Annotated in this window: 91 protein-coding genes and 1 riboswitch (1 of these 92 running past the window's edge); of the genes, 42 read left to right on the top strand and 49 right to left on the bottom strand. The window is 44.4% G+C overall.

Translation table 11 applies throughout. From position 1 onward, the window contains the following. The 5 genes from FN831_RS03270 to FN831_RS03250 form a co-directional block, all read right to left on the bottom strand. Window positions 1-176, bottom strand: partial view of a SusC/RagA family TonB-linked outer membrane protein gene (locus FN831_RS03270; protein ID WP_246101322.1) — the 5' portion only. Its footprint begins 3,049 nt before the window's first position; the window shows 176 of its 3,225 coding nt (coding positions 1-176); the start codon lies at window positions 174-176; its stop codon lies off the left edge, out of view. 348 nt (window positions 177-524) lie between these two features. After that, window positions 525-1,655: a FecR family protein gene (locus tag FN831_RS03265; protein ID WP_142526790.1), complete on the bottom strand. Its 1,131-nt coding sequence runs from the start codon at window positions 1,653-1,655 to the stop codon at window positions 525-527. Window positions 1,656-1,820: 165 nt separating this feature from the next. Beyond that, entirely contained in the window at window positions 1,821-2,390 is a 570-nt protein-coding gene (locus tag FN831_RS03260) for an RNA polymerase sigma factor (RefSeq protein WP_142526789.1), read from the bottom strand. A gap of 254 nt (window positions 2,391-2,644) precedes the next feature. After that, window positions 2,645-3,310, bottom strand: a complete 666-nt coding sequence (locus tag FN831_RS03255) for a DUF6266 family protein (RefSeq protein ID WP_142526788.1) — start codon at window positions 3,308-3,310, stop codon at window positions 2,645-2,647. Between the two features lie 27 nt (window positions 3,311-3,337). Next, window positions 3,338-3,970 carry a DUF6266 family protein gene (locus FN831_RS03250; RefSeq protein ID WP_142526787.1) on the bottom strand — a complete coding sequence of 211 codons (633 nt, stop codon included), beginning with the start codon at window positions 3,968-3,970 and terminating at the stop codon, window positions 3,338-3,340. Window positions 3,971-4,554: 584 nt separating this feature from the next. Here FN831_RS03250 and FN831_RS03245 point away from each other — a divergent pair. The 3 genes from FN831_RS03245 (at window position 4,555) to FN831_RS03235 (ending at window position 11,055) form a co-directional block, all read left to right on the top strand. Further along, window positions 4,555-6,162, top strand: coding sequence for a DUF6377 domain-containing protein (locus FN831_RS03245; RefSeq protein WP_142526786.1), 1,608 nt, complete (start codon window positions 4,555-4,557; stop codon window positions 6,160-6,162). A 146-nt stretch (window positions 6,163-6,308) separates the two neighbouring features. Continuing rightward, on the top strand, window positions 6,309-9,314 hold the full coding sequence (locus FN831_RS03240; RefSeq protein ID WP_142526785.1) for a SusC/RagA family TonB-linked outer membrane protein: 3,006 nt from the start codon (window positions 6,309-6,311) through the stop codon (window positions 9,312-9,314). A gap of 10 nt (window positions 9,315-9,324) precedes the next feature. Further along, a complete protein-coding gene (locus FN831_RS03235) occupies window positions 9,325-11,055 on the top strand; it encodes a RagB/SusD family nutrient uptake outer membrane protein (protein ID WP_142526784.1) in 1,731 nt (576 codons plus the stop codon). Between the two features lie 53 nt (window positions 11,056-11,108). On the opposite strand, the gene FN831_RS03230 is transcribed toward FN831_RS03235, so the two are convergent. The 3 genes from FN831_RS03230 to FN831_RS03220 form a co-directional block, all read right to left on the bottom strand. Continuing rightward, window positions 11,109-14,000, bottom strand: coding sequence for an AsmA-like C-terminal region-containing protein (locus tag FN831_RS03230; protein WP_142526783.1), 2,892 nt, complete (start codon window positions 13,998-14,000; stop codon window positions 11,109-11,111). 116 nt (window positions 14,001-14,116) lie between these two features. After that, complete coding sequence (locus FN831_RS03225; RefSeq protein ID WP_142526782.1) at window positions 14,117-16,969, bottom strand: glycosyl hydrolase; 2,853 nt, start codon at window positions 16,967-16,969, stop codon at window positions 14,117-14,119. Between the two features lie 155 nt (window positions 16,970-17,124). Further along, on the bottom strand, window positions 17,125-17,943 hold the full coding sequence (locus FN831_RS03220; protein ID WP_142526781.1) for a hypothetical protein: 819 nt from the start codon (window positions 17,941-17,943) through the stop codon (window positions 17,125-17,127). 466 nt (window positions 17,944-18,409) lie between these two features. Here FN831_RS03220 and FN831_RS03215 point away from each other — a divergent pair, with 466 nt between their 5' ends. Then, entirely contained in the window at window positions 18,410-18,859 is a 450-nt protein-coding gene (locus tag FN831_RS03215; protein ID WP_142526780.1) for a protein-disulfide reductase DsbD N-terminal domain-containing protein, read from the top strand. A 261-nt stretch (window positions 18,860-19,120) separates the two neighbouring features. Beyond that, window positions 19,121-20,296: a metallophosphoesterase gene (locus tag FN831_RS03210; protein WP_142526779.1), complete on the top strand. Its 1,176-nt coding sequence runs from the start codon at window positions 19,121-19,123 to the stop codon at window positions 20,294-20,296. A gap of 38 nt (window positions 20,297-20,334) precedes the next feature. Here the strand turns inward: FN831_RS03210 and FN831_RS03205 are convergent, their stop codons facing one another. The 3 genes from FN831_RS03205 to FN831_RS03195 all read right to left on the bottom strand — a co-directional run bounded on the left by FN831_RS03205 (window position 20,335) and on the right by FN831_RS03195 (window position 26,787). Continuing rightward, window positions 20,335-23,853 (bottom strand): glycosyl hydrolase, encoded by a 3,519-nt coding sequence (locus FN831_RS03205; RefSeq protein ID WP_185960370.1) that lies wholly within the window; start codon window positions 23,851-23,853, stop codon window positions 20,335-20,337. 64 nt (window positions 23,854-23,917) lie between these two features. After that, entirely contained in the window at window positions 23,918-24,937 is a 1,020-nt protein-coding gene (locus tag FN831_RS03200; protein ID WP_142526778.1) for a PDDEXK nuclease domain-containing protein, read from the bottom strand. 86 nt (window positions 24,938-25,023) lie between these two features. Beyond that, entirely contained in the window at window positions 25,024-26,787 is a 1,764-nt protein-coding gene (locus tag FN831_RS03195) for an alpha-L-rhamnosidase-related protein (protein ID WP_142526777.1), read from the bottom strand. A gap of 241 nt (window positions 26,788-27,028) precedes the next feature. On the opposite strand from FN831_RS03195, the gene FN831_RS03190 reads away from it, so the two are divergent. Continuing rightward, a complete protein-coding gene (locus FN831_RS03190) occupies window positions 27,029-27,643 on the top strand; it encodes a DUF4142 domain-containing protein (RefSeq protein ID WP_142526776.1) in 615 nt (204 codons plus the stop codon). Between the two features lie 73 nt (window positions 27,644-27,716). Here FN831_RS03190 and FN831_RS27585 read toward each other — a convergent pair whose 3' ends face one another. After that, a complete protein-coding gene (locus FN831_RS27585; RefSeq protein ID WP_221931255.1) occupies window positions 27,717-28,157 on the bottom strand; it encodes a hypothetical protein in 441 nt (146 codons plus the stop codon). Window positions 28,158-28,460: 303 nt separating this feature from the next. On the opposite strand from FN831_RS27585, the gene FN831_RS03180 reads away from it, so the two are divergent. Together FN831_RS03180 and FN831_RS03175 are read left to right on the top strand one after the other, a co-directional pair. Continuing rightward, window positions 28,461-28,775: a hypothetical protein gene (locus FN831_RS03180; protein WP_142526775.1), complete on the top strand. Its 315-nt coding sequence runs from the start codon at window positions 28,461-28,463 to the stop codon at window positions 28,773-28,775. A gap of 110 nt (window positions 28,776-28,885) precedes the next feature. Next, a complete protein-coding gene (locus tag FN831_RS03175) occupies window positions 28,886-30,115 on the top strand; it encodes a hypothetical protein (protein ID WP_142526774.1) in 1,230 nt (409 codons plus the stop codon). Between the two features lie 11 nt (window positions 30,116-30,126). On the opposite strand, the gene FN831_RS03170 is transcribed toward FN831_RS03175, so the two are convergent. From FN831_RS03170 to glgX, 5 genes are all read right to left on the bottom strand, one after another. After that, on the bottom strand, window positions 30,127-30,378 hold the full coding sequence (locus FN831_RS03170; protein WP_142526773.1) for a hypothetical protein: 252 nt from the start codon (window positions 30,376-30,378) through the stop codon (window positions 30,127-30,129). A 94-nt stretch (window positions 30,379-30,472) separates the two neighbouring features. Next, window positions 30,473-32,440, bottom strand: coding sequence for a 1,4-alpha-glucan branching protein GlgB (gene glgB / locus FN831_RS03165; protein ID WP_142526772.1), 1,968 nt, complete (start codon window positions 32,438-32,440; stop codon window positions 30,473-30,475). Between the two features lie 4 nt (window positions 32,441-32,444). Next, window positions 32,445-35,780: a maltose alpha-D-glucosyltransferase gene (treS, locus tag FN831_RS03160; protein WP_142526771.1), complete on the bottom strand. Its 3,336-nt coding sequence runs from the start codon at window positions 35,778-35,780 to the stop codon at window positions 32,445-32,447. A 19-nt stretch (window positions 35,781-35,799) separates the two neighbouring features. Further along, window positions 35,800-37,746, bottom strand: coding sequence for an alpha-1,4-glucan--maltose-1-phosphate maltosyltransferase (locus FN831_RS03155; protein WP_142526770.1), 1,947 nt, complete (start codon window positions 37,744-37,746; stop codon window positions 35,800-35,802). Window positions 37,747-37,757: 11 nt separating this feature from the next. Beyond that, window positions 37,758-39,884, bottom strand: coding sequence for a glycogen debranching protein GlgX (glgX, locus tag FN831_RS03150; RefSeq protein ID WP_142526769.1), 2,127 nt, complete (start codon window positions 39,882-39,884; stop codon window positions 37,758-37,760). Between the two features lie 296 nt (window positions 39,885-40,180). Here glgX and FN831_RS03145 point away from each other — a divergent pair, with 296 nt between their 5' ends. Beyond that, the gene (locus tag FN831_RS03145; protein ID WP_185960369.1) at window positions 40,181-41,044 is read left to right on the top strand and encodes an OmpA/MotB family protein; all 864 of its coding nucleotides are present in this window, start codon (window positions 40,181-40,183) and stop codon (window positions 41,042-41,044) included. A gap of 94 nt (window positions 41,045-41,138) precedes the next feature. After that, window positions 41,139-41,477, top strand: coding sequence for a hypothetical protein (locus FN831_RS03140; protein WP_142526768.1), 339 nt, complete (start codon window positions 41,139-41,141; stop codon window positions 41,475-41,477). A gap of 68 nt (window positions 41,478-41,545) precedes the next feature. On the opposite strand, the gene trxA is transcribed toward FN831_RS03140, so the two are convergent. Continuing rightward, on the bottom strand, window positions 41,546-41,869 hold the full coding sequence (gene trxA / locus FN831_RS03135) for a thioredoxin (RefSeq protein WP_142526767.1): 324 nt from the start codon (window positions 41,867-41,869) through the stop codon (window positions 41,546-41,548). A 119-nt stretch (window positions 41,870-41,988) separates the two neighbouring features. After that, a complete protein-coding gene (locus tag FN831_RS03130; protein ID WP_142526766.1) occupies window positions 41,989-42,420 on the bottom strand; it encodes a winged helix-turn-helix transcriptional regulator in 432 nt (143 codons plus the stop codon). A gap of 81 nt (window positions 42,421-42,501) precedes the next feature. Here FN831_RS03130 and FN831_RS03125 point away from each other — a divergent pair, with 81 nt between their 5' ends. The 5 genes from FN831_RS03125 to FN831_RS03105 all read left to right on the top strand — a co-directional run bounded on the left by FN831_RS03125 (window position 42,502) and on the right by FN831_RS03105 (window position 50,996). Continuing rightward, on the top strand, window positions 42,502-43,800 hold the full coding sequence (locus tag FN831_RS03125; RefSeq protein ID WP_246101320.1) for an MFS transporter: 1,299 nt from the start codon (window positions 42,502-42,504) through the stop codon (window positions 43,798-43,800). A 113-nt stretch (window positions 43,801-43,913) separates the two neighbouring features. Next, complete coding sequence (locus tag FN831_RS03120) at window positions 43,914-44,486, top strand: RNA polymerase sigma factor (protein WP_142526764.1); 573 nt, start codon at window positions 43,914-43,916, stop codon at window positions 44,484-44,486. Between the two features lie 161 nt (window positions 44,487-44,647). After that, the gene (locus FN831_RS03115) at window positions 44,648-45,844 is read left to right on the top strand and encodes a FecR family protein (protein ID WP_185960368.1); all 1,197 of its coding nucleotides are present in this window, start codon (window positions 44,648-44,650) and stop codon (window positions 45,842-45,844) included. 294 nt (window positions 45,845-46,138) lie between these two features. Further along, window positions 46,139-49,585 (top strand): SusC/RagA family TonB-linked outer membrane protein, encoded by a 3,447-nt coding sequence (locus tag FN831_RS03110; RefSeq protein ID WP_185960367.1) that lies wholly within the window; start codon window positions 46,139-46,141, stop codon window positions 49,583-49,585. Between the two features lie 7 nt (window positions 49,586-49,592). Continuing rightward, on the top strand, window positions 49,593-50,996 hold the full coding sequence (locus FN831_RS03105) for a RagB/SusD family nutrient uptake outer membrane protein (RefSeq protein ID WP_185960366.1): 1,404 nt from the start codon (window positions 49,593-49,595) through the stop codon (window positions 50,994-50,996). Window positions 50,997-51,093: 97 nt separating this feature from the next. Here the strand turns inward: FN831_RS03105 and FN831_RS03100 are convergent, their stop codons facing one another. From FN831_RS03100 to FN831_RS03090, 3 genes are all read right to left on the bottom strand, one after another. Further along, a complete protein-coding gene (locus tag FN831_RS03100; RefSeq protein ID WP_142526760.1) occupies window positions 51,094-51,402 on the bottom strand; it encodes a hypothetical protein in 309 nt (102 codons plus the stop codon). Window positions 51,403-51,466: 64 nt separating this feature from the next. Further along, window positions 51,467-51,925 carry a MauE/DoxX family redox-associated membrane protein gene (locus FN831_RS03095; RefSeq protein WP_142526759.1) on the bottom strand — a complete coding sequence of 153 codons (459 nt, stop codon included), beginning with the start codon at window positions 51,923-51,925 and terminating at the stop codon, window positions 51,467-51,469. 186 nt (window positions 51,926-52,111) lie between these two features. Beyond that, entirely contained in the window at window positions 52,112-52,708 is a 597-nt protein-coding gene (locus FN831_RS03090) for a Crp/Fnr family transcriptional regulator (protein ID WP_142526758.1), read from the bottom strand. Window positions 52,709-53,380: 672 nt separating this feature from the next. Here FN831_RS03090 and FN831_RS03085 point away from each other — a divergent pair. Further along, window positions 53,381-53,800 (top strand): hypothetical protein, encoded by a 420-nt coding sequence (locus FN831_RS03085; RefSeq protein ID WP_142526757.1) that lies wholly within the window; start codon window positions 53,381-53,383, stop codon window positions 53,798-53,800. Between the two features lie 9 nt (window positions 53,801-53,809). Here the strand turns inward: FN831_RS03085 and FN831_RS03080 are convergent, their stop codons facing one another. Further along, window positions 53,810-56,200 carry an ABC transporter permease gene (locus FN831_RS03080; protein ID WP_142526756.1) on the bottom strand — a complete coding sequence of 797 codons (2,391 nt, stop codon included), beginning with the start codon at window positions 56,198-56,200 and terminating at the stop codon, window positions 53,810-53,812. A gap of 277 nt (window positions 56,201-56,477) precedes the next feature. On the opposite strand from FN831_RS03080, the gene FN831_RS03075 reads away from it, so the two are divergent. Then, the gene (locus FN831_RS03075) at window positions 56,478-56,921 is read left to right on the top strand and encodes a hypothetical protein (RefSeq protein WP_142526755.1); all 444 of its coding nucleotides are present in this window, start codon (window positions 56,478-56,480) and stop codon (window positions 56,919-56,921) included. Here FN831_RS03075 and FN831_RS03070 read toward each other — a convergent pair. Further along, complete coding sequence (locus FN831_RS03070; protein ID WP_246101318.1) at window positions 56,918-57,991, bottom strand: isoaspartyl peptidase/L-asparaginase family protein; 1,074 nt, start codon at window positions 57,989-57,991, stop codon at window positions 56,918-56,920. The genes FN831_RS03075 and FN831_RS03070 overlap by 4 nt on opposite strands. Window positions 57,992-58,287: 296 nt before the next feature. Between FN831_RS03070 and FN831_RS03065 the strand changes: the two genes are divergently transcribed. Beyond that, complete coding sequence (locus tag FN831_RS03065) at window positions 58,288-62,550, top strand: hybrid sensor histidine kinase/response regulator (RefSeq protein ID WP_185960365.1); 4,263 nt, start codon at window positions 58,288-58,290, stop codon at window positions 62,548-62,550. A gap of 74 nt (window positions 62,551-62,624) precedes the next feature. On the opposite strand, the gene FN831_RS03060 is transcribed toward FN831_RS03065, so the two are convergent. Further along, window positions 62,625-63,149 carry a DUF2911 domain-containing protein gene (locus FN831_RS03060; protein ID WP_142526753.1) on the bottom strand — a complete coding sequence of 175 codons (525 nt, stop codon included), beginning with the start codon at window positions 63,147-63,149 and terminating at the stop codon, window positions 62,625-62,627. 292 nt (window positions 63,150-63,441) lie between these two features. On the opposite strand from FN831_RS03060, the gene FN831_RS03055 reads away from it, so the two are divergent. The 7 genes from FN831_RS03055 (at window position 63,442) to FN831_RS03025 (ending at window position 73,487) form a co-directional block, all read left to right on the top strand. After that, complete coding sequence (locus FN831_RS03055) at window positions 63,442-63,705, top strand: helix-turn-helix domain-containing protein (protein ID WP_142526752.1); 264 nt, start codon at window positions 63,442-63,444, stop codon at window positions 63,703-63,705. Window positions 63,706-63,792: 87 nt separating this feature from the next. After that, complete coding sequence (locus FN831_RS03050; RefSeq protein WP_142526751.1) at window positions 63,793-64,356, top strand: RNA polymerase sigma factor; 564 nt, start codon at window positions 63,793-63,795, stop codon at window positions 64,354-64,356. Window positions 64,357-64,439: 83 nt separating this feature from the next. Further along, window positions 64,440-65,456 carry a FecR family protein gene (locus tag FN831_RS03045; RefSeq protein ID WP_142526750.1) on the top strand — a complete coding sequence of 339 codons (1,017 nt, stop codon included), beginning with the start codon at window positions 64,440-64,442 and terminating at the stop codon, window positions 65,454-65,456. A 109-nt stretch (window positions 65,457-65,565) separates the two neighbouring features. After that, the gene (locus FN831_RS03040; RefSeq protein ID WP_142526749.1) at window positions 65,566-69,018 is read left to right on the top strand and encodes a SusC/RagA family TonB-linked outer membrane protein; all 3,453 of its coding nucleotides are present in this window, start codon (window positions 65,566-65,568) and stop codon (window positions 69,016-69,018) included. 11 nt (window positions 69,019-69,029) lie between these two features. Next, window positions 69,030-70,520 carry a SusD/RagB family nutrient-binding outer membrane lipoprotein gene (locus FN831_RS03035; protein ID WP_142526748.1) on the top strand — a complete coding sequence of 497 codons (1,491 nt, stop codon included), beginning with the start codon at window positions 69,030-69,032 and terminating at the stop codon, window positions 70,518-70,520. 55 nt (window positions 70,521-70,575) lie between these two features. Then, window positions 70,576-72,075, top strand: coding sequence for a DUF5689 domain-containing protein (locus FN831_RS03030; RefSeq protein WP_142526747.1), 1,500 nt, complete (start codon window positions 70,576-70,578; stop codon window positions 72,073-72,075). Next, window positions 72,075-73,487 (top strand): calcineurin-like phosphoesterase C-terminal domain-containing protein, encoded by a 1,413-nt coding sequence (locus FN831_RS03025; protein ID WP_142526746.1) that lies wholly within the window; start codon window positions 72,075-72,077, stop codon window positions 73,485-73,487. The genes FN831_RS03030 and FN831_RS03025 overlap by 1 nt, the downstream gene beginning before the upstream one ends. Window positions 73,488-74,039: 552 nt before the next feature. On the opposite strand, the gene FN831_RS03020 is transcribed toward FN831_RS03025, so the two are convergent. Genes FN831_RS03020 through FN831_RS03010 form a run of 3 tightly spaced genes read right to left on the bottom strand, consistent with a single transcriptional unit; the run spans window position 74,040 to window position 75,342 of the window. Next, a complete protein-coding gene (locus FN831_RS03020) occupies window positions 74,040-74,234 on the bottom strand; it encodes a hypothetical protein (protein WP_142526745.1) in 195 nt (64 codons plus the stop codon). Between the two features lie 30 nt (window positions 74,235-74,264). Next, window positions 74,265-74,879, bottom strand: a complete 615-nt coding sequence (locus FN831_RS03015; protein WP_142526744.1) for a hypothetical protein — start codon at window positions 74,877-74,879, stop codon at window positions 74,265-74,267. After that, on the bottom strand, window positions 74,863-75,342 hold the full coding sequence (locus FN831_RS03010; RefSeq protein ID WP_142526743.1) for an RNA polymerase sigma factor: 480 nt from the start codon (window positions 75,340-75,342) through the stop codon (window positions 74,863-74,865). Before FN831_RS03010 ends, FN831_RS03015 begins: the two co-directional genes overlap by 17 nt. Before the next feature lie 108 nt (window positions 75,343-75,450). Between FN831_RS03010 and FN831_RS03005 the strand changes: the two genes are divergently transcribed. Then, entirely contained in the window at window positions 75,451-76,515 is a 1,065-nt protein-coding gene (locus FN831_RS03005) for a cytochrome-c peroxidase (protein WP_142526742.1), read from the top strand. 108 nt (window positions 76,516-76,623) lie between these two features. Here FN831_RS03005 and FN831_RS03000 read toward each other — a convergent pair whose 3' ends face one another. Both FN831_RS03000 and FN831_RS02995 read right to left on the bottom strand, forming a co-directional pair. Continuing rightward, complete coding sequence (locus tag FN831_RS03000; protein ID WP_142526741.1) at window positions 76,624-77,124, bottom strand: molybdopterin-dependent oxidoreductase; 501 nt, start codon at window positions 77,122-77,124, stop codon at window positions 76,624-76,626. Window positions 77,125-77,179: 55 nt separating this feature from the next. Continuing rightward, entirely contained in the window at window positions 77,180-80,872 is a 3,693-nt protein-coding gene (locus FN831_RS02995) for an ATP-binding protein (protein ID WP_142526740.1), read from the bottom strand. Window positions 80,873-81,088: 216 nt separating this feature from the next. Between FN831_RS02995 and FN831_RS02990 the strand changes: the two genes are divergently transcribed. Further along, window positions 81,089-81,853, top strand: coding sequence for an SDR family NAD(P)-dependent oxidoreductase (locus tag FN831_RS02990; protein WP_142526739.1), 765 nt, complete (start codon window positions 81,089-81,091; stop codon window positions 81,851-81,853). Between the two features lie 38 nt (window positions 81,854-81,891). Continuing rightward, complete coding sequence (locus FN831_RS02985; protein ID WP_142526738.1) at window positions 81,892-82,806, top strand: helix-turn-helix domain-containing protein; 915 nt, start codon at window positions 81,892-81,894, stop codon at window positions 82,804-82,806. 11 nt (window positions 82,807-82,817) lie between these two features. Here the strand turns inward: FN831_RS02985 and FN831_RS02980 are convergent, their stop codons facing one another. The 9 genes from FN831_RS02980 to FN831_RS02940 form a co-directional block, all read right to left on the bottom strand. After that, window positions 82,818-84,557: a carboxypeptidase-like regulatory domain-containing protein gene (locus tag FN831_RS02980; protein WP_142526737.1), complete on the bottom strand. Its 1,740-nt coding sequence runs from the start codon at window positions 84,555-84,557 to the stop codon at window positions 82,818-82,820. Between the two features lie 9 nt (window positions 84,558-84,566). Then, window positions 84,567-85,520, bottom strand: coding sequence for a FecR family protein (locus tag FN831_RS02975; protein WP_142526736.1), 954 nt, complete (start codon window positions 85,518-85,520; stop codon window positions 84,567-84,569). Window positions 85,521-85,528: 8 nt separating this feature from the next. Further along, window positions 85,529-86,113, bottom strand: a complete 585-nt coding sequence (locus FN831_RS02970; protein WP_246101314.1) for an RNA polymerase sigma-70 factor — start codon at window positions 86,111-86,113, stop codon at window positions 85,529-85,531. A gap of 363 nt (window positions 86,114-86,476) precedes the next feature. Further along, complete coding sequence (locus FN831_RS02965; protein ID WP_142526735.1) at window positions 86,477-87,229, bottom strand: DUF3800 domain-containing protein; 753 nt, start codon at window positions 87,227-87,229, stop codon at window positions 86,477-86,479. A gap of 85 nt (window positions 87,230-87,314) precedes the next feature. After that, window positions 87,315-88,046, bottom strand: coding sequence for a hypothetical protein (locus tag FN831_RS02960; protein ID WP_142526734.1), 732 nt, complete (start codon window positions 88,044-88,046; stop codon window positions 87,315-87,317). Window positions 88,047-88,198: 152 nt separating this feature from the next. Next, window positions 88,199-88,330: riboswitch (cobalamin riboswitch) on the bottom strand. 119 nt (window positions 88,331-88,449) lie between these two features. Next, window positions 88,450-88,851 (bottom strand): VOC family protein, encoded by a 402-nt coding sequence (locus FN831_RS02955; protein ID WP_142526733.1) that lies wholly within the window; start codon window positions 88,849-88,851, stop codon window positions 88,450-88,452. Between the two features lie 33 nt (window positions 88,852-88,884). After that, window positions 88,885-89,634: a helix-turn-helix domain-containing protein gene (locus FN831_RS02950; RefSeq protein WP_142526732.1), complete on the bottom strand. Its 750-nt coding sequence runs from the start codon at window positions 89,632-89,634 to the stop codon at window positions 88,885-88,887. A gap of 41 nt (window positions 89,635-89,675) precedes the next feature. After that, window positions 89,676-90,539 (bottom strand): DUF808 domain-containing protein, encoded by an 864-nt coding sequence (locus tag FN831_RS02945; RefSeq protein ID WP_142526731.1) that lies wholly within the window; start codon window positions 90,537-90,539, stop codon window positions 89,676-89,678. 78 nt (window positions 90,540-90,617) lie between these two features. Continuing rightward, window positions 90,618-90,869: a hypothetical protein gene (locus FN831_RS02940; protein ID WP_142526730.1), complete on the bottom strand. Its 252-nt coding sequence runs from the start codon at window positions 90,867-90,869 to the stop codon at window positions 90,618-90,620. Between the two features lie 237 nt (window positions 90,870-91,106). Between FN831_RS02940 and FN831_RS27580 the strand changes: the two genes are divergently transcribed. Further along, window positions 91,107-91,283 carry a hypothetical protein gene (locus tag FN831_RS27580; RefSeq protein WP_185960364.1) on the top strand — a complete coding sequence of 59 codons (177 nt, stop codon included), beginning with the start codon at window positions 91,107-91,109 and terminating at the stop codon, window positions 91,281-91,283. Window positions 91,284-91,334: 51 nt separating this feature from the next. On the opposite strand, the gene FN831_RS02935 is transcribed toward FN831_RS27580, so the two are convergent. Both FN831_RS02935 and FN831_RS02930 read right to left on the bottom strand, forming a co-directional pair. Next, a complete protein-coding gene (locus tag FN831_RS02935) occupies window positions 91,335-91,598 on the bottom strand; it encodes a DUF3072 domain-containing protein (protein ID WP_142526729.1) in 264 nt (87 codons plus the stop codon). 81 nt (window positions 91,599-91,679) lie between these two features. After that, window positions 91,680-92,267 (bottom strand): Crp/Fnr family transcriptional regulator, encoded by a 588-nt coding sequence (locus FN831_RS02930; protein WP_142526728.1) that lies wholly within the window; start codon window positions 92,265-92,267, stop codon window positions 91,680-91,682. Window positions 92,268-92,548: 281 nt separating this feature from the next. On the opposite strand from FN831_RS02930, the gene FN831_RS02925 reads away from it, so the two are divergent. The 7 genes from FN831_RS02925 (at window position 92,549) to FN831_RS02895 (ending at window position 99,267) form a co-directional block, all read left to right on the top strand. Next, window positions 92,549-93,397: an alpha/beta fold hydrolase gene (locus FN831_RS02925; protein ID WP_142526727.1), complete on the top strand. Its 849-nt coding sequence runs from the start codon at window positions 92,549-92,551 to the stop codon at window positions 93,395-93,397. 51 nt (window positions 93,398-93,448) lie between these two features. Then, complete coding sequence (locus tag FN831_RS02920) at window positions 93,449-94,024, top strand: redoxin domain-containing protein (RefSeq protein ID WP_142526726.1); 576 nt, start codon at window positions 93,449-93,451, stop codon at window positions 94,022-94,024. A 341-nt stretch (window positions 94,025-94,365) separates the two neighbouring features. Beyond that, window positions 94,366-95,220 (top strand): AraC family transcriptional regulator, encoded by an 855-nt coding sequence (locus FN831_RS02915; protein WP_142526725.1) that lies wholly within the window; start codon window positions 94,366-94,368, stop codon window positions 95,218-95,220. A gap of 64 nt (window positions 95,221-95,284) precedes the next feature. Beyond that, window positions 95,285-96,049: an SDR family NAD(P)-dependent oxidoreductase gene (locus FN831_RS02910; protein ID WP_142526724.1), complete on the top strand. Its 765-nt coding sequence runs from the start codon at window positions 95,285-95,287 to the stop codon at window positions 96,047-96,049. A gap of 90 nt (window positions 96,050-96,139) precedes the next feature. After that, window positions 96,140-96,565, top strand: coding sequence for an OsmC family peroxiredoxin (locus FN831_RS02905; RefSeq protein ID WP_142526723.1), 426 nt, complete (start codon window positions 96,140-96,142; stop codon window positions 96,563-96,565). Window positions 96,566-96,618: 53 nt separating this feature from the next. Further along, window positions 96,619-97,572, top strand: a complete 954-nt coding sequence (trxB, locus tag FN831_RS02900) for a thioredoxin-disulfide reductase (protein WP_142526722.1) — start codon at window positions 96,619-96,621, stop codon at window positions 97,570-97,572. Between the two features lie 108 nt (window positions 97,573-97,680). Further along, a complete protein-coding gene (locus FN831_RS02895) occupies window positions 97,681-99,267 on the top strand; it encodes a DHA2 family efflux MFS transporter permease subunit (RefSeq protein ID WP_142526721.1) in 1,587 nt (528 codons plus the stop codon). Window positions 99,268-99,507: 240 nt separating this feature from the next. On the opposite strand, the gene FN831_RS02890 is transcribed toward FN831_RS02895, so the two are convergent. From FN831_RS02890 to FN831_RS02880, 3 genes are all read right to left on the bottom strand, one after another. Then, the gene (locus FN831_RS02890) at window positions 99,508-99,978 is read right to left on the bottom strand and encodes a thioredoxin family protein (protein WP_142526720.1); all 471 of its coding nucleotides are present in this window, start codon (window positions 99,976-99,978) and stop codon (window positions 99,508-99,510) included. Window positions 99,979-99,995: 17 nt separating this feature from the next. Further along, window positions 99,996-101,975, bottom strand: a complete 1,980-nt coding sequence (locus FN831_RS02885) for a protein-disulfide reductase DsbD family protein (protein WP_142526719.1) — start codon at window positions 101,973-101,975, stop codon at window positions 99,996-99,998. Between the two features lie 214 nt (window positions 101,976-102,189). Then, window positions 102,190-102,741, bottom strand: a complete 552-nt coding sequence (locus tag FN831_RS02880) for a peroxiredoxin (RefSeq protein ID WP_142526718.1) — start codon at window positions 102,739-102,741, stop codon at window positions 102,190-102,192. A gap of 173 nt (window positions 102,742-102,914) precedes the next feature. Here FN831_RS02880 and FN831_RS02875 point away from each other — a divergent pair, with 173 nt between their 5' ends. Further along, a complete protein-coding gene (locus tag FN831_RS02875) occupies window positions 102,915-103,826 on the top strand; it encodes a type II CAAX endopeptidase family protein (protein ID WP_142526717.1) in 912 nt (303 codons plus the stop codon). On the opposite strand, the gene FN831_RS02870 is transcribed toward FN831_RS02875, so the two are convergent. Next, complete coding sequence (locus FN831_RS02870) at window positions 103,792-104,526, bottom strand: AAA family ATPase (protein WP_142526716.1); 735 nt, start codon at window positions 104,524-104,526, stop codon at window positions 103,792-103,794. The two genes, FN831_RS02875 and FN831_RS02870, sit on opposite strands and share 35 nt — an antisense overlap. Window positions 104,527-104,658: 132 nt before the next feature. Further along, entirely contained in the window at window positions 104,659-105,750 is a 1,092-nt protein-coding gene (locus FN831_RS02865) for an acyltransferase family protein (RefSeq protein WP_142526715.1), read from the bottom strand. Between the two features lie 230 nt (window positions 105,751-105,980). Between FN831_RS02865 and FN831_RS02860 the strand changes: the two genes are divergently transcribed. Beyond that, on the top strand, window positions 105,981-106,757 hold the full coding sequence (locus FN831_RS02860) for an NUDIX hydrolase (protein WP_142526714.1): 777 nt from the start codon (window positions 105,981-105,983) through the stop codon (window positions 106,755-106,757). Window positions 106,758-106,820: 63 nt separating this feature from the next. On the opposite strand, the gene FN831_RS02855 is transcribed toward FN831_RS02860, so the two are convergent. Both FN831_RS02855 and FN831_RS02850 read right to left on the bottom strand, forming a co-directional pair. Then, a complete protein-coding gene (locus FN831_RS02855; protein WP_142526713.1) occupies window positions 106,821-107,411 on the bottom strand; it encodes a DUF308 domain-containing protein in 591 nt (196 codons plus the stop codon). Window positions 107,412-107,614: 203 nt separating this feature from the next. Further along, window positions 107,615-108,214, bottom strand: coding sequence for a Crp/Fnr family transcriptional regulator (locus FN831_RS02850; RefSeq protein WP_142526712.1), 600 nt, complete (start codon window positions 108,212-108,214; stop codon window positions 107,615-107,617). Window positions 108,215-108,572: 358 nt separating this feature from the next. On the opposite strand from FN831_RS02850, the gene FN831_RS02845 reads away from it, so the two are divergent. Beyond that, window positions 108,573-110,960 (top strand): outer membrane beta-barrel family protein, encoded by a 2,388-nt coding sequence (locus tag FN831_RS02845; protein ID WP_142526711.1) that lies wholly within the window; start codon window positions 108,573-108,575, stop codon window positions 110,958-110,960. A 45-nt stretch (window positions 110,961-111,005) separates the two neighbouring features. Here FN831_RS02845 and FN831_RS02840 read toward each other — a convergent pair whose 3' ends face one another. Then, the gene (locus tag FN831_RS02840; RefSeq protein ID WP_185960363.1) at window positions 111,006-112,739 is read right to left on the bottom strand and encodes an ATP-binding protein; all 1,734 of its coding nucleotides are present in this window, start codon (window positions 112,737-112,739) and stop codon (window positions 111,006-111,008) included. Window positions 112,740-112,897: 158 nt separating this feature from the next. Between FN831_RS02840 and FN831_RS02835 the strand changes: the two genes are divergently transcribed. From FN831_RS02835 to FN831_RS02825, 3 genes are all read left to right on the top strand, one after another. Then, on the top strand, window positions 112,898-113,482 hold the full coding sequence (locus FN831_RS02835; protein ID WP_142526709.1) for a Crp/Fnr family transcriptional regulator: 585 nt from the start codon (window positions 112,898-112,900) through the stop codon (window positions 113,480-113,482). A gap of 68 nt (window positions 113,483-113,550) precedes the next feature. Continuing rightward, entirely contained in the window at window positions 113,551-114,522 is a 972-nt protein-coding gene (locus FN831_RS02830) for a quinone oxidoreductase family protein (protein WP_142526708.1), read from the top strand. A 246-nt stretch (window positions 114,523-114,768) separates the two neighbouring features. Beyond that, window positions 114,769-115,343, top strand: a 575-nt coding sequence (locus FN831_RS02825; RefSeq protein ID WP_221931254.1) for a transposase, incomplete at its 3' end; no start/stop codon positions are given.

Here is a 115,343-nt window from a genome sequence, read left to right as displayed (position 1 = left end):
CCCGCCTGCTGAATAAGGGTGTTGTTGAAGAATAAAGCATAACCACTCTGTTTTTTAATACTTTGGAGTGCCTGTTTGACTGATATTTCGTTGCCTTTCAAAGATATTTTCTGAGCAAATGTTCCTGCCGAAACCTGGAGAAAAGCGATGGTGGTTATCAAAATTGTGAATTTCATCGCTAAAATGAATTGAGCTGCGGGGTGCCTCCTTTTTACATAAGTTTCCCTGCAAAAGTTTAAATGCATACTTTTGTGATGTTTGGGTGAGTGAATAGATTCTGTCGCGGAATTTTAAGGTGACCCGAATATTGACCGGGAGTGTTAGAGCACTTCCGGTTATTTTTTGGTCCCTGTTTTTAAGTAATTTTCAGTATTACATAGGCACTGATTTAAGGGTGAACACTATCATTTTATCAGGATTAATTGTGAATTTATTAAGGATTGATGATCAGTTTTTATAGGGTTTGATGATGATTTATTCAGATTTGAGGATGAGTTTCATTCAGGTTTGATGATCAGTTTTATTCAGGGAATAACGATCAGTTTTCTTCCTTCCATCTTCAGATGAATACCGCCCTGTTCCAGGATTTGCAATACATTGGCAAGCGCCATATTTCGCCGCAGTTCTCCTGCAAACTTATACTTGCTGGGTTTCCCTTCATAGACCACTTCGATATCATACCATCTGGCCAGCTGACGCATGAGCGTCTTTACATCTGTATTATCAAAATAGAATAATCCTTTTTTCCACGCAGTCACTTCTTCAGGATCGGCCATTTTAACCTTTTTCAAAACATCTTCAGTATTCATCACCTGCTCGCCCGGTTCAATAACTAACTGTAGCCGACTGGAACTGACCTCGACAGATCCCTCCAGCAGGGTGGTTTTAACACTGGGCTCATCGTCATAACTGTTGATATTAAAATGCGTTCCCAGGACTTTTACTTCCTGTTGTTTCGACTTAACTACAAAGGGATGGGATTTATCTTTAGCCACTTCAAAGTAAGCTTCACCTTTAAGTGTGACCACCCGCTCAGCGCCCTGGAAAGCCTGCGGAAAACTAAGCTCTGAGGTTGCGTTTAACCATACATGGGTGCCATCTGCAAGAAGTACGTTCCACTGTCCGCCTTTTGGAGTACTGATCGTGTTGTAGGCCAGTTCTGTATGTGCAGGATTTGTATCGGCCGGACGGGTATGATTTACCTGATAAGTGACCTGTCCGGAACCGTTTTTTGATATGGTTATATTTCCGGTATTAAGAATGTTGCCACTACCTCCGGAGCTTAAGTTGATTTTCCTTCCGTTTGCGAGTGTCAGTACTGCGTTGTTGCCACCCGGGATGATATCTTTCTGAACAACCAGCAATTGCTGATCATTGTCCTTGTTGATATAAAATAATCCATTGGCAATCAGAACCAGCACAGCTGCAGCAGCGGCAAAGCGTTGCCAGATCGGCATACTGGGTACAGCCCGCTGTTCCTTCCTAAGTGCCATCAATATCTTCTGCTCTATTTTGGGATAATCGGGCATCTCAGGCAAATCCTTCAAATTCAGCGCAGTCTGATCATACCAGTTTTCCAGCAAAGCTTCTTCATCAGAACTGGCAGTTCCGTGGATATATTTCTTTATTAAATCTTCTGCCTTATCCGTTTTCATTAGTATATATTTTTGATCGGTGATGAAGCCACAATTAAATTACCATTTTCAAACAGTAAATTATGAAAACCTCATTGCCTGTTATAATATCATATATTAACAAGTCGGCTAACCCGGCCGGTACTACCAGATGAAACTAAAAAAAATATTACTTTGTCCGGTAAATTAGAAGAAAAGCGTAAAAATGACTGTTCCGAGTTTGGATCTGAGGATTTTTAGAGCATTATTAATCTGATTTTTCACAGTATTCTCTGATATTCCAAGCTCATCAGCAATTTCACGATAGGAAAGATGCGACCTACGGCTCAATTCAAAAACTTCGCGCATCTTTGATGGCAAAGCAGCGATTTCTTTTGCAATAATTGCCTCCATCTGCTTTTCTCGCACTCTGTAGTCAGCGCTATACTCATTTTTTTCAATAAAATCAGCCAGAGATAAGATATATTCACTCTTGATCTTTTGATGTGAAATATAATCAAAGATCTTGTACCTCATCATTGAGTACAAATATGCGGGCAGTGAATGGGTAATATTTACCTGTGCTCCCTTTGTCCAAAAAATAGAAAAAACATCCTGCACCAGATCCTGTGCATCCTCATCGTCATTCAGCATCTTACGCGCATGCCCAAACAGAACTGCCCAGTACCGAAAATAAATTTCCTCGTAGGCCTTTCGATCTCCATTTTTAAAAAGTAAGATCAACTCTGAATCAGAAAGCGATTTGGGTGCGTGCATCCTGTTATTTTAGCACACGAATGTAAGTAAATTAGTATTAATTTAACATTGAGCACAAACTCTCGTTGTGAAATCTGGTGGCCTGAAGAAATCATCAGCTAAGTAAAGTAATGGCACAGCGTTGCAGCCCTGATTTTGAATAGGTTTGTCTGCCATAGCAATTCGCTGCCTTTCATCCGGATGACTTCATGTGATCCGGCTGGACAATGAAAATGTGCCTGGCTACAAAAATAATAGCCAGACACATTGAGGTGTTATTCGTTTGTTGTTAATAAGCCCAGATATTCGCTTTTGGATGCGCGCTTACCATCCTGAGAAACAAAAAACATATAAACGTGTACAGCATGTCCCTTCATCTGCTCCGCTATCTTAATCTTTCCTTTTAGGTCACTTCGCTCTGCCACATCATCTACCACATAACGCCCAAAATGACCAGGCCTGATATTCTCGTCGAAGCACACAATCGTCAGCCGATCTGTTGGCTGCGTGATATCAGATGTAGAATTGCTGGTCACCCAGGAGATGTCTACCGACCATTCTGCAGCTGGCTGAGCCACCGGGCGAAAACCTCCATCGATGATTCCCCTTCCTCTGCTGATCAGCAGTTTTGTACAATCAAACCGATAATCTGGATATTCGCCAGTGATTGCGTGATTGAAGTGATACTGGACAGCTTCGTTCATGGCTGTTTTTTTGGGATTACGCGAAGCCCAGCCGATAGCGATCTGTTCTGAAAGGTATTTCAGCAATTTAGCGACTGTTCCAAACTTTTTCCGATGATCCTGCTGATCGTCTGATGCCGGCTTGTCAGATTTTCTGGGCCGGCTTCTTCCGGTTAAAATACCCCTCCAGCTGACCACGACTAACGCTCCTATCTTTCCTTTGAATTGGCCTACCTGGCCTGACTTAATTGTTGACATAAGGTTTTAAATTAAATGAATAATGATTTAAAATTGTACCTGACCGAGGTAAACACTGTTTGAAATACTTTTGCGGTCGGCCGCCTCAAAAGCAATGTAAACTTCAAGGGTTACAGGCTGATGATAGGCCGTAATTTCCAGAAAATCCCTGCCCGTTTTTCTGTTTGCCCCAGACAGCTCAAAAAATGCACTTTCTTTCTCCGGACAGTAGGCCAAAAGCATGGCATGATCATTTCTCTTCATTCCCTTAGCCATCAGGCCGGCATCCCAGCGAAATTCCAATCCCCCTTCCACTACCTTGACTGTAGCTTCTGGATTTACCGTCATGGCTCCCTGACTGAAAAGTGCTTTTTCATAAACAAATCTCACAGAATTAGGAGATGTAATCTCAATTGCATTCATCCTGTTATACCCTACGGCCATATTGTAACCGATGGTAAATTTTTTCTTGCCCTGCAGCTCAAAACCATTCTTTATAAATTGCTTTACCGGACGCATAAAAACACTGGTCTTGCCGAACCCGGACTGGTTGCCAAGCTCATGATCTTTATAGGGCTTTTCCCTTTTACCAATGGTCCGTTGTATGACCTGACCGTTTACTTCGTAGGTAACAGTGTTACCCTTTTTTCCTTTAAAAATTCCACCTTTTCTGATAGACATAATCATAATTTTAAGTGTTAATACTAAACTATTCCCTCTGTTAAACAGCAGGTTATGCAAAGATAAACATGGAAGTTGTAAAAATAAAACCTGACAGGCCAAATGACGTCAATTGACGTTAAATGACGTTAAAACTGCTATTTTTCGGTCATAATGAGTATCTTTGTCTCAACCCGGGTACTGATTTATACCATCTGCGGTATCGGTAGGTAACCAACATATCCCTCGTCTATTTTCTTTATATTTTTAGTAAGGTAACTGCCAGCGAATGGCAAGCTTTTGAAGCGGTATTAACAGGCTGAATCATATGTTTTGAGCGCGTCAACAGCCTGTCAATAGCGTATGAACAGCGTGTGAATACTAAACGGGAATATTACCAGAATTAAGGAAAGACTTGCTTTGTACACAATCTGTTATGGTGCAATCACGAACAGGGCTAGAAGGAGGATGGTTTGGGTAAACCCGGAATCTTGAGTACAAAGATCCTGATACTTTCTTAAAAATACCAATATCCAGTAATATTTCTTTTGCCTTAAGATCTTTGAAAATACTGATTAGATTTGGATTATTCTAACCAGATACTTATGTATAAAACTATACTTTATACCCTGATTGCCCTGACCTTCCCCCTCCCGGTATTTTCTCAAAATAAAGCCGACAGCCTCCTTACAGTACTTAGAGCAGAGATCGCCGGAAAAAACAGGTACGATACAGGGATGGACAAACAGATCTCGCTGCTTAGGAAAACATATCAAAAAGCTACAACCCGGGGGCTGAATGACCAGTACAGGTCCTCACTGGCACTGTTTGAAGCCTTCAAGGATTATCGCTTCGACTCCGCATATCATTATGTACGGGAGCTTATTGTGCTGAGCAAAAAACTGAAAGACAATAAAAAACTTGCTGAAAACCGCCTGAGGCTCGGCACCACGATGATCACGGCGGGCATGTTCAAAGAAACGTTTGATTGCCTTAGAGAAACAAACCCAGGCTTACTGGACAGTGGCGCAAAAAAATCTTACTACATCTTATATTCCTGGGCATATTCAGACCTCGCGAAATACAATGGTGATCAAATCAACGCCCCGGAAGATCTTCGGTGGAAATACCTTTACCTGGACTCTGCGATTGCGCTGTGTCAACCCGGAACATTCGAACGCCGTATCCTCGAGGCGCAGCGGAAACCAGGGACCGGCCCAAGTCCAGTTGTTTACTTCCGTGCCCTGATGGCCAGCAAACTATCTGTTCATGAAGAAGCGATGGTTGCAACAGGACTCAGCAACTATAGCCATGGCGATGAGAAAGTACGCCTGCTGGCCATCGCGGCAATAAACGATGTGCGCAGCTCTACATACCGGGCATTGGCGCTGCTGAACCTGGGCATAGCTTTACATGCGCAGGGAAAAATAACAGAAGCTTATTTTTTTCTTCAGCAGGCCCTGAGTCAGGCGAATAAATTTGGCAGTACCCTGCAGATATACAAGGTTACACATATGCTCAGCACAGTTGCAGCCGCAAGGGATCGTCTCGAAGATGAAGAACGACAGCGCTTTCTGATCGGCCTTGCATGCATGATAGCTTTTGCAGTAATTGCCAGTTTGATTGGCTTTATCGTTTTTGTTCAGCTAAGAAAAGTAAAAGCTGCTGAAAAAATAATCAGGGAAACCAACCGTAGACTGGAGGAAAAAAACAGGAAGCTATGGGAAGAAGGAAGGATTAAGGAAGAATATATTGGTTATTTTTTTAGTGAGCTCTCCCGTTATATCATCAAACTGGACAAGCTGAAAAGGAATGCGGAACGCAGGGCAAAGTCGGGGAACATGGATGAATTGGTCCGCGTATTGGAGCAGATAGATATAAGTTCTGAAAGAGCTGAATTCTTTGCAACTTTCGACAGGATTTTTCTAAAGTTATTTCCCGATTTTATTCATGTCTTCAACGCTATGTTCAGGGAAGAAGACCAGATTGAACCCAAGTCTGCCGGACTCTTGACCGCTCAGTTAAGGATATTTGCGCTGATGCGATTAGGGATTCATAAGAATGAAATGATTGGCGCAATTCTACAATACACCGTAAATACGGTTTACACCTACCGTTTCCGGGCAAAATCTAAGGCGCTTGTACCGGCAGGCGACTTTGAGCAACGCATTATGGGCATACAGGTGGCGGCTGATCAGGATCCAAACACTTAGATTTTCAGTCCTCTTCAAATTTATAACAAACTGTAATTCAAATTATTGAAATTATTTTTTCTTAGATTTTTTCTTGTACAGGATCAGGCATCTTGTAACTGAGGCATGAACCGCCTTACTTGCATCGTCAAACCAAATATTCCCTTATGTACAGAAAACTTTTACTTCATCTGGGCGCCATCGCGTTTTTTATGATACTCCCTTTTGCCGTGTTCAGCCAGAGCCGGACAATCACAGGGACAGTAACAGGATCTGCCGACCGGTCACCGATTGCCGGCGCGAGCATTACCATTAATGGCTCGCCGGGCGGTGTTGTAACTGATGCCGGCGGGCGGTACCGCATCACAGTTCCAGCAACTGCAAAGCAACTTACCTTTACTTTTTTAGGTTTTAGTCCCCGTACAATTGATCTCCCGGCAGGAAATGAACTGAATGTAACCCTGTCCCAGGCAGACAATGAGCTCAACGAAGTAGTTGTAGTCAGCGTTGGCTACGGATCGCTGGACAGGCGCGAGGTTTCCAGTGCGATCACGCATATTTCCGGAAAAGACCTGCTCCCTGTATCAGCAAACAATCCCCTGATGTCGCTTCAGGGTAAGGTAGCAGGCTTAAGTATCACCAATACAGCCAATGGCGACCCAAATTCCAGTCCAAGTTTGCAACTTCGGGGCGTTTCATCCCGCAATGCAGGTTTAGGGCCATTGTACGTGGTCAATGGCGTTCCCGGTGGTAATATCGACAACATCAATCAAAACGATATCGAAAGTATCGATGTCCTCAAAGGTGGTGCCGCATCGGCCATCTACGGTACCCGCGGCAGCAATGGTGTGATTATCATTACAACGAAAAAAGGCACTTCGCAATCGCGGATGTTCTACGACGGTTATGCGAGCTTTGATTATGTAACGAACCGCCTGGAGAACTTGTCTGCCCAGGATTTCTTAACAAACCGGGTGCAGAACAACAAAGGACAGGACTATGGGGCCAGGACGGACTGGATGGATGCTGTTACCAATTCACCGGCCTTCAGCCAGAAACATACCCTGCAGCTGTCCGGCGGATCTGCAAAAACCAACTACTTTGCTTCTGCCGACTATCGTAATGCCGAAGGTATTGACCTTCGTGCGCATAAAAAAGAGTATGGGGCCAGGATCAGCATCAACCATACTACGGATGACGGTATCTTCACCGGAACATTAACTGTAGCCCCGCGCTATATGAATACCAGTAATGCCGATCAGGGCAATTTCAATAATGCACTCACCTTAAACCCTACTTACCCTATTTACGACAATCAGGGCAAATACAATTATATCAACACAGGCTTTTTCTCCAACAATCCGGTAGAAAACGGCAAACTGATCAAATCTGGAGGGGATATTAAGGAAATGGACATTAATGCTTCGCTGAAAGCTAATATCCTGAAAAACCTGAGTTCCACCGTGACCATTTCAGAAATCAGCAGGTCGGCCCGGGGCATGGATTTCAGTCCCTCAACATTGTCTACCATCGTACATGCCAATAAAACTACGCAAACCAACTTTGCCAAACAGAATCAGGAAGAAAACGACCAGAAGAATATTGAGTGGACAGGCAATTACAGTCTGGATGTAAATAAGCACCATTTCAAACTACTCGGCGGCTATTCATTTTCTGCATACAATTACAAGCAGTTCAGCGCCCAGAATTATGATTTCCCCTTTGACACCTACCTCTGGAACAACCTGGGTTCGGGACTTTATAACGGCGGAGCTGCCGGTCAGGGACAATCTGCAGTGGGCTCTACTCAAAACAGTTCGAGGCTGATCGCATTTTTTGGCAGATTAAACTATGATTTCAATAATCGCTACATCGTTACAGCAAGCTTGCGGCACGAGGGCTCTTCCAAGTTTGGCATCAACGATAAATGGGGCGATTTCCCGGCAGTATCTGCTGCCTGGCGCATCTCTGAAGAAGCTTTTATGAAAGAAAACCTGCCATGGATCAGCGAGCTGAAGCTGAGGGCAGACTATGGGGTAACCGGTAATCAGGACTTCGACAATTACAGATCCTTACTGCTCTACGGTGGCGCCGGCTATTTTCCTTTTAACGGTGTACAGTACCAGGTGTACGGCCCTGCATCGAACATCAACCCGGACCTCAGCTGGGAAAAATCGGCAAACTTTAACGCCGGAGTTGATTTTGCGCTGTTTAACAACAGGCTGAATGGTTCCGTTGATTACTATATCCGTACCAACAAAGACCTGCTTGGCGATTACAACGTACCCCTGCCACCAAATCCGCAGTCGCAAACTTTCACCAATGTCGGTACCATGAGGAATTCTGGTGTTGAGCTAACCCTGAATGGTACAGTCATCAAAAATAAAGACTTCAGTTATAATGCAGCTGTTGCCTTTTCATTTAATGAGAACAAATTTATATCCTTCTCCAATTCCCTGTTTCAGGGCGCAATATTTCAGGATGTCGGATCACTGCCCGGCCCAGGTTCGCCCGGAACCATACAGCGTATACAGGAAGGGCATCGGATCGGTGAATTTTACACCCTCAGGTCTGCAGGTGTAGACGAAACCGGTGCACTGCTGGTATATCGCAAAGACGGGAGCGTTGTTCCTGCTAATCAGGCCTCCAATGACGACAAACAGTTTGTAGGTAATGGATTGCCCAGGGTAATTGCGTCCATGAACCATAGTTTTCAGTACAAACACTTCGACCTGAATATCTTTCTTCGCGGCGCTTTTGGTTTCAAAATCTTTAACACACCGGCATTTTATCTGGGCACACCATCGGTTCAAGCAGATGCTAACGTATTAAAATCAGCATTTGACAGTAAAAGCAAATATTCAAAGCTAACGAATAGTGCTACTACTTCTATTGCTTCCGATTATTTCCTGGAATCGGGCTCGTTTCTCAAAATAGACAATATATCGCTGGGCTATACGCAGGCATTAAAAACCAGGTATTTAAAGTCGGTAAGGATTTATACTGCAGGACGTAACCTGCATACTTTCACCAAGTATACGGGCGGGGATCCCGACCAGATACAGGTTAATGGTTTAAGGCCGGGCTTACGTACCAATAGAGACGGGAACGGAACGCTTGATTATTATCCTTCTACACTGCAATTGATTTTTGGTCTGCAGGCAACATTTTAACATTTGAATTATGAAACGTTTGAAACTATATACCAGTACTTTATTGCTGATCTCGCTGATACTCAACAGCTGCACAAAGCTTGACGAAAAAGTGTACGACAAGGTTGATGCATCAGGTTTTCTGACGAGGCGGGACGATGTAATCCGTGCTTTCCTCCGTCCTTTCGAACATGGCTACTGGAGTATTCAGGGCAACGATCTTTTCGCTGCTTCGGAAAACAGCACCGACGAATTAGGTACTTATAACCGTCAGGGCGATTGGCAGGATGGTGGTTATTATCAGCGCATGCACTATCATACCTGGACACCAACTGACGGCTTTACCAGTGGCGTATGGACCAATTTATATCAGGGTGTCGTCCTTTCCACCAACTCTCTGCAGGACCTGGAAAGCATAGCTGATCCTGCAAAGCTGGGTGTCACGACCGAAGAACTGACAGATTTTAAATCTGAGCTGCGCACGATGCGGGCCTGGTTTAACCTGAGGGCTTTCGACTTTTACCGTAATATCGAAATCATCACGGATGTGAAGAACTCAACACAGGGAAAGCCACAATCAACACCGCAGGAAACATTTGCATTTATTGAGAAAGAGCTGACGGAAGCTATACCGGGACTGCCCATAAGGGATAACCTGAGCAATCAGGGGATCGGGCGCTGGACCAAAGCAGGTGCCGCCTCTCTGCTGGCGAGGCTTTACCTGAATGCCAAAGTATATACCGGGACCGACAAATTTGCGGAATGCGAAGCGGTTTGCCGGGACATTATCAACGGCAAATATGGAAGCTATGCATTGGATACCCGTTGGGACGCTCCTTTTGATTACACCAATACCCTGGTTAATTCTGAGGTGATCTATGGATTTCCGGGAACGCTGGCGCGTACACACTGGCAGTATGACGGGGGGATGTACTTCAATGCGATGACCTATGACGCTGCGCCTTTATACTGTGGCTTTACCGATTTCGGACAGGCCAACCCGCGCCTAGCTTTGCAGCCAGGCCGCGATGTAGACAGTGCTGAATACACTTTTCAGCTGGGCAAGCCCTTTGTCAAGTTTCAGCGTTATCCTGACGATGTGCGACTCAAAAAATACAGGAATCTGGGCAACAGCACCAGGGAAGGTATGTTTTTATTTGGTTACCTGCCCTTTACACGAAGTGTGAACGGAGTAGCCCGACCTGATACAGTAAGGGGGAACAAAGGTCCATACGCCTTATTCATACGTGACCAGGTAGGGATGTTCCTGGGCGCAAAGCCGGGTACCAGAATATCAGATAAAGAATCGAACATGAATCATGCAGATCATAATTCAGGAGTGTTCTTTCTGAAATACCCGCTTTATCCCACGCCAGACCCTAACCGCATCACATCAGCCTATGCCGAAGTAAGGCTATCAGAGATTTACTATTCCCTGGCAGAATGTCTGTACCGGAAGGGAGACAAACCAGGCGCTGCAAACTTGCTTAACATGGTAAGGAAGCGTAATTTTCCCGCCGGATCGCCGAGCTTGTACAGCGCAGACGGGTCTCAGCTTACGGATCAGGAAATGCTCGATGAGTGGGGCAGGGAATTTCTTGGTGAGAACCGCCGCAGGACAGACCTGATCCGCTGGGGCGTATTTAATACTGGTACCTGGTGGGATAAAAAACCGGACGGCGATAAACATACAGAGATATTTCCTATCGGGAGGGATATTCTCAATGTGAATCCACAGCTAAAACAGAACCCGGGTTACTGATACAAAACAAACAACGCCTCTGGTATAGAGGCGTTGTTTGTTTTATAAAAATATTAACCTTTCTTCAGGTCTTTTTTTACCTGTTCCTCGGCTTGTTCCGCCTTTTTCTCCTGAGCTCTTTTTTCCTTGCGCTGTTCTCTGCCCGACTTGTCCTGATCACGTTTTTCCACACGGATCACATTGTTGGTTTTCCTATTATACAGCGCATTTACAATACCTTCTCCGGTCCTGCTGAAAACTTTAATCTGCGGTTTTTCCTGTGTTCCCGTAACTACTACCGGCACACCAATCCAGCCTGCAGGGGGAAGTCCAACCTTAACGAGTACATCGAGCAATCCGTTTAAGCTGACAGTTCCACTGATGGCAGGTCTTAACACAGATACCTTAAATTTAAACTCATCAATATGGATCAGGTTATTCTTAATTTGTGTTTTGATATTCACACCTTTCATATCAGGATTATTGAAGGCATCTGCGCCTACCTTATCACCGATTACAGAAAGCATTTTATAGTTTTTCACGGCTACATCCCGAAGGTTAACAACACCGCCACCTTCCAGAGAGGGATAGATCGGAGCCATATTTTCATCAAAATCACCTTTCAGCGTGTAATCCACGGACACAATGCCACTGATATCTTTAGCAGATGTTGCCAGTTTGCGCATCATATCAATTTCCTTATAGGCCCTTTGAACATTAAAGTCCTGAACCTTAAAACCAACATCAAAATTGGCGGTTACCGGAGATTCATCCTGATAACGCGCATCCAGGTTCATCCTGCTTCCCGCAATATCAAATGAAGTGTTTTTGAGAAAAATCTGACCAGCTTTAACAGATGCCATACCTTTCAGCTGGTCAATACCCAGTCCCTTAAATTCTACCTTTTTTGCATTTGCCTGCAGCGCAACATCCAGATTTTTTGGTACGATAACCACACCGCTGCTTTTTGGATTCTCGGCTTTCGCATATTCTACTTCAATCGATTTATCATCATTATCGCCACTCTTCAGCGCCATAAATTCATCTACAAGGATATAGTTGGAATTCAGCACGAAGTTTCCATGAAGCGTGCCTTTGCGTTCGATAAAGTAATTGATCGTATTGAGCAGATGTCCGTTTAGTGAAAAATCTGATTTTCCATAGGTTGCATAAAACTTTCTGAACCACATTTTTTCATTTTCAAACTCAAAGCTGCCTTCTTTCACATAAAAGGGCTTTGGAAGATAGGCGGTATTGGCTTTGATATTTTTAACAACCAGCGTACCCTTGTTATCCAGTTTGCTATACTGGCCGGTGGTAGCATAACTCTGACGGCCGTTCAGCGACAGGTCTGCAGTGATCAATCCACTTACATCTATGCCCTTCCGTGCAAAAACCTGGTAAATCCTTCCAATATTAAGGACTCCCTTTGCACGAACTTTATAAAGCAGGTCTTCAAAATTCTGTAAATCAGCATTGATAAATACCGGATTGCCTTCAAAATCGAATTTAAAAGGATCGAGTTTTACACCAAGGCTGCTAAAAGTCCCGTCGCTATTTTTAACCGACGCTATCGCGTTGATATTGGTGATCGGATTCGGATAATAGGAAGTTTTTAACCATCCATCCTTCAGATTGATATATCCGTCGGTTTTTGGAAAAAGCTTCTTTTCCATACTGAAAATGCCGTTTGCTTTTACATCGGCATTCATCAGACCTCTGATCTCAAGATCTTTCAGGCCCAGGGCCTCATCAAGTGTCTGCAGATTAACTGCGCCTTTCATATTGGCATTGACATTCATCTCGCTCAGGCCTTTGGTTTTTACCACAGCCCGGAAATTGTCCTTATCGCCCAGGTCGAAGCTTAATTTTTTCAGGTCTACGGTCAGCTGTTCCGGATCAAGTGAAGGCAGATCAATGTTCAGATCAACGTTGAGGTTTTTCATCGGTACCGGTGCTTTTGTGCTGGACACAAGACCATCATTCACAAACAGTCGTGCTGTGAATTTGGGTTTGACCTTTCTGGCTTCACTGAACTGCCCTTTCAGACTAAAATAAAGGTCACTGTTACCTTCAAGTTTGGTATCTTTTGCCCAGTCGAGATACTGCGGGGGCAGCACAGAAATCATATCACGAATGGTAGTTTTTTCTGAAGCAGCCTTGATATCAAGATTATATCCGTCTTTGAGGATACTTACAAAGCCGGTAAACTTTAAAGGAAGATCGTTAATCTTTAATTCGTTTTTTCTAAGTACAAATGTTAAGGCGTTGGTGTTGATTCTTGTGATCAGGTCGGCACGCACAGATTTTTGTCTGGCATAATAGATCCTGTCTAAACTAAAATCCAGCTGATCAATTGCAAGATCGGTCTTAAGGTCAAAAATATCCTCACTTAATCCGCCTTTACCTGTATAGTTCAAACCTTTCGCATCAACCAGGATCCTGGCCGGATGGTCATTGTATTTGATATGCCAGTTCCGGAATTTAATCAGGTCCAGTTGTATAGAGGTTCCCTTTTCAGTAGTGTCTTTTGGGCTTTTTGAAGGACTGGAGACATAAACATTATAATTGGCCTGGCCTTTACTATTGATATAAACATTGGCGAAAGCATCGGTCACATAGATTTCATCGATCTTAACTTTACCATCAAAAATCAGGTTTTTAAGATTGATTCCAACCGCTACTTCTTTTGCTGAAAGCAGGGTGTCCTGCTGAAAGGGTTTGGAACCTAACAGCAGCATTTCATCTACGGATACCGTAAGCGAGGGAAAGTGCCGGAAAAATGTAAGCCGGGTCTTTTTATAGTCGAGTTTACCGGCAAGCCGCTTATTGGCGAATATTTTTACCTGCTCTGAGATTGTTCCGGGGAACAGCAGAGGGATGATAAACATCAGGAACAGGATGGATGCCACTACGATTCCCAGCCATTTCAGGATTTTCAACGGTATTTTTTTAATCTTTTCCATAGGTGATAGATTAACTTTGATGGTACATTAAATGTTTCACCAAAATTGTTAAAACATCAACTATCTAAAATCAAGCCATTTCATTATAGTTTTTTAACATTGAGCAATCTTTTCTGTTAATTAACTCTGGTAACTTTCATGGGCCTCAGTGTAACTGTGCCTTTCATCCCTGAGGGTCTTGGCGCCCATTTGATTGCAGTAAATAATCCATCCTCGCCACGGTTTTCCTTATACCTTGCCGGCAAGTTCGTATTGTAAAAAATTTTATACGGAATGCCTTTATGCTCCATATCGATGATGCGGTTGGCCATCAGGTTGGCAATACGTATTTCAAGTTTGTTATTGATCTTCAGAAGAGCAGCCGGTATGTTTACCGAATAATCTGGCCCGAGCAAGGTGGCAAGTTTTTTTCCGTTTAAATAAACTTCGGCACTTTCATATACTTTAGCCAGGTCCAGCTTCCAAATTGCCGCATTGCCCGATGGCCTTGCAAATGACGTAGCATAGGAAGCCAGGCCGGAAAACACCCTTGCATCATCGCTACCCAGATCCGTCCAGAGACCCGGGCGGTCAGTAACAATTGGTTGTGGTAAAGTTGGCCCTCCTTCCAGGAAACGAATAGTCCAGTTGTTTCCAAGAGCTAGGGGAGCTCCAGAGGGTTCAAAATAAAAGGCCTGATGATCATTCCTGTTTTTTGATGAGCTCTGCAGGATGCAGCTTTCCCCAGGCTGCAACTGCAGATATACTTCAGTACCACCATCAGGAAGTTTCCGTGATGTCGCCAGTCCGGCCGTTTCCCGCATCGGATCAAACAAGGCTACCGATGCCGCATCAGCTGCTAATGTAATCCAGCCCCTGAATTCTTTTTTGGTGGGATTAACAATAAAATATGTGCTGCCGGCAGCGCCCTTGCGCCGTACAAATTGTAAGCCCTGATCGGTTAAAGATTCTCTTCTTACGTTTGCGGCTGCAAGCAAAGCTGATAATTCATCAGCCAGAATGATCTTTCCCTTGCCGGGATTAGCGACTTTCATACCGTCCAGGACTTTAAAATCCAATGATCCCAGCAGGGCAGCAAATTCCTGCTGCCTGCCGGCGAGGTCGCCAAATCCGGGCACATCAGCTGGCAAATCTTTATAGATGATGACCGTAGCACCTGACCTGGCCAGTTCAATGATTTTTCTGAGGGTCGGCAGAGACATCATTTTACAGTCAGGGATGAGCAGCGTTTGATAATCAATTCCCCCTGTCCGGAGTTGATGACCAGCGGATTGCAGGGCGGCAATCTGTTTATCTGATATATAGTCAAAACTGAAACCTTTGTCAAGCATCTCCCCTGAAACTTTCTCAAAACCTGGTTCGGCAAATTCTTTCATGGTATTATAATGTTTCAGCATTGCATTGCCCGGGGCTGAAAAGCTGTCGTGCAGGGGATAATACAGCAGTACATCGCTGCCTGGCCTGCCCTGCTGCAGAAAGGATTGACAACGCGCAATGTATCTGTTTAAGGCTGAAAAATGGTGCCATAATGGATTAGTGGGATTGAATTGAACGGACGCGTAGAACAACCATCCCGGCCAGGCCGCATCTTTTGGGGAGTATGTGGTGCCATGATAAAACACATGGTTAACACCGCCGATAAAGAAATTGTCTATTGCCGACTTTACATCCGCCAGCGAAGAGGAAAAATGCTCTCCAAGCCAGGTTGCAGATTCTGAAGAAGTAAGGGCTTTGCCACTTACATGGGCGGCAGAACTCGCAAACTTCAGCGTGAGCAAGTCCGTACCTTCTGTTTCGGGAATATCTACAGCGGCATACAGATCGAGTATATTGGCTGGCGAGCCATGGGATTGATTGCGTATCAGTGCATGTCTGGATTTCCCCCATTCGTGCCAGGGCTGCGTAAAATTATCCAGCAGCAGGTCTGCAATAGTTTCACGGTAGTCGAACACAACCCTGTTATGTACCTCACTGTTAGCATTATCCAAGAGTTCAGGCAGGTGATTACGCAGGTCATACCCTCTCCGCTGATTAAATTCTGCAAAAAATTCGGGTGTAAAATCAGCTTGTCCTTTGGCATCGTCCACTTCGTATGAGTCATTAAAAAACGCGCGGATGCCATCGCCTTTTCCGCCTGTGAACACCTCATCAAACTTGTTTAGATACTTCAACAAAACGGGTTTCGAAAAATGATCGATCACCATCCCCTCGCCTCCCGGCGCAGCGCGCTCCACCATTTTGCCCTGATCTCCCTGGAACAAGGCATAAAGCTGCCAGCCGGAACCTGCTGGGGCAACCCAGTTGAGCTGGCCGGTTGTGCTTAGTTTTTTAGTCAGGTCTATAGCTTCGTGTTTCTCATTATAGGCCATCAGTAATACCGGAGAGAGGTCTTTATCAAACCTGACCTGGTCAAGTGCCCATAGCTGAAGATTTTTATTTGCCTGAATAGGCTGCTTGATTTCGCCTGGCTTTGGCGCCTGGCCCTGTGCCCTGAACAGGGCTTTCTGTGTGTAGCGAACCGGCTCATTCAATTTTTCACCGCCCCTGATTTCATAGCTTTTCCAGAACAGCGATTTAGCCGCGTCTTCCTCCGGCACCCATGGTCCGCCAAAAGGCCATCCCGAAGCATTTGCCATATCTATGCCCAGATGCAATCTCTTTGCTTCAGCCAGTGTATACTGCAGCAGGGATATCCACTGAGGTGACAGAAAAGGAATAAACCGGCTTTCTGCTCCTTTTACACCATAAATAGGGGTAATTTCCATACCGCCCAATCCGGCATCCCGGTAAAGTTCCATGTTCCATTTGAGGTTCTCTTTATCTACAGCGCTCCCCTGCCACCACCAGCGCGTCCAGGGTTTGGCGGTGTTGGTAATTTCTGGCCAGATGAGCTGGGCAGATGAGTTTAAACTCCAGGAAGTTAAACCAGCAAGGATACAAAGTTTGATTTGGTTAGAATACAATCGCATAGCTAAAATTAGTATTTTAATTGTAATCAAAGCTATTCAATTCAGTTTGCAGGACAATGCCAACTCTGCTACCGTATGGATATCCACTATTGATCCGGAATGCCTGGGCGCAAAGCGAAGCTGATGTCCGTGTAGATGAATTGAATAAAACTGTATTAAGGCAAATGGTAATAATAAATTGCCGCAAATGACCCTTCGCTCGTGGTGTAATAACCTTCTGCATCCGGCGTGAAACCAATGGCTTCGCCCTGACGTTGTATATCGTAGGGCAATTCCTCAGGCTTCCGTTTCATGGTTTCCCATACAGGTTCTTTTTCTTTACGCAACCAGAAATATACCTTCCCATAGCTTTTCAACAATATTTTTGTGCCGTCTTTTGAAATATCGCCCGCTGTGATATATTTAAAGGGTTTATAGCCGGGAAAATGAATTTTGCTACGCAGCCTAAGCACGCGTTTTTCATTATTTCTGAAGCTCAGGGGTGTGGTATATACACGAATTGTATCTGTCCGTTTATTCACAATGTAGAGGAGATTTTGCTGAGGGTCGATCATCATCGTTTCTGCATCCTGCGGACTGTCGGGATATGACAAATGCAGCTGTGCCGGCACTACATGATTTATCTTACTGCTCATCCATGATGGCTGCTCTTCGAATCGATAGATGGTGATATAATTGCGAACGTAAAAATTATCGCCAATATCTCCCAGGTACACATAGCTTTTACCAGTTTTAGGCCCTTTGCCGACCGCTACATCTTCGCAGTCCAGCTGCCATGAGAGCAGGTCTTTATCCTTCTGAAAATAGAATGTAGAAACCAGGTTGCCTTTAGGCGTAATAGCGAAAAACCTGCTGGTATCACCACTGTCATTATGTATATAATAAATATCACTAAAAATCCCGGATGAAGCAATTCCCGAGGTTTCTTTTGTTTCGGGACTTTGCAGAAAACCCGAAATCTCTTTGCTCCTCATGTGAATTTTATACCAGGCGTACCCCCCAGAAAACACAACTAAAATAACCAGTATTAAAATGAGTATCCACTTTCTTTTAAGCATCGTTGTTCGTGACTTGAATGTATCGGAGCGAAGCGCAAAGATATGAATTTGTTATTGGGTTATTTGATCCCGCATATGACCGCATAAAAAATGATTTCGTAAAAAAATACATTAAAAGATCGTATTCATTATTATCACTGAAATAAAGCATATAATTAATGTGAAAAACAAGAATATTTATGGAATAATTCTGAACTATTGCCATAAAAACTTATAATATGCATTTTTACCCTAATAAAATATACCAAGTAGTTTAATAACTAAACCTTCAAACCATAGCTGAAGCGTTTGAAGATTAAATAAACATGCTATAAACCTGAAAAGCTTAGTTTAATCCTCAAAAGCTCCATCTGATAACTTAAATCAACCAATAAACACCAAGATGAAAAAACTTACTTTTTTAAGCTTTACGATCCTGCTATTCAGCATGACTGCTTTTAGTCAGATCCTGAAGCCTGTTACCTGGAGCTATGCTGCCAAGAGGACAAGCGCTACTACTGCAACCATATATTTAAAAGCTACGATAGATCAGGGCTGGCACCTGTACTCACAGTATGTTAAAGACGGCGGGCCTGTAAAAACGAGTTTTACATTTCCGGCATCAAAAGAATATTCGCTGATCGGAAAAACGATAGAACCCAAGCCCATCAGCAAGTTTGAACCTACCTTTAATATGAACGTAGGTTTTTATGAGAATTCTGTCATCTTCCAGCAAAAGATTAAACTCACTTCTAAAAGCACAGCTGTAAAGGGAACTGTTCAGTTTATGGTATGTGATGACAAACAATGCCTTCCACCGGAAAATATTGATTTTACCATCGCTGTGAAATAAAAAAATTGTCTGTAGTCCTTTTTGACGCTCTGCAAGACAAAAGAACTGCTGGCATTTAATCTGCCAGTTGGGTAAATAATAGTTAATAATTTAACGGGCAGTACCGGATGGTCTGCCCGTTAGTTTTTGGCATCAATTTGTCAGCTTTCGGCATCGTTTTTTCTTAGAATAAACATTGAAATGTAATTTCAAAAATTCTTTAAAATGTTTGGCTCCATCAGTCGTCTCCATACGTAGATACTTAAACATCTGTTTATATTAATGAAACGACTTCCTTTGATTATCCTGCTTTGGCTAGGAACTGATTTCTATTTTTACCAGGTTATACAAACCCTTGCAAGCTCCAGTCCGTTTTTATGGTTATACTGGCTGATTGATTTATTGTTAATTGGCGGCGTAGTCACTGCGTTTCTTTTACGCCGGGGTTCGGGACTTCAGCAAAAGCTGATCTCCTGGATGATGACGCTGATGCTGCTTTCATTTGTGCCGCGTTTATTCTCCCTGCCCATATTGGCTATAGAAGATGTTACGCGTTTATTCCGCGGCTTTCCGCCGAGAGCGCTATGGGTAAGCGAGTTCGCCTTAGGCACAGCCGCAGTGTTATTTCTGATCGTTATTTTTGGCATCACACGCGGACGGCATTTTTACCGGGTAAGGCGTGAGACTATTTATTTCCCTGACCTGCCCAAGGCCTTTGAAGGTTTCACCATTACACAGATCACAGACGTTCACTCAGGCAGTTTTAATGATGCCGCAGGGGTGCAAAAAGGGCTCGACCTGGTTAACGAACAGGACAGCGATGTCATTCTGTTTACCGGAGACCTGGTCAATAACCAGGCTTCTGAGATGGAAAGATGGATCCCTGCCTTTTCCGGCCTGAAAGCATCCATGGGTAAATTTTCTGTATTGGGCAACCATGATTATGGTGATTACATTCAGTGGGAGACACCGGAAGCGAAAGTTGCCAACCTGAACAGGTTGAAAGAAGTCCATGCTGAAGTAGGCTTTCGTTTACTGCTCGATGAAGCAGTTACATTGAAAAAGGATGGGCAGTCCATTACTTTGCTGGGCGTCGAGAACTGGGGCAAAGGGGGTTTCCATCAATATGGTGATCTTGACCGGGCCACCGCCGGAGTTCCTGATGATGCGTTCAAGGTGCTGATGTCACATGATCCATCCCATTGGGAAGGCGTTACGCTGGGGCATCAGCACCATATCCACCTCACCCTGTCGGGACATACCCATGGTATGCAGTTTGGCATTGAGCTGTTCGGATTTAAATGGAGCCCTATCAAATACGTATATAAGCAATGGGCAGGGCTCTACCGCCAGAAAGACCGTTTTCTGTATGTGAACAGGGGCTTTGGCTTCCTTGGCTTAAAGGGCCGCATTGGCATGTGGCCCGAAGTGGCTGTGCTTACCCTGAGGCATGGTTAATGGCAGGGCATCCGCAAACACCCAACCATTCCGGCAAACTAATATTTAATCATCAATAGCTTCACCGGCCCTAACAAACCTGAGGGTTCCAGTTTACTTTCAGGTTTGTAAGGGTTAACACTCAGCCAGGTTCCTCTTTGGTCTGCCGGCAAGCTGCTGTCGCCGATCAGACGGTTTACCCAGGTATTGATCACTTTGATTTCGACTTCGTTTTTGCCAGACTTCAGCAGCTTTGTAATATCAACGGTGTAAGGGGCGGTCCATACCCCACCGGCATCCAGGCCATTGACTTTAACTTTAGCCACTGCGCTTACTTTTCCAAGATCGAGCATTACCTTCATATCTTTAGCGGGCTGTACCAGATTGACAGTAGTACGGTAAAAGGCAGCGCCTGAATAGTACTTAATACTTCCGTCGTTGCTTTGTGTCCAGTCTGCCAGCGTTTTAAACACTACAGGTTTTGCCGGCCCTCGCATGTTCTGATCAAAAGTTACCGTCCATGCTGCAGTAATGGCCATGGTTTGTACCGGCTGTGGATAATTGATTTTATTTCCATTGCCGGCTTTGATGACATCCTTCCTGAAAATTACAAAAGCGCTTCCTGTAGCATCAAGTTCCAGGGGGACAGCAGTAGTATTTTCATTTTGAGTATAGGCAGGCAAGTTGCGGATACTACCCGAAACCGGGTCCCATAATTCCGGCACCTTCCCTCCCAGCCTGAAGCGTGCATCAATTTTAACAGGTGTATTCTTTTGGTTGGAGATGAAATAGATTTCGCCGTCTTTTACTGTTCTGTGGATAAATAATAAGGAATCAGCTGGCCTTGCTGCAAGATTTTTGGTTAACACATTTGCAGTTCGAAATGCAGTTGCAGTCCGATCTGAAGTTGCAGTCTGGACTGAAGTTGCAGCCGAAGTTGCAGTTGCAGTTCGATCTGAAGTCGCAGCCGAAGTCGCAGTCGCAGTTGCATCGGCATTCGGTGTAGTAGCGATCATATCTGGCTTTATCTTAATCAAATCCAGTACCTGCTGCAGGTCCATTCCATCGATCACCACACCTTTCCCGTAATGATTAATTTTAATTGTCTTACCGTTGACCTTGCCCCATAGTTCTGCGGCAGTAGCCTGTAACTGCTCATCGGCTTTGCCCAGGCTCTGCAGGCTTGGCGACCTCAAAGGTCGTGGTCCAAGCACCACTGCGCCCTGGTTGACCAGCTCTTTGATTTTTAGCAGTAATTCCGGACGCATGGTTTCCATTTTCGGAAGCACCAGGACTCCGTAACTTAGTCCGTCAGGCAGTGTAATCCTGCCATTTTTGACCGTCAGCCGGGTTTTGATAACTTCTGCATTGATATAATCAAAAGAATATCCTTTAGGCATTTCAGGGTCCTGCACACCTGTCATCTTGGGTGCATCTTCGCCAATAAAATACGCTACGTCTGCCACATACCGGCCCTGCTGCAGCATCATGTTGCAACGTTTCAGATATTTAAGGAAGATATCCATATCATAGAACCAGGTATTATGCCGGTTAAACTCATTGCCAAAAGGGGCATTTACACCGGGCAGTTTAACATCATCAGGCTGTTCTATAAATACATGCAGCAGTGAGTTATTGATTCCTTCTGTAAAAAATCTGTCTGCGCGCTGTTTCATTTGTGCAGGATATCTTGAAAATGCAGGGTCACCACTTGTAAAAGATTCGGCCGAAACTTTGGTTTTGCCATAGATATGCGCGCTGGATGAAGCTGCCCTGTTTTCGATATTACCAAGATTCCCAACACTCCAGAACTCGCCACCTATCTCATCGCTCTGACCGCCATACTGCAAAAACTCACCCGGAAATCCCCAGTGGCCGTAGTTTTCAAGCCAGGTGGTCAAACCGTTTTGATGACTGACATCACGCAAGCCGCCTACATATTCATAAGCTACCTTGTCGGCAATAAATCGCCTCAGGTCCCACAGAAAACGATCCGACAAATCTGCGCTGCCCACTACCCTACCCTGTAAAACAGGAAGATATGGTGTGGGGTCATACCCATAAGCAGTGCTGAACTTTTCTATCAGCCCGTCAGTCCAGTTTTGTCCCCCTGTTTCATAGCTGTCTTCTACAGTCACTTTCCATGTTTTACGGTCTTCGGCAGGGACACGCCTGAGAATCTCGCCGAGAAAGGCATCAAAATGCGCAGCAATATGCTCTTTGCTCATTTTATCAGCTTCCAGTCCGGTTCCTTCCGGCGACGCGGGGCTGTTGCGCACTAATGTGGGGGTCATTCCTGTCCTTTCAATCATCCAGCTGCCGGAGGGAACGTTCCAGCTTAAAGTACCGCCGGCATTCATATGTTTTGAAATGTCCAGCACTTTTGCAGGATCAATGACATATTTCTGATCGCCGGTCAGCGGCCGTGCAGGCCATTGATAAGCCGTCCAGTAAGGGAAGGGGGTCTGCCACATTTTGGCCAGCGTTTTTTCTATATAATCCTCTACAACTGGCGCAGATGAAATTTTTAGTCCGGCAATGCCGGCTCGTCCCGATACTTTGGTAAATATGATCCTGAAGTCCTTTGAAGTTGTTTCCGGGATTGAAATCGCTGCAGGGCCATAGGGTTTAAATCCTACGTTCAGCTGGTCATTACTGCGGTCTGCGATAAAGTGTTTAATAGTGATGTAGCTTCCGTTCTGCTTTACCTGGATATCGCCTTCAAGGGTCATGGCCGACTGCAGGGGGACAATGGTTACGCTCCTTGCGGTATAGGGAGCAGCAGCCGATATGTCTATCGTATAGGGCTGTCCGGGTTTTAAGCTGGTACCAGTCTCGTCATTGCCATCAGCAATTGCGGCGAGGTTATCCAGGACAGGCGAAGAGCTCAGAACTGGTTTGAACCTAAAAACATCTGTTCCGAAATCATCGGCTACGGGATAAGCAATTACCCTCACATCCTGAAAGTCTTTTTCCGGGCGTTTTAATTCCTGATTAAACTGCAAGGGGCCTTTCACTATTGTCTGCGAAGAAGTAAGGTAGCGCATGGCCTGCTCCGGCTTCACCCATGGGCCGCCCGACTGGCTCCAGCCGGGGCTGTTGAAAATACCGATTTCTATATTGAGCCGCGTTGCAGTCTTAAGGGCAGTATGCATGATTTCCCACCATTCTTCGGAGAAGATCTTCACCTTCCCGCGGGGTACCTCTTCGATGAAAACATTTCCGATGAAGGCACGGTTAATACCTACTTTCTTCATCGCCTCAAGATCTTTAACCACCCCTTCTTTTGAGATGTTGTCAGTCATCCAGTACCAGTAAACACTGGTTTGGATGTTATCCGGCACAGTAATGAAGCCTGTTTCTATTTCCGGCATTTGGGCTGCAACCTGCGTTTGTGACGCAGAACGGGACAAATTTTCAGCAATACGTTTTTGTCCGGCAATCTCTTTCCCGGATCCGGGAGCCATTTTTGCAATGCGATTTACAGCATTTTGTGCGTATAAACCACCGGTTACTGACAGGCAAACGATTGGGATAAATATGATCTGATGTACTTTTCTAAATCTTTTTAATAACATTGATATTTTGTTTATCTGGTACGGTTAGTACGCTGGTTTCCTAATGCAATTGATCCCGCATAATTTAGCCATTTTTTAAATCGGATCCGTCCTTCGTTTTAGCAATTTCTTTTTCCATCTCTGCGATCAGTTGCTGTTCTGTAGGGAGATATAATTTATATTCGCTCGCGAATATTGTTTTATTATCTTCGGGCAAGGAGATCTTTACCACAGCATTGTTTTTCTCAGCGCATAGCAAGATCCCAATGGTTGGTTTTTCAAAATCCTTTTTTTCATATCTGTCATAATAATTCACATACATCTGCAACTGACCAATATCCTGGTGCGTCAGCTTAGTTGTTTTGATCTCTATAATAACAAAGCATTGTAAAAGTCTGTTGTAGAAAACCAGATCAATAAAAAACTCATCTCCCTCAATGTGTAATCTCTTCTGCCGTGCAACAAATGCGAATCCGTTACCCATTTCCAATAAGAAATCATGTAAATGGGTTATAATTGCCTGCTCCATATTTCTTTCATAATATGAAGCTTCCCGATGCAGCCCAAGAAACTCAAGGTACATTGGGTCTTTTATGATCTCACTTGCATCCGATAACGGTTTTTCACTACGCGCGACCGATAATACGTTTTCTTTATTATTTTTTGATATTAGCCGCTCCCACAAATTACTATGAATCTGTCTCTCTAACTGTCGGACGGTATAATTATTTTTGATCGTTTCGGCAATGTAAAAGGATATTTTATCTGCTGAGCCCAACCTTATAAGCAACTTATATTGGCTCCAACTCAATTGCGAATACAGTGTATTCGCAATTGGGAACGTCCGGTAAAACTGCCGAAACAATTCCACCTGTCTTTTACTAAACCCGCTTCCATACTCAGGTTCCAGTTGTTCAGCGATAAATTTGGTTAAATAATTACCGTATTCCGCCCTCTCCTGTCCTTTTTGCTCTTCCTCAAAAATCCGGCGCCCGATTTGCCAATACATCAGGCTGCGTTCATAATCTACTGATCGTATGGCCTTCTCTCTGGATTTTACAATAATACTTTTAATGTCTGTTATTACAGCTTGATCTATATTCATGTTGCAGATTGATTTAAATCTGCAACTTATATCAAATCTGTATTAACCTGGTAATTATATTTTAAATTATTATTCATAAAGTATAACTAACGCAACACCTTCACACCTGGAGGTGCCTTAACTGTTGTTTCTACCTTACCGCTTTTCAACTTCACATGTTTTATTTTCACGATCCCGTAAGGCGTTGGGAAGGTACCTTCAGCAAAGGTAAGATCACCGAGATTGGGCCTTACGCGGATCACTTGGCATCCGGGCGCTATTACTGATACGCCCAGCACATGCTCAGTTAACCAGGGTGTAGGGCCGGATGCCCATCCGTGTGCCAAGCTATGTCTGAAACCTTTGTAACAGTAAGCTCCGTAATCACCGTGAATGTCTTTTTTACCCTCTGGCACCAGCTCATCAATGCGCGAGCTATTGGGCAGCCAGTCTACGTTAAAATCTTCCCAGAAGGTAGTTGCACCCAGCGCCAGCATGGGTCCCCAGTAATTGCGGATATCATCCATTCCTCCCTGATAATTACCTGCTTTGGCTTTTGCCTGCAGCATGTAATAGCCAAAAAACGTTGAATAATCATGAACACCATTTTGAGAGATCAGCTCGTCAGCTTTTTTAGCCGGCATCAGCCCGGAAAGACTGAGCATTGCAGCCGCCTGTTTGGAGTTGTTTGCATTGGGCACGTTTTTCCTTAGCCGCGCAACAGCTTCCCTGCACTGTTTTGCCGTAACGGGATCCTCTAGAATATCCAAAAGCTCGGCACCGGTACTTAGCGTCATTACCAGCATCGATTGTAGTCCTGCGTGGATAGCGGGGATATTTTCACTGGATGGCCAGTCAAGAAACCTAACCCCATCATTGAGCACCTCGCTGTTATCCCCATCTATCTTTTTCATATAGTGCTTTAACAACTGCTGCAAGTAGGATTTTTGCTGTTTCAGATAAGCCAGGTTACCATTGTGCATATACCAGTCGCGCTGGATCAACACCCACCACATGGAGTAAGACGCCATCCCATTCATATAGGAAGGCAGTGGCGTAATATCACGGGCAAAATCCATCGTTTTGGGTACTACATTATTATAACCGAACACCGCTGCGATGGTAGAGGTTTCAGGATGCATATCTCCTACCCATGCCAGCCTGTCGCGTTTTATACCATCCCAGAGATAATCCTGCATATTGAGGTGTACCGTATAGGCACCGGTCATCCATATTTTGTTAAGCAGCGTATCACTACATTTAAATGATCCGAGATACGGTATGTCCCTGAAGATCAAAATAGCATTCACTTCCTTGAGTTTGAGTTCAGCATTCTCATCCACCAGATCAATACGTACAAAGCGGAAACCTGTGTTGCCGATCTCGGTCTTGCCAAGCCAGGGGATTGAAATAACCAAATCGCGCATCGCGTGATCATTGGTCGCATTTTTAGCGGTATCAGTGACGTCAGACATGGCTTCGGAGACCGATTCGCCAAAACGGAGACGAACCCTGATCGGCTTTCCCCCTTTGGACTGGTCTGTAATTAACTGTAAGGCACCATGCAGTTCTTTACCAAAATCCAGCAGGATGCCGGGTTTACCTTTGCCCTTGCTGCTAAGTATGCACAGGTCTTTTCCGGTAAGGTCTGCCTGCCCGGTTCCCTTTTTTAAAAGGGCAGCCATATTTTTGATCTGCCCTGCGGCATGATCTGTTTGCCAAACGATCCGTACAGGTGGCAGAAACCGGCGTACCGTTTCTTCGCTTCTTGACTGTGCGGAGCGTTCAGCGCTGAAAACAGGTGGAAGCTGAGCTTTAAGACTGGTGGCTGACAGCAAAATGAGTAGAAAGAAAATACAATATCTGTTCATATTTCAGGTAAGGGTGATGAAGTTGGGTTTAGTTAAATCAAAATGAGTATGGCTGCAATCCGAAGCTGTTGTATAAGCCCTTGCATCCGGTTTAAAAATGCCAATTATTATGTATAAAAAGGCGATATACGTTACTATTTTTACAAATTCACCCTGTTGGCCATTAAAGAAGTTCCGGACTACAGGGTTATCAAACTTTAAGCCCTTGTAACTGTTAACATAAAAACCAATTCACCAGAATATGAAAATGCATTATTTCAAAATCCTGCCGGTCAGCCTGATTGCACTGGCAACAATTTGCCAGGCCTGTAATTCAGGAGGCACAAAAGACAGTGCCGATTCAACAACATCCAAACAAACCATGGTCCATGACTCTACTTCAGGAGATACTACAGATAACATGAAAAATGGGACCCCGGTGAACCGCTTCCTTGAAGAAGCTGCTATTGGCGGAATGGTGGAAGTGGAAATGGGTAAAATTGGCCAGCAAAAGGCCTCCATCAAAAGCATAAAAGAATTTGCGGCAATGATTGAAAAGGATCATACCCAGGCAAATTCGGAGCTTAGTGCAATGGCATCCCGTAAGGGTTTCAAACTGCCGGCAGAACTGCCTGCTGCCAAAATGGAGCATCTTAACGACTTAAACAAAGCTACCGGAAAAGATTTCGACAGCTATTATATCAATATGATGGTAGAAGACCATATTAGTGATATCTCCCTGTTTGAAGGGGCAACAAAAAGTCCAGACACTGCGGTGAGCGCTTTTGCGAGAAAGGTCCTGCCTGTTCTGCAAAAGCATTACAAGCAGGCGCGTGAGATCTCGATGCAATTTGACCAGAACAAAAACAAAAAATAGACGTAAATAGAAACAGCCGGTAGTTTAATTAAAAACCCCGGCTGTTCAATTTTACAGTTCTATTCTGACGACCCTATTTCAGGAAGTCATCATCGTCATCGTCCAGATCATCGTCATCCAGATCCAGATCGTCATCGTCTTCAAGGCCCAGGTCGTCATCATCCAGGTCCAGATCATCATCATCATCTTCTTCCCCGTTACCGGGATCAGTTGGCAGATCGTCAAACTCTTCCGTACCATCATCCTCAGGATCGTCGTCGTCGGGATCGTCGTCGTCAAGCTCATCATCTTCCGGGCCATCCTCTTCATCTTCCAGATCAGCCCTGTCATCAACCTCTTCCAGCAGGTCGTCAACATCGGTGGTTCCGATATCATCCGTATCTGAATTCAGGTCATCTTCAGTGAAAGTGTCCGGAGTGGTTGCAGGATGATCATGTGAAGGCTGAAATTGTTGTTTTGTTTCTTCTACGTCAATGCTTCCGATATTTCCGTAGTCTTGATTTTGATTTTCCATAATCGCTTTCTTTAAACAGATTTAAGATTTCTTTAGCAGGTATATTTCGAATAACACTATTTTTCACGGATGGTTCTCAGAAAAAAATGTTTTCCGGTTTTGGTGATACATGGCCTGATGATCACAGCAGATCTGAGGTGCCTGGCATTCACCTTTACCTTTACCTTTACCTTTACCTTTACCTAGAAACGCTTCTCTTTGGAGAACAATATACTCTATTAAATTAATGTCGTAACTTATTCATAATCAAAGTCATTGATTTAGAATAATCATTGCTTATATTGTTATTCTAAATCAGCGCTCATGCCAAAATATATAATTAGAGTAGAGATTAACAATTTTGATGATTACGAGATCCTGCACGATGAACTTTACAAAAATGGGATCTACAGGGTGATCCAGGCAAATGATGGCGTATATTATGATCTTCCTTCGGGAACATACCGGCTGCAGGGAAATATAGACATACAGGCTGCTTACCATCGCGCTGAGCTGGCAGTGCAAGCCATTGCCGGACAGTTTGTGCCGCCTAAAAAGTATGAGCTGATCGTATCACACTACAAATCTTCAAAGTCTGCGTTAAACGTGACTACAGATATCTTAAAACTTCCGCGGTAGCAGGCATAGCTTTGCGCAGTTAAGTTTAAATATAAATCTGTAATTGAAATGTTGAACAATTGAAATTTTCTTTGTAGCTTTTGACTCCTTTAGGACATACATCACAGGATTTGAAGAGTAAAAAGAAAAAGCCCGTTATCAAAGGTACTGATCCGAATCAGCAGCTGCGCAGCAGATTTTTTGAGCGGATAGAATATCTCTGCGATACTTTTGCCGGGCCTGGGTATTATAAAAAACTGCCGGCAATGATTGTGGAGCATATGTTTATGAACCGCTACCCTACGCTGAAGGCCAAAGCAGACCCCTCTTCAGGCATTGAAAAAAGCAGGGTGGTGCAGTTCAATAAACTGATGAATAAATTTATCAGCGACAGATATATTGTACTGGACAATGGCGGAAAGATTTACCTGAGCTGGTATTTGTCTGAGGGGCTGCTGCTGATCAATTATATTGCTGAGATGGCCGATGTTCAGTTTCCACATGCGGCACAGCTGGTAGAAGCTTTTAAACCTTATTTTCCCGGCTCTGAAGTCCACCAGATGATAGAGGAGATGCTGATCGAACTGGTACATGACACCACCGTTTTTCTAAGCGATTATAACAAAACGATCATGAACGCCGACATCTCCGCAACTGCTTTTTTTGACCGCGAGGCCATGTCGAACGATGTGATGATCCATGAACTGAGGCCCAACAGGTCGTCCGTTATCATTGATGGCGAACCCAGGACAATCACGAGTTTAAGCTGGCTGGACGAAGACATGAACTGGATGAGCACAAAGGTGAGACCTTCCCTGCTGGGTTTTAAAACTGGCTCGTTAGACATTCCGCTGGAAGTTTATATTCAAAAGCATGCCCTTGACAAAATGCAAAGCCGAATAAATATTACCCCGGGGATCATGCATTACATGACCTTTATCCTGATGAACCAGGAAGTGATCAGGCACCACAAAAATGACAACAACAGCCTTGTAGAATATTACCTGTCAGATCAGAAAGCAGGTTATCTGCTCGTTAGCCTGGTAGATGCCAAACTGATCATACGGACATTTCTTTTCCTCACGAACGACGGGACACCGGAAGGCAAAAAGCTGAACCAGCTATTATCGCTGGACAAGCAGGATAAAAAGTACCTGATGATTGACACACTGCCTGCATTCAGCTCTTATCACATCGACCAGAACGAACACCTGAGCAAAATATTCAGGGAGGCCGGTTGCGGCCCGCTGCTTAAGCTGGGCCATCTCAGGGAATACACCAGTATCGAAGTGAAGGATAAGGATCCGGAATCGATCATGAAATATCTGGGCGACTCAGACAGCTTCCAGGGACTGGGATAAATTGGAGCGGCTCAGGCACCCAGATCTTCGATCATCTGTCCGATAAACTCTACCAGCTCCATATTCATATTGCTGTCTGTATGCCATACATATCCGATATCTACATCCTCAATAGGATAAATAATCCCTAAAAGTTCCGGAATCACTATACCATGGATCTCATCATCATCGTTCATCGTGACCATAAAATGGTTGGGTTCATCTAATGGCGTAACGGTAACCGTTTTGTGTAGAAAGCGCACACTGAATTCCTGCATCATCATCTAATTTAAAGAAAAACATTCTAAAAAGGATTTCTGTTTGCAAAACCATTCAGCGCGGCTTAAAATAAATTCAACCAACAGCTTAGCCATCGCCCTATGTCATCCCTTCAAGCCATTCAAATGGATGCGAGTATTTGAGCACGATCATGCCAAGCGGGGGCAGTGTGAGTGACAGAGAATGCGTTCGCTGATGGTATGGAACAGGCGCTGTTTCCAGCAGGCCTTTGTTCAGCTGGTCGCTGCCACCATACTTCAGGTCATCAGTATTGAGTATCTCTGTGTAAAAGCCTGTTTGATCTGCACCCACACGATAGTTTAACCTTACTACAGGAGTAAAGTTGGCAATAAAAATCAACCTTTCCGTGGGATCCTGTCCTTTTCTTAGCCAGCTAATCACACTTCGTTCAGCATCATTTGCATCCAGCCATTCAAAGCCTTCAGAAGCGTAGTTGTTCTGATACCAGGCGGGATAAGCCGCGTATAAAGTATTGAGGTCGCGCACCAGCTTTTGTACCCCCTGATGATCCGGGTTATTGTTCTCATGCCAGTTTAAACTATAGTCGTGGGCCCATTCGGCATGCTGCGCAAATTCGGCGCCCATAAACATCATCTTTGCGCCCGGATGTCCAAACATATACCCGAACAGCAACCGTAAGCTGGCCAGCTGCTGCCAGTTATCGCCCGGCATTTTGTTAACCAGCGATCCTTTTCCATAAACCACTTCATCGTGCGATAGCGGCAGTACAAATTTTTCGGAGAAAGCGTAAATAAGGCTGAAAGTCAGCTGCCCTTGGTGATATTTGCGGTAAACAGGCTCCTGATGAAAATAAGATAAAGTATCGTGCATCCATCCCATCATCCATTTCATATCGAACCCAAGTCCCCCCTCCGCAACCGGATGTGTTACACCCGGCCAGGAAGTAGATTCTTCGGCAACGGTAAATACATCGGCAAAATGATCATGCACAGCCTGATTAAATTCCTGCAGGAAGCTTACGGCTTCCAGATTCTCGCGGCCACCATAAATATTTGGTACCCATTCCCCTTCGTTGCGTGAGTAATCCAAATATAGCATAGAAGCTACGGCATCCACCCTTAGTCCGTCGATATGGTATTTATCGAGCCAGAAAATTGCGTTTGAAATCAGGAAAGCTCTTACCTCATTTCTTGTTAAATCAAAAATATAGCTTTTCCAGTCGGGATGAAAACCTTTGCGCGGATCGTCATATTCATATAAATGCGTACCATCAAAGTATGCCGGCCCATGTTCATCTGTCGGAAAATGCGAAGGCACCCAATCCAGAATCACACCAATCCCCTCCTGGTGCAGCTGATCGATCAGGTACATAAAATCCTGCGGGGTGCCATAGCGGCTGCTTGGTGCATAGAACCCGGTGATCTGATAACCCCAGGACCCATAAAATGGATGCTCCATCACCGGCATAAATTCTACATGCGTATAATTCATATAGCGGCAATACTGCGGAAGTTCAGCCGCCAGTTCGCGATAAGAAAGAAAGCGTTCGCCTTCTTCCGTAATTTTCCTTCTCCAGGAACCCAGGTGCAGCTCGTACACCGATAGAGGTTGCTGCAAAATATCGCCGGCTTTTCTTTTTGAAAGCCATTGTTCGTCGCCCCAGGTATAATCAAGGTCCCAGGTGATGGTTGCCGTTTGCGGCGGATTTTCCCAGTGAAAGGCATAAGGATCACCCTTTTCTACCTGGAAGCCATTCGCTCCGGCGATAAAGTATTTGTAATATTCGGCCTTGCCCGTTCCCGGGACAAAACATTCCCAGATGCCGGAACTGTCCCACCTTACCTGCAGAGGGTTTGCAGACCTGTCCCAGGCGTTAAAATTACCGATCACACTTACTGCGGTAGCACTGGGGGCCCATACGGCAAAGTATGTCCCTGCCACACCCTCATGCTCAAGCTGATGGGCACCTAACTTATTATACAGCCGGTAGTGCTTCCCTGCTTTAAATAACTCAACATCAAACTCACTGATCAGGGAAAACCATGAACTGCCTGCTGCCGTATCCTTAATATTTACATCTGCCATAATATTATGCCTCAACTTTTCTGTTCTTGTTTACGATGGCTTTAATTCCGCGAAGCGGCACAATCACCCAATCCGGTCTGTTGTTTAACTCATAGTTCAGTTCGTATACTGCCTTTTGCAAAAGATAGGTTTGCAGAAGGATTTCCAGGTCGCCGCCATTATCAGGGATAAAGGCAGATCCGGCAACCGTTTTCAGGTAGGACTTCATAAAGAATCCGCTGATATAGTGGTACCATACCTCAACGTAGGGCACCAGTTTGCCGATATCCTCCGGCCTGATCTGATTATCCAGGAACAGGCTACCATAGGCTGCATAATGGAACGACCGAATCATGCCCGCTACATCGCGCAGAGCAGAATACTTTAACCTGCGTTCGCTGTAACTACGTGCGGGTTCCCCTTCAAAATCCAGCAGCAGGAAATCTTTGCCTGTAAATAAAACCTGCCCAAGGTGGTAATCACCATGGATCCTGATTTTGGTAACGTCGATTTTTTTACTGTAGATCTGTTTGAGTATGCCCAGGATCTCATCTTTCATTTTTAATACTTCCTCTGCCTCTTTACGCACTTCCGGACTTAAGCCTTTGCTATTTTTACTGAGGCTCTGGAAGGCCACCCTCACCAGCGAGGTGAGCGAGGAGAAGAGCGACCGCTGGTAATGCAGTGAGAAGTCCTCCGGTTTAAAGGCTGGCAGATCATCAGCTCCGGCCAGTGCAAGGTGCATTTCGCCGGTGCGGATCCCCAGCAGGCGTACCTGCTCTGCAAGCGTGCCTTCAAGCAGTTCTTTCATATCTTCGGGAATCTGCTCATAACTCAGCGGACTGGAGAGTGTACCCTCTACAGTTGCCGGCACAGGGATCATATCATGCTGCGACAGTAATTTCTCATTATAATCGTCCAGTCTGTCCAGCATATACGACCAGCCATCACTTGTACTCGTCACCATTTCCTGCATCATGCCCAGCACCATGGTCTGGTTGCCAAACTGCCATTCTATCGTTCCGATATAGCCCGGGGTATGTTTAAAATGTGCCACATTGCTCAGGTACTGGCTGATCTCTACATCCGGGTTAATCGCACGGTCTACTTTCCGGTAGATCTTCAGGTAGAAAAGATTGTCGTAAGTGATAGAGGTATTGCTTTGTTCTGCAGAGATCACCCTGGGTTTGGTCCGCGGATTCTCAAGCACATGTTTCTTCAGCCTTTTGTTGCCTGTAAAATGCAGTTCGGACCGGCTCTGCCCTATGGTATGGTGCTGCGCCATATGCGTAAGGATCAGCTGCTGCAGCTCAATACCATAAATTGCGTCATACAGCACCCCTTCTTCCCCGTTGATATTTACCAGTGCAATTACAGACTGCGGGCAGTTGTCCTGAATCTTATAGGAAAACTGGCCCTTTCCGAATGCCACCGGTAACTGGTAGAGATCGGGAAGCCCGTCGCGGTAGGAAACTTCCATCAGCAGGATATAGGCATTGCCGGGTTCCATGGGCAGCACCGCATGATCAATGATCTTCAGCGTTTCCATGCCCCTGCCTTTGCCACCAAACCAGCGCAGGTGCATCATATAGTTAGGAAGGATCACATTCTCCAGTTCCTCAATCACCTCCCTGCTCAGCAGGTCTTTCCAGTTTTTGAGTTCCAGCAAGGACAGACGGTCTTCGTTTTCCATCTCCGGATGTGCCTTTTCCAATACAAAGCTCTGACAGGCGTAAGCACCGAGGGTAAAAAAGTAAGGAACATCCTCTTTAATTGACGGGAAGCGGTTCCTGCTCAGTATCTCAACCGGCACCGAGCCTTTATAGGCAGAAAGGTCCAGCTCTGCCGCCTGTGCAAACCGCGAAAGGTTGGCTACCACCAGCATCGTCTGGTCTTCATAGGTCCTGGTGAACACCAGTACCTTGGCGTTTTCGCTCTGGATAAATTTCAGGTCTCCCCTGCTGAAAGCCAGGTACTTTTTGCGCGTGCTGATGATGCGTTTCATCCACCAGAGCAGGGACGAGGTATTTCTTGACTGCAAATCTACGTTGACAGATTCATAATGAAACTGCGGGTCGAGGATCAGCGGCAGGTACATCCGCTGTGGGTTGGCCTCAGAAAAACCGGCATTGCGGTCGGCGTGCCACTGCATGGGTGTACGCACACCATCGCGGTCTCCGAGGTAAAAATTATCCCCCATCCCGATTTCATCACCATAATAGATTACCGGAGTTCCCGGCAAGCTGAACAGCAGCGTATTCATCAGCTCAATCTTTTTCCGATTGTTTTCCAGCAGTGGCGCCAGTCTGTGCCTGATGCCGAGGTTGATCCTTGCTTTGGGGTCTTTTACATAAACCTTGTACATATAATCACGTTCCTCATCCGTCACCATTTCCAGGGTAAGCTCATCATGGTTCCTCAGGAATATTGCCCACTGGCAGGTATTAGGGATATCAGGGGTCTGATCATAGATATCAGTGATGGGATAGCGGTCTTCCATCTGCACCGCCATAAACATCCGCGGCATTAGCGGAAAATGATAATTCATCTGGCATTCATCGCCCTTGCCAAAATAGGCGGCAGAGTCTTCAGGCCACATATTGGCTTCTGCCAGCAACAGCGTTCCGGGATAACGGTCGTCAATATATTTCCTGAGTTTTTTGAGATACTCATGTGTCTCGGGCAGATTTTCACAATTGGTCCCCTCTCTCTCAAATAGATAAGGCACGGCATCCAGCCGGAAGCCATCTACACCCATTTTACACCAGTAATCCATGATCCTGAAAACTTCCTGCTGTACCAGCTCACTGTCGTAATTCAGATCCGGCTGATGATGAAAGAACCGGTGCCAGAAGTATTGTTTGGCTACGGGATCCCAGGTCCAGTTAGAAGTTTCATAGTCCTGAAAAATGATCCTGGCATCCTTGAATTTTGTAGGGTCGTCACTCCATACATAATAATCCCTGTAGGGAGAGCCGAGCGGTGATTTCCTTGCACGCTGAAACCAGGGATGCTGGTCTGAGGTATGGTTGATCACCAGTTCTGTGATCACTTTGAGCCCGCGTTTGTGTGCTTCCTTCAGGAATACCTTAAACTGTTTAATATCCCCGTAAGAAGGGTTGATATGGTAATAGTCAGATATATCATAGCCATCATCTTTTAATGGCGAGGGATAAAACGGCAGCAGCCATATGGCTGTAACCCCAAGGTCTTCGAGGTAAGGAAGTTTTTCCATCAAGCCTTTAAAATCTCCAATACCGTCGCAGTTCCCGTCGCGGAAGGCCTTAATATGGAGCTCGTAAATCACGGCATCTTTGTACCAGTGTAATTTACCGTCTATCTGATCTTTATTTTCGTTCATGATATTGTTTCGTATTTGGTTATTGATCCAGCCTGAAAATATGTGCAGGCATCAGGTGTGGGTTCAGTTCTACAAATTGATATTCCCCCCGCCAGTACCAGATATCTCCGTTCAGAAGATCATGCGCCCTGAATTCTTTTGAGGGATCCATGTTCAGTTCCTCAAAAGGGATCCTGATTGTGGCAGAATGGGTTTGTGTAGCATCAAGGTTGACTGCAATCAGCAGTTTGTTTCCTGATTTAGCATCGGTCTTGGTGTAAGCGATGATCTGGTCACTGCTGGTATCTGCAAACTCGATATTCCAGGTACTGTGCAGCGCTGTATTTTGCTTACGGATCTGGTTTACCCTGATCATCAGCTCGCGGATACGCGTATACTTTGTCCATTCCCAGTGTTTGATTTCATATTTTTCATTATCCACGTACTCTTCTTTTTGTCCGTGTGGGGTATTGATGCCGAAATCGTAAACAGGGCCATACAGACCGTAGTTGGAAGATAAAGTAGCCGCCAGGATGAGGCGCATAATGTGTGCGTTCTCTCCCCCGTTGATAAGTGCAGGAGGCAGGATGTCGGGTGTATTGGGCCAGAAGTTGGGCCTGAAATAATACCGCATCTCGGTTTTGGTAAGCTCCTTCATATATGTCTCGATCTCATACTTGGTATTGCGCCATGTAAAATAGGTGTACGACTGTGTAAAGCCGGTTTTAGCAAGCCGTTCCATCAGGCGCGGACGCGTAAAAGCCTCTGCCAGGAACAGCACATCAGGATCTTTCTTTCTCACCTCGGCAATCATCCATTCCCAGAAGGGAAAAGCCTTGGTATGCGGATTATCGATCCTGAAAATTCGGACACCGGCACTGATCCAGTAATCAATGATACTTTTTAATTCCAGCCACAGGTTCTGCCAATCGTCCGTTTCGAAGTCAAAAGGCAGGATATCCTCATATTTTTTTGGCGGGTTTTCGGCAAACTGTACCGTGCCGTCAGGGCGCCATTTAAACCATTGCGGATGTTCTTTCACATAAGGGTGGTCTGGCGCACATTGATAAGCAATGTCCATTGCCAACTCAATGCCGAGGTCGTTTGCTGCTTTATTCAGACGCTTAAAGTCTTTCATCGTTCCCAGCTGGGGATGAATGGCTTTATGCCCGCCCTTCCTGTTGCCGATTGCCCAGGGCGATCCGGGATCACCGGTTCCCGCATTTAACGTATTGTTTTTTCCTTTGCGGTTGATTTCTCCAATGGGATGTACAGGCGGAAAGTAGAGCACATCGAAGCCCAGTTTACTCACCATTGGAAGCAGTTGTTCCACATCTTTAAAAGTTCCGTGCCTGCCGGGTTCTGCCGAGGCTGACCGTGGAAACAGTTCGTACCAGGAACTGAAGGCGGCCTTTTTCCGTTCTACGCTGATTGTGAAGATTGTGGGATAAACGGTTACAGATTCCTCAGGACGATAGTTGAACATGATTGCGGCGAGTTCTTCATGCAGTGCAATAGCTACCCCCTGCTCCGGCGATACGCGGGATAGTTTTTCTGCCGCAGCTGTTAGTACAGGACCTTCTGCCTCTAGTACCACAGCAGCGGCATTCAGTAATTCTGCACCGATCAGGAGCTCCAGACTGATATCCTGCCCGGCATCATATTTTTTCCGGAGGCCTTTTTTCCAGGTTGTATAATGATCTTCCCAGCCTATGATCCTGAATTCATACTCGCCGGTGGCCTCAAATGTATATGCAGCTTCCCAGCGGTCATTGAGGCTCATGGCCATCGGGAGTTCCTGCTGCAGGCCCCCGGGCAGGTATGTTATGAGAACACTTGCTGCAACCTCATCATGCCCGTCACCAAATACATCCGCAGCGATCGTGATTTCTTCATTGACCACTGCCTTTGCAGGGTATTTTCCCCCTTCCACAGCCGGGGAAACCTGCGTGATAATTACTCTTTTTTTGCCATTCTCGAAACCCATTGCAAACCGTTTTATTGATTCTTAAAATTTTGAAGCAGCACCACTGTGCGCCCACCTACCGGAACCTGTGTTCCCGGTGCAAAAATCAGCGTGGCACTTACCGGGGCGGCACTGGCAGTATCAATGATAATGCGCCATTCTCCCCCGTATTCGTCGCCCGGCAACTGATATTGTATCTCCTCCTCATGCGCATTAAAAATCATATAGAAGCTGTCGTCAACCACCTTGTTGCCAGCATCATCAAGTGTATTCAAGCCTTTACCATTCAGAAAGGTAGCTACAGATTTTGCTGCGCCCTCGTTCCAGTGCTCGTCGTCCATCGGACTTCCGTCTGGCAGGAACCAGGCGATATCTTCTATTCCGTTGGCTTTTAAAGGTTGGCCCTTGAACCAGTTTTTTCTGGAGAAAACGGCATGTTCTCTTCTCAAGCGGATCAGGCTGCTGGTAAAGCCACGCAGATCCTGGTCGGCCGCCTCCCAGTCCAGCCATGAGATCTCATTATCCTGGCAATAAGAATTGTTGTTGCCCTGCTGCGTACGCCCCAGCTCGTCACCTGCCAGCAGCATCGGCACGCCCTGTGATAAGAATAAAGTGGTCAGGAAGTTCCTTTTCTGTTTCATGCGCAGGGCGATAATATCCTGATCGTCCGTCGGCCCTTCCGCCCCGCAGTTCCAGGAGCGGTTATTGCTTTCGCCGTCCTGATTGTCCTCACCGTTGGCATCATTATGTTTTTCATTGTAAGACACCAGGTCGTGCAGGGTAAATCCATCATGCGCAGTGATAAAGTTGATACTGGCAGTGGGTTTCCTGTAATCTTTATAGAGATCTGCACTTCCCGTAATCCGGTCGGCAAATTCCGGAAGCGTATTTTCGGAGCCGCTCCAGTAATCGCGGATACAGTCCCTGAACTTTCCGTTCCATTCTGCCCAGCCGATAGGGAATTTACCTACCTGGTAGCCACCTTCTCCAATATCCCATGGTTCGGCAATCAGTTTAACCTGTGAAATTGTAGGGTCCTGATGGATGATATCAAAAAATGCGCTTAGCCTGTTGACTTCATGGAGTTCCCGGGCAAGTGTAGCAGCCAGATCAAAGCGAAAACCATCCACGTGCATCTCTGTAATCCAGTACCGCAGGCTATCCATCAGTAAGCGCAGCACGTTTGGCAGGTAGGCATTGAGCGTATTGCCCGTACCGGTATAGTCCATATAGTAGCGCTTATCCTCGGTAAGCCGATAGTAAGATGAGTTATCGATACCCTTGAATGAAAGCGTAGGCCCCTTTTCGTTACCTTCGGCGGTGTGGTTGTACACTACATCCAGGATCACTTCTATACCGGCCTGATGCAGCGCTTTCACCATGCTTTTGAATTCAGTAACCTGCTGGCCCTGTTTACCGCCAGAGCAATAGCGCACATCAGGGGCAAAAAATCCAAGTGTATTGTATCCCCAGTAATTGGTGAGTGCTTTTTCCAGCAGGTGCCTGTCTGCCACAAAATGGTGTACCGGCATCAGTTCTATCGCAGTAATCCCAAGGCTTTTAAGATAATCAATAGTCACCTGATGACCGATCCCGGCATAGGTGCCCCGGATATCTTCGGGGATATCCGGATGGAGTTTGGTAAAGCCTTTCACGTGGGCTTCATAGATCACCGTGTTATAGTATGGCGTATTTGGCCGTTGGTCATCCCCCCAGTCAAAGCTGGGGTCGATCACAACCGATTTTGGTATGTAGGGCGCACTGTCCGTCTCGCTAAAACTGAGGTCCTCTTCCGGGTCGCCCACCTTATAGGAGAACAGCGAATCATTCCAGTCGATAATACCCGATATCGCCTTTGCATAAGGATCAAGCAATAATTTATTGGGATTAAAGCGGTGGCCGTTTTCCGGTTCAAAAGGACCATAGACCCTGAAGCCGTAAAGTTGTCCCGGGGCAAGGCCCTGTACATAGATATGCCAGGTAAGATCAGTTTGTTCAGTAATGCTGAACCTCATGGTTTCTTTTTCGTCGTTATCAGGATCAAAGAGGCAGAGTTCAACCGCAGTTGCATTTTCAGAATATAGCGTAAAGTTGACACCATTGCCGTCCCATGATGAGCCGAGAGGAAATGGTTTTCCGGGAAAGATGTTTAAATTCATTTTTATTTTTCGTTACAGGAAATGCAAACCATAAACATTAGGGTTTTAAACATTTTAACCTCCAACAAACTTAAATTTTGAAGGTTTCAAGTATTTGACCTGTAACGAAACAACACGTGTTCTACGCAGAAGAAACTGCCACTTATACTTTTTTTGATTGGTATTAACCGTACTAATACCTGGGCAGTATGATGAATAAAGGATGTTTGGAACCCATGGCCTTTCTCTGCAGCCGGATTGGCACGATCTGTGCAAGTATACTGCCTGAGTACAGATATCAAATAAAAATCAATATTATGAAATTATCAATATTACCGGTAGCCCTGTTATCGATTGCCTTTTTATCTCAAGGCTGTGTAAGTAATAAAAAGTTTACTGAATTACAATCCAACTATACAGATTTACAAACAAAAAACAGTGAACTCAGCAAAAAGTATGATGAAAGCCAGCAGGGACTTTCGGCCTCCAGTTCAAGGGTTAAAAGCCTTGAAGAACAGATTACTTCTGAGCGTTCCAATGTTGCGGCATTACAGGCTGCGCTCGACAAATGTTTAACCTCATCAGGCCAGGGAAATGTGAATATCTCCAAACTCGTAGATGAGATCAATTCATCCAACAAATACATCCAGCACCTGGTGAATACAAAAAACAAAAGTGACTCGCTCAACTTAGTGCTTACCAATAACCTGACCCGTTCACTTAGCCGTGAGGAAATGCAGGATGTGGATGTACAGGTACTGAAAGGTGTGGTTTATATTTCCCTGGCAGACAATATGCTATATAAATCAGGAAGTTACGATATCTCTGATAAAGCCGGACAAACCTTAAGCAAAATTGCCAAAATCATCAAGGACTACAATGATTACGATGTCCTGATTGAAGGTAATACAGATGCCGTACCGGTTAAAATGCCTAACATCCGCAACAACTGGGATTTAAGCGCCTTGCGTGCATCCTCTGTTGTACAGTCTTTACAAACCACTTTTGGAGTTGATCCCAAAAGGTTAACCGCTGGCGGAAGAGGAGAATACAATCCGGTAGCCGATAATACTACAGATGCCGGAAAAGCAAAAAACAGGCGCACGCAGATTATCATCACGCCTAAACTGGACCAGTTTATGGACCTGATTGGTAAAGCCCCTGAAGCTAAAAAACCTTAAAAGCTAAATTTTTAGCCGCATAAAGGCGGGCCTCCTGAATAACGAGGCCCGCTTTTTTATTGAAAAATTGTATTTTTAAGAATTATACACGCATATGGAAAGCAATATTGAGGCAAGAGCATATATCATAAATGAATGGGACTGGGATCAGGAAGAGCTGGATTTCATTAATAACCTGGATGATTTGCAGTGTAAACAACTCGTGTCCAATATTAAAAAAGCATCGCGCTACACCAGAATGTTTACGGTGGGCAAGTATCTGATCTTCGCGTTATTTATTGCGGTATATACACTGAGGTACTTTCAGCTTAACCCTTTAAGCCTGATCATTCAGATGATCATTATCCCTGTAGGGATCTTTGCCATATTCTCGTTTGTAATGCTCAAAAGAGTGGAGGCCAATACAGATTACCGGGCCCTTTTTCTGGCCTAGCGATAAATAAAAAAGGGCGTTATAATAAATTATAACACCCTTTCATTAAACAATCAATCCAAACGATCTTAGTTCAGCTGTTTGATCAGTTTTTCAGCAAGTATAGATTTAGGAACTGCACCTACCTGTTTATCCACAATTTCTCCGTCTTTGAAATATAACAATGCCGGGATGTTCCGGATGCCAAATCTTACGGATACCTCAGGATTATTATCCACATTTAGTTTTCCTACAACGGCTTTTCCTTCATATTCTTTAGCTATTTCTTCAACCACCGGGCCTACCATCCGACAGGGTCCGCACCATTCGGCCCAAAAGTCGATTAATACAGGTTTGTCTGATTTCAACACAAGTTCATCAAAGTTAGCGTCAGTGATTTCTATAGTATTCATAATTTCTATGTTTTAATTTTCTATATCAAAGATACAAAAATTACAAATACCAGTTGCATTTTGCAACAAGAATTTATACCACATGACCATGTTCTTACAATACGCTAACAAATGTGCGGCTACCCGCCCAGTACGGCATCCCTGTGCTGTTTCAGTTCCTGAGCGTATTCAGCAATTGCAGGGGAATTATTTGCTTTTAGTCTTTTATATACCGGATTGCAGGACGGCGAAGCAGGCCTGTACTTATCTCCCCAGGAGAACAGCTCTACAAAAACTGGCAGCAGGTCAATCGACTTATCCGTAAGTGAATACAGGTATTTGGCCTTATTGGCTGCAGAAGCCGTTTTGATCAGGAAACCTTCGGCATCCAGGGTTTTAAGCCGGTCGGTAAGGATATTGGTGGCAATTTTTTCTTCAGATGCCTTAAATTCGCTAAAGGACGACTTACCTTCAAATAGCATATCACGTAAAATGAGCAGTGTCCATTTATCACCGAATATATCCAATGCGTAACAAATGGAGCAATCAGACCGGAGATGATTAGCTTTCATAAAATTGATAATTTGATTAAAAACAGGTTTGGTTATTAAGGATTCAGATCAAATTTACAATTTTAATTTAGCATGCCTGCAATGTTAGATTTAAGTAAAGTCTTCCCTTTTATTCCCTTTAAAGAGCGCTCGCGTATAACTTTGCGTGCTTATTTAAGAGTTACCAGGGTTATGCAAGCAGAAACACATGCGGGCGCTTCCTTATCTAAGGTCCGTATAACAATTGCAGGGTTTGTCACATTTACATTTATCGGTTACTTTACCATAGGACTGGCCCTTGGCATATTGCCGGTGTTTATCCATCAGCGGTTGGGTTACAGTACGATGATCGCGGGGATCATCATCAGCATTCAGTATGTCACTACCTTTCTGCTGCGTGGATATGCAGGGAACATTGTTGATAAAAAAGGACCAAAACCCGCGGTATTGTTAAGCATGATAGGATTCTCGCTGAGTGGAATCCTGATGTTTGCTGCATATATGTTCAGGGATATCCCCGCACTGAGCCTGGGGACGCTCGTTCTAACCAGGCTGATGACAGGCTTTGCAGAAGGCCTCATTGGGGCAAGCCCCGTGAACTGGGCAATCTTTGCAGTGGGAGACAAATATACGGGCCGGGCAATGTCCTTTAACGGGATTGCCAGTTACGGTGCCCTTGCTGCAGGTGCTCCTTTAGGCCTCCTGCTGAACAATGCATTTGGGATGGGCAGTATAGGGATCGTGATCATTGCTGCAGGTATAATCGGTTTGATCTATGCAAAAAGTAAAAAAGCCATAAGGGGAGTAAATACCAGTGCCCCAAGGCTCCCATTTATTCAGGTGCTCAAAACGGTATCCCCTTTTGGGATCTGCCTGGCGCTTGGCGGACTGGGTTTTGGTACGATATCTACATTTATCACGCTGTATTACGCTTACCTGAACTGGACGGGCGCTGTCCTGGCCCTTTCTGTGTTCAGTATCTTATTTATCCTTGGGCGTATCATGTTTGCCCGTTCCATAGAAACCTCGGGAGGGATGAAAACAGCGATGTATTGCCTGGCACTGGAAACTGTAGGATTGCTGATCCTCTGGCTTGCCAATGCCCCGCATGTAGCGCTGATTGGTGCAGGCATTGCAGGACTTGGATTTTCGCTGGTTTTTCCCGCACTCGGCGTGGAAGCTGTTAAGCTTGTACCTTCCTCCAGCCAGGGCGCTGCGATTGGTGGCTATGGCTTATTTATCGATCTTTCCCTAGGCATCACCGGGCCATTAGTTGGAGGTGTAGCCAGTCATTTTGGGATGCTTTATATTTTTCCTTTTAGTATGGCGATGGTATTTGTTGGTTTTCTGGCTGCCCTGCTTATCTATCAAAGGCAAAGAAGAGAAGTAGAGTCGTTTTAGCACACACATCGTTCATTTTAACATAATAATTATGCTTTAGATCAAATCCACTCCTTCAAAGAATACGTATATGGATGTATTCTCTGTAGAATTAAAGTTTAGACATCTTTACAATGGCCAAATATACAAACCTGCCTGCCGAAGAACTTGTTTCATTAATCAAAAGCGATGATAAACAGGCCTTCGCAGAATTCTATGACCGGTACAAAGGCCCCTTGTATTTTCAGGCTTTTAGAATGCTCGGAGATGATGAGCAAGCTAAAGACGTCGTTCAGGAGATGTTTATCCGGCTCTGGGAAACACGCCATTCGATCAGTGTAAAAACTACAGTGGAGGCCTATGTTTTCAGGTCTATCCGCCACAAGGTCATTGACTTTATCAGGCATCAGAAAACGATCACCCGCTATCTGGATTCATTGGAGTGTTACCTGGAAAAGGGAACTGCGGCACTGGATGAAAGTTATATCGAAAAAGAAACACTGGCCTTGTTCCGTCTGGCACTTGCCAGCCTCCCTGCAAGAATGCGCGAAGTTTTTGACCTGAGCAGAAATCAGGGCCTGTCACACAAACAGATTGCCGAAGAACTCTGTATTTCTGAACACACTGTTAAAAAGCAGATCAACAAAGCCATCAAACACCTGCGGCTGAGAATAAACCTCAGCCTGCTCTCCCTCACTTTGCTGTAAAAAGCTTCGCTCCGCTCAGTTCTACCGGCTAAAAAATATTTATTAATTTTTTTCAGCCAGCACGTACTACCAACGCGCCTGCATTCCGTCATATGGTTAAACGGGGATTACAATCTCTGGAAAGATCCCGTTTAAAAAATCATCTACGTAATGCTTGTCATATGAATACTTCATCAAAAACCAATCTTTTCGAAAAATACGGAAACGGAACCATCACTGATCAGGAGTTGCTTCAGCTTCATCACTGGTACCTGGAACATGCCAAAGCTTCAAACGCGAAACTTGAACCAGAGATTTTTCAACAAAGGATGGCGGAAATGGACAATGCACTATTTGCATGCTTGAACAAAGCGGAAAGAAAATTTTATATCTCACTATATTCTAAGGTGGCTGCATTCTTAATCATAGCGATGAGTATCACCTTCTATTTCTGGAACAACTGGACAAATAACGAAAAGCCGGACACCGTATATGTAACTGATGTGGCCCCGGGCGGCAACCGGGCCAGGCTGATTCTGGCGAATGGCAGAAGTATCGATCTGACAACTGCGGATAATGGAGAACTGGCTAAACAAGCCGGGGTAAAGATCATGAAAACCAGTGACGGACAATTAACATATACACTGACCGGTCAACAATTTTTAGGCAGAGGAAAAGCAGCAGAAAAAGCTGAATACAATACAATAGAAATTCCAAAAGGTGGTCAATATGGTGTGTGTTTGCCTGATGGTACCAAGGTATGGCTAAACGCTGCCTCGACATTAAAATATCCTGCTACTTTTTCGTCGCTGTCAGAGCGCAGGGTGGTGTTGAGGGGCGAAGCCTACTTTGAAGTGGTGCACAATGCGAAACGGCCATTTATCGTGGAAACAGATGGCCAGGACGTAAAAGACATCGGAACAAAATTCAATATCAATTCTTACAGGGAAGAACCCGGTGTGAAAACAACAGTTCTTGAAGGTTCCGCAGCGGTAATGACCACTCCCCATTCTCCAAAGTACCTTCCAGGCAAAAAAACTGCAGTTGATAAAACTGTGCTGTTCAAAGTAGTTAAAGCTGGTCAGCAGTCAATACTAACAGATCGGGGAATCGCAGTGGCGGATATCAATGCTGATGAATCCATTTCATGGAAAAATGGCTTGTTCCAGTTTCAGAATGATGATATGCAAACTGTAATGCGCCAGATCGCACGCTGGTACAATGTGGAGGTCCAATATGAAGGAGCTGTACCTACAGAAAAGCTCGATGGCAAAGTTTACCGCAATATTAAACTGTCAAAGGTACTTGAAATACTGCTGAGCCCAGGTATCAGCTATAAGATAGAAAACAGAAAAGTAACTATCATGAGCAATAAGTAAGAGCAATTTAATCAACCAAATATACCAGATTTCGAACAAATAAACCCAAAACATGACCACAACTTCACATCAACGGCAGGTTCTCTGACGCAAATCCGGTTGGTTCAAAAACAAACGCAGAAGTGTTGCGAGCACTTCTGCGATATCGTTTGGATTAACCCTTCCCGATAAAATCGGGATAAATCTATTTGACCAAATTCATGTAACTAACCCAAACAGAACAAAAGTATGAAAATATATGCTTTTAAACCAGGCATGTCCGGCCTCCGGCTGCCTAAAAAATTGCTATTGAAAATGAAGTTAACCGCTGTGATATTTTTCATTGCCCTGTTACAAGTAAGCGCTAAGTCCTATAGTCAGCGAATCAATCTTGAAAAAACAAACATCAGTCTGGGTGCCGCGCTGCATGCCATCGAAAAACAGACTGAATTTGTCTTTGTGGCCAAAGATTTTGACCTTAATGTCCCAAAGATTAACATCTCTCTTAAAAATGCTACTATCGAAGAAGCCATTTCAAAATGTATTCGTTCTCTTCAGTTAACCTATAAAATCGTAGACAAGAATATAATCCTCAGCAGGCGCAGATCTTCCGGAATGGCAGGCAATGCCGGCAAGTCCAGGCGCCCATATAAAGAAATTGACGTTCATGGCCGCGTAGTGGACGAAAACGGTAAAGCGATGGAAGGAGCTGTAGCCAGGATCAAAGGCAGCGACAGAACGGAGGTGACGGATATTCTGGGCGACTTTACCCTCACAGCAGTGGATGAAAATGCCACACTTATCATCTCGCATCTGGGTTACAACAGCATCGAAGTGAGGGTGGGCCAGTACCTTGGAGACCTGCGGATGCGGCAGGCCGTGAACCAGCTGCAGGAAGTAGCGATCCTGTCGACAGGTTACCAGAAGGTATCCCGCGAAGGAAGTACCGGTTCATTTGTACTGATCGACAACAAGCTGGTTAACCGTTCCGTATCGCCGGATTTTATCAGCAGGATCAAAGGGGTCACAAATGGCCTGCTGGTTGATGGAGGGGTTGGAAACACTACCGGAATCAGCGTACGGGGAAGAAGCACGCTGTTCTCTGAAACCAAGCCGCTGATCGTGATTGACAACTTTCCTTTTGAGGGCGATCTGAATACGATCAATCCCAATGACATTGAGGATGTCACGATTTTAAAAGATGCAGCGGCAGCAGCAATCTGGGGCGTTAGGGCTGGCAATGGTGTGATCGTAATTACAACCAAAAAAGGAAAACTCAATCAGCAAACAAAGGTTGGTTTTAATACCAATGTGACAATAGGTGATAAACCTGATCTGTATTATCAACCGCAAATGACTTCTGCGGAATTCATCGATCTAGAAAAATTCCTGTATTCCAAAGGGAGTTACAATGCTACACTGCGAAACGATTATGATCTGATTTCGCCCGTTGTTGCGCTTCTCGCAAAAGAAACTCCCGCAAATACAGTCGCAACACAGGCAAGTATTGAGGCGCTGAAGCAAAACGATGTACGGCAGCAGCTGGATCAGTATTTTTATCGCAAGAGCTTGCAGCAGCAGTATTATCTGAGTTTAAACGGAGGCGGCGCCAGTAATACATATCATTTATCCGCAGGTTATGACAGATTCAGCCCGGTGAACGTTGGCGCATCCAGTTCGCGGTATACCCTGAAAGCGAATAATACGTATGATCTGGCGGATCATAAAGTACAGCTGACTACTGATATTACTTTTGTACGATCTCTTGCGAAGAATGATAATCTTGAAGGATATTTTCCTTTATATCCTTATGAACAAATTGCGGATCGCGATGATAAGCCGCTGGCGGTTCTACCCATATCTGGTCTGCGTGCTGCTTATACTGATACTGCCGGGAATGGTAATTTGCTCAACTGGAAATACCGGCCTTTGGATGAGCTGAGAAAAAAAGCAAATTCTTTTCATGGAGAATCTACTGATATTAGAGTGAATACCGGATTGAGATACCAGATTCTTAAACCCCTGGCATTTTCTGTTAATTATCAGTACTATCGTTCAACTGGTATGAATAAAACCTTACATAGCTTAGACTCCTATAATACCAGAAATGCCATCAACGAAGTTACGCAGATCAATAGAACCACAGGGATTGTGACAAATCCTTTGCCAATCGGAAGTTTGTACAACAGAACTAATAACCTACTCAATGCCGATTACGGGCGTGCCCAGCTGGATCTAAAAAAAACTATTTCCAGAAAACACAATATCAATGCAATTGCAGGTTATGAAATCCGGTCGGAGAACTTCTCTACGGACAGCCAGAACCAGTATGGATACGACCCCGATACCGAAACAAGTGTGCAAATAGATCCTATCACATTATTTCCGGCCTATTATGGTGTCAAAGCAATTCGCATTGGTAACAGCGCGACCACTCAAAGAGGCACTACAGATCACTATATTTCTTACTATACAAATGCAATATACACTTTCGATAGTCGCCTGATATTATCTGCGAGTTACCGTAGGGACGAATCCAATTTATTCGGAGTTTCGGCTCAGAAAAAGGGTGTACCGCTTTTCTCGACCGGCCTGGCATGGAGTTTAGACAAAGAGAAATTCTATCATTTCAGTTGGATGCCAAGGTTACAGATCCGGGCAACGTATGGATATAATGGAAATGTAAACAAGACAATCACTGCATTTACTACTGCAAGCCCCAATGCCTCCCAAAATTATCTGGGAACACCATTCACTACGATTACCAACCCACCAAATCCTTCCCTTCGCTGGGAACGTGTAAAGAATATTAATTTTGGAATTGACTTTGGTCTCAAACAAGAAATAATTTCCGGAAGTTTGGAATATTATATTAAAAATGGTGCAGATTTGATTGGCTCCAGCCCGATCTCACAACAAACTGGCCTAAGCATATTTACCGGTAATGTTGCAGACACGCACACAAGCGGAATTGATATTCAATTGAATTCCCGTAACCTCAATGGTTTAATCAGATGGACAACTACCGGGATCTTCAATATATCAAAAGACAGAGTTACCAACTATCAGGCGAATACGGGATCAAATTTAAGTATTCTCAATCCCCGCTCTATTACGCCCTTAGTGGGCTACCCTATTCAGTCGCTTTTTGGTTTTAAATCTGCAGGCCTGGATGCTGAAGGAGATCCACAGGGTTTTCTTGGAAGCCAGATCAGCAAGAATTACACTTCAATCAATAATTCAACAGATCGCAACAATTTGAAGTTCTCAGGCTCGGCAGTTCCAACAATCTTTGGATCATTTAGAAACACATTCAGTTTAAGCTCACTGGAACTATCAATTAATATCGGCTACAAATTCGGCTATCATTTTAGACGCTCCGCTTTGCAATACAATTTACTATATAGTGGCGATTATCATTCCAATGAATATGGTCAAAGATGGCAAAAACCGGGAGACGAATTCATCACAACGGTTCCATCACTTATTAATCCCGCAAGCGTGAGCCGGGATCAGTTCTATGCTTTATCGGAGTCAACAATAGAAAAGGGAGACCACATCAGGCTAAATGATGTTCAGCTAACTTATACACTTAACACAAGTGGTTTAAAGAAAATTGGCTTAGGTTCAGTGGGTTTCTATACGTATGCAAATAATTTAGGCATTATATGGCGGGCAAATAAACGGCACATTGATCCAGATGCAAGATCTGGCTATCCGATTGCAAAAAGTATTTCTTTTGGTATTAAAACTAATTTTTAACGAGGTCATGAAAACGATATATAACAATACAAGAATCTTCCTTTGGGCACTGCTGATTATAGTAGACTCTGGCTTACTGACAAGCTGCAAAAAAGATTTTTTAGATGCCAGGCCATCAACCAATATCATGCAGCCGGTTACTCTTGATGATTTTGAAAACCTGCTGGAAGGTGACAACTTCACTTATTCTACCTCTGCCTTGCCTGTCTTATCTGCTGATGAATATAACTATGTAGACTATCCGACCTGGCAGTCGGCAAGCAGTGCCACCGAAAGGAATGCTTACATCTGGAGTGCCGATTTATTTGGCGGCCAACCCAATATTCAGGACTGGGCCAGGCCCTATGTCGCAGTATTTTACGCTAATAAGGTACTAAGTGGATTAGAGAAAATTACGGTTAATGCAGACAATATAGCGAAATGGAATTGTATTAAAGGATGGGCATTATTCGAAAGAGCATATCATTTTTACGACCTTGCCAGAAATTTCTGTAAAGCTTATGATCGCAGAACTTCAGGCACAGACTTAGGCATCCCGCTCAAATTAAGACCGGAAATTGATGAGATTGTACAACGTTCAACACTTGAAGAAAGCTATCAGCAGATTCTGAAAGATTTAAATTCTGCAAGAGTTCTGTTAGGCACATCCATTCCTACTGCTCAAAAGAATAAACCGACAGCAGTATCGGCTTATGCTTTGCAGGCCCGGATTTTCCTTAGTATGGGTGACTATGAAAGAGCAGAACTGGCAGCAGATAGTTGTCTCGCTTTATATAGCAAGCTCATAGATTATCAAACCCTGAACGCTTCTGAGTTATATCCTTTTTCTAAAACAAATGATGAAACCTTATTTACCACCGCAGCGGTTCCATCTTATCCCACAAGTGCCGGTATAGCTAATAATTTCATTACTATCAACAAGGACCTGCTGCAATTATACAGTTCCAATGACCTGAGGCTTAGCCTTTACTTTAAGCCTTCTGCAAAAGGATATATCATGGGAGGCAATTATTTTGGACAGAACATTTTTCCCTATACTGGTTTGGCTACTGATGAAGTTTATCTGATCAAAGCAGAATGTGCCGCGAGGAATGGAAGGACTGCTGTCAGTCTATCGGTATTGAATGCATTGTTAATCAAAAGATTTCCTTCATCTTCGTTTACACCATTAACCGCTGCAACAGCGCAAGAGGCACTTGATCTTGCTTTGCTGGAACGCCGGAAAGAATTAGTATGGAGAGGATTAAGATGGGATGATATCAAAAGATTGAATAAAGAAGGAAACGGCATTGTGCTCACACGTATTTTAAACGGGACAACCACTACCCTCTTGCCAAATGATGTGAGGTATGTTTTCCCAATTCCAAGTGACGAAATTGCACTAAGTGGAATAAAGCAAAACCTCAGATAGTATCAGCGTCATTGAAAACCGTCATTAGAGGTAATAATAAAAGGGGCCTAAGCCCCTTTTATTATTACCTCTAATTTATTTAAAGTTTGTTTGTAACTTAAAGGCCAAGGTAAAAACCCGATCCTACACCTACCAGATATCCATCGTCTTCCCATTCCATCGCTTGTGCACTGGAGAAGGAATTCGGGATATGCCCATCTCCGGCAGGTGTTTCATAATACGCACATGGGTCAATTGAAAGCGGTAGGCAAAGCCCAAGAAGGTACGGACTGCTAAATCTCGTATACGCCCCCGACAAAGTATGTCCATACCAGTCGCCTGTAGAATACTTTTTCTCAGGATTAGTCAATACGCTGCCCCCTGCAGCAACTGTTGCGGCAAGTAAGCCAATAATAATTTTGTTCATGGTTTAAAATTTAAGGTTTGAATAATAGGTAATATTTTGTTTGTTCAGTTTTATTTATCAGGCATTACAGTTGTTCAGATTTGTAAAATTTCAACCCTGTAGCAGCGAGCACAATGAAAACAGCATTAAACCAAATGTGCTGTTGCCAGGTTAGGGAGCTAAGAACGCCTCCACAGGTACAGATCAACTGCGTTCCGGAATTCACCATATAAATCAGATACGCTGTAAAAACCAGCATAATTGCCAGAGAAGAAATCAACCCGTCTTTTCGGGTAAGCGGAAAAATAAGTAACAGGCTAATGATAATTTCTGCAGAAGGAACAGCCCAGGCAACCAAGGTACTGTACTGACCTATCAATACTGATTTGCTCAGCACTAATTTGAAAGATTCAAAAGACTGGATTTTGCTGGTTGCGGTGTAAATAAACAGGATAATGAAAGAATAAGCTGCAACGTCAGCAATAACCGCTTTGGTTTTACTTGAAATTTTAGAGGATGGCAGTTTATTTAATGTGGTTTCCATAGGTTAAAAATTATAGTACCAAGTTAAACACGATATTCCTTATAGTTGTGCCCGTTTGGAGCAAAGAGATTCTCATTTTATACAAAGTGATGTAAGTTTTTCACAAAACGCTGTAACAAATGTTACAAAATCCGAAATAAAGATAGTTATCCCTAAACCCGTTCAAAGATGCCCTCTAAGCCAGGGCTAAGCACGTTTTGAACGGGAAACTGTCTGACGGCTGGTGCCCAGATAAGAAGCGATTTCCTGCTGATGAAATTTTAGATCTACCCGCGGAATGGATTTAACCAGTTGAACATACCTGCCAACAGGGTTAAGCGAGATAAAATCCATTATTCTTTTACGGCATTGCTTAAAATCATTAAGCATGATGAGATCTATTACCATATTAAGACAAGGAAAGCTTTTCAAAATTTCATTCAGTTTCCTGCGCGAAAGCGATAAAAGAATGCTGTCCTGCATCACTTCAATATAAAGATCACTGGGCTGATCACTAAAAAAACTTAAGGAATCAATAACAAAGCTCTTTTCATCCCAGAAATATAAGGTATGCTCCTTTCCATCTTCATCATGAAAGTAACCCCGGGCAGCTCCGCGTTCAAGAAAATAAATTTGGTCTGCAATATGGCCCGGTGTGAGCAGCAACTGATTTTTTTTATGATTGCTGGTAGTAAGGTGTAAATCAATAAAACGCATCAGCTCTTCACGGGTGTTACCATCTTTAAGCTCATCCGGCAAGTTTTTGACATTAAAAAGAACGTCATATAATCCGTGGTTTACCATAAAAATTCTCTACAAATTCCTGAAAACTTTATATTAATTACTGGCGATAATATCTAATGGGCTGATCAACTTAACGACAAATTGTAAGCTATTAAACTCACAGCTAATATTGCATAATCCTACCCTGCGGTAAACATCCGCAAACAAGTCATACTGACACAAAAATTCTGTAATTTATTATCCCTATTAAACAAATCTAAAAATATTTATGAGATTTTCACACAAATAGATGTTATTAATAAGCGCTAAATCACCACTCTTTTTTAGCTCAAATACACCATCAGGTTAAAGTTACAACACTAAATCGGATTAGTTGTAATTTGTTTATAATCAGTTATATGAAAGAATTACATAGATTGTACATCACTGTAAAATTATATTTTGCAACATACATTTTTAAGCCGCCAAACAAAACAATTGCAACTCAAAAATCCAGGCTGCAGAAATTTTTCCTTATTGCTAAAAATTGGTTTAATTTCAATTATTAATCCCACATATTTGTGTCAGGATTTCTGGTGCGTACCATAAATACGCAGAATAAAATTCTGTATAATTCGTCGTTTTTTATGAGAGCCGGTTTACTCATCCGGCTCTCATTTTTTGTAGCGTTTTGCGCTCCGCCTGCGCTTTACAGGAAGAAGCCAATGCAGGCTTTCACATGCGCATCTTTTAATGAAAAAAATCTTAACGCTCTCAATCAGCATCTTACTGTTGCTGTCACTAAACAGCTGCAAAAAGAAAACCGAAGAATCAAGCCTGAACGGCAGCTGGGAACTTAAACGTATTGAAGGTATCCAAATTGCCGGTGCTGACCCAAACTTTGCATCCGGAACGGGCAATATCCTCACCTTCAGCGGCAGTAACTTTGAATGGTACGAGAATAATAAACTCAAAGCAAGCGGAACATTTACCGTGCAGCCAGACGTGATGGCCATCAATAACAGTACATCCAATTACAGCCTGTTGTTCAACAACAATAAGGATAAAGTATATATCAATCTTACGGGAAAGAAACTGATCGTTTTCCTGGGCGTTATCGCGGCCGATGGTACAGAATCACATTACGAAAAAGTAAAGTCGCTCCCGCAGTAGTACAAATAGCTACTCATATTTCAGGGCATCAACCGTATTCGCCACCGCAGCCTTATACGATTGTATGCTCACGGTAATCAGGGTGATCAGCATGGAAATTGCAAACGCCAGCATAAACGGCCATATACTGATATCTATCCGGTAAGCAAAGCCAGATAGCCATTTAGCTATAAAAATATAGCCCAGCGGCCAGGCAACCAGATTTGCAATCAGAACCATCAGTACAAATGAGTTGTTCAGCATCTTCACTAATTCCAGTGTTGATGCACCCAGCACTTTCCTGATGGCCACTTCCTTTGTCCGCTGGGAAGCAACAAATGATACCAGGCCAAACAGACCGGTGAAAGAGATGAAAATGATCACTCCCGCAAATACCCTGAACAAAACACCGGTTATCCGTTCGCTTTCATAATGCTTGTTCACCTCATCGCTCACAAACCGTGCGCTGTAAATGTAATTGGGAAAAGCATCATTCCACAAGGACTCCACCTTCTTCATTGCGGGCATAAGGAGCCTTGTGTCTATTTGAACAGCAGCTTTATAGTATTCGTTCTTCTTCGGAAAAATAAGCAATGCAGAAATACTTTCTTTCAAAGACTTATCATTAAAATCTTTGATCACGCCCCTGATTGGCAGCATATTACCGCCGGCTTCAATTGTTTTCCCAAGTACCTCCCGCGGATTTGAAATTCCCATCTTTCTGACAAAAGTCTCATTTACCACACAAGCCTTAACGGTGTCAGTTTTAAAGTCTGCTGTACCGGCAATCACTTTCAGGCCAAACAGCTTGTAATAATTGCCATCTGCGATAGACATTCGCAGTTCAAAGTCAGTATTCTTAACGCCATTATAACTAAAATCTGTCGCCCAGGTATCTTCAGATAATGGAGGGATCGTGCAATAACTCAACATTTTGACACCCGGTGTATGCAGTACTTTTTCTTTAAAAGTGTTAAATCTGATCCGGCTGAGGCTATCGCCCGGCATATTGACCATTGCAATGGAGGATGTTGTAAAGCCCAGTGGTTTTTGCTGTATATACCGCATCTGGCCAACGATGATCAGCGTACCAATGATCAAAACAATAGTTACTGCAAACTGCAGTACCACCAGGATTTTCCGTAAGCTTAAACCATTATTGTTGATCGTCACTTTGTTCTTTATGGCCAGTGCGGGACTAAAACCAGAGATCACCATTGCGGGATAAAAACCGGCAAGTACACTTACAAGGATCAGCAGGATAAACATAAAGATAAAAACGACCGGATCTGATGCCAGGCGCAAAGTCATCCTGTTGCCCAACAGATTTTCCATTGCAGGAATAGCAAGCTCGGCTAATATGCACGCTGCTAAAAGAGACAGCATCACCACAGAGCAGGTCTCGGTTAAAAACTGAATGACTAACTGACTGCGTTTACTGCCCATTACCTTACGAACGCCCACCTCTTTAGAGCGGTATACAGACTGGGCGGTGGACAGGTTGATGAAATTTATGCAGGCCGTCAGCATTAAAAACACGCCTATCGTGGCGAGGCCATAAATATGGCTCATCGTGATGGAGGTATCAGCGAAATTTCCGTATTGTTCGCTAAAATGTATAGCTCTCAAAGCCTGCAAAGCAACCTTCTGGTTGCCTGCAATCTTTGGGTCCTCAAAATACTTTTTGTTAAAATGTGCCAGAGGGCTTTGCAGGTCTTCTACCTTTAACCCTTTTTTTAAGAGCACGTAACATTCCGTTTGTGAAGCTACAGCATCCCAGTTCTTAGCATTTTTCTGGTCGAAAGTCTGGTAACTGACCACGATCTTCAAAGGCAAACTGCTGTTTTCAGGCATATCTTTAAATACACCTGTGACTTTCAGGTTCGTCTGATTACTTAACAGGATCGTTTGCCCGATGGCATTCCCTGTACTGCCAAAAAATTTCTTCGCCGTTGCTTCAGACAGGGCAACGGTATTTGGAGCCGCCAGTGCCTGTTCAGGATTTCCATGAAGCCAGCTGATGTTAAAAATATCAAAGAGACCGGGCCCGGTATAAAACACCCCATCTTCTGTTTTGAAGATGACCCTGCCAGTTTTATCCTTCACATGTATCATCCGCCATCTGCGTACCAAAGGAGAAACTTTCTCAAGGCCGGCAAGTTCATTTGCTGCAGCAGCGAACAGCGGAACAGGAACGCCCTGGGAATAATCGCTGTAACTATCATACTTCCAGCTGGTCACAAAACGGTAGATCCGGTTTTCATTGCTGTACCCATTGTCGAAATTCAGTTGGAAGCGTATAAACAGAAAGATCAGGATACAGCATGCCATTCCTACTGAAAGACCGAGTATATTAATGAGCGTATAACCTTTATATTTCCAAAGGTTCCTCCATGCGATTTTAAAGTTCAGTTTAAACATACGAAAGGTTGCATATTGATTCAATATCAGCGATCTGTATGCCAGTTTTTAAACAGTTGGTCTCTGTCCCTAAACAGGCTTTTTCAAAGAAACCTAACCGCCAGACTGTTCATTTCTGATCATTCATCTGCCCGATAACGTACAGTACTCGTTTCTGCCTGAAATAGTTCCTGTCTGCGCGGAGCCCGGTCTGGGGCCGCGCCATTATTTATATAAAAATATCACAAACATTCATCAAATCAACATGTTGTACCCACAACACTAACCCAGAAATAAAATGAGCAAAATAACAAACCTGATTGCAGGACTTGCCGGTGCAGCAGCACTGAATATCCTTCACGAGACATTAAAAAAACAGAGCAGCAATGTCCCAAGGGTTGATCTTTTGGGAGAAGATGCTATCCAGAGAACACTGCGTTATTTTGGGGGACATATAGACGATAAGGAAACGCTGTATAATGCAACACTGGCAGGCGATCTGGTAGGCAATACACTTTATTATAGCCTGATTGGTGCCGGCTCTGCAAAATATCTTTGGCCAAAAGCCATATTTGTAGGATTAAGCGCAGGTATCGGAGCCGTAAAATTACCCAAACCTATGGGCCTTGACGACACGCCTGTAACTAAAACCGACGAGGTAAAGATCCTGACTGTTGGATATTATTTATTCGGGGCACTCGTTACCGCAGCGGTTGTGAACCTCATCAATAAGAAGGCTTAGTCTTTTTTAAAGATCAGCACCTCGATTTTGCCATCTTCGGTAACAGTTCCTCTATACATCCCTTCGGTATTGAATGGCATCGCCATATGGCCTTTTGCATCAAGTGCGATCAAACCGCCGTCTCCGCCCATCTTGCCAACCTTTTCAATTGCTGCCCGGGCGGCATCTGCAACAGTCATATTCTTATATTCCATCATCGCAGATATATCGTATGCCACTACATTCCTGATATAAAACTCTCCCCAGCCGGTACATGAGACACCGGCTGTTGCATTATTGGCATAAGTTCCGGTGCCGATTATTGGCGAATCGCCGATACGGCCATACTTTTTATTGGTCATGCCTCCTGTAGAAGTTCCCGCAGCAAGGTTGCCCGCCTGATCCAGCGCCACCGCTCCTACTGTACCAAATTTATAATCAGGATTGATGGTACCAAGGCGCATGGATTTTTTACCTCCATGATCCACTTCTGTTTTCACAGAATCATCTTTTATTGCTTTCTGCAGGCCGTCCCAGCGTTCTTTCGTGAAAAAATATTTAGGGTCTACAATTTCAAGTCCCGCCTGTCTGGCAAAAGCTTCGGCACCAGGGCCCGCCATCATCACATGTTCCGACTTCTCCATCACTGCCCTTGCAGCAGAAATAGGATTTCTGATTACCGTAACTCCTGCCACGGCTCCTGCCATTTTTGTTTTTCCGTCCATGATCGCAGCATCCATTTCATTGCGCCCCTCATGCGTAAACACGGCTCCTTTACCGGCATTAAAAAGCGGGTTATCTTCCAGGGTATGTATCGTGGCCTCCACGGCGTCAAGACTGGATTTACCGGTTTTTATTGCATTGTAACCTGTTTGCAGTGCAAGTGTTAAACCCGCCCGGTAAGCCGCCTCTTTTTCTGCATTCATATTTTTTCTGCTCAGCGTTCCGGCACCGCCATGAATAACCATTACGTATTTTGGCTCTGTCATTTGTGCAAAAGAGGCTTGTGCAAAAGAGGCTTGTGCAAGCAAACACATCAATAAGACTACGCCCGCTTTTAGTTGCTTGAAGTTCTGAATAATACCAATCATATATTTCGGTTTCTAAGGCCATGAATATAATCAATCCAGCCTTTGGTTCCTAAGCAGAAAATGCGCTGATTATATCATATCATGCACTATACTTTTATAAAAAAGCTTTCGCATTGTATATACTCACCGCGAGTATTGTGCAAGCGAAAAATCGGCAGACAACAATTCTGCTTAAATTGATTAAAAGCAAAGATTATATCTTTTTTTTGTCAAAACTTACCATAATAATATATTATCTTGTATGTAATTAGCGATACCTTCAATCCAAAACACCCTAAACCATTTATAAACACAAATTGATTTCCAAAATTAAACCATTGCTGATTATTTTGCTTCAGGCAATCTCAATACTAGCATTCTCTCAAAGTCAACAGATACATTTCTCGCATATTGGTTACAGGAACGGCCTGTCAGAAAGGAATGTCAATTATATCTATCAGGGCAAAAGAGGTTTTATGTGGATTGGTACCCGGGACGGTCTCAACAGGTATGACGGGTATAAAATCAAAGTATTCCGCAACAACCCGGATGACCCCAACAGCATCAGCAACAACTATATCACCCATATTGCAGAGGATAAATATGGAAATATCTGGGTAGCAACGATGGGCGGCGGATTAAATAAATTCGACCGCAGGAGCAATAAGTTTTCGCATTATCAGCACCATCAGGGAGACGATCAGAGCATCGCCAGCAACTTTATCAACAGAATTGTATTTGATGACCAGGACAATATCTGGATTGCAACGCAGAATGATGGGTTGGACCTCTTCAATACAAAACTGAACAAAGCGGTCCATTACCGCAACCAAAAGCTTGACCCTAAAAGTATCAGCGGCAATAATATCATTACGGTATTTAAAGACAGCCGCAATCACATCTGGGCAGGGGACCAGCTAACCGGGCTCAATCGGTTTGACAGCAAGACCCGCAGCTTTACCAGATTTTCACACCAGGATCGTGTTCCGGGCAGTATTTCAAGTAACAGGATTACGTACCTGTTTGAAGACAGCAGCAGCCAGCTTTGGATAGGTACACAGGATCAGGGCCTAAACCTGTACGATTACGCCAGCAATAGTTTTAAACACTTTGTAACGGATAAGAAAAATAAGAATTCAGTTGCGGGCAACAGCATACAGAGCATCGCGGAAGATGATCAAAAAAATCTGTGGGTAGGAACTGAAAATGCCGGGCTGAGTATTTTTAACTATAAACAAAATACATTTGAAACCTATGTCCATGATGATGTTGATCAAAGCAGCCTGAACACCAATTCTGTGGATGCCATCTTTAAAGACCGTTTTGGAAATATGTGGGTGGGCACTTTTAGCGGCGCCCTGCACCTTTATAAAAAGTACAGTACCAACTTTACGCATTACAAGCACAGCAGGAGCCCAAACAGCTTATCAAACGATTTTGTACTGAGCATTTTTGAAGACTCCAACCACCATTTCTGGCTGGGAACAGATGGCGGCGGGCTCAATTCATTTAACAATCGTACAGACGATTTTACAGTATACAAGCATCAGGAAGGCAGGAACAGCATTTCTGGAAATTACGTTCTTGACATCAGGGAAGATCAGCATAAGCAGCTCTGGATAGCTACCTGGGGCGCCGGGATCAGTGTTCTGGACCTGCAAACAAAGCAGTTTCAAACCTACAGGCACAACACAAAGGATGATAACAGCATCAGTGCAGATAATATCTATACGATATGTCCTGATCCCGGAGGGAAAATATGGATAGGCACATTTGGCGGCGGACTGGACCTGTTTGATCCGGCAACCAATCAATTTACCCACTACAGGCATAATGCCGGTGATCCAAAAAGCCTCGCCAGCGATCGTATCAATTCATTATTAAAAGACAGTAAGGGCAACCTCTGGGTAGGCACTAATGATGCCGGACTGGATCTTTTTGAGCCTGGAACAGGGACATTCAGGCATTTTAAACATACTGCAACTAAAACCAGCATCAGTAACAATACCGTGGTTGATATTAAAGAGGACCATGCCGGTAACCTCTGGCTCTGCACTTTTGACGGCCTTAACCTGCTGGATCCCTCAAAAAAAGTTTTTACCCGTTTCTCTACGGAAGATGGCATGCAGAACAATTTTACCTATGCCATTCTCGAAGACAACCGGTATAACCTCTGGATCAGTACAAACAGTGGACTCTCCAGATATAACAGCAAGCTGGGCACTTTTACAAATTTTACTGATGAAGACGGGCTGCAGGAAGATGAATACAAACCCCATTCTGCACTCAAAAGCAGTACAGGAGAGTTGTTCTTTGGCGGCGTGAATGGTTTTAATAAATTCTATCCAGAACAGATCAGGGATGTAAAATCCAGCGCCCCGCTCCTGTTAACGGGTTTTCAGTTGTTTAATAAAGAAGTAGCTATAGCAAAAGACAGCTCCGACACTTCTGTTCTGAGAGAAGATATAACAGAAGCCAAATCCATCACCTTGCCTTATGATCAATCTACCATTTCTTTTGATTTTGCACTGCTCGACTTTCTCTCGCACGGAAAAAAGAACTATTCTTATTTCCTGAAGGGCTTTGATAAAAGCTGGAATAACGTAGGGCGCAAAAACTCTGCTGTATACACGAATTTGCCACATGGCGATTATACCTTTATGGTGAAATGCCGCAACAGTGATCAGAAAGGATCTGTCACATCGGTAATCAGGCTGCAACTGATTATCGTACCGCCATTCTGGTTAACCTGGTGGTTTAAGCTGATTTCAGCAGTAGTTTTACTGACGGCTGTTTATCTGGTATACCGCTCCAGGATCAACTCCATCATCAGGCAAAAAGCAACACTGGAGACACTGGTAAAGGAACGTACCTCAGAGGTTTCTATGCAGGCAAGGGAATTACAGTCCATCAATGAAGAACTGCAGGTACAGTCTGAAGAACTCCAGGCCCAGTCAGAAGAGCTTATGGTACAGTCAGAAGAACTCCATTACCAGCGGGAACAGGAACATCTTGCACGCACCGAAGCAGATAAAGCTAATCAGGCAAAAAGCATTTTCCTAGCCAGTATGAGCCATGAAATCATGACTCCAATGAATGGGGTGGTGGGCATGGCCTCTCTGCTCACAGAAACCAGCCTTACCGAAGAGCAGAAAGAATACACTGATGCCATCATCAAGAGCGGCGAAAATCTCTTAAGCGTAATCAATGACATCCTGGATTTTTCAAAGATCGAATCCGGCAAAATGGATATCGAGCAGGAAGATTTCAATCTGAGAAACTGCATAGAGGAAGTGATGGATATGTTCTCGCAGAAATCGGCCCGCCAAAAGATCGATCTCGTTTATGATATTGAACACCAGCTGCCCCTGCAGATCACCGGCGACAGCCTCAGGTTAAAACAGGTGCTGATCAACCTGGTCAACAACGCGATAAAATTCACTGAAAAAGGAGAAGTATTTTTAAAAGTAAGCCTCAGCCAGGTCCTCACTGAGGATAAATTACTGATTGAATTTAGTGTCAGAGACACCGGCATCGGCATTCCGGCAGATAAAATCAAAGATCTTTTCAAGCCCTTCTCGCAGGTAGACTCATCCACTACCCGCAAATATGGGGGCACCGGACTGGGGCTGGTCATCTGTGAACGAATTATTAAACTGATGGGCGGCGAGATCTGGGTAGAAAGCAAGATCAATGAAGGCTCTACTTTTCATTTTACTGCCCGGGTCATCAAAAGCGCAAAGCAACTCTTTAATGCCCCGCTGGAGACCGTACATCCTGAGATCAAAGGAAAGCACATCCTGGTAGTAGATGATAACTATACCAATCGTGTGATACTCAATACCCAGCTCGAACTATGGGGCTTTATCCCGGTTACGGTATCTTCAGGACAGGAAGCCCTGGAGGTGATGAAAGTAAATGACAACATTGAGCTGGTGATCACAGATATGGAGATGCCGGAGATGAACGGTGTTGCTTTTGCAAAGGAAGTCAAAGCCAGTAACAGCAAGTTACCGGTGATCATGCTCAGCTCCATTGGTGACGAAAGCATGAAAAGCTTTTCCAATCTCTTCTCCGCAATCCTTACCAAGCCCGTGAAGCAAAAACAATTGTGGAAAAGCATTGAAAGACAGTTTTCGATCTTCCACAGTTCGCCGGCAGAAGATAAGCCCACGCAGGTACTGAGCGACCGTTTCAGCGAATCATATCCCTTAAATATTCTCGTTGCCGAAGATAATCTGATCAACCAGAAACTGATTGAAAGGGTGCTTCACAAACTGGGCTACCAGATTGAAATGGTGGATAACGGGAAACAGGCCGTGGAGCAACTGCTGCTGCAGCAGTTTGATGTGGTGCTGATGGATATTCAGATGCCTGTGATGGATGGTATGGAAGCCACCAGGCTGATCCGCGAAACCCTGCCCTATCAACCTTATATCGTAGCCCTTACGGCAAATGCAATGCCCGAAGAAAGAGACATCTACCTGAAAGGTGGAATGGACGAGTATATCTCCAAACCCATGAGCCTTGAAAAATTGAAGGAAATTTTCATCATCGCCTATAAAAGTATGCTGAAATAAAAGTGCCCCTGGGATTTTTAATCCGGGGGCACTATATAAAAGATAAAGCGGAATTTAGAAATGAAAATTAACGCTTATTTGATCGGAACCAGTACTGATGAGTTTTCCCAGGCCAGTACGACGCCTTTTGGTGTAACCTCATATTTAAGGCGCTCTACAAGTGCAGGAGTTTTAACAGTTTTAACCACGATAGTAGTTACATCTTTTTCAGGAACGCGTGTAGAACCATTTTTTCCGGTGCCCCACTGTCCTGTCTGCGAGTTGAAAATCACCTTCCAGGATTTTTCGTTAGGAATGACATAGATGCTGTAAGATCCAGCTTCAAGAGGTGTTTTTCCTACCATTACCTTTTTGTCAGTTTTAAATACTGTAGCTTCATTTGCTCCGGCTCTCCATACTTCGTTGTACGGCAGCAGGCCACCAAAGATCTTGCGGCCTTTTACAGCAGGACTGCTGTAGCTGATCGAAATATTTGCACCATTAACGGTACCTGTTGCAGTTGCAGCCGGACTTGGCCTGCTTTCCTGTGCCCGCATTGTTGTAGCTGACAGCACTAAGGCAAGTGCCAATACTCCAGACTTGATTGTTTTGATCGTCATACTTTAGTTTTTTTGATTAATTGGCGTAAGTATAATTAATTATATCCTCAGAGAACGGTAAAGCATGCCGTGACGCTTATATATTACAAAAATACGACAGATACAGGCTAGGCTCTCATAACGATTTCTTTGCGTACTTCACACCCTGAGGTTGTATAAAAATAAGCGTCGCTACTAATTACGTGGTTTAACGCATATATTTCTGTTATATCACCCGCAAATAACACGTATATACACGCTCAACATTTATTACTCCTTCAGGATATATTTGTTATAACGTAAACCTACTAATATGCAGCAGCCTCTTCTTGATCCGATCGAACAATATACTATTGACGTAACGATTATGCTAAGAAGAAAACATAATCTTAAACAGAGTGATATTGGTAAGATTATCAATACAAAAACATCCTTCATTGGAAATGTTGAAAATTATAAAAATCCTGCCAAGTATAATTTAAAACATATCAATGCCCTGGCCAACTACTTTGATATTACACCAAGATATTTCCTGCCGGAAAAACCAATCACCAAACAGGATCTTATCACAAAATAAGGGCGGTATTCTTTACAGGCAACGATCCCGGGTATTTAATATTAAGTTAATATCACAACCCTAGATTTGTAAAAACAACCAACCGGCATGTACCTGCAACTTACAGATGAAGCTTTAACAGATCTTTTAAGGAAAAATGACCATTTAGCCCTTGAAACTCTTTTCAACCGTCATTACAAGCCTCTATGCCAGTTCTGCGCGGTTTACACCAGGGATTACGCGGCTGCAGAAGAAATTATAGCCAATCTTTTTATCAAGTTATGGGATGGCAGGCATGGCTCCCTGATCCTCAACATCAGGAGTTACCTGTTTGTATCAGCAAAAAACCTGGCACTCAATTACAATCAAAAAAAGAAAGAACCTGTAGATTCCATTGAAGATATCAATATCTGCGAATCTAAGTTTCAGGACCGGGATACCCCATTCAGGATCCTTTCCAGCCGCGAATCTTATGCAGGTATCCTAACAGTAATTGATACTCTTCCGCCCGGTCAGCGACAGATCCTCCTGATGAGCCATATCGACAGTCTCGACAACCGTCAAATATCCACGATCCTGGGGATCTCCGTGCGTACCGTAGATACCACCCTGTACAAATCCATCAAAAAACTGAGGTTGCTGTTAAAAGACTTCCGCCGGTCTGCTTCCTGAAATTAACGATTTGTTAATATAACCTTAACGCTTCCGGATACGTAGAACTGATTAAAATCCTGTCTTTCCTTTTAGAGACAGTAATGGAAGACAACAGCTACAAATTAATTATTGCATATTTTGAGAAGACCATCAGCGATGAGGGCCTCAACCAGCTACAGGAATGGATAGAAGCGAGCCCGGAGCACCTCTCTCAGTTCAGCGAAACCATCCAGATCCTTGAAGCATCAAAATCCTATTTTAAACAGCAGGTATATCCAGAAAAAGCCTGGTCAAAAATCCATGCCCATATCAGCAGGGAGGATCTCCCGCAATTGGCAAAGCGGCAGGGCCGCAAATGGATCAGCTATGCAGCAGCCTGCCTGATCTGCTGCATCCTGGGCACCGCGTTATACCAGTACCGCCCTGGCAGCAGCGAAATATACCAGACCGTAAGCAATCGCAACGGACAGCAGGCCAGGTTTACCCTTCCCGACAGTTCAGTGGTATATCTCGGCGGGGGAAGCACGTTAAAATATCCAAAAAACTTTAACGGAAAAATACGTAACGTAGATCTCGACGGAGAGGCTTTCTTCGATGTTGTTCATCAGTCTGCACATCCTTTTACGGTAAATACGGGCGACATTACTACGGTAGTCCTGGGCACCTCTTTTAATATCAAAGCATATGATACTGAGCATAAGGTAGCTGTTACCGTAAAAACTGGTAAAGTTGCCGTGATGGCAAAGCATAATGGACAGGACCAGGTGATCAAATATCTGCTGCCGGATGATCAGATCAGCATTAACACCCAAAACGGCCTGTATACATTCAGCGAAATCAGCGCAAACGATGTAGTTTCATGGATCAACCATGATTTTATCTTTTACAATACGTCCCTGGAGGATATCGCCACGGCGCTGGAGCATCATTATGGGATAGCTATAGAATTTACAGATCCCGACCTCAGTAAAGTGAGGCTTACTGCCAAGTTCAAAAACATTACACTTACTGAGGCGATGGAAAACATCAGCATCCTCTCGGGGCTCGCCTTTACACAAAACGGAAATCACCTGTACATCTCAAATAATAACCAAAAAGGAGGAAAGATTATGAAATAGTATCTACCAGGCCATTAAAGACCATGAAGCCCGGAATTGCTCTAACAATCCCAGGCCGGTTATTGAACATTTAAACTCACCGCTAAGCAAGAATAAATCAATTAAACATATGAAAAAATTGTGGTTATTCACCATACTTTTACTGCTATATATCCCTTTTGGCGTGTTTAGCGCAGGGGCACAGCCTGTAACAAATAAAAAAATCTCCTTCGGGGCAGAAGGAATTACCCTCAAAAATGCTTTCCAGCAGCTGGAAAAACTGGGCAATGTAAGCATCAGCTATAACAACAATACGCTGGACGAAAACAGGACGGTAAGAATTGCGAAAGGACAGCGCAGCATCGAAGAAACACTCAGTTTACTATTAAAGGGAACCGGATCTACCTACAGGCAAACAGGCGGCCAGAATATACTGATCATTCCGCAGGCACAGGGAAAAGGCCGCATTACCGGAAAAGTAATTTTTGCAACAGGCGAACCTATACCCGGGGCATCCATAAGGATCCGCTCGGCGGGGATTGCCGTCATGTCTGTCAACGACGGCAGCTATGTACTGAACGCAGATGCAGGAACTTATACTGTAGAGATCAGCTACCTCTCCGCACAAACAAAAACGGTAGACAACGTTACGGCAAAAGCCAATGGGACAACCGTCCTTAATATAACGCTCAATGAGGCAGACAACAGCCTTAACGAGGTGGTTGTAACCGCGCTCGGCATCAAACGCGAGCAAAAATCACTGGGATATTCGGTCACAGAAGTAAAGGGCGAGCAGCTCACCAGTGCCCTCTCGGGCAATTGGACGGATGCCCTTTCCGGCAAGGTAGCCGGGCTTAACCTGGTGCGTTCCAACAGTGGCCCCGCGGGTTCCAACAAGATCATCCTGCGCGGAGAGAACAACCTTACGGGGGATAACGAAGCCCTGATCGTGGTAGATGGGGTAGTGATCAACCAGGGCAGCGGCAGGCGGACGTCCAATGCAGGCGAAAACGTATACGGTACCAGCAGTGATAATTTGCCTGCGGATTACGGCAGCAATCTGAACGACCTGAACCCCGAGGATATCGAAAATGTAAGTGTGCTGAAAGGCCCGGGAGCTGCCGCATTATACGGACAGCGCGGGGCAAACGGCGCCATCATTATCACCACCAAATCCGGTGTTAAAAGAAGCGGACTGGGGATCACTTTCAATTCCAATACCTCGATGGAATCTGTAAACCGCTGGCCAGACCTGCAGTATGAATACGGACAGGGAATCGGTGGTTCCAGGTATTATTCATATGGTGCGGGGCCGGATGGTGCAAGTACCAGCGGTACCAGCTCGGCGTACGGGCCAAAATACGATGGACAGATGTTCTACCAGCTTGACCCTGTAACGCAAAAACAATCTACCGTAAGAACACCATGGGTACCTTATAAAAACCAGAGCCGTGAGTTTTTCGACGTAGGGCGCACCTATACCAACTCCATCAGCGTGGATGGCGGTACGGATAAAACATCGGCCCGTTTCTCGGCTACTAACGTAACCAACCATTGGATTACCCCCAACACAGGATATACCCGCAACAGCGTCGCCTTATCGGTAAATTCCAAGATCAATGATAAACTGACGATCAGCTCAAAGGTAAATTATAACAATAAAAGCAGTGCCAACCTGCCCGGCGCAGGATATGGTAACCAGTCGCTCATGTACTGGTATATCTTCTGGCAGCCCAGTGCAGACCTCAACTGGCTTAAGAATTACTGGGTAAACGGCCAGGAAGACAGAAAGATCTTCTACCCTTTCAGTACTTTCCCGGAGAACCCCTATGCCATCTCCGAAGAATTTATCAATAAATCCAGCCGTAATTCGGTAACGGGCAATGTACAGGCTGAGTACAAAATCACCAGCGCACTCAGTTTGCAGGTAAGAGCTACACTCGATATGGGCTATGAACAGCGTGCACAGGAACGTCCGTATGATGCCGGCACCAAATATCCGAAAGGATCTTACCGCACACAGAACATCTACTCACAGGAAGCGGGCGGGGATTTCCTGCTGCGTTATAACAAAAAAGTAAACAAAGATTTCAATGTTACTGCAACGGCCGGCGGCAGTATGCTGCGCAACAATTACAACAGGGATGAAGTACGTGCCGATTCACTGGTATACCCGGGAATCTACTCCATGGCCAACAATGCAGGGCCGCTGATCAGCGCGCCCTTTAAATCGAAATATGCACTGAACAGCTTCTATGGATTGTTGTCAACCAGCTTCAGGGACTATCTGTATATGGATATCACAGCCCGTAAAGACTGGGTGAGTACGCTGGCTACTGCCGACAGGACCGACCAGGTGGGCTTCTATTACCCTTCTGCCAGTCTCAGTTTTATCGCTTCTGAAGCATTCAAACTGCCTGAAGTTATCAACTACGCCAAACTGAGGGCATCACTTGCCGGTGTGGGCAGCGGAACAACAACACCTTACCAGACTACATTTAACTATATTACTGCCGGCAGCACCTATGCCGGCGGCTTGCAAAATCCGCGTACGCTCTCCAATGCCAACCTTCAGCCGCTGCGTACCACCACACTGGAGCTTGGGGCAGAGATGAAATTCTTTAAAAGCCGCCTCGGCTTTGATGTGGCCGTGTACAGCGGCAATACCAAAAACCAGATCCTCAACCGTACTGTAGATCAGTCTTCCGGTTTCAGTCAGGCGGTGATCAATGTGGGCAGGGTAAACAACAAAGGACTGGAGATTTCAGTAAACGGTATACCCGTCCAGACTCCGGGAGGTTTCAGCTGGACAGTCTTTGGCACCTTCAGTGCCAACAAAAACAAGATCCAGGAGCTGGCAGACAGCGCGGTAGTATTGCGTAACGGCCCTACCGGCGGTGCGCAGATCGTGGCACGGGTTGGCGGAAGCATGGGCGATCTGTTCGGCCGCGGGTACCTGCGTTCGCCCGACGGGCAAATCGTTTATGATGCGGCTACAGGATTCGCCAAACTATCCAACGACCTGGTTTACCTGGGCAACACTACCGCGAAATGGAAAACCAGTATGGGACACGATTTTAAGTATAAACAGTTTGGCCTCCACCTGTTATTTGATGCCCAGTTTGGTGCTGTAGCCTATTCCCTCAGCAATTACAAACTGGCAGAACAGGGCAAGACCACCAATACCCTGCCGGGAAGATACAACGGTATAATCGGTAATGGCGTAATCCTGAATGCGGACGGTACCTATCGCAAAAATGATGTGATCGCTACAGATGTCGATGGCTACTACCGCTCACATTACGGGATAGACAATGCCGAGGGCAATACCTTCTCTACCAACTTTGTAAAGTTCCGCGAGGCCAGGCTTGATTTTACGATTGGCAAAAACCTTACCCACCGCCTGGGGCTGCAGCGCGCAACTGTAGGTGTGTATGGCAGGGACCTGTACATCTGGTCCAAGTGGCCGATTTTCGATCCTGAGTTCGGAACCCTGTCCGGCAGTGATATTGTACAGGGCTTTGAAGTGGCGCAGTTCCCTTCTACACGCACCTTTGGTTTCAATCTGGTTATCGGTATTTAATATTTAAAGAAATGAAGACATATTTTAAAATCATTACTGTCCTGATGTTAGCCCTTGCCACACTATCATCATGTAAACACGGATTTGTGGAGCTCAATACAGATCCCAATGGCACCCCTAACGCATTGCCGCAGCAACTGCTGGCGCCGGCACTAGTAAATACCGTAAGCACCAATATGTTGCGCAACCGCAATTTTAACAATGAGCTGATGCAGGTAACGGTAGATCCCGGCGATGGCGAAGGCAAAGTTTTCAGGTATGATATCAAGCGTACCTGGGCAGATTATACCTGGAACAATTGGTACACACAGCTTACCAACTTTAAGGATATTTATAATGTAGCCAGTCAGCCCCTCACCTACAGCAAAACTTATATGGGCATATCGCTCATCTGCCAGTCCTGGGTATATGCGATGCTGACCGACACTTACGGCGATGTTCCCTATTCGCAATCCAACATGGGCAAAGAGGGCAACTTTACGCCCATCTTTGATCAGCAGAAAGATATCTATCTGGATATCTTTAAAAAACTGGAAACTGCCGATACGCTGCTGATTGGTGCCGGAAACGTTAGTGCTTCCAGTGATCCCGTTTACAATGGCAATGCTGCAAAATGGCGCCAGTTTGGAAACAGCCTGTACCTGCGCCTGCTGATGCGGCTTTCCGGCAAGGCCGAAATATCTGCAACCTGCATCGCGAAAATTAAGGAAATTGTAGATACCAACCCTGGAGCCTATCCCATCATGAACAGTAATGCCGATGCCGCAATATTACGCTGGACAGGCGTGGGCGCACTTACCTCGCCATTTATTGGCGGCGTGCGTGAACAGGACTTTCGCGCAGTAGGGATAACCGAGTTTTTCATCAATAACCTTAGTCGCTGGGCCGACCCAAGATTAACACCCGGCAACCGCTTTTCCATAGCCACTTACCAGGGAAGTTTTGTAGGTGTGCCAAGCGGTTATTCACCGGGACAGATCCTGGCGATCAAATCATACTTTCTGTCCACCACCTCTGCCACTACCCTGATGAACGAACCGCTGATGGGCAATATCATGAATTATTCCGAGCTGCAGTTTATCCTGGCAGAAGCGGCTGCAAAGGGATGGATCGCCGGTGATGCCAGAACGTATTATAACAATGGTACTTTATCAGGCATCACTTTATGGGTACCTGCATTTAATACGCCCATCGAAACTTATCTGGCCGCTGCGGATATTTCATGGAGCAATACCGCCACGCTTGACCAGAAGATGGAGCTGATCCATGCGCAAAAGTATTATTCCATGTTCGGTACCGACTTTGAGCAGTGGTTTGAATACCGCCGTACCGGGCACCCGGTATTACCAAAAGGTGCCGGACTGGTCAACAACGGCATCATGCCCGCACGCCTCTATTATCCGGTATATGTGCAGTCTTCCAACCCCGACAATTACAAAGCGGCAGTAGCATCGCAGGGAGCTGATGAGATCAGTACACAGGTATGGTGGCAAAAACCTTAGTTAATCAATGGATATCCTTATAATAATATTGAAATAAATGCAGATCAGTTATCAAATGAAAAAGATATATTTATTCCTTGTCCTCATCGCCATGGCTGCATTCTCCGGATGTAAGAAAAACGATAATGCAGAAGGAACGCTCAGTCCGGTGATTGCCATCGTGGATTTAAAAGATCTGTACAAAGGCAGTGACCTTAGCCTCAGTACGGCAAATCTTGCGGGTGCCAAAGAAATTGCTGGTGTAGTGATCTCGGATGCCCAGTCAGCAAATACTCCTGCCGGGATCGTGGTCATCCAGAACTACCGCCGCAATGCGCTGAGGGGTATTGCCCTGGAACTGGGTGCCGCAGCGGCCACCTATAAGCCCGGCGACTCTGTCATTGTACAGGTTGCAGGCGCAACGCTCGGCAGGGTAAACGGCAGCATGCACCTCAAAGGCCTGCCTGCAGGCGCCGTAAACAAAGTTGCAGCATTAAACACCCTGAACCTGCAATCCGTTCAGTCGGGCACCCTGCTTGCATCACCCGATGTATACGAAAACACCCTTGTCACTATCAGCAAGGCGGTTACCGAGCCGGAACCTCAGCCGGGAGACACCTTTAAAGGTGATAAAACCATCAATGATGGTTTTGGTAAGTTAACCCTGCATACAGAAGCCTCGGCAACATTTGCAGCAGCTGCAATCCCTGCAAGTGCCAACTTCACCGGTATCCCTGTGATTGTGGCCAGTGGCGATAAAACAAGTATTCAACTATGGCCGCGTACCGCAGATGATGTTTTTGAGCTGCCACTGATCAAGCCTTCGCCCGTAATAATTACCGGGTACCTGACAGATCCGAACGGTACAGATGGAAATTATGAATATATTCAGCTGCTGGCTACCCAGGATATTGATTTCGCAGTTACCAGTTATTCTCTTGTGGCCTGCAATAATGCAGGTACCAACCCCGCTCCTGCCAATGGATGGGCTGTAGGTGCTGCCCGGAGCTACAAACTTAACCTGGTCTCAGGAAAAGTGACCAAGGGCCAGTTCTTTTATGTTGGCGGCAGCAAGAATATCTGGGGCGCGGGCTCAACTGATATCAGTGCGGCGCCATGGATCAACAGCACGCAGTATGCCAATGTTCCGGGGGCAGACTTTGGCGCAGCAAGTACCAATCTGCTGGCCAACAGCGGTAACGTTGCGGGTATCGCTGTGTTCAGGGGCATCACGGTAAATGCGTCAACCGTTCCGCTGGACGTGATCATGTATGGTGGTAACGGTACCGTTTATGCTGCAGGCCCGCCGGAAATTGGCTACAGGATTACAAATACCGACTACTACAGTACCATCAACCCGGTTACGCGCTTAACCCAGGGCTTTTACGGCGGCGGAACAAATACGTCCAAATTAACCTTCCCGGCAACCGGAAACTTTACCCAGCTTGGCGGTATCTATGATGCCTCTACCGGGCAATGGATTGCAGGGCGGACGGTTACCAGCATCCCGCTGACCAAAACATCAGCACTGAACACCATAGAAACAGGCACAGGTTTTACCACACTTAAAAACTAATGAACAGAAGATCATTCCTCCGCAGCGCGGGCCTCATTGCCGGAAGCGCATTTATCGCACTTAATACCAATGCCCTTGGCTTTGCTGATAACACACTGATTAAAGGCAGGGTAATCGCTGGCAAAAAGGGCTTAATAAATGTAGCCATCTCCGACGGATTTACCGTTGTCCTTACAGATGACAGGGGCCATTATGAGCTGATGCCCAGCGAAAAAGCGAAAAGTGTTTTCATGAGCACACCAGCCGGTTACCAGTACAGAAATGACTACAACATCGCCAGGCAGTATGAAAAACTGGATGGCAGCGGGCAGTTTGATTTTAAACTGGAGCCGCTAAAGGCAAATGATAACCATCATCATTTTATTATCTGGGCAGATCCGCAGGTAAAAAACAAAAAAGATGTACAGCAGATGATGGAGACCTCCGTTCCTGATACCATCGCAACGATCAGGTCATTGGGAAAAGATGCTTTGGTACATGGCATCTGTGTGGGCGATATGGTTTGGGACAATCATGCGCTCTTCCCTGAGTATAATGCAGCGATTGCAAAGCTGGGCATCCCCTTTTTCCAGGTGATCGGCAACCACGATATGGATTACCGGATGGGTGGCGACGAAACGTCGGATGTAACCTTCAAGAACTTTTACGGCCCTACGTACTATTCCTTTAACCGCGGCAAAGCGCATTATATCGTACTGGACGATGTGCGTTACCTCGGTACAGAGCGCGAATATGACGGATATATCACCGAAGAGCAGCTTGCCTGGCTGGCCAAAGACCTGGAGCATGTGGCGCAGGACCAGCTGATCATTATCAACCTCCATATCCCGGTTTACAGCGGGGTTAAAAATAATGCCGCCTTTTATCAGGTATTGAGGGCCTACAAAAACGTGCACGTGATGTCTGGCCATACACATTATCATGATAATAATTTCAGCAATGGGGTTTATGAGCATAACCACGGTACCGTATGCGGGGCCTGGTGGACGGGGCCAGTTTGTACTGATGGCACGCCGCGGGGTTATGGCGTTTATGAAGTAAATGGTACTGACCTGAAATGGTATTACAAATCAACCGGACTGCCTAAAGAAAACCAGATCAGCTTGTATGTAGAAAAACAGGACAGCCAGATGCGCCTGCTGGCAAACATCTGGGATTATGATCCGCGATGGAAAATAAGCTATTTCCTGGATGGTAAAGCAGCGGGCGAACTCAATAAAGAAACAGGATATGATCCGCTTTCGGTTGATTTATACCGCGGAGAGAATAAACCGGAGGGCCGGCATTTTGTGGAGCCTCACCAGACAGGACACCTGTTCTCGGCGAACTTTGATGTGTCAGTAAATAAAGTGAAAGTAGTGGCTACTGATCGCTGGGGCAATCAGTACCAGAGCGAGATTTCTGCGAAATAGACAGTTATTTTAATATACTGCCTCAGGTATCTGAATTTCCTGAGGCAGTATTTGCGAAAAGGTATACTGTGTTTAAGATATTACCAGCCCAGACGAAATCAGCGAACCCATTACTGGAAGGATTATGGCCGACGACAAACGATTTTTTGAGATCTATATCAGCAGCCCTCTGCTCAACAGTCAGCTTATCCTGCTCGATAGGCGTTTCTATTACCTCCAGCGCGGTATCGCCATTAAAGACAAAATCAATTCCCTGTCCGCTTTTCTTTTGAAAATATTGAATAGTTCCTCGTGATTTCAGTTGTATATCATAAGATAAGTATAGATAAATACAAACTATTTGATTTGTATCTCATCAATTAGTTAGACTATTTGATTCATTTTTCATCAATTAGGATAACTAATTGATTTATTATTTACCGTAAAGTTAGACCAGCTGATTTATTTTTCATCAAATAGTTAGACTAGCTGCTTGCTTAATTATCAGGATTAGGGTCTGCCAGGAATGATTCAAAAACGATTGCGGTGATAACAATGCAAATTAAAATCTGATCAGCTACTTCTGGACCTGCTCTTTTGCATTTTGATAATGGCTATAACTTCCAGCATCATGCCTAATCCCGTTAAAAATCCTTTAAGCATATCGGGCATCGCCAAATGCTTGCCGAGAGGTGGTGTTACCACAACAAGTAATAGTCCGGATAAGAGGTAAACTAATGTGCCTGCAGATAATTTTTGCCGTTTCATATGATTTGTTCTATGTTTATGTATCGTTTTTCAGATCTGATGGTCTTCTGGCATTGCCTGATCACTGAGCTGTTTCGAAATCTTTTCCAGACGTTCCTTCATGGCATTTAAAGCCGCCGCATTTTTTTTGTAAGCCCGAGGCCGCATCACGAGAAAGCTGAATAGCAGCCAGATTGTGCATGTGATCAACAGCACCGCAGATTTCAATGGATGCTTGCTAAAAGGTTCATAAAGGGAAAAAAGCAATCCAACTGATGTGAGCATAAAGATAACCAGCTGTGTTTTCTTGTAAAAGTAGAGTTGATTCAGGCGGGTTTGTTCAATAAAGGCCAGGAACTCAAAATTACTCACATCATCGAGTGCATAGAAACGCCTGAGCGACCTGATATTAGTGGCCGCAAGAACAGTACCTGCTGATATGATCAAAAGCCCTCCAATCTGTGTAGTGATCATTTTGGAGTGTTCAACAAACATCATTCCCGCCATAATTATGACCATTACCGAAGATGCGAAGATTACCATCCACTTTTTTCTTAGCCGCTGCCTGCGGAACTTTTTCACGAGCGCCCGCGTTTCGGCAGCACTTGGCAGGCTGTCTGTTTTCGCTGTTTGCCAAATCGCTTTCAGATCAGTTAAATTGTCCATATGCTTTAAATTTTTTAGCCAGCTTTTCCTTTATACGATGAACCTTCACCCTCACATTTACGTTGCTCAGTCCTATAATTTCAGCAATCTGTGCCTGCGGCAAATCCTCCAGGACAAGTGAGATAATGATGCGGTCAGTTTCCTCCAGTTCTCCGATACAACGGTATAAAAAAACCAGCTTCTCTTCAGGAGATTCTTCCCGCTGTTCTGCAAGATCAAAGGGAAGGTCAGACTGCGGCATGCGCCTGGCAACTTCCATGGCGCGCAGACAGTTGTTAGTTGCTATCCTGAAGATCCAGGTACCAATGTGCGACTGCTGCCGGAACGCGGGCAGGCCTTTCCATATGCCAATAAAAGTTTCCTGGACCAGATCTTTAGCTTGCTCTGAATTATTCGTATAACCCATGCAAATTCTATAAATTTGTGGGGCATAGCGATTATAGATGTCGTCAAAGTCTGTCATGTTGCCGGGATGATTCAGTTCTGGTTTTATTTATGCCGGGTTAGATACGACGCTTACTGAAATGTTACAGCTGCTTTTGCATCATGCCTAACACCACTAAGGACAGCGATGAAATTAAATATAATAAAAACAACCAGGATACTGATCATGCTGGGAATTGCTGTGTTTGTGTTTTGTATGTCTTCGTACAGGTCAGCGCCATTGGGAAAAGTTGAAACAGATACGATTAGAGTTGTCTTGCCAGTCAATTTCCCAAAACCGGTATATAACTTCGACCAAAACCCGATTACCAAAGCAAAGTTTGAACTGGGAAAAGCTTTGTTTTACGGAGCTGTATTATCTTCAGATCATTCAATATCCTGCAGCAGCTGCCATCAGGCTTCGGCAGCCTTCGCTAATCTGAATACCGCGGTCAGCAAAGGCGTAAGGGATTGCCTTGGCGACCGCAATGCGCCGCCTTTGTTTAACCTTGCCTGGCAAAAGGAGTTTATGCTGGACGGAAGGATCAAAAATATCCTTGACGTACCCACAAATGCGCTTACCAGTCCCTGCGAGATGAACAATCAGCCTGACAGCATTATAAAAATGCTGAAAAATGACTCCGTATTCCCTGCACTTTTTGAGCAGGCCTTTGGCAGTAACAGCATCAAAACAGAAAACGTGCTTACTGCGCTGACACAATTTACGGTGATGATCATATCTGCGGATACAAAATATGACAGGTACATCCGGAAAGAGATGGGGGCTGATTTTACCGCAGACGAACAGCGTGGGTACATCCTTTTCAAGGAAAAATGCAGCAGCTGCCATAAAGAGCCCTTATTTACTGACGGATCTTACCGCAATAATGGCCTTGATGACTTATCGAAAGACAGAGGGCGTGACAGCATTACGCACCTGATCAGCGACAGGGGAAGATTCAGGGTGCCTACACTCCGTAATATAGAAATTACCAGGCCCTATATGCATGACGGTAGATTTGGGTCCCTGAAACAAGTTTTGCAGCATTATGCTTCAAATGTGAGGAACCATGCAAACCTGGATCCCATTTTAAACAAAACGGGATCCAGGGGAATACCTTTGAGCATAGTTGAGCAATCGCAGTTGATTGCCTTTCTGAAAACCCTGACAGATATCCACTTGATCAACGACCGCCGGTTCATTAACTTTTAGGGCTTTCAGGCAGCAAATACCTGGCTGATCGACGATTGCCGGTTGATTAACGTTTAGAAGCCCCCGCAGCGGAGTAACTAGCTCATCAGCTAGTGCCAATTATAATTTCTAGGGCTTTCTTGCATCAAGCACTTCAATAGATGTAACGCGCATTACACTTCTTGCCGGTTTTTTATCGCCAGGTACGATCAAGCGGTACGGGCCAAGGTTTGCCGCCAGTGCTTCACCATCTTCTTTATCCGCCAGAACAGCAACCTTATCTGTAAATGCAGGATCGAATTCAGGAATAGCAAGCACCACCTGGTAATTGTCCGCAGCCGTGATCAGAACATATTTGGCCATCGTTTTTCCTTTCAGCATATTGCCTGGTACGGCTTCGGCTTTTGTGATGATCTCATAAAGCGAAACGCCACTGTAATGATGGTCTTTGCCGTCGTGGTCCTTGACTGTCACCTCAACTTTTTTCATGGCCGCGATTGCAGCAGCATTTATTTTATAGGGTTTGGCAACGCTGCCGCCTACATTCACATCTACATTCTGGGCTTTTACGGCAGAAACTGTGCAAAGGAACAGAACGGTCATGCCTGTGATTAACAGATTCTTATTCATATGTTCGATCATTAAAAATGGTACATCAAATTAGCAAAATAATTCATGTTAATACTTATTCCAGCGGAAGTTCAAAATGAAATACTGACCCCTTCCCTACTTCACTGTCTGCCCAGATCCGACCCTCGTGCCGGGTGATAATCTCTGCACACAGATACAAGCCGATCCCGAACCCGCTGATATGCTCCATTTGTTTGTTCTCTGCCCGAAAATAACGGTCGAAAAGCCTCTCCAGATCGGCAGGCGCAATACCCATACCTTCATCTGTCACACTGATGATGACAGACTGTTCCTTAGTGATACAACTGATCACGATCTGCATCGCTGCCGGTGAGTATTTTACCGCATTACTGATAAGGTTAGAAAGTACGGTACCAATCTTGTCCCTGTCAGCCAGGATATTTGTATCCGGACATTCTAGAAAGCTAAGCTGATGGGTTCCGGTGCGTACGCCAAGATCCTCAATGGTCTCATGGATCAGGGTATTCATCGAAAAGAGATGTTTGTTTAACTGAATCTTTCCGGATTCCAACCGGCTTACGTTGAGGAAGCCATTGATCATCGTATTCATTTTTTTTACCTGGATCAAAACTTTATCGATCTTATCTTTCGCAAACGCATCCTTTGTTCTCCTGGCATGTAAGTCAAGTATCTGCGAATATCCCACCAGTGAGGTGAGCGGTGTCTTTAATTCGTGGCTGACCATTCCAATAAAATCATCCTTCCGCAAAGCATCTTCCTTGGCTTCAGTAATGTCCAGGATTGTGCCAATGACCGCTTTTACGCTGCCATCATTATTTAGTTCAATCTTTCCTGTAGTGTTTAGCCATTTTCTCCTGCCGCTGTTGTAGGGCTGGATCTGATAATCCTCATCAAACCTTTCTCTTGTATCCACGGCATGTTTTATGCTTGCCAACACGCGGTCGCGGTGCTCAGGAACAATCATCATTGTTGCATCATTAACCGAGATTTCCAGATCAGCAGGAAGCCCATGGATAACCCTTGCCTGACGGGAAATCTCCAGAATACCAGTACCCGAGACGGCTATCCAGTTGCCCATTCCGGCGGCGTCCATTGCCAGTTGCAGGGTATCTGTAGTTTTTTCAAGTTCTTTACGTGCGATCACCTGTTCCGTCACATCTGCCGCAACAGCCATTGTTCCGGTGATAACACCATCTGCATTCTTCAGGGGCTCCAGGGTAAGGTTGGTAAAGACTGTATCCCTGCTGCCGTGACGGTCAACAAATACGGGGATTTCGCTTATCGTAACGCGGTGGCCCGACTGTAGCAAACGTTCCATCAGCCGGTCGAACCCTTGTGTTTTCAATTCTGGTATGGCCTGCAGAAGAGGCTTGTTAAATGTATCTTCGGCACTGCGTCCCCAGTACTGAAGCATCCGCTCATTGGCCATCTCCACCATATGGTCTTTGCCGCGATAAATGGCAATAGCCACAGGTGCCTGCATCAAAAGATCCCTTAACTGCTGTTCTGCCATGCCCCTGGCAGTGCTGATCTTGATCTGCGCCCTCACTTTGGTCAGCAGTTCTGCTGCCGAAAAGGGCTTTACCAGATAATCATCTGCACCTGCTTCAAGGCCAAAAATACGGGCCTCTTCACCTGCACGCGCAGAAAGAAAGATCACTGGCAAATGTGCACTCGATGCGTTAGCCCGTACATGTTTAAGCATGGTGGTACCATCCATTACCGGCATCATAATGTCGCTTAATACCAGGTCGGGGTTAATATTTTCTATTTTAGCCAGGGCATCCTCGCCATTGATGGCAAGCACAACAGTGAAATATGGATCAAGCAGCCGTTGCAGGTAATCCCGCATATCGGCATTATCATCAACAATCAAAATGCGGGTTTCCTGGCTTTGGGTAATATCATGAACTGTAGTCGGGCTATTTGCAGACTGGACGTCGGGATGTGACAGCTGATCCTGCAATAAGGTAAAAGCTTCTTTGATAAAAGCGCCTGTCAAAGCAGTGGAATCAATTTCCTTTGCTTTTTGCAATACCTGTTCCTGCGGCAGATGCGCTTTTCCAAGTGGGATTTTGACCGTAAACGTACTGCCAGTCCCTTCAATACTTTCTACAGAGATATCCCCTCCGTGCAGATTCACCAATTCATGAACCAGCGAGAGGCCTATTCCTGTGCCTTCATGCGTTCGCCCTGCAGAATTCTCGATACGGTGGAAACGCTCAAACATATGCGGCAGTTCCTTTTCAGGAATACCAACACCCGTATCCTGCAACCTGAGCACTACAAAATTTCCTTCCTGCTGCAAAGAAACCCTGATGGATCCTTCCAGTGTATATTTAAAAGCATTGGATAAGAGATTGAGCACAATCTTTTCCCACATCTGGCGGTCGGCATAAACTACGCCATTGATTTCCCGGCAGTCAACAATAAGCTCCATTCCCGCTTTCTCAATAATTGAGCGGAAACTGCTGGCCAGATCTGTAGTCGACTCTGGAAGGTCAATCTCCTGATAAGCTGCCTGAGCGCGGCCAGCTTCAACACGACTGTAATCCAGCAGGTTATTTACCAGTTTCAGCAGGCGCACCGCATTACGGTACACTGTATCAAGAGGTTCCTTTACATCATCAGACAAGTTATCCTTATCCAGAATATCCTCCAGTGGGCCCAGCATCAGTGTGAGTGGCGTGCGAAATTCATGGCTCACATTGCTAAAAAATGCTGTTTTAGAGCGGTCTATTGCCGCAAGGGCTTCAGCGCGGTTCTGTTCCTGCACGTAAGCGTAAACACTGGATACCGCTGTATTATGTGTATTGGCGAGTAAGTCGTAAAAGCTTAAATATTCAGGGTCCAGCTCTCTGCAGGCACTCACGCCGGCTATCATAAACCCGAAAATTTCCGGCTGTCCAGTGATTCGCAAAGGGAGTACCATCGCTGTAGTGGGTATTTCTGCAAAAGGGCCTATTGGCTGCCCGCCAAGCCATTCGTCTATATTGATCTGTGTATTTGCGCCAGACTTGAGCACCCGCTGAAGCTCCCAGTTGTTAGCAGGGTCTTCTATATTGATATGGTCTGGAATAGGGAGGCTTTCCGGGATACCCGCACTGCTAACCAGCTGCGCCAATCCTGAAGCATAATCTATCTGATAGAACATCAGGAAAGGAAGATCATACTGATATTCATCATATTTTTCGGCTGTCACGCGGCCGATCTCTGCGACAGATTTAGCTTTGGCCAGAGAAGCGCCAAATTCTCTGAGCACCCTGGTACGCCGGGCGTTCAGCATCTTTTCGGTAGATTCTGTGATCGGATGGAATATTCCTCCAACACCCCCGGATTCATCCCTGATGGGGGCAAAAGAGAAGGTCATGTAGGTTTCTTCGATATAACCATAACGGTCCAGGAACATCTGCTGGTCTTTGATGTACGTACCTTCACCATGCTGCCCTCTGGTAAACGCATCCCCTACCACAGGCAGGGCTGTTTCCCAGCATATACGAAAATTCTGCCCCATAGACTCCGGGTGCTTGGCACCACAGATTGGCCGGTAGCTGTCGTTATAAATCTGTATGGTCTCCGGTCCCCAGGCAATAAGGATAGGGAAAGTTGAGGACAGGCAAAGACTTACAGAGGTACGCAAACTTTGCGGCCACTCTTCTATTGGCCCAAGTGCTGTCTTTGACCAGTCCATTGACCGGATCAGCTTTCCCATCTCGCCGCCGCCGGAGAGAAATTGTTCAGTATTGGCGATGTTTTGTTGTTCCATTAAAATCAGTCCGGAAAACTTAAGTTTATCCTACTCCGGGCCTACAGGGTAAAGATATAGAATATCCTGCATAACCAACATCCCAAAAGCCAGGTCACCACCTACGTTCCAGCAATTGATTGAAATTCTCAACTATCCGATTGATTTCACCAAACACTTGTGCTGCCCGATCAGCTAATTTTGTATTACAATATTTAATCATCAAAGACAATAAACATGGCAACAACAGCAAGTAAAATCGCATTAATCACCGGCGGCAGTCGCGGACTCGGCCGGAATACTGTTCTTAATCTCGCAAAAAGAGGCGTTAATTCCATCTTCACTTATAATTCATCACCGGAGGAGGCAGAAAAAGTTGCAGAGCTGGCAAGGCAGGAAGGCGTGCAGGCGATCGCCCTGAAATTAGACACAAGTGATATTACTTTATTTGAACCCTTTGCAGAAGAAGTGAAAGCTGCGCTGAAAGAAATGGGCGCAGAACGTTTCGATTACCTGGTGAACAATGCAGGTACCTCTCACCATAACTCTATTGAAAAAACCACAGAAGAAGAACTGGACCTCCTGTATAACATTCACTTTAAAGGGGTTTTCTTTTTAACCCAGAAACTTTTGCCCCTGATCAACGACGGCGGCAGCATCGTCAATATTTCTACCGGGCTGACCCGTGTGAGCGTTCCCGAAAGCGGCCCTTACGCATCTATCAAAGGTGCAGTTGAGGTGCTTACGCGTTATCTTGCAAAAGAGCTTGGCCCCCGCAGGATCAAAGCGAATACAGTTGCTCCGGGAGCCATCCAAACCGATTTCAGCGGAGGTATAGTGCGCGACAACCCGGAGGTAAACGCGATGGTGAGCAATGCAACAGCACTAGGCAGACCAGGACTTCCTGATGATATCGGTCCGATGATCGCTTCGTTATTATCTGAAGACAACCGCTGGGTTAACGGACAGCGGATAGAAGTTTCCGGCGGACTGATGGTTTAACCTATTTTATTATCTTTACATATACACGAACTGCTGAAATGATCACCAACACATCACTAGACGATTTTTACAAAAGAAACGGTGCCGCCTTACCGGACGGTATGGCGCGTGAGATTGGTCATTTCAATATTTTTGAAAGCGAAAAGCTCTTCAACAAAAAAGACGGTACACGTGTGATGCCCTACAGCCGCCGCGCATATTACAAAATCAGCTGGCTCAATGGAAAAAGCAAGGCAGAATATGCCGACAAAGTAATCGACATCCGGGGAAATGCGCTCTTGTTTGCTACACCCAAGATCCCCTATCACTGGATGCCCGAAAACAGCGATCAAACAGGCATGTTCTGCATTTTTACCCCTGAGTTTTTATGGTCTGGCAGCACAGGCATCCAATTGGATGAGCTCCCGATCTTCCAGTCGGGCCAAACCCCAATTTTTGAGCTTAGCGATGAAGCACAGCAGGAAGTAGAGTACATCTTCCGCAAAATGCTCAAAGAAATGGGCTCTGACTACAGGTTCAAATACGACCTGCTCAGGAACCTGGTGCTGGAGCTGATCCATTACGGACAGAAACTGCAGCCGATGACTTCGCTCAGTAATACACAAAATGCTTCAGAAAGGATTTCTTCTTTGTTCCTGGAGCTGCTGGAACGCCAGTTCCCGCTGGACTCCACGCAGCAACGTTTAAATCTCCGCACTGCAAAAGACTATGCCGATCGCTTGGCGGTACATGTTAATCACCTCAATAAAGTCTTAAAAGATGTGACCGGCAGCACCACCACGCACCTGATCAGCAACAGAGTGATCACCGAAGCAAAGATCCTGCTCAAACAGACCAACTGGAACATTGCCGAGATCTCCTGGACTTTAGGATTCGACGACCTGGCACAGTTTTCTAATTTTTTTAAAAAGCAAACTACCTATACGCCCAGCTCTTTCAGGATGGCAGAATAAACGCTCAGCTTTTACAGGAAGGAAATCCCTACCGTCCATCCTATCCAGCCTTTACCGTTACCAATATTCACCAGGCCGGGCTTGTTCCTTGTGATTTGCTGCTGTTCCTGATGCAGGACCTCTTTCTCCTCAGGGCTTTTCCCTTTGCCCTGGCTATAAAGCAGGTTAAACGAAGGGCCGCCAAACAAAGCAACTTTTTGGTTCAGCCTGTAATTAAACAGCGCATTGATACGGCTCACCTGGTGTGAATTTTTCCATTTGTCGGCCTGCAGTGTTTGCGACCAGATTTCTGCAGAGACTGAATAGCGGTCATTAAAGACAAATTCATGCCCTACACCATATCCAAGGGCAAAATATGTAGCATTGCTGCCGGGGTTTATGCCTGCTGAAAGTATTGCGTACAATTTTTGGTTACCGGTTTTAAAGCCAACATTTGCCGGGGCAATGTCACTGGAATAAGCGAGTATTTTATGATAGCCGTTTTTAGATAAATTCAATAAACCCAAGGCATAACCATTCAGGGTATCAGCCACATTGATGATGCCAAACGAAAATCCATTCATTACCCTGGCCTTATTCAGGATGCCTGCGATCTGGGCCCCGCTTGCAGTATCGCCGGTAATATTTGCAATCCCGGCAATGCGGAACCCGCTGCTGTTCTTTCCGGCGTAGTTCAATATACCAGCTGTCTGTACACCTTTTACACTGCTTTTGGTGCTGTTAAAAATTCCACCGATCTGTACACCCTTCACACTGTCCGTCACCATATTGTAGATAGTAGCCATTTGCAGCCCATTTACCTTTTTAAGCACATTATTGCCTATTCCACCGATCTGTACGCCGGTAAAATTCCCGCCGGTTACATTAAAAAGCCCCGCTATCTGCAGATATCTTACGTCCAGCCTGTTGATGTTAAATATATAGGCAAACTCTACCCCGTCCAGTCCGGCAGTATATCCGCCAATCACATTTAATGAAAAATGGTTTACCACCTGGCTGCTCATCATGCCCCGCGAGCTCAGCCCCGGCGTTAAGGAAGTCTGGTAGGGTGCCGTGGCAAAGTAATTGCGCAGGTTAATGCCCTGTGTTCGTAGCCTGGAGGAAATAAAGATCCTGCCCAGCCAGGTTTTTGCAGCCTTATCAGGATTTCCGGCCCCATTGTAATCAGGATCGCGCGGTTTGAGGCCAATGCTCACATCGCTCAGAAAGTTAACGCTGGCGTCCTTGTAAAACTCTTTGCTCACGGTGAGCGTAACCATCCCCGCGGCCTTGATTTTGATCTTAAAATACCCTTTCTGATCACTTAACGTAGATACCAGCAACCGTTTTTCGTACACACTGGCATTTGGGATCCCCAGTCCTGTGTGCTCATCCAGGATATATCCGCTGATAAAATAATTCTGTTCCCTGCCCCCTGCATTTTCAGCTTTTAGTGTCAGCTCATTTGGCGCAAGGCGAAGGATCACATATCCTGGGCTCTCCTTATAATCTACATTTCCCTTAAATAAGGAGTCTAATACAATGCGCAGGGGCTGATGATCAATTGATAAATTAACCAGGCTATCGGCATTGATCTGATCGTTACTGTACGAAAAATAAAAGCCGTTCCTCTTCCCTATCGTATCCAGCAGGGCCGAAAGTTTAGTTTGCCTGGCATGGATACTGATATCCCTATCCAGTTTGCCCTGTGCCATTACGCAGGTCGAAAGCAGGCAAAAAACTATCGTAATCAGGCTTTTCATATCTCTCATATCCCGGGGCTACCGAATAATAATTTTATTTGATTCATGTATAACCTGCACTTTAAAGGCAAAAGAGATAATCTCCAGGATCTGGTCAAGGCTCCCCAGCCTGAAAGTAGTGGTAATCTGTCTGTTTGCCAGTGCCTGATCAGGGATCTGGATGTTAACCTTGTATACATCATTGAGCACTTCTGCTACACGCCACAAAGGGGTTTTATTGGCCATAAACTCCTTTGTGCGGTAATAGTTGTAAAAATTATCTTTACTCATACCTTTTTTAAATTCACCTGAACGGTAATCAATTTCTACCTTTTCTGACGGAACAAGCCTGATTACTACCTTTTTTCTTGTTACCTCAACAATCCCTGTTTCTACAATCACCTGTGCTTTCAAATGATCGTTCCTGATGTTGAAGGATGTGCCTACCACCCTTACCGCCGCATCATTTATATGTACAATAAATGGTTTCTGCCTGTTATGTGCAATGCTGAAAAAAGCTTCGCCGCTCAGCAGCTTCATTTCGCGGGTGTTGCCGGTAAATTTAGCCGGATATTCAATCACAGAGTTCTTGTTGAGGGTGATCACAGATCCGTCAGATAAGGTATCTGTTTTTACTGTATCGTAGCTTTGCAGAGTAAGCATTTCCGGCTTTGCCTGATAGTATCTGGTAAATAACAGCAGGGCTGTACCCGAGATCACGACCCACAATGCTGCAATCCGTAACCAGTGTGTGTTTTTTTCCGGCCGCTCTAATCTCTGCCCAGGCCTGTCCCTCAACTGTAAAAATTCCTGCCACGATGATTCTTCATCCAGGCCGCTCTCAGTTTGCAGCGTCTTGCTGGTTTCCCAGATCAGCCTGATGTGTGCCAGGTGTTTCTCATTCGCAATGCTTTCCTTCAGCCATCCTGCCACCATTTCTTCCTCGGCCGGAGTGGCTTCACCAATTACATATTTTATTAAAATCTCGTCCATTTCTCTTTCTATTTAAATATGATAAACTGATGGCTGATGACCCAGATGATCAGCGGCAGGTAATCTGCGAGCTCATGCCGCAGGATCTTCAGGGCTTTCCCCATTTGCGCCTCCACGGTTTTTACAGAAATCCCCATCTGGTCGGCAATTTCCCTGTATTTTAGTTCCTCAAAACGGCTCAGCTGAAAAACTGTGCGGCATCTTTCAGGCAGGTCGTTCAGCACCTGCTGTAGTTTTCCCTTTAAATCTGTAAGCTCAATACCGCTGTCGTGTTCCTCTGTATTTTTCATCGTGTATACCAGATGATCCTGGTGATTGAGTTTAACTTTTTGGTGCCGGATGTAATTGAGGCATTCATGATATACAGCACTGTACAGGTAAGCTTTAAGGGAGCCGTTAAAGTTTAAGGTACTTCTACGTTCCCAAAGTTTTAAAAAGATATTCTGTACGGTTCCTCTGGCTGCTTCTTCATCTTTGAGCATCGTAATGGCGTATACATGCAGCGGCTTCAGGAAATGTTTATACACGCCTTCAAAAGTCCTCTCATCTCCTGAAAGCAATAGGGGTATAAGCTGTTCGTTATTCAAATCCAAAACTGTGGCGATTTAGGTTAAGCATTGTTTAACAATTATAGTTATTTAACAGTAAAGAACAGAAGTTCTTCCCTCGTCTGCTTATAAAACACGCCAGTATTGGTTTACCCCTATGCAGGCAGAGAATAAATTTTAAATATTGAGTTAGCTTATTACAAAACACCATAAACCGTCTGAAACACGATTTGGCTAACGCTTGTACAGCTGGATTCCAGCAAAGCTTCCAAAGGCGGTCAAAATTTCTATTTAGTAATTAAATTTGATTATTAAAATATTATCCCGATATTTGTTGTGTCAGGACCTGGGAAGTTGTACAATTTCTGATGGCCTTGAACAAATCCTCGGTTTGGGACCGGGGTTTTTTTATCTTCTAATAATTCCATCGTTATCACTCACATGAGAATTATAGCAGTTAGCCAGCAATTTTCTGTCGAAAATTAGATCTGCATCAAATTTCTTTCTGGCCGCCCGGGGAAACTCCTTTTCTTTGACAGTGTAAGCAACAACATCGGCAGACTGTATTAACATTGAATCTGATGATGCTTTGTAAACCGGATCTTCCAGTATACAATCTATTTGTTCAATTTCTAAAGGCCGGTCTGTAACATTGGTACCTAATAATTTTCTCACATGTGATGAGATCTTTCGCTCATTTGCCCGGTCAAAAAAAACCAGGCCTCTTTCCTTCTTCTGAAGTAAGAAATGATTAAAGGATTGATAAAGTTTGGTGATCATAGCTATTGTATATTCTTCAGGTTTTAACAAAGATGTCTCTTTATTGAGCACGGCAGCTATAATTGAACTTTTGACTACCTTGCCAATAAGATCACAATATTCCTCGATTAACTTCCATCTGTCAGGAACACTGATTTGCGTAAATGCTCCAATTTTCCGCGGATCAATCATTTCAGCACAATGAAATTCCTGATTGTAACTTACAAAACTTTCCTTCGCAATTTTCTTCCTGAAATTTTTGATTGTATTAAGCGTTTGGTTCCATTGAGCATCGTGAACGACAAGACCAGTATAAATCAGATATGGCGATCCTGTCTTCGTAAGATTAGATGAATCAAATTTGCCTGCATCTCCACTCTCATCAACATATAAAAAATACATGACAGGTTATTTATTTTCTTTTAATTACTCAAATATAATTTATAAATTATTATATTTCTAAATAATAAGTCAATTTTAAGAAAAATTATTGCGCGCCAAAATATCTCGCAGAGATCACCTTATAAATCAGGATGCAGCCAACGGTTGCAGAGCCCAGACCGGCAATTCCATTGATCCATTTAAAAACAAACATATTTTTTTTGAGGTACCTGCTCATCGTAGAGATCAGGATGTAACTATAGATGCTCATCGCCAGGATGATCCCGGCAGACTCTATCACCAGCACCATAATCGAAGCCTGAATGGTGGCAGCACTGATCACTAAAGCCGTGGTCAGCGCCCCTCCTGTACCGGCAAGCCCGTGGATCATGCCTACCCAGAAGGAACGTGTTAATGGATTGGCAACAATCACTTCCCCGTTTTTTCCATGTAGATGTATAGGGCCGGTTGCAGCATGGTGATGGATTTCTGCTGTTGCATTTGCCCTGATCATTTCATCCATTTTAGCATTGCTCCTGATTGCTTTGATACCCAAAATAACCATGATAGGGCCAACCGCAATCTCTGCAAACTCAGAAATATTGGTTACGTAATGGTGCAGGGATGCTTTAAATGCAAGGGCGATGCCGCCAAAAATCAGCAGGGTTACAGAATGCCCCAGTGCCCACTGCGAAGCCCTGAAAATTACGCCCCAGGAAATTCTTTTTTTCCTGATCGCCTGCTCCGAAGCCAAAACAGATACTGCCGTGATGTGGTCCGGCTCAAATGAATGTAATATACCTGCCAGTAAAGGGCGGCTAAAGTTGAGGAAACTCATGTTTGTAAATTGCGTTTTAAAATCCTTTTACAAGGCTCTAAGGCTTAAATTTTACGCAACACGATTCAGAAGGGAGAGGAATAGAAAGCACAGCCCAACAGGATTAGATACCATCTGTTTCAAATTGATCCCTGCTTCAAACCGCGAAAGCATCATCAGTACAATAAAAGGCAGGTATCTGACTTGTAACAAAATGTGTTACTTACAGTTGCGCGACAGCTCATAATTTTCACATGATTCCCTATTATTCTGCTTTATACAGAACCTTTAACTTGAAAATAAATTTAATGAAGAACCAGCGGAGTACTGTGATTCTTATTGCAATACTCCGCCGCTAATGTAGCATTAATTTCATGAAGCCCTGACATAAAGATTGGAGATCCCCATTGGCCCACGAACCTTTCTAATTTTGCACAGGCAATGCAGTAAATAACTCAATCAAATTATTTTCAGGGTCTCTCAAATGCACTACTCTGATTCCCCAGTCCTGCATGTCTTTAGGTGCTGTGAGAAAATTTACGGCTTTGCTTTCAAGATTTATAAATACTGCATCTACGTTTTCCACCTCGAAGATAATTACCGCTTTATCATTAACAACTGTATTCTCAGCAGCTCCGGCCTTGTTGATTGCCTGGCTCATCAGGTTAGCCTTAAATAGTGCAAGACCTGAGGGAAGCCCAATATTAAAACTGGCGTAATTGTCACCAGGTTTGCCCCATGAACATTCCAGGCCAAGCGTGTCACTGTAAAAAGCGAAGCATTTATCAAAATCATTTACTAAAAGTCTGATGTTGCTTAATTTCATTCCAATTTGATTTGAGTTACTCATCTTTCAAAATTACTTTTTTGTTAACACGGCCAATTGTAAAAATCGGTCATTTTTATTTTGAAACAATTCTGTAGGGCTATTGCCTGTATATTTTTTCAATGCTTTAATGAAGTGTGACTGATCAAAATAGTTTTGTTCAGGATATAGATTTCCGTTTCTCAGTTGCTGAAATGAAGCAAAACATCTCAATATGTTAGCATAAGACTTTAGCGAAAGTCCAAATCTATCCCTAAAGTATCTGTTTATTTGACGGCTTGTCCAAAATACCTCCAGCGAATACTGTTGAACAGTAAGTTCACCATTTGTTTCATAAAGCAGATTTGATAAGTTTAATATTCTACTCTCAACTGTTGCCAGATCTCCGATTACATCCAGGATAATATCATTAAATTTTTCTGCTGTCTGTTCTAAACGGGTAAAGCTCATCTTATCAATATTCCAAAAATTGAGAGGCAATTTTTGCTCAGTATCACATATTGCTGCCAGTTTTTGTTTAAGGATGTAATCAGCCGCCAATAACTTAAACCGTATTCCAAAGATCTGTGTATTTGGCTCAATTGGGACCTCAACTTGTTGTGTCCAAAGACCGGTCAAAGAGATCTCAGTCTGAATATTATTTTTGAAAACAACGATGATGTCAAAGCAACCGTCTGGCAAAATCGTTAGATTCAGGACTTTTTCAGCGGGATTTTCAAACCACCAAAAGCATTTCACATAAGGTAGTAAGGTAATAGCAGGCTGGATTTCTTTATAAATCATAATGATATGCCGGTTGACATAGTTATTTGGAACCGCGCATACTATTTAACGAGCGCAAATACCTTTTTGCCGGCAGTGGCTGCTCCTACAGCAAGCAACCCTGCAATCAGGCCCAGGGCAAGCTCCTTGATTGTTGAAGCAACGTTTGGCAATATATGGTGGAAAAATTCGATGTTATGTACAAAAATACCTCCTGAAACAAGGATCAATGCTATAGTACCTACCACTGCTAAAATTCTGATGATCACAGGAAGTGCTTTAACCAGTACATGGCCAATGCCCGAAAATATACCCTTATCATTTGAACGTTTAATCAGTTTGTAACCTGTATCATCCATCCTCACAATAAGAGCCACAATACCGTACACGCCGATTGTAGCCAGGATCGCAACGATAGATACGGTAACAATCTGTACCATCAGGCTCTCCTCCAAAACGGTACCCAGTGCAATAATCACAATCTCTACAGATAAGATAAAATCCGTAGTTACGGCCGACTTAACCTTTGCTTTTTCGGCAGTAGCTTCGTCCTCTCCGGCAGCTGCACTTTCTTCCTGCGGGGCATGAGCATGCGGAAAAAAGTATTCAATTATTTTCTCTACACCCTCGTAGGCCAGGTAAACCCCACCCAGTACCAGTACAAACTTGATCGCTACAGGAAAAAATACATTGAGCAATAAGGCGATGGGAACAATAATCAGTTTGTTCAGCAGTGAACCTTTGGTAATGGCCCAGAGCACCGGCAGCTCGCGCGATGAAACAAAGCCTGTAGCTTTTTCTGCGTTTACCGCCAGGTCGTCTCCCAGTATGCCGGCAGTTTTCCTGGTAGCCACCTTAGCCGTCAGCGCAACATCATCCATCAAAGAAGCAATATCATCCAAAATCGCAAAAAAACCTGCAGCCATATTTATTTTTTATAGGTCTGCAAAATATACATACGATTTGAATTTACGTAGGGAATGCAGCACAAAATGGTTTTAATATTAAAGATCTGATCCACCTGCATCAATATCTTCTCCGTTTAAAGCTTCCAGATCGTACTCATCAACATTTGTCTCGGGATCATCACTTGGGTCAAGCTCCAGGTCTTCATTGCTGTTACCAGTGTCGTCCGCAGAATTATAACCCTTATTTACTTCCTCGTTTACAGGCTTTTCAGGTTTAGTGGAAGCCTCTTCCGCAGAAATAATCAATTTATTATCAATGTCCAGTTGTTTTTCTTCGTTTGATTCCATGATCGTAGATTTTGAATAAAGAACAGCCTGCAGCGGATTTGGTTTCGATTAACAAAAAATTATGCCTTAAAAAATTTGTATTTCAGCACCCAAAAAAGTAAATTGATGCAATCATTCTTCATTCATACGGTATAGAGCCCTGCCTGATGCAGCGCTTTTTTTATGGGGCATCCTGCAGTTTGTTCCAAATCGTTATTTTGCGCAAGATATTGAAGGATTCACATAAAAAGATATAGAATGACAGAAAGCGATTTCCTGGTATATTGCCAGAATCAGGTGAAAGGGCCGTTAAAGGATGAAGATATTATACTGATGCTGACGGCATGGGGACAGATGAGTTATAACCTGGGATACAACCAGGCGTTAAAGGAATATGATATTACAAAAGACGGGCAACCCGGACCAGATCAATAAACACATAAAGCGGCCAGGCAAGTATAATCCTTACCTGGCCGCTTTATATGTTTATTTGTTTTCTAAACCTCTGCCAGTTTTGTGCTGTAACTCGTCAATACGTTTTGATGCTTCAGATTTACTGAGGGTTTCATCAAAATCTTCCTTTGCCTCGTCAGACAGTGTTTTCAGATAAGAATGCTGCGCTCCGGTCATGGGTTCGTCCCCGGTAGTCCATTCATCAGGATCTTTGACCGTGTTGGAGCCTTTTAAATCCGTATTTTCGTTTTCATCATTTCCCTGTTCATTGAACAGTTCATCCTCTTTGTTGATCATATGCTTTCAGTATGGTAAATTCAGATCAATCAACACATAAAATCAGACATTGTTTTCTTTCATGGAAGGGATGTGGGCCCATTACTTTTTGATGCGCTTTCTGATCCTGCTCAGTGATGGATTTGTGATACCTAAAAAAGAAGAAATATGATATGAAGGAATACGCTCTATAATATTTGGGTGTTCCTCCAGCAACCTCAGGTATCGTTCCTCATGTGAGAAAAACACAAATTCTTCGGTGCGTGTTTGTGCATACGCGAAAAACAGTTCCGCCAGCAGCCTGCCAAACTTTGCCCAGTTGGCATTGGTATCATACAGACCGTTCAGGTCCTTATAGGATATAAAAACAATTTCAGAATCTTCCATTGCTTCGATATAATACCAGCAGGGGTTTTGGGAGATGAAGCTTCTGAAAGACACCACAAACTGATTTTCTGAAAAGAAAAACAGGTTTTTATCCGTGTCCGTTTTTGGATCATGGTAATATATTCGAAAGATTCCTTTAACTACCAATCCAAGATCATTGCAGACCATCATCTGCATATTGAAAAAATCCCCTTTTTTTATCGACCGCGGTTTCCAGAACTGTTGTCCCTGGGCAATATCCTTATCTGTCAGCGAGGCAAAATTGCGCAGATGCTGGGCTATAATTTCATTTTTGTCATTCATGATCAATTCTTAATTTTTCAAAACGGCCTTCTTGAGAACAACATCGGGCGAGCGCGCCAAATTTGGACAATTAAATCCAACGCCATTTTAACTTAAGTTAATTTATGCCCTGAAATTAAGAAAAGATCTGATCATAGCAGAAACAAACAGGTTAATTCCCGGTCATGACAAATTCGTAATTACATCCGGCTGCTGTACTGAAAAAAATCCCGGTCTTAACTTAGGTGAAAAACATGCAGCAGATGAACCCTGATATTTGCAACAGTTAAAAAAGAAATATCATGAATACAAACAAAACAAGAAAATTTGCAGTCCCTGTAATGGCTGCATTTATACTGGCATTTGCCTTTCTGCTGTCGATGACGGGCTGTGATAAAGATGACGACCATAACCCTGCTCCTCCACAAACTAAAACCTTTGTGCTTGTGCATGGCGCTTTCCAGGGAGCATATGCCTGGAAATACGTAAAAGCCCAGCTCGAGGCCGCAGGACAAAAGGTGGTGGTTGTGGAACTTCCGGGACATGGTTCAGACCAAACCCCTGTGGCAACTCTTACGCTTAATTCGTACCGTAACAAAGTAATTTCTGCCATCACAGGCATCAGCGGCAAAGTTGTACTTGTAGCCCACAGTGCAGGTGGTTCTGTAATTACAGGGGTAGCGGATTCCATTCCCGAACACATCGAAAAGATGGTATATATTGCCGCAGCAATTCCTAAAAACGGACAGTCTTTAGATGATATCGTGGGCATGGACGCAAGTTCACAACTTTTTCCCAATGTAACCCCATCCGCAGATGGCCTCACCGGCAGTATATCTAACGACAAAGTATTTTCAATTTTCTGCCAGGACGGCTCGGAGGAAGTCAAACAATTGCTGATTGCCAATAACAGGCCGGAGCCTCTCCACCCACAAATGGAAAAGATCGTATTAAAGAATAATCCGGCAGCGGCTGCGCTCCCAAAATACTATATCCATACCACAAAGGATTTGGTTGCCCCCTACGAACTTCAAAAGAAAATTGTAGCTGAACATGGCATCAAAAACGTATTTACCCTTGATTCAGGTCATTGCCCTTTTCTTTCTGTCCCTGATCAGGTAACCGCAATCCTTTTGCAAATCATAAAATAATCAATTCACAACAGCCGGTGGTTTAACAACTGCCGGCATAATGCGCTTCATATGTCGTTACTTGCCAACCAACCGGCTCCTGATTTTCACATTACAGACCTGTCAGGGAACCCGGTAAAACTCAGCTCTTTCAGAGGCAGAAAAGTACTCCTTACATTTTACAGGCATGTAGCCTGCCCCTTTACCAATCTTCGTTTCCTGCAACTGCAGCAGATGGACGGATATTTCAGGGAGATGGGCCTGGTTGTTCTTGCGGTATATGAAAGCTCAATAGAAAACTTAAAGCGCTACAGCGCCAATGAATCGTTTTACGCACATATCATCCCCAATCCCGGATTTGACCTTTATACTTTATATGATATCGAGCTCAATACCCTGAAGATCTTGTTTTCGATGTACAAAGGTGCCTATGCAAAAGCGAAGGAAGGACACAAGCTGTTTAAGGAAAAATTTGAGCCTGAAGGGCATCTCAATCTATTAGGGGCCGACTTCCTGATTGACGAAGCAGGTATCATTGTGTACCCCTATTATAATCAGTACCTGGGCGACCACCTGCCCGTAGATGACATCCGGAAATTCCTGCACAATGAACTCCTGCAAACAGGATCGATTAACTGCAGAATATAGATTATTACCCGCCGCAATGGCGGATAAATAACCTGGTAAAATCTTTCGATTCGTTTCCCAGCTTCATAAACAGATTATTCAGCGACTCTGAATAGGTAGGATAGGTAATCCGGCCTGTCCCGAGCCGATCACTATGGCATCATAATGTTTCCTAATCTTCAATTATTTGCACGTAAATTACGGCAACACAACACTTTGCTTTTTTAACTTAAGTGAAAACCCTGGGTTTTTTTTCCTAAAAAATCATTACAGAAAATGTTTTTTATTGCCCACAAATTATTTTCTGCAACTGAGCAAAGCTGTGATTACTTTTGCAGTATACCTTCAGCAGAAGAGATCAGATGAAAAGTGACAAAATTAGTTTACATCAGGATGAGCTGGATGCCAGCGGTGTTGATGTACTGCCGGTCAGCGAAGCGGGTTATACCGGTCCCCTACCCCACAGGGATGACCATTATATGTTTTTGATACAGGAAGGCGGTTCATTTACCTGGGAAGTAGATTATAAGGAAATGATTTTGGATGGGCCTTCCTTATGTTACATCGCCCCCGGCCAGGTACACCGGTATATCAACTTTGAACACTCAGAAGGCTGGCTGGTTTTTGCGGATAGCCGGCTGATCCCAGGCCAGTACCGCGAAATCTTCGATGTGTACCTCAACGCGTTTCAAAACTGCGCAACCATCCAAAGCGATCCGGTATTCAGGATCGTAACTGTCCTTGATCAGATGCTGAAACAGGAATCATTGCCCCTTCTAAAGCCCCTTACGGAAACACTTATCGCGACACTATCAGGTATGATCGCGTCACAGATTTTACAAAACCAGCCCAATGTCAGGTATTCCGGCGGTCATAAGCACAGCCTCGTTATCCACTTTAAAAGCCTTGTTCGCGAAAAATTCAAAGAACTGAAGCAGGTTAAGGCTTATGCGTCACTGGTACATATCACACCCCTGTATCTGAACGAAGCAGTAAAAGAAATCACCGGCTTTCCGGCCAGTTACTGGATCAACCAGGAAATACTACTGGAAGCCAAAAGGATGCTGTATTATACCTCGCGGAATGTAAAACAAATCGCATATGATTTAGGCTATGAAGACCATGCCTATTTCTCACGCTTCTTTAAAAAACATACCGGCATAACTGCTATGGATTTCAGAAATATAAACCATCAATTGTCCAATCAAAGCCATTAATCGGCTAAAGGTCCCCAGCGTGCTGCTGTCTAAATTTGTATCTGTAATTCAAACAAAATACAACATGACAGAAACAAAGAAAATCGCTTTGATCACTGGCGGAAGCCGCGGATTGGGAGCAAACATTGCGCTAAAACTCGCGGCAAAGGGTGTAAACATCATTTTTACGTATCAGACAAACAAAGAAGCTGCACTACAGGTGGTAGAAGAATTGAAACAGGCAGGCGTTCATGCTGTTGCACTACAATTTGATATCGTGCAGATCAAAAAGTTTACTGTTTTTTTTAAGGAGCTTGAGGTGCTCCTGCAGAAAGAGTTTGGTGCCGGCCGTTTCGACTACCTGATCAATAATGCAGGTGTTGGGCTGCATGCAACTTACGAAGAAACTACAGAAGAACAGTTTGATTACCTGTTGAACGTGCATTTTAAAGGACTTTACTTTTTCACCCAGCAGAGCCTTGCTTTTATACACGATGGCGGGGCGATCGTCAATATGTCCAGCCGGCTTGCCCAAGCCAGCGTTGCCGGATTTTCTGCCTATGCGGCGATGAAAGGCGCAGTGGAAACACTTACCCGGTACCAGGCCAAGGAGCTTTCCCCAAGGAGAATCAGAGTTAATACCGTAGCGCCCGGCCCTATCGCCACCGACTTTGGCGGCGGACTGGTGAGGGACAATCCCCTTTTCAGGGCCAATACTTTGGCAGCAACTGCCTTGGGACGTATCGGAGAGGCGAGTGACATCGGCGGCGTAGTTACTTTCCTGTGCACAGCAGATGCCAGCTGGATCACAGCACAGCGTATTGAGGCCTCCGGGGGAATGAATCTATAATAGAATGGACTAAATATTATGCCTGGTTTAACTTAAGTGAAAAAAGAATCCTGGTATTTGCCGGACTTTTACATCACAAATTGTAAAATCATGCAAAGAACAGCAAAAGCCTTCTGGCAAGGCGATATCAAAATGGGGCAAGGCACCATATCCACTCAAAGCCAGGTACTAGATCATGTACAATATTCATTCAACACCCGTTTCGCAGATGGAATAGGCACCAATCCGGAAGAATTGCTTGCAGCGGCCCACGCCGGTTGTTTCACCATGGCCCTTTCCCATGCCTTAACGCAACAGAACTTCGCTCCGGCAGAGCTGAATACAACAGCTACTGTAACACTGGATATGTCTACAGGTAGTATCACTAAGGTTAACCTTGAGCTTTCTGCAACAGCGATCGAAGATCTGTCAGCAGAGCGGTTCGGAGAAGTCGCCCTGATGGCCAAAAACAATTGCCTGATCTCCAAAGCATTGTCTGCTGTACAGATAGAACTTACTGTAAGTTATCAGGAATAAATATATCCCGGGCAGTGCGTGTATAGCTGCTGCCCGGTCAATTCAATTTTATTATGCAAACAGAAACAGAACACATCAGGTGCCTGATCATTGGATCGGGACCTGCCGGCTATACAGCCGCAATATATGCTGCCCGTTCCGGTCTTCAACCCGTCATATATACAGGCATGAACCCTGGGGGACAGCTCACCCAAACTACTGAAGTAGAAAACTTTCCGGGATATCCAAACGGAATCCTTGGTCCGGAGATGATGGAAGACCTCCAGAAACAGGCAATGCGCTTTGGCACCGAAATCAGGTTTGGCTATGTGAGTGGGGTAGACTTCAGCAGTTATCCCTTTCAGGTAACGATCGACGAGACCAAAACCGTGGTGGCCGACACCGTGATCATTTCAACCGGTGCTTCCGCCAAATGGCTGGGGCTTGAATCCGAGGCCAGGTACAATGGCTTTGGCGTATCAGGCTGCGCAGTATGCGATGGGTATTTTTTCAGGGGCCAGGAAGTGGCACTGGTTGGAGGTGGCGACACCGCTGCAGAAGAGGCAACATATCTTTCCAAACTCGTGAGCAAGGTTCATATGTTTGTCCGCCGTGGTGAATTCCGCGCTTCTAGGTCTATGATCGACCGCGTCCTTAACACCCCAAATATCGAGGTTCGCTATCATTCGGAAATCACGGAGGTCATTGGCAATGATAAGAATGTCACAGCCGTCAGGGTTTTGAATAGTATCACCCGGCAGGAAATGGATATCCCGGTTTCGGGCCTGTTCGTTGCTATTGGCCATCAGCCCAATACTGATATTTTCAGGGGCCTGCTTGATATGGATGAAACCGGGTATATCAAGACCCTGCCCGGCAGAACATCTACCGCTATTCCGGGCGTGTTTTGCTGCGGTGACGCGCAGGACCATATCTACCGCCAGGCGATTACGGCGGCGGGAACAGGCTGTATGGCTGCACTTGATGCAGAACGCTTTCTGGCTGCCCGGGAAGCAGAGCTGGTCTGAAAACCCCGGATTGCCGGATAATTCAGGCTGCCGCAACTATTTCTTCTATTCATTACACCACCCGAAGGCTGCCCAAAAGGCATGCCTTCGCATTTTTTTTAATCGTAAATGGAAACAACTGCTAATTCACTTGTAGAATACGGATCGCGCCGGATCATCATTACGATCACCGCTGTGGTCTGTGCAATGCTGGAACTGATTGACACCACGATCGTCAATGTGGCATTGAACGACCTGCGCGGTAATCTTGGCGCAACCGTCAACGAGATCGGCTGGGTGATCACCGCCTATTCCCTCGCCAACGTGATCATCGTACCAATGACCAGCTGGTTATCCCAGCAATTCGGGCGGCGGAATTATTTTGCGGCCTCGGTTTTAATTTTCACCATCTGTTCTTTTTTATGCGGACACGCCACGGGCATCTGGGAGCTGGTGATCTTTCGCTTTATACAGGGCCTGGGTGGCGGCGCTTTGCTGGTGACCTCGCAAACCATTATTGCCGAAAGCTGGCCCGCAGAGAAAAGGGCAATTGCCCAGGGGATTTATACCTTAGGCCTGTTAGTTGGCCCAAGTATAGGCCCAACGCTTGGCGGCTATCTGATCGACAATTATTCCTGGCCCCTGATCTTCTATATCAACGTGCCCATCGGTTTATTGGCAGCAGTGCTGGCTATCCGATATGTAAAAAGCCCCCGGTACGAAAAGAAACGACCGGCCAGCCAGGTAGACTGGCTGGGAATAGGCCTGCTCACTGCCGGTGTGGCCTCCCTGCAATACGTGCTGGAGAAAGGCCAGGAAGACGACTGGTTTAGCAGTAAACTGATCATCCTGCTTACGGTTATTGCGATATTGGGGATCCTGCTGTTTATCTGGCGGGAACTCGTGTACCAATATCCTGTTGTGGAACTGCGCGTGCTCCGTGACACCAATCTTCGTATAGGCTCGATCCTCACCTTCCTGATCGGGTTCGGCCTCTTCGGTACTACCTTTGTGCTGCCCCTGTATACACAGGGACTGCTTGGCTGGACTGCATTACAGTCGGGCTTGCTGTTGCTGCCCGGAACCTTATTTACAGCAGTGATGATTGCCCTTGTATCGCAACTGATCCAGCGCGGTGCGCAGTCCAAATACCTGATTGCGCTTGGAATGGCTGTATTTTTTGTTTACGGCTACTGGTCATATCATTTACTTACCCTTGAAACCGGGAGCAGCAATCTGTATCTGGTATTATTTGTCCGCGCTCTTGGTCTCGGATTTCTTTTCGTACCAGTTACCGCGATGTCTCTATCCACTTTAGAGGGAAAAGAGATTGGCCAGGGAGCGGCCCTTACCGGGATGCTGCGGCAACTTGGCGGCGCATTTGGCGTAGCACTCATTACAACCTTTGTTTCACGGCAGTCGCAGCAGCATCGTATTGCCCTGATTAGTCACCTGCCTGCAAATGACCCGGCTGTACAGCAAAGGGTAAACCTGCTTACTGCCCGGTTCCAGTCGCAGGGTTATGATTTGGCAGGAGCCAGACACGCAGCTTATAACCTCCTCGAAGTTACTGTTCAAAAGCAATCTACTCTGCTTTCTTATATGGATGTCTTTCTGTGGATAGGAACGCTTTTCCTGATCTGCATACCCTTTGTCCTGATCTTTGTAAGGAAATCGGCCCGTAAGATTTCGCTGGCCGAAGCGGGCGCGCATTAGTGGCCAGATGTAAAAAAGGCCAGGAACAATTCAGTCCCTGGCCAATGCATCACGTGCTGCGCCTACCACAACGCCAACAGCGTGATGCGCTCCTTTTATCCTACCACATTAAAGGAGCATTCCCAGACGAGAGTCCGGGATTTCATTAATACGTTTTTCTCTGCAGGTTTATGGAAGCAAATTTTAGCCTTATTTTTCCTTTGGATTTTAACTTAAGTTAAAACCCAAAGGAAAAATTTGCTATTTGGCTTTTGGCTTGCTGCTTTCTGTAGCTTCCAGTGCAAACTGCATGAGTCCGCTACCATTCACATAGCCTGTGTGATTGGCTACCACTTTACCATTTTCATTTACGATCAGGAGGGTTGGCAATCCTTCGATCTGCCAGGTCATGGCCAGGTTAATCCCCTCGCCTTTTTCTACGTCAACCGTGTAATTGATAAAATGCCTGTTGAAGTAAGCCACAGTCCTGGGATCCCTGAAAGTAGTTTTATGCAGTTCCTTACAGGGCGAGCACCATGTGGCATAGGCATCAACAAATACCATTTTATGACTGGCTTTGGCGGCAGCTAAAACCTCTTTATAAGTCTTTGTGCTAAACCTGATTTCCTGCCCTGCAGCGCTTTGCTGTGCATTGGCTTTAAATGAAGAGATTCCGGTAATCAGCATGGTGCAGAACAACAGCAGGCTGTATTTAAAAAATTGATTTTTCATATATATTAAATTAAATGTTACAATGAGACAGATTTTTTGGCAGCCATAATGCCCTTATCGAGGAAGCTGGTATAAGCATCTATATCCAGGTCAAACGCCCTTGGTTCCGCAGCCGGTTTCCCGTTAGGCTCCAGTACTACATAAAATGGCTGCGCATTGGTATTGAACTGTGCTTCCTGCAGGTCGCTCCATTTTTGTCCGAGTGTCTTGATGTATTTTGAGGAAACTTTGGAGGTGTATTTTTCCGATTCGCTAAGCCCCGTTCTGTCATCCACATACAGGGAGATCAGCACATAGTCGTTTTTAAGCCTTTTCAGCACCTGCGGGTCAGACCATACCGAGGCTTCCATTTTCCGGCAGTTGGTACAGCTCCAGCCTGTAAAATCCAGTAAAACAGGTTTATTCACTTTTTTTGCATAGGCCAAGCCCTCTTCATAATCATAAAATGCATCAATGTTATCCGGAGCATGGAACAGGCCGGCATACTTATGACCTGTTGAGGGCGGTGCATCTGCTGCCGGGCCGTTGCCTGTCAGCGTAAACTGCTGCGTGCTCTGTGGCGGCAACCAGCCGCTGATTGCTTTGAGGGGCGCGCCGAAAAGTCCGGGAATCAGATAGACGATAAATACCATTGTCGCCATCGCCAGGACCAGTCGTGGCAAGGGCAATGAAGTTACCTCCGTATCATGGTTTAACCTGATTTTGCCAAGAAGGTAGAAGGCAAGCGTGCCGAAGATAATGATCCAGATCCCCAGGAAGAGGTCGCGGCTCAGCAATCCCCAGTGGTAAGCCAGATCAACATTAGTGAGGTATTTGAAAGCCAGCGCCAGTTCCAGCAGGCCCAGCGAAACTTTTACCGAGTTCAGCCAGCCGCCCGATTTAGGCAGGGCTTTGAGCCATGATGGGAAGATTGCGAAAGCAGTAAAAGGCAGGGATAATGCCAGCGAGAAACCAAACATCCCCAGGGCAGGGCCGAGATATGTGCCCTTGCTTACAGCCTCTACCAGCAATGTGCCGATCAGCGGGCCGGTACAGGAGAATGAAACCAGCGCAAGTGTGAAAGCCATAAAGAACAGCCCTATCCAGCCGCCACTTTCCGACTTCTGATCGATCTTGTTCACAAAAAAAGATGGCAGCGTAATTTCGAACGCGCCCATAAATGAAAAGGCAAAAACCAGCAGAATCGCAAAAAACAGCAGGTTAAAAGAGGCGCTGCTTGCTGCCTCATTCAGTGCCGAGGCTCCAAAAATACCGGTGATCAGGAGGCCGAGCCCCACATAAATCGTGATGATAGACAATCCATAGATGACCGCAGCTCTGATCCCCTGTCCACGTGTCCCTGATCTTTTTGTAAAAAATGATACCGTGAGCGGCACCATCGGGTAGATACAGGGCAGAAAGAATGCTGCGAGCCCACCGAGAAAGCCGGCAATAAATATGCCCAGCAGCGAATGATCCGCATCAGCCATAGACTGTACAGGCGCCTGAGCTGGTGCTGTAACCTTTTGCTTTTCAGGTCGTGTGGCCTGGTTTCCGTCTGCAATCAAAGCCCCCGATACAGGAATATCAAAGTTGATATCGCTGGGCGGTAAACATTTCTGGCCACTGCAAACCATATAGGTTAAGGTGCCTGTAAGGTGGGCTTTCTCATCCGTACTGCGGACAATCTGCGTGAAAGTTACCTCATTCTCATGGTATTCAATGGTCATCCCAAAGGATTGGTCGTAACCCTTTAAGGCTGCAGGCTTTTCTGTTACCTTGCCCAGCAGCGAAGCAGAAGGTAGGTTATCAAATTTAAAAGATGTTGGCACCGGTCCGCCGCTTTTCAGAAACTGCGAGTACATATGCCATCCCTTGTCAATCGTAGCAGTAAAAGTTACCGCATATTGATCCTTACCTGTACTGGCAGATTTGAACTTCCAGTGTACCGGTGTATCGATCTTTGCAAATGCCTGCATGCTCAGCAGGCAAAAAAGCATTAAAATTAATTTTCTCATCTGAGTAATTGTCTTTTTCGTTCGTTGTTTTCTTTAGCAGTTCTCAAGAGCGCTCCCCGCCTGGTTTAGCAGTGATGAACCTTTCCGCTGATACAAATCTGCTGAGTATCCAACCGGCAAATTTTCACTAAGGTTAAACCGGGAAGAAAAATGACAGTAAATAAAAAAAGCCGGTACAATACTGTACACGGCCCAATCATCACCTATTTTAAGACTATTTGCTGTTCAGGTAAGTCAGTACCTGTTTAGAATGTTCATCGCCTTTCATGAAGTCGCGGAAACTGTAAACAATTTTTCCGTCTTTGCCAATCACGAAGGTTTCGCGGCCGGTAAGTTTCATCTCACCAAAAGCCTGTTCTTTAACGCCAAACATTCCAAGCACCTGGTTACCAGGATCGCTTAACAACTGGAATGGCAGGTGTTCCTTGCTTTGAAAAGCTTTGTGGCTTTCTACTGTACCACCGTTAATGCCCACAACAAGTGCATTGGCATCATTGTATTTCGCATAAGCATCCCGGAAAGCACAGGCTTCTTTGGTGCAAACTGCACTTTCATCCTTAGGGTAGAAAAAGATAACTACTTTTTGTTTCCCGATATGGTCAGCCAACTGGAAATCATTTCCATCCTGATCTTTCAGGGTAAAGTTTGGCGCTTTATCGCCTTTTTTTAAAGTTTCCTGTGCGGCTACTTTAGAGGCGCTAAAGGTTACAGTGCAAAGGACCATTGCCAGTGCAGCTAATGCGGATTTTTTTGATTTAATTTTCATAACTTTCTTTTTTGCTTTGTATATTTATTTGATGCTTCAAATTTCACCCGATATCTGCTGCAAATTTTTCACTTAAGTGAAAAGCAGATTTTTATTTTAGTTTTACCTTTGAAATCCGCTGCTGTACGATGCTATATGTTTAAATGAGAGGCCGGCAGTTTTATATCACGCAAATGGACATTTCTACATCACAGAGTAAAAAAGCGATCGGAATATTTCTGGTGCTGACTTTAGCCCTGAGCGCTATCGTCTGGATATTAACCCTTCACTCCGGCGAAGGCCGCATCGGCGGCAGAATTTATGGATATGGCATTATGTGGTGCCCGGCCCTCGCCACCTGGATCACCTGCAGGATCATGAAATATAAGATCAGTGATCTTGCCTGGAAATGGGGCAAGCCAAAATATTTGCTTTGGGCTTATCTTATTCCTTTGGGCTATGCACTCATCGCTTATCTGATCATATGGTTTGCCGGATGGGGAGGGTTCTACAACAAGGAATTTGTTGCTGAAGCGGCAAAATCACTGGGCTGGAGCAACCTTCCTCCGGGCGTGTTTATCGTATTATTTTTTATCGTCAACGGCGTAATTGGCTTGTTTGGAAGCATGTCTACCGCCCTGGGCGAAGAGATAGGCTGGCGCGGATTTTTAGTGCCGCATTTAAATAATGTGACAAGCTATACGTATACCTCGCTGATTGGTGGCGGCATATGGGCCTTGTGGCACTACCCTTTGATTATCTGGGGGCATTATAATGGCGGCACTCCAGTCTGGTATGGATTAACCTGTTTTACCGTAGCAGTAGTTAGCGCAAGTTTTATTTATACCTGGTTCAGGCTAAAATCCGGCAGCTTATGGGCCCCGGTAATGCTGCATGCCAGCCACAATTTATTTGTACAAAGCTTTTTTACACCCATCACCATCGTTACCAGCAGCAAAACCAGTTATTTCATAGACGAGTTTGGGGCGGCGCTTGCTGTTGTAACCCTGATCTGTGCCATTTACTTCTGGACCAGGAGGAAGGAACTGGGTCAGCAGAGCTCCCGTTTTATCAGCCATTCATCAGATGGTGCAGGTACAGTTTAGGATTGTTCAAAAAGGCTTTGGTCAGGCTAAAATGTTCCGTATCTTCATAATGGGTTTCCCTCACGCCCTCGTCATCAAACTGGTAAATCGTTGCTCCGGGATAGCAGATCAGCAAAGGGGAATGGGTAGCGATCAGGAATTGCGCCCGGCCAGTGATATCCAGTTGATGGATAACCGCCATAAAAGCTAATACCCTTGCCGGCGACAGTGCTGCTTCAGGCTCGTCAAGAATGTAAATGCCCGATTCAAACTGATTGTTAAATAAAGCGAGGAACGACTCCCCATGCGATTGCTCATTCAGTGATTTTCCGCCATATGCCTGCAGAATCCGGGCATCCTCTTTTGCGAGCTCATCTATATAGGAAGCGAAATTGAAAAAGCTTTCTGCCCGCATAAAAAAACCATCGTTGATCTTCCGTGGCGACCAGGATAATTCCAGCAGGTCTGCCAGTGGCGATTCATATCCGTCAAAGCGATAGCCTGTATTCAGATTGTGGTTTCTGTTTCCGCCTCTCAGGCTAAACCCGCAGCGTTCGGCAATACCTTCAAGCAGTGTAGATTTCCCTGAGCCATTTTCACCCACAAAAAACGTCACATTGTTAGTGAGTTTAAGTTGCATTCCTTTGCTGAGGCTTGGAATGTTCCGCAGGTAGCTGGCCTCAGTTAAGGGCGGAATTGATACTTGTATTAAGTTTGGCATTTTTATAGCTTTAATTAAATATAAAACAAGTGGGCGGGTTATCCAATTTTTCTATAAAAAGTAAGCTAATATTGTCAAAAATGTAAATATTGATCTGGAACAGCTGGCTGGTGGTAGCGACACAATTTTTATCTAAATACTTTTTCTGATTTTCGCATTCAAATATTTACGGATAGGCGCATCAATATAGATCATGACCAAATAAGCCATCCCAATTAATAAAAATATTGATATACTGATGATCACCACCATTTCATTCATCGGCGGTTTTTTCGCTTCTACATAACTCAGGAAAATCCAAAGAAAAGGATAATGGATCATATATAAGGGATAAGAAATATCCCCCAGGAACTTACAGACCTTATTATAAACAGTATGCAGACCTGCTCCTGCCCCCAGGGCAACCAAAAACGGAAAATAAATGATAGCAACTGCTGAATCTATTATCGCATTAGCTTTATCATGAAAGGGAATTAAAAAGACAGCAAACAGTAAGATGCCCATCACCAGAAAGTTTAAAGACGATTTGATCATCCAGCTGTTGCGGTAAACCACTATACCTGCAAGAAAGGAATAAAACATCCTGATGCCCCCACCGAAAAAGTTTTCACCCCCAAATCCTACTGCCAGGTTCCCTGCAAAATGGGCTTCATAAATAAGCAGCAGGGCCGCAATGAATACCAGTGCGTATAATAATGGTTTTTTTATTTTGTAGAGTATAAAAACATAAAAAATGTTCGCAATATATTCCCAGAAAAGTGACCATGTTGGCGGATTAAGATGAAAGAGGTTAAAATAGCGCTCATGCACCAGTGGGTATGGGATCATCAAACCAGCAGAAAGGAACATGAGCAACGTTTTGCCTGATCCATAGCCCTCATAAAGATTGCTGAAAGGATCAAATATAAAAGCGAGCAGGCCGATTACCGCACCAATCACTACAAGCACGTGCAAACGGATCAGCCGCGATTGAATAAACCGTAGCACGCCCATGCGCTCTACCCTGCTGTCATACGCGTAGGCAATTACAAAACCTGAAAGGCAGAAAAAGAAATCGACCGCCAGGTAACTGTGTGCAATAAAATTGTCCTTATAATCGGGAACGGCAAATTCCATAAAATGGAAAATAACTACAGCAATGGCCGCAATGCCCCGTAATCCATCAAGGATTTCAAAATGTTGCCTGGTTTTTAAAATGGTCTGATCGGATTGTACGGTATTCATCTGGTTAGTTCTCCTTGCTCATCCTGCATTAAAAACATGCTTCTGAGCCTGTAGCAAAGAAACAGAATAAATCCAGTACGCCACCAACAATACGGATCAACCTTTCAACGATTAGTCTCAATCTGCCTTTCAACCATTAGTTCCACTCTGTGGCGAAGATACAAAATCCCTATATTTAGTAAATTTTACTAATTAGTCTTTTTGCCACATCTGAAATGGTACTTTTGAATATGCAAACGGAAGAAGAATTTAAAGATTTTATACTTAACGGTCATCTGCATTATATTCCAAATGTATCAATAGACTGTGCAATCTTTGGCTATCATGAGCAGACGCTGAAATTAATGCTGATCAGGCACAGAAACATGAGCAGCTGGAGCTTGCCCGGAGGACATATTAAACGCAGCGAAACCCTGGTGGAGGCTGCGTCCCGTAATGTGAGAATGCACACGGGGCTTGACAATCTCTTTTTGCAGCAGTTTAAAACATTTGGTGATCCCAACCGCATTCAATTCAATAAGTTTGACAAAGAGAAGTGGTTTGAAATTACCGGGCTGACATCGTGGGAAGGCAACTGGCTCATGGATCATACCATTTCCGTAGGCTTTTATGCAGTTACTGACTTTTCAGAAACCGTACTTCAAACCGATATCAGCATCGCGGAATGCGCCTGGTTTGACATTGGCAGCCTGCCCCCCTTAGAGTTTGATCACAGCGAAATGGTAAAGGAAGCGCTGCATACCATGCGCCTGCATCTGTACCATTATCCGATTGGTCTTAATATGCTACCAGAGAAATTCACATTAAGTGAAATCCATGCGCTATATGAAACCCTGCTGGGCAAAAAACTGGATGTAAGTAATTTCCCTAAAAAGCTGATCGCTCTGGGCCTGTTAAACAAACTGACGGAAAAGCGAAGTATCGGCGCACACCGCTCACCACATTTATATAGCTTTGATAGGGAAAAGTATACATTGGCACTGAAAGAAGGATTAGTATTAAGCTAAAACAAAAAACGCCGGCAGGAATATATCCCGCCAGCGCATGTTACCAAAATTATGTAGATGGACTTATGCAGTAACACTTGCATCTTTAATGGTTTTACCTAAACGGAAGGCAGCCAAAGCAAAGTAAAATGCACCAAATGCTGAGTACCCGGCCAGTGTATCCACACCCTGGTTAGGTACATGTGCTTTAGCGAAAATCGCGACACCGGCTAACATGGATTGGGCACCACTGATGATCATTGGCCATTGTCCCTCAAAGTTTTTCCTGCGGCGGATACCTATGATCAGCTGAAAAAGCCCTGCCAGAAATGCCCATACTCCAAACACCATTAGTGCTTCAGGAATGCCGGTTTGCAGCGCAACCGTTACTGCGATAGCTGTAAGTATACTTACACCCATATTGATATACTGCGGGGTTTTGTCTACCGTAGCCGGATTGGCGTTGATATCGAAATATGTCGCCACAGCATCCCATGCAGGGTAAATGATAAATAGAATGGTTGCAAGCGTATGATTTGTTTTCGCCACTGTGAGTACCAGGGCTATCCATGTTAATGAGAATATTACACGTGTAATATAAAGTTTACGCAATGCAGTTGCAGTTTGCACAGCCTGGCTGGCACCACCGTAATTAGATTGATTTGTTGTTGTCATGATATGATCTTTTTGATGATTTGATAATCAAAGGTATGCTGTATCCTCATTCCGGTTTTTCACTTAAGTTAAAACCCCGGTAAAAATCTCATGAAAATACTCAATATTTTTGTTATCTATCTTTAATTCAAATAGAAAGGCATTTCATTCAAAGCACAAATGGCTTCCAGAAGACTTGACCATATGAAAGTATAAAAACATATTTATTGATATTCCTTGGTGGTGATCCTTTTGCGGATACGGCTTAATGAAGGATTCGTAATCCCCAGATAAGAAGAAATGTGATAAGCTGGAATACGTTCAAGGATAGTTGGATGTTCATCCAACAGCCGCATATAACGCTTTTCATGCGAAACAAAAAGCAGCTCCTCTGTTCGGGACTGCGAATAGGTGAAAAATAATTCGGCCAGCAACCTTCCGAAAACCGCCCAGTTAGGATGCGTTTTGTACAGGCTGCTTAAATTGCTATTGGAAATATAGATCATTTCAGAATCTTCCATGGCCTGGATAAAATAGTGGCAGATCTTTTGGTTGAGATGGCTTCTGAATGAGACTAAAAACTGATTTTCAGAAAAGAAAAACAGGTTCTTCTCTAAACCGGTTTCCTCATCCATAATATACACCCTGAAGATTCCTTTAATTACCAATCCCAGATCATTGCACACGATATCCTGCAAATTGAAAAAATCTCCTTTATAAACTTTGCGCGGTTTCCAGAATGGCCGGCTTTCATCAATGTCTTTATCAGTCAGCGCAGCAAAGTTGATCAGGTGTGTTCTAAGTGTTTCAAAATGTTCGCTCATAATGTTTTGATGCTTACTGCAGAATCATCTGCGTAGATTATTTAAATTTTTGTTTTTTTCGAAAGCATTAATAACTGGTGTTGAGATGATTTACTACAATTATTTGGTGAAGCAACCATTCATTTAGTAAAATTCACAAAATAAAGGTATGCAATATTTCTATCATTTAGTAAAAATAACTAAATGAATTTTAAATGCTCTTTTTTAATCATAGTAAAGCAATTCACGATGTTAGTTTAGAATTCATGAATTACCATCCAAAAATAAAATGATTCTTTCCCGTAGAAAATGATACTTCTTAATGATAACTTATTACCTTTAATACAATTCCCGAACGCTAAAAGCCGGTAACCTTCTCATGATCAAGACGCTCTCATTTTTCATTCTTTTACTTTTTTTCGGTGAACTCGCACAAGCGCAAAACATTCGCTTCAATATCAAAGATTTCAAAGATAAGGGTGCTTTGCCGGCAGTTAGCTTCACCATATCAAAAGATACTACATTCAGGAAAGTACTGTTAACAGATCAGAATGGCAGGATAAATATTCCTGACTTACCGGCAGGCCGGTACCGGATCCAAACTTCTTATGTAGGATATTCGGTAACCGACACCACTTTTAATATTAGAGATCAAGAGGAGATCACGCTTTTTCTGAGAGAGGAGGCCATTTCATTGAAGGGTGTTGCAATACGTGCTCAAAAGAAGTTCATTGAAAATAAAAACGGCAATTTCATCATGAATATACAGGAAAATACACTGGCAAAAACTTCAAATACATGGGAGGCTTTAAAGTTTGGCCCTCTGGTAGAAGCCGGAATGGATGGCAGCCTGAAAATATCAAACAAAGCCGCAACTGTTTTTATAGACGGGCGGCAGCTGTTTCTCAGTGGTGATGAACTGATGAAATACCTGGAAAACATCCCTTCGGCCAATATAGAAAAAGTTGAAATCTCTGCGCACCCTGGTGCCAAATACGATTCGAATATCGGTGCAGTGATTTTAATTACTACAACTAATATGCGGTACGAAGGCGTTAAGGGGACTTTAAGCTTAGCCAACACGAACGGGGTGTATTCCAGATACAACGGAGGACTCACTATTGATGCAAAAAAAGGAAAACTTACTTCGCAGGCAGGTTATACCTATGGGCGGTCCAAAACAGAAAATGTATCAGTTCTTAGTACCGCTGTGAATTCTAAAAACCTGCCCTGGCAGGTAGATCAGACCGGGTTAAACAGAAGTGATCGTCATCGCATATTTGGCAATCTGGGAGTTGATTTTGATCGTAACAACCAGCTCACTTTGTATGCCGAATATGCACCGAACAATACTGACAACTTTTTTAATGGTAACAATGGCGCCTATACCGCTGAGAGGAAACAATTACAAGATTCCGTATGGCAAAGTTCCAATGCGGTGAATGGCTCTTCCAAAATCTTTTCATCACAGGCACAATATGAAATCAAGTGGGACAGCACCAGGCACAGTGTAAAATTTATTGCGGCTTATTCTAAAAATAAGAACAACAGTACCATCATTAATGACTTTGCTAATTATAACAGCGAAAGCATATTGCAACCAAAAACGCCATATTACAAAGCTGTGCTGCCCGGCAATACTGAGTTCGTGACGCTTTCAGGTCAGTATGTGCATCCCTTTTTAAAGGGCGAATGGATTTCTGGCGCAAGATATTACAATACCACTCTGGAGAATGAAAACCTGGCGCTCAATTATACGGACGCAGAAAGAACCTTAAATGAAATGATCAGCAACAGGATAAATTTCAGGTACAATGAGGTTAATTATGGCCTGTTTACTTCCTGGGAAGCTCAGCTGAAGTCCTGGTATTTTCAGCTGGGGTTAAGGGCAGAACAAAATCAGGTGTTTTCTCAAACCAACGGCAGCGGCAAAGAAAAAATATATGATAAGCTCAGTCCTTTTCCTTCCCTCTATATCCAGAAAAAAATCAATGACAGGAATGCTTTGGATATCAATTACAGCAAGCAGATTTCCCGGCCTGACTATAGTCTGTTAAACCCCTTTTCCAGGTTTACTGATAACACTGTTGCCAACTTTGTTGGAAACAGCGACATCAAACCTGCCATTAATCATAATATCAATGTAAGCTATACATACAATAACAAGCTGGTATTTAATTTCGGTGCAGTGATATTCAAGGACTTGATTTCATCGGTGCTTGCGCAAAACGATCAGGGCCTGTTGCAACAACAATACGACAATTTTAATGGCGCCTATTATTATTTGGGCGGGTACTATTCGCTAAACCCGCTTTCCTTCTGGCAATTGAGGATCAACGGAAGGCTCCTCACCATAGATTTGAAACCCTATCGCGATTTGCCTTTGTCCAGCTCCAATATTAACGTCTATGGAAACATTAATAATGATTTTACCTTTGCCAAAAACTGGAAAATCGGGATAGGTTTTAACGGCAGTAACGTGAATAGTGATCAGCTATACCATCATCTTGGTTACAGTAATATGAGCGCATCCCTTGTAAAGGAATTTAAAAAGCCTCAGTTGATCCTGTATATACGGGGCAATGATATTTTCAAAGGGACTTACGAAGGGGAAAAGGCCTTATTTCTGCCATACAGCAGCAGGGCCTACAATGACACCCGTACTATAGCTTTTGGCCTCACTTACAGATTTGGCAAACAAACTGTCAAAGCTAAAGAACTGACTAAGGATGATAACTTGCAGGAGGCAAACCAAAGAATCAAATGATCAGCGGAACCTGATCTTCAGGCTTTAATCTATATCTAAATAAAATTACGCATCCTGCGATCTCATTAATAGTAAGTTCCTCAGTTCGTCGAGTTGAAATGGTTTAGGCAAATAATCGTTCATTCCATATTCTCTAACTTTAATCTGTATATCATCAGACACCGTAGCCGTTAGCGCGATGATGTATACATTGGCTTTGCTTTGGTCTTCCAGTTGTCGTATCTCCCTCGTAGCTTCAATTCCATCCATCACAGGCATATGCATATCCATCAGAATCACATCATAGTGATTTTTGGCAAGAAGTTCAAGTACCTCCGTTCCATTCTCCGCAACATCAGCACTTATCTCCCACCTTTTAAAGACCTGCTGCATAAAATAGATGTTCATCATATTATCTTCCGCCAGCAGGATGCGGATCTCAGTCAGTTTTTTTTCCTCCTGTGGCTCTCCTGATCTGTTTTGCAGAACATTCGCCGTTGTTTGCTTCATTGCAATCTCAAAGCTAAAGCTGGTGCCCTGTCCCTGAACGCTTTTCACCTGTATCTGGCCGCCGAACGCTTCCACTAATTTTTTCACAATAGACAGCCCAAGTCCGGTTCCGCCAAACTTACGGGTTGTACTGTTTGAAGCCTGCCTGAAAGGTTCAAAAATATTCTCCAGCTGACTTTCGCTGATGCCTATTCCGGTATCGCTAACCTGAATTCTGATTTTATCATATTCCGGAGTTTGCCCCAGCAGTTCTGCACTAACGGTTATCTGTCCTTCGTTGGTAAACTTCATTGCATTTCCCAGCAGATTATACATAATCTGACCCAAACGCGTAGGGTCTCCCAAAAAACTCACCTCTTTTAATGCCTCATCAATCTCGATCACAACTGCTAATTTTTTGGCTGTGTGCTGACGGGCAACGCTTTCAGATATATTATTCAAAAGAGCGGACAGGTTAAATGGAATCACTTCAAGTTCCAGCTTACCAGAATCAAACTTATTGATATCCAAAATATCATTGATCAGCGTAAGCAGTCCTTCAGCCGAAAATTTGAGCATATCCAGTTCCTGTTTCTGCCTCGGGTCCGAGTTGTTGTGTATAAGCAAGCCTGAGATCCCGATTACTGAATTTAAAGGGGTGCGCAGTTCATGTGACATAGTGGAGAGGAAGTTTGTCCTGTGTTCATTTGAAATCCTGAGCTGCTCGTTCAACGACTCCATTTCACGCAGATTGCCGTACAGCACACCATGAAAATAGATATGAGACAACAAGATAACCATAAAATTGATACAGATATACAGATCGTTTGTAACCATAGGAAGCGGATGCAGGCCATCCATCCTAAATCCGATATAATGGTATAAAATGACCGCTGCCGCTGCGATTAAAGTGTAGATCACGCCCCAGAACTTGTTCAGCCCGTAAAACGCGGATATGATCACCATATAGATACATTGTATTGAAATGATATCTGCGCCAACATGCTGATTAAACACCCTGTAGTAAAGATGCAGTATAGTACCAATGATTGCATAATGAATGCCCCAGTACAGTAATTTGGGAAAACGTTTCAGGAGCATTATCATGATGATAGATGTGACTATTAAGCGCAAAGCCCTGAAGCTTCCCATGCCATGGTACCTTACAATAGCATCCCCCAGATATAACAATCCCTTCAACACATTAGCACCGAGCATCAGGTAAAACAATTTTAATTTTGCCGTTTGAATGGAGGTGCTTCCTAATAAGAAAAACGACTCACGTAACTTTCGAATTAATTTATTAACCATATCGCTGAATATATCGATCATGTAAGTTAACAAATGTAAAGCTATCGTTCCATTTTGAGAAGAGCATTGATTATTAAATCCTTTGAAAATTCGGGCTCATAGATTATTTGGATACTTTTGATTAATTCAGGTATATTCAGTCAAGTTAGAAGAACAAGATGATCTTTCAATTCCAAAAACAATTTCCTCAGTTGAATTCCTATTGGGAGCGCTACCTTCCCTATCAGAAACGGCTGGATATTCCCGCAAAAACAAATTTATTAGACGAAGGTACGATATCACAATACGCGATATATATTGAAAAAGGCAGCCTCCGCTCCTATTTCAATAATAATGGCGAAGAGAAGACCGTACAGTTCTTTTTTGAAGAAGAAGGTTTAAGTTCCCTGGATAGCTTTGTAAACAATTTACCCAGCCCATTTACCATTGTAACGATGGAGCCTTCAATCGTTTACTTGCTGCACCGGAAGCATGTCCTGTTATTAATGGACGAGCTAAGCAAAGAAACAGATTTCCTGATGATGTTTATGAAAATTACGGCAAGCCGTCTTACACATTATTCTGGTGAATTTATTTCCTTTATCAGGGATAGTCGGGAACAACGCTATCTGCGGTTACTAAATGAAAGGCCACATATTGTTCAGCGGGTCAGTCAGCATTATATCGCTTCCTATCTTGGTGTAAGCACAGTTCATCTCAGCCGTATCAAGAGTAAAATAGCCAAAGGGAATGCACATTTCTAAAGTTAGTAACATATGTTATTGCTCCGGCCCTGGCGTTGCTGCAACTTTGCTTTACAAAAATCAGAAACATGAAAGCAGCAGTAATTTACCAGAACAGCAAATTGCCCCAATATGTGGAATTTCCAAACCCTGAACCAGCAACAGAAAATGAGATCCTGGTCAGTGTTAAGGCAGTGGCCATCAAAAATTTTGATAAGGGCCAGGCCAGCGGAACACATTACACCAGCGAAATCCCCAATGAAAAAGGCAAGGTCATCGGCAGCGATGGCGTCTGTTTGCTGGAGGATGGCACACGTGTTTATGGCATAGCTACCAGCGGGATGCTGGCGGAGAAAGCTACTATCTCCAAAGATCGTTATGTTAAAATTCCGGACGCGCTTGACGACGCAACGGCGGCGGCATTGCCAAACGCAGTGTTCGGCGCAGCGATGGCCCTCAAATACAAAGCAGGGATTAAACCGGGAGATGTTGTACTGATCAACGGAGCAACAGGTTTTACCGGAAGGATTGCCGTGCAGATTGCCAAACACTACGGTGCGGGCAAAGTAATCGTGACGGGCCGTAACCTGCAGTCGCTGACAGAACTGCTTGCCATTGGCGCCGATGATATGATACAGGTCTCATCTGATGATCACCAGTTCAGCAGATCAATCGAAGCTATACAGGAGGTTACCCCCATCAATATCGTCATCGACTATTTATGGGGACATACAGCTGAAATCATCCTTAATCAATTGAAGGGCGACGGAGGATTTGGCAACCCTATACAATATGTTTCGGTAGGCAGCATGGCCGGCGACGAGATTAAGCTGTCTTCTATGATTTTACGCAGCAGTAACCTGCAGCTGACCGGTTCGGGACTTGGTTCGTGGACCAGGGAAGAGGTAGGAGAACTTTTTTCATCGATACTGCCAGAAATGTTCCAGCTTGCCGCAGAAAAGAAAATAGTACTTGAAACCCTCAGCGTACCGATTGACAGGATTAATAGTGTATGGGAGCTGGAAGTTACGGATGGAAAACGACTCGTGGTAACCATATAAAAGGAAGTAGTGTATATTTGAATATTACATTTCCTTTAAAATGGCAACTTTTGATAAAGAAGTACAGATAACATACATCAGGAGCGTCAACAAGGCGCTACAATATATAGATGAAAATCTTGATACAGATTTGTCCCTGGAAAAGATTTCAGAAGTTGCCTGCTTTTCGAGACTGTAAATCAAACTGTGTCAACTCTTGATAATCAAGAGTAAGAATAAGTAAATTAGTATAAACTTATGGACACAATGAACAGTAAAAAACCATTTGATTTTGAACGCTTCAAAGAAGAAGCAATGGAAGGCCTCTACAATGGTAAAAAGATGGGCGGTACCGATGGTGTATTTGCCCCCATGCTCAAACATCTCCTTGAATCGATGATGGATGGAGAACTTGATAGCCATCTGGCTGAGAGCAAGTCATCAGGAGAAAATAATCGCCGAAATGGCAAGACAAAAAAGACCGTAAGGAGCCTTCAGTCTGGACATTTTGAATTAGAGAGCAACCGCGATAGAAATGGCACTTTTGAACCAAAAATCGTTCCCAAACGGCAGTTAATTATAACTGAGGAACTGGAAGACAATGTAATCGCGATGTATGCACGTGGCATGAGTACGCGCAATATATCTGATTACGTTAAAGAGATGTATGCAATGAATATTTCCGCCACTGAAATATCTCATATCACAGATAAGATCATTCCAGCGATGAATGAATGGCGGAATCGACCTTTAGAAGCAGTTTATCCCTTTGTATTCCTGGACTGCATTCATTACAAAGTTCGGGAGAGCGGTGGCGTTGAATCCCGGGCGATTTATAATAT

Source organism: Pedobacter westerhofensis, from assembly GCF_900182595.1.
In the GTDB taxonomy this organism is placed as follows: domain Bacteria; phylum Bacteroidota; class Bacteroidia; order Sphingobacteriales; family Sphingobacteriaceae; genus Pedobacter; species Pedobacter westerhofensis.
Note: the sequence above shows the minus strand (reverse complement) of the source record. Positions and strands in the feature narration are given on the sequence as shown.

Bases quoted from the DNA above. Each gene is read 5' to 3' on its own strand.
- FN831_RS03265 (WP_142526790.1), bottom strand. From the start codon at position 1,655: ATGAAAACGGATAAGGCAGAAGATTTAATAAAGAAATATATCCACGGA.
- FN831_RS03260 (WP_142526789.1), bottom strand. From the start codon at position 2,390: ATGCACGCACCCAAATCGCTTTCTGATTCAGAGTTGATCTTACTTTTT.
- FN831_RS03255 (WP_142526788.1), bottom strand. From the start codon at position 3,310: ATGTCAACAATTAAGTCAGGCCAGGTAGGCCAATTCAAAGGAAAGATA.
- FN831_RS03250 (WP_142526787.1), bottom strand. From the start codon at position 3,970: ATGTCTATCAGAAAAGGTGGAATTTTTAAAGGAAAAAAGGGTAACACT.
- FN831_RS03245 (WP_142526786.1), top strand. From the start codon at position 4,555: ATGTATAAAACTATACTTTATACCCTGATTGCCCTGACCTTCCCCCTC.
- FN831_RS03240 (WP_142526785.1), top strand. From the start codon at position 6,309: ATGTACAGAAAACTTTTACTTCATCTGGGCGCCATCGCGTTTTTTATG.
- FN831_RS03235 (WP_142526784.1), top strand. From the start codon at position 9,325: ATGAAACGTTTGAAACTATATACCAGTACTTTATTGCTGATCTCGCTG.
- FN831_RS03230 (WP_142526783.1), bottom strand. From the start codon at position 14,000: ATGGAAAAGATTAAAAAAATACCGTTGAAAATCCTGAAATGGCTGGGA.
- FN831_RS03225 (WP_142526782.1), bottom strand. From the start codon at position 16,969: ATGCGATTGTATTCTAACCAAATCAAACTTTGTATCCTTGCTGGTTTA.
- FN831_RS03220 (WP_142526781.1), bottom strand. From the start codon at position 17,943: ATGAGGAGCAAAGAGATTTCGGGTTTTCTGCAAAGTCCCGAAACAAAA.
- FN831_RS03215 (WP_142526780.1), top strand. From the start codon at position 18,410: ATGAAAAAACTTACTTTTTTAAGCTTTACGATCCTGCTATTCAGCATG.
- FN831_RS03210 (WP_142526779.1), top strand. From the start codon at position 19,121: ATGAAACGACTTCCTTTGATTATCCTGCTTTGGCTAGGAACTGATTTC.
- FN831_RS03205 (WP_185960370.1), bottom strand. From the start codon at position 23,853: ATGTTATTAAAAAGATTTAGAAAAGTACATCAGATCATATTTATCCCA.
- FN831_RS03200 (WP_142526778.1), bottom strand. From the start codon at position 24,937: ATGAATATAGATCAAGCTGTAATAACAGACATTAAAAGTATTATTGTA.
- FN831_RS03195 (WP_142526777.1), bottom strand. From the start codon at position 26,787: ATGAACAGATATTGTATTTTCTTTCTACTCATTTTGCTGTCAGCCACC.
- FN831_RS03190 (WP_142526776.1), top strand. From the start codon at position 27,029: ATGAAAATGCATTATTTCAAAATCCTGCCGGTCAGCCTGATTGCACTG.
- FN831_RS27585 (WP_221931255.1), bottom strand. From the start codon at position 28,157: ATGGAAAATCAAAATCAAGACTACGGAAATATCGGAAGCATTGACGTA.
- FN831_RS03180 (WP_142526775.1), top strand. From the start codon at position 28,461: ATGCCAAAATATATAATTAGAGTAGAGATTAACAATTTTGATGATTAC.
- FN831_RS03170 (WP_142526773.1), bottom strand. From the start codon at position 30,378: ATGATGATGCAGGAATTCAGTGTGCGCTTTCTACACAAAACGGTTACC.
- glgB (WP_142526772.1), bottom strand. From the start codon at position 32,440: ATGGCAGATGTAAATATTAAGGATACGGCAGCAGGCAGTTCATGGTTT.
- treS (WP_142526771.1), bottom strand. From the start codon at position 35,780: ATGAACGAAAATAAAGATCAGATAGACGGTAAATTACACTGGTACAAA.
- FN831_RS03155 (WP_142526770.1), bottom strand. From the start codon at position 37,746: ATGGGTTTCGAGAATGGCAAAAAAAGAGTAATTATCACGCAGGTTTCC.
- glgX (WP_142526769.1), bottom strand. From the start codon at position 39,884: ATGAATTTAAACATCTTTCCCGGAAAACCATTTCCTCTCGGCTCATCA.
- FN831_RS03145 (WP_185960369.1), top strand. From the start codon at position 40,181: ATGAAATTATCAATATTACCGGTAGCCCTGTTATCGATTGCCTTTTTA.
- FN831_RS03140 (WP_142526768.1), top strand. From the start codon at position 41,139: ATGGAAAGCAATATTGAGGCAAGAGCATATATCATAAATGAATGGGAC.
- trxA (WP_142526767.1), bottom strand. From the start codon at position 41,869: ATGAATACTATAGAAATCACTGACGCTAACTTTGATGAACTTGTGTTG.
- FN831_RS03130 (WP_142526766.1), bottom strand. From the start codon at position 42,420: ATGAAAGCTAATCATCTCCGGTCTGATTGCTCCATTTGTTACGCATTG.
- FN831_RS03125 (WP_246101320.1), top strand. From the start codon at position 42,502: ATGTTAGATTTAAGTAAAGTCTTCCCTTTTATTCCCTTTAAAGAGCGC.
- FN831_RS03120 (WP_142526764.1), top strand. From the start codon at position 43,914: ATGGCCAAATATACAAACCTGCCTGCCGAAGAACTTGTTTCATTAATC.
- FN831_RS03115 (WP_185960368.1), top strand. From the start codon at position 44,648: ATGAATACTTCATCAAAAACCAATCTTTTCGAAAAATACGGAAACGGA.
- FN831_RS03110 (WP_185960367.1), top strand. From the start codon at position 46,139: ATGAAGTTAACCGCTGTGATATTTTTCATTGCCCTGTTACAAGTAAGC.
- FN831_RS03105 (WP_185960366.1), top strand. From the start codon at position 49,593: ATGAAAACGATATATAACAATACAAGAATCTTCCTTTGGGCACTGCTG.
- FN831_RS03100 (WP_142526760.1), bottom strand. From the start codon at position 51,402: ATGAACAAAATTATTATTGGCTTACTTGCCGCAACAGTTGCTGCAGGG.
- FN831_RS03095 (WP_142526759.1), bottom strand. From the start codon at position 51,925: ATGGAAACCACATTAAATAAACTGCCATCCTCTAAAATTTCAAGTAAA.
- FN831_RS03090 (WP_142526758.1), bottom strand. From the start codon at position 52,708: ATGGTAAACCACGGATTATATGACGTTCTTTTTAATGTCAAAAACTTG.
- FN831_RS03085 (WP_142526757.1), top strand. From the start codon at position 53,381: ATGAAAAAAATCTTAACGCTCTCAATCAGCATCTTACTGTTGCTGTCA.
- FN831_RS03080 (WP_142526756.1), bottom strand. From the start codon at position 56,200: ATGTTTAAACTGAACTTTAAAATCGCATGGAGGAACCTTTGGAAATAT.
- FN831_RS03075 (WP_142526755.1), top strand. From the start codon at position 56,478: ATGAGCAAAATAACAAACCTGATTGCAGGACTTGCCGGTGCAGCAGCA.
- FN831_RS03070 (WP_246101318.1), bottom strand. From the start codon at position 57,991: ATGATTGGTATTATTCAGAACTTCAAGCAACTAAAAGCGGGCGTAGTC.
- FN831_RS03060 (WP_142526753.1), bottom strand. From the start codon at position 63,149: ATGACGATCAAAACAATCAAGTCTGGAGTATTGGCACTTGCCTTAGTG.
- FN831_RS03055 (WP_142526752.1), top strand. From the start codon at position 63,442: ATGCAGCAGCCTCTTCTTGATCCGATCGAACAATATACTATTGACGTA.
- FN831_RS03050 (WP_142526751.1), top strand. From the start codon at position 63,793: ATGTACCTGCAACTTACAGATGAAGCTTTAACAGATCTTTTAAGGAAA.
- FN831_RS03045 (WP_142526750.1), top strand. From the start codon at position 64,440: ATGGAAGACAACAGCTACAAATTAATTATTGCATATTTTGAGAAGACC.
- FN831_RS03040 (WP_142526749.1), top strand. From the start codon at position 65,566: ATGAAAAAATTGTGGTTATTCACCATACTTTTACTGCTATATATCCCT.
- FN831_RS03035 (WP_142526748.1), top strand. From the start codon at position 69,030: ATGAAGACATATTTTAAAATCATTACTGTCCTGATGTTAGCCCTTGCC.
- FN831_RS03030 (WP_142526747.1), top strand. From the start codon at position 70,576: ATGAAAAAGATATATTTATTCCTTGTCCTCATCGCCATGGCTGCATTC.
- FN831_RS03025 (WP_142526746.1), top strand. From the start codon at position 72,075: ATGAACAGAAGATCATTCCTCCGCAGCGCGGGCCTCATTGCCGGAAGC.
- FN831_RS03020 (WP_142526745.1), bottom strand. From the start codon at position 74,234: ATGAAACGGCAAAAATTATCTGCAGGCACATTAGTTTACCTCTTATCC.
- FN831_RS03015 (WP_142526744.1), bottom strand. From the start codon at position 74,879: ATGGACAATTTAACTGATCTGAAAGCGATTTGGCAAACAGCGAAAACA.
- FN831_RS03010 (WP_142526743.1), bottom strand. From the start codon at position 75,342: ATGACAGACTTTGACGACATCTATAATCGCTATGCCCCACAAATTTAT.
- FN831_RS03005 (WP_142526742.1), top strand. From the start codon at position 75,451: ATGAAATTAAATATAATAAAAACAACCAGGATACTGATCATGCTGGGA.
- FN831_RS03000 (WP_142526741.1), bottom strand. From the start codon at position 77,124: ATGAATAAGAATCTGTTAATCACAGGCATGACCGTTCTGTTCCTTTGC.
- FN831_RS02995 (WP_142526740.1), bottom strand. From the start codon at position 80,872: ATGGAACAACAAAACATCGCCAATACTGAACAATTTCTCTCCGGCGGC.
- FN831_RS02990 (WP_142526739.1), top strand. From the start codon at position 81,089: ATGGCAACAACAGCAAGTAAAATCGCATTAATCACCGGCGGCAGTCGC.
- FN831_RS02985 (WP_142526738.1), top strand. From the start codon at position 81,892: ATGATCACCAACACATCACTAGACGATTTTTACAAAAGAAACGGTGCC.
- FN831_RS02980 (WP_142526737.1), bottom strand. From the start codon at position 84,557: ATGAGAGATATGAAAAGCCTGATTACGATAGTTTTTTGCCTGCTTTCG.
- FN831_RS02975 (WP_142526736.1), bottom strand. From the start codon at position 85,520: ATGGACGAGATTTTAATAAAATATGTAATTGGTGAAGCCACTCCGGCC.
- FN831_RS02965 (WP_142526735.1), bottom strand. From the start codon at position 87,229: ATGTATTTTTTATATGTTGATGAGAGTGGAGATGCAGGCAAATTTGAT.
- FN831_RS02960 (WP_142526734.1), bottom strand. From the start codon at position 88,046: ATGAGTTTCCTCAACTTTAGCCGCCCTTTACTGGCAGGTATATTACAT.
- FN831_RS02955 (WP_142526733.1), bottom strand. From the start codon at position 88,851: ATGAAATTAAGCAACATCAGACTTTTAGTAAATGATTTTGATAAATGC.
- FN831_RS02950 (WP_142526732.1), bottom strand. From the start codon at position 89,634: ATGATTTATAAAGAAATCCAGCCTGCTATTACCTTACTACCTTATGTG.
- FN831_RS02945 (WP_142526731.1), bottom strand. From the start codon at position 90,539: ATGGCTGCAGGTTTTTTTGCGATTTTGGATGATATTGCTTCTTTGATG.
- FN831_RS02940 (WP_142526730.1), bottom strand. From the start codon at position 90,869: ATGGAATCAAACGAAGAAAAACAACTGGACATTGATAATAAATTGATT.
- FN831_RS27580 (WP_185960364.1), top strand. From the start codon at position 91,107: ATGACAGAAAGCGATTTCCTGGTATATTGCCAGAATCAGGTGAAAGGG.
- FN831_RS02935 (WP_142526729.1), bottom strand. From the start codon at position 91,598: ATGATCAACAAAGAGGATGAACTGTTCAATGAACAGGGAAATGATGAA.
- FN831_RS02930 (WP_142526728.1), bottom strand. From the start codon at position 92,267: ATGAATGACAAAAATGAAATTATAGCCCAGCATCTGCGCAATTTTGCC.
- FN831_RS02925 (WP_142526727.1), top strand. From the start codon at position 92,549: ATGAATACAAACAAAACAAGAAAATTTGCAGTCCCTGTAATGGCTGCA.
- FN831_RS02920 (WP_142526726.1), top strand. From the start codon at position 93,449: ATGTCGTTACTTGCCAACCAACCGGCTCCTGATTTTCACATTACAGAC.
- FN831_RS02915 (WP_142526725.1), top strand. From the start codon at position 94,366: ATGAAAAGTGACAAAATTAGTTTACATCAGGATGAGCTGGATGCCAGC.
- FN831_RS02910 (WP_142526724.1), top strand. From the start codon at position 95,285: ATGACAGAAACAAAGAAAATCGCTTTGATCACTGGCGGAAGCCGCGGA.
- FN831_RS02905 (WP_142526723.1), top strand. From the start codon at position 96,140: ATGCAAAGAACAGCAAAAGCCTTCTGGCAAGGCGATATCAAAATGGGG.
- trxB (WP_142526722.1), top strand. From the start codon at position 96,619: ATGCAAACAGAAACAGAACACATCAGGTGCCTGATCATTGGATCGGGA.
- FN831_RS02895 (WP_142526721.1), top strand. From the start codon at position 97,681: ATGGAAACAACTGCTAATTCACTTGTAGAATACGGATCGCGCCGGATC.
- FN831_RS02890 (WP_142526720.1), bottom strand. From the start codon at position 99,978: ATGAAAAATCAATTTTTTAAATACAGCCTGCTGTTGTTCTGCACCATG.
- FN831_RS02885 (WP_142526719.1), bottom strand. From the start codon at position 101,975: ATGAGAAAATTAATTTTAATGCTTTTTTGCCTGCTGAGCATGCAGGCA.
- FN831_RS02880 (WP_142526718.1), bottom strand. From the start codon at position 102,741: ATGAAAATTAAATCAAAAAAATCCGCATTAGCTGCACTGGCAATGGTC.
- FN831_RS02875 (WP_142526717.1), top strand. From the start codon at position 102,915: ATGGACATTTCTACATCACAGAGTAAAAAAGCGATCGGAATATTTCTG.
- FN831_RS02870 (WP_142526716.1), bottom strand. From the start codon at position 104,526: ATGCCAAACTTAATACAAGTATCAATTCCGCCCTTAACTGAGGCCAGC.
- FN831_RS02865 (WP_142526715.1), bottom strand. From the start codon at position 105,750: ATGAATACCGTACAATCCGATCAGACCATTTTAAAAACCAGGCAACAT.
- FN831_RS02860 (WP_142526714.1), top strand. From the start codon at position 105,981: ATGCAAACGGAAGAAGAATTTAAAGATTTTATACTTAACGGTCATCTG.
- FN831_RS02855 (WP_142526713.1), bottom strand. From the start codon at position 107,411: ATGACAACAACAAATCAATCTAATTACGGTGGTGCCAGCCAGGCTGTG.
- FN831_RS02850 (WP_142526712.1), bottom strand. From the start codon at position 108,214: ATGAGCGAACATTTTGAAACACTTAGAACACACCTGATCAACTTTGCT.
- FN831_RS02845 (WP_142526711.1), top strand. From the start codon at position 108,573: ATGATCAAGACGCTCTCATTTTTCATTCTTTTACTTTTTTTCGGTGAA.
- FN831_RS02840 (WP_185960363.1), bottom strand. From the start codon at position 112,739: ATGGTTAATAAATTAATTCGAAAGTTACGTGAGTCGTTTTTCTTATTA.
- FN831_RS02835 (WP_142526709.1), top strand. From the start codon at position 112,898: ATGATCTTTCAATTCCAAAAACAATTTCCTCAGTTGAATTCCTATTGG.
- FN831_RS02830 (WP_142526708.1), top strand. From the start codon at position 113,551: ATGAAAGCAGCAGTAATTTACCAGAACAGCAAATTGCCCCAATATGTG.